Annotated in this window: 111 protein-coding genes and 1 pseudogene (1 of these 112 running past the window's edge); 91 read left to right on the top strand and 21 right to left on the bottom strand. The window is 69.4% G+C overall.

Annotated elements, in window-relative coordinates:
* Positions 1-182 precede the first annotated feature (182 nt).
* Positions 183-1805: an ABC transporter permease subunit gene (locus V6R91_RS11660; protein ID WP_336395533.1), complete on the top strand. Its 1623-nt coding sequence runs from the start codon at positions 183-185 to the stop codon at positions 1803-1805.
* 1 nt (position 1806) lies between these two features.
* Positions 1807-2742 (top strand): sugar ABC transporter permease, encoded by a 936-nt coding sequence (locus V6R91_RS11665; RefSeq protein WP_336395534.1) that lies wholly within the window; start codon positions 1807-1809, stop codon positions 2740-2742.
* 18 nt (positions 2743-2760) lie between these two features.
* Here the strand turns inward: V6R91_RS11665 and V6R91_RS11670 are convergent, their stop codons facing one another.
* From V6R91_RS11670 to V6R91_RS11680, 3 genes are all read right to left on the bottom strand, one after another.
* Complete coding sequence (locus V6R91_RS11670) at positions 2761-4197, bottom strand: acyltransferase family protein (protein WP_336395535.1); 1437 nt, start codon at positions 4195-4197, stop codon at positions 2761-2763.
* Positions 4198-4485: 288 nt separating this feature from the next.
* The gene (locus tag V6R91_RS11675) at positions 4486-5166 is read right to left on the bottom strand and encodes a response regulator transcription factor (RefSeq protein WP_336395536.1); all 681 of its coding nucleotides are present in this window, start codon (positions 5164-5166) and stop codon (positions 4486-4488) included.
* Entirely contained in the window at positions 5163-6605 is a 1443-nt protein-coding gene (locus tag V6R91_RS11680; RefSeq protein ID WP_271063007.1) for a histidine kinase, read from the bottom strand. Before V6R91_RS11680 ends, V6R91_RS11675 begins: the two co-directional genes overlap by 4 nt.
* 303 nt (positions 6606-6908) lie before the next feature.
* Here V6R91_RS11680 and V6R91_RS11685 point away from each other — a divergent pair, with 303 nt between their 5' ends.
* The 4 genes from V6R91_RS11685 (at position 6909) to V6R91_RS11700 (ending at position 9786) form a co-directional block, all read left to right on the top strand.
* Positions 6909-7061, top strand: coding sequence for a hypothetical protein (locus tag V6R91_RS11685; RefSeq protein WP_336395537.1), 153 nt, complete (start codon positions 6909-6911; stop codon positions 7059-7061).
* A 190-nt stretch (positions 7062-7251) separates the two neighbouring features.
* The gene (locus V6R91_RS11690; protein WP_336395538.1) at positions 7252-8568 is read left to right on the top strand and encodes an ABC transporter; all 1317 of its coding nucleotides are present in this window, start codon (positions 7252-7254) and stop codon (positions 8566-8568) included.
* Positions 8569-8671: 103 nt separating this feature from the next.
* Positions 8672-9079, top strand: coding sequence for a hypothetical protein (locus tag V6R91_RS11695; protein WP_271062890.1), 408 nt, complete (start codon positions 8672-8674; stop codon positions 9077-9079).
* A 59-nt stretch (positions 9080-9138) separates the two neighbouring features.
* On the top strand, positions 9139-9786 hold the full coding sequence (locus V6R91_RS11700) for a hypothetical protein (RefSeq protein ID WP_271062891.1): 648 nt from the start codon (positions 9139-9141) through the stop codon (positions 9784-9786).
* A 33-nt stretch (positions 9787-9819) separates the two neighbouring features.
* Here V6R91_RS11700 and V6R91_RS11705 read toward each other — a convergent pair whose 3' ends face one another.
* Positions 9820-10239 (bottom strand): META domain-containing protein, encoded by a 420-nt coding sequence (locus V6R91_RS11705; RefSeq protein ID WP_271062892.1) that lies wholly within the window; start codon positions 10237-10239, stop codon positions 9820-9822.
* A 146-nt stretch (positions 10240-10385) separates the two neighbouring features.
* Here V6R91_RS11705 and V6R91_RS11710 point away from each other — a divergent pair, with 146 nt between their 5' ends.
* The 5 genes from V6R91_RS11710 to tuf all read left to right on the top strand — a co-directional run bounded on the left by V6R91_RS11710 (position 10386) and on the right by tuf (position 17269).
* A complete protein-coding gene (locus V6R91_RS11710; protein ID WP_336395539.1) occupies positions 10386-12452 on the top strand; it encodes a hypothetical protein in 2067 nt (688 codons plus the stop codon).
* A gap of 389 nt (positions 12453-12841) precedes the next feature.
* Positions 12842-13210, top strand: a complete 369-nt coding sequence (gene rpsL / locus V6R91_RS11715; protein WP_013584051.1) for a 30S ribosomal protein S12 — start codon at positions 12842-12844, stop codon at positions 13208-13210.
* 5 nt (positions 13211-13215) lie between these two features.
* Positions 13216-13686: a 30S ribosomal protein S7 gene (rpsG, locus tag V6R91_RS11720; RefSeq protein ID WP_067247205.1), complete on the top strand. Its 471-nt coding sequence runs from the start codon at positions 13216-13218 to the stop codon at positions 13684-13686.
* 124 nt (positions 13687-13810) lie between these two features.
* Complete coding sequence (gene fusA / locus V6R91_RS11725; RefSeq protein WP_336395540.1) at positions 13811-15925, top strand: elongation factor G; 2115 nt, start codon at positions 13811-13813, stop codon at positions 15923-15925.
* 150 nt (positions 15926-16075) lie between these two features.
* Positions 16076-17269, top strand: a complete 1194-nt coding sequence (gene tuf, locus V6R91_RS11730; RefSeq protein WP_067247212.1) for an elongation factor Tu — start codon at positions 16076-16078, stop codon at positions 17267-17269.
* Between the two features lie 79 nt (positions 17270-17348).
* Here tuf and V6R91_RS11735 read toward each other — a convergent pair whose 3' ends face one another.
* Both V6R91_RS11735 and V6R91_RS11740 read right to left on the bottom strand, forming a co-directional pair.
* On the bottom strand, positions 17349-18080 hold the full coding sequence (locus tag V6R91_RS11735; protein ID WP_336395541.1) for an alpha/beta fold hydrolase: 732 nt from the start codon (positions 18078-18080) through the stop codon (positions 17349-17351).
* On the bottom strand, positions 18077-18622 hold the full coding sequence (locus tag V6R91_RS11740; protein WP_336395542.1) for a PadR family transcriptional regulator: 546 nt from the start codon (positions 18620-18622) through the stop codon (positions 18077-18079). The genes V6R91_RS11735 and V6R91_RS11740 overlap by 4 nt, the downstream gene beginning before the upstream one ends.
* 112 nt (positions 18623-18734) lie before the next feature.
* On the opposite strand from V6R91_RS11740, the gene V6R91_RS11745 reads away from it, so the two are divergent.
* Positions 18735-19250 carry a VanZ family protein gene (locus tag V6R91_RS11745; RefSeq protein WP_336395543.1) on the top strand — a complete coding sequence of 172 codons (516 nt, stop codon included), beginning with the start codon at positions 18735-18737 and terminating at the stop codon, positions 19248-19250.
* 37 nt (positions 19251-19287) lie between these two features.
* On the opposite strand, the gene V6R91_RS11750 is transcribed toward V6R91_RS11745, so the two are convergent.
* From V6R91_RS11750 to V6R91_RS11760, 3 genes are all read right to left on the bottom strand, one after another.
* Positions 19288-19815 carry an acyltransferase gene (locus V6R91_RS11750; RefSeq protein ID WP_336395544.1) on the bottom strand — a complete coding sequence of 176 codons (528 nt, stop codon included), beginning with the start codon at positions 19813-19815 and terminating at the stop codon, positions 19288-19290.
* 116 nt (positions 19816-19931) lie between these two features.
* A complete protein-coding gene (locus tag V6R91_RS11755) occupies positions 19932-20723 on the bottom strand; it encodes a hypothetical protein (protein ID WP_271062569.1) in 792 nt (263 codons plus the stop codon).
* Positions 20720-21784, bottom strand: a complete 1065-nt coding sequence (locus V6R91_RS11760) for a GSCFA domain-containing protein (protein WP_336395545.1) — start codon at positions 21782-21784, stop codon at positions 20720-20722. The genes V6R91_RS11755 and V6R91_RS11760 overlap by 4 nt, the downstream gene beginning before the upstream one ends.
* 332 nt (positions 21785-22116) lie before the next feature.
* Between V6R91_RS11760 and galE the strand changes: the two genes are divergently transcribed.
* Complete coding sequence (gene galE / locus V6R91_RS11765) at positions 22117-23160, top strand: UDP-glucose 4-epimerase GalE (RefSeq protein WP_336395546.1); 1044 nt, start codon at positions 22117-22119, stop codon at positions 23158-23160.
* Between the two features lie 88 nt (positions 23161-23248).
* Here galE and V6R91_RS11770 read toward each other — a convergent pair whose 3' ends face one another.
* A complete protein-coding gene (locus V6R91_RS11770) occupies positions 23249-24301 on the bottom strand; it encodes a polysaccharide pyruvyl transferase family protein (RefSeq protein ID WP_336395547.1) in 1053 nt (350 codons plus the stop codon).
* 158 nt (positions 24302-24459) lie between these two features.
* On the opposite strand from V6R91_RS11770, the gene V6R91_RS11775 reads away from it, so the two are divergent.
* The 4 genes from V6R91_RS11775 (at position 24460) to V6R91_RS11790 (ending at position 31678) form a co-directional block, all read left to right on the top strand.
* Positions 24460-25401 carry a hypothetical protein gene (locus tag V6R91_RS11775; protein WP_336395548.1) on the top strand — a complete coding sequence of 314 codons (942 nt, stop codon included), beginning with the start codon at positions 24460-24462 and terminating at the stop codon, positions 25399-25401.
* Positions 25402-25438: 37 nt separating this feature from the next.
* The gene (locus V6R91_RS11780; RefSeq protein WP_336395549.1) at positions 25439-27814 is read left to right on the top strand and encodes a glycosyltransferase; all 2376 of its coding nucleotides are present in this window, start codon (positions 25439-25441) and stop codon (positions 27812-27814) included.
* A 71-nt stretch (positions 27815-27885) separates the two neighbouring features.
* Positions 27886-30282, top strand: a complete 2397-nt coding sequence (locus V6R91_RS11785) for a glycosyltransferase (RefSeq protein ID WP_336395550.1) — start codon at positions 27886-27888, stop codon at positions 30280-30282.
* Positions 30283-30484: 202 nt separating this feature from the next.
* Positions 30485-31678 carry a class I SAM-dependent methyltransferase gene (locus V6R91_RS11790; RefSeq protein WP_336395551.1) on the top strand — a complete coding sequence of 398 codons (1194 nt, stop codon included), beginning with the start codon at positions 30485-30487 and terminating at the stop codon, positions 31676-31678.
* A gap of 59 nt (positions 31679-31737) precedes the next feature.
* Here V6R91_RS11790 and V6R91_RS11795 read toward each other — a convergent pair whose 3' ends face one another.
* Positions 31738-34071 carry a glycosyltransferase gene (locus V6R91_RS11795; protein WP_336395552.1) on the bottom strand — a complete coding sequence of 778 codons (2334 nt, stop codon included), beginning with the start codon at positions 34069-34071 and terminating at the stop codon, positions 31738-31740.
* 39 nt (positions 34072-34110) lie between these two features.
* Between V6R91_RS11795 and V6R91_RS11800 the strand changes: the two genes are divergently transcribed.
* The 5 genes from V6R91_RS11800 (at position 34111) to V6R91_RS11820 (ending at position 40201) form a co-directional block, all read left to right on the top strand.
* Positions 34111-35277, top strand: a complete 1167-nt coding sequence (locus V6R91_RS11800) for a nucleotide sugar dehydrogenase (protein WP_336395553.1) — start codon at positions 34111-34113, stop codon at positions 35275-35277.
* 107 nt (positions 35278-35384) lie between these two features.
* Complete coding sequence (locus V6R91_RS11805; protein WP_271060479.1) at positions 35385-36236, top strand: ABC transporter permease; 852 nt, start codon at positions 35385-35387, stop codon at positions 36234-36236.
* Between the two features lie 172 nt (positions 36237-36408).
* Complete coding sequence (locus tag V6R91_RS11810; protein ID WP_336395554.1) at positions 36409-37911, top strand: ABC transporter ATP-binding protein; 1503 nt, start codon at positions 36409-36411, stop codon at positions 37909-37911.
* A gap of 65 nt (positions 37912-37976) precedes the next feature.
* Positions 37977-39095, top strand: a complete 1119-nt coding sequence (locus tag V6R91_RS11815) for a hypothetical protein (RefSeq protein ID WP_336395555.1) — start codon at positions 37977-37979, stop codon at positions 39093-39095.
* A complete protein-coding gene (locus V6R91_RS11820; protein ID WP_336395556.1) occupies positions 39092-40201 on the top strand; it encodes a glycosyltransferase in 1110 nt (369 codons plus the stop codon). Before V6R91_RS11815 ends, V6R91_RS11820 begins: the two co-directional genes overlap by 4 nt.
* 4 nt (positions 40202-40205) lie before the next feature.
* Here the strand turns inward: V6R91_RS11820 and V6R91_RS11825 are convergent, their stop codons facing one another.
* Both V6R91_RS11825 and V6R91_RS11830 read right to left on the bottom strand, forming a co-directional pair.
* Positions 40206-41171, bottom strand: coding sequence for a glycosyltransferase family 4 protein (locus V6R91_RS11825; protein ID WP_336395557.1), 966 nt, complete (start codon positions 41169-41171; stop codon positions 40206-40208).
* Positions 41171-42298 (bottom strand): glycosyltransferase, encoded by a 1128-nt coding sequence (locus tag V6R91_RS11830; protein WP_336395558.1) that lies wholly within the window; start codon positions 42296-42298, stop codon positions 41171-41173. The genes V6R91_RS11825 and V6R91_RS11830 overlap by 1 nt, the downstream gene beginning before the upstream one ends.
* Before the next feature lie 178 nt (positions 42299-42476).
* Here V6R91_RS11830 and V6R91_RS11835 point away from each other — a divergent pair, with 178 nt between their 5' ends.
* From V6R91_RS11835 to rplQ, 35 genes are all read left to right on the top strand, one after another.
* Positions 42477-44576: a hypothetical protein gene (locus tag V6R91_RS11835; RefSeq protein ID WP_271060484.1), complete on the top strand. Its 2100-nt coding sequence runs from the start codon at positions 42477-42479 to the stop codon at positions 44574-44576.
* 80 nt (positions 44577-44656) lie between these two features.
* Complete coding sequence (locus tag V6R91_RS11840) at positions 44657-46393, top strand: DUF4012 domain-containing protein (RefSeq protein WP_336395559.1); 1737 nt, start codon at positions 44657-44659, stop codon at positions 46391-46393.
* Positions 46394-46545: 152 nt separating this feature from the next.
* Positions 46546-47979: a sugar transferase gene (locus V6R91_RS11845; RefSeq protein WP_336395560.1), complete on the top strand. Its 1434-nt coding sequence runs from the start codon at positions 46546-46548 to the stop codon at positions 47977-47979.
* Between the two features lie 129 nt (positions 47980-48108).
* On the top strand, positions 48109-48333 hold the full coding sequence (locus V6R91_RS11850; protein WP_271060487.1) for a hypothetical protein: 225 nt from the start codon (positions 48109-48111) through the stop codon (positions 48331-48333).
* Positions 48334-48848: 515 nt separating this feature from the next.
* Positions 48849-49157: a 30S ribosomal protein S10 gene (rpsJ, locus tag V6R91_RS11855; RefSeq protein ID WP_017201594.1), complete on the top strand. Its 309-nt coding sequence runs from the start codon at positions 48849-48851 to the stop codon at positions 49155-49157.
* An 8-nt stretch (positions 49158-49165) separates the two neighbouring features.
* On the top strand, positions 49166-49825 hold the full coding sequence (gene rplC / locus V6R91_RS11860) for a 50S ribosomal protein L3 (RefSeq protein ID WP_067242020.1): 660 nt from the start codon (positions 49166-49168) through the stop codon (positions 49823-49825).
* A 5-nt stretch (positions 49826-49830) separates the two neighbouring features.
* A complete protein-coding gene (rplD, locus tag V6R91_RS11865; protein WP_067242023.1) occupies positions 49831-50487 on the top strand; it encodes a 50S ribosomal protein L4 in 657 nt (218 codons plus the stop codon).
* Positions 50484-50801: a 50S ribosomal protein L23 gene (gene rplW / locus V6R91_RS11870; RefSeq protein WP_067242026.1), complete on the top strand. Its 318-nt coding sequence runs from the start codon at positions 50484-50486 to the stop codon at positions 50799-50801. Before rplD ends, rplW begins: the two co-directional genes overlap by 4 nt.
* Positions 50802-50821: 20 nt before the next feature.
* Positions 50822-51661: a 50S ribosomal protein L2 gene (rplB, locus tag V6R91_RS11875; RefSeq protein ID WP_067242029.1), complete on the top strand. Its 840-nt coding sequence runs from the start codon at positions 50822-50824 to the stop codon at positions 51659-51661.
* A 12-nt stretch (positions 51662-51673) separates the two neighbouring features.
* Complete coding sequence (rpsS, locus tag V6R91_RS11880) at positions 51674-51955, top strand: 30S ribosomal protein S19 (protein WP_033106056.1); 282 nt, start codon at positions 51674-51676, stop codon at positions 51953-51955.
* A gap of 25 nt (positions 51956-51980) precedes the next feature.
* Entirely contained in the window at positions 51981-52379 is a 399-nt protein-coding gene (rplV, locus tag V6R91_RS11885; protein WP_336395562.1) for a 50S ribosomal protein L22, read from the top strand.
* Positions 52379-53125: a 30S ribosomal protein S3 gene (gene rpsC, locus V6R91_RS11890; RefSeq protein ID WP_067242036.1), complete on the top strand. Its 747-nt coding sequence runs from the start codon at positions 52379-52381 to the stop codon at positions 53123-53125. Before rplV ends, rpsC begins: the two co-directional genes overlap by 1 nt.
* Complete coding sequence (gene rplP, locus V6R91_RS11895) at positions 53125-53544, top strand: 50S ribosomal protein L16 (RefSeq protein WP_197220281.1); 420 nt, start codon at positions 53125-53127, stop codon at positions 53542-53544. Before rpsC ends, rplP begins: the two co-directional genes overlap by 1 nt.
* Positions 53544-53858: a 50S ribosomal protein L29 gene (gene rpmC, locus V6R91_RS11900; protein WP_067242042.1), complete on the top strand. Its 315-nt coding sequence runs from the start codon at positions 53544-53546 to the stop codon at positions 53856-53858. The genes rplP and rpmC overlap by 1 nt, the downstream gene beginning before the upstream one ends.
* Positions 53858-54166: a 30S ribosomal protein S17 gene (rpsQ, locus tag V6R91_RS11905; protein WP_067242045.1), complete on the top strand. Its 309-nt coding sequence runs from the start codon at positions 53858-53860 to the stop codon at positions 54164-54166. Before rpmC ends, rpsQ begins: the two co-directional genes overlap by 1 nt.
* A complete protein-coding gene (rplN, locus tag V6R91_RS11910) occupies positions 54163-54531 on the top strand; it encodes a 50S ribosomal protein L14 (RefSeq protein ID WP_067242048.1) in 369 nt (122 codons plus the stop codon). Before rpsQ ends, rplN begins: the two co-directional genes overlap by 4 nt.
* A 2-nt stretch (positions 54532-54533) precedes the next feature.
* Complete coding sequence (rplX, locus tag V6R91_RS11915; protein ID WP_336395563.1) at positions 54534-54893, top strand: 50S ribosomal protein L24; 360 nt, start codon at positions 54534-54536, stop codon at positions 54891-54893.
* The gene (gene rplE, locus V6R91_RS11920; RefSeq protein WP_067242055.1) at positions 54893-55486 is read left to right on the top strand and encodes a 50S ribosomal protein L5; all 594 of its coding nucleotides are present in this window, start codon (positions 54893-54895) and stop codon (positions 55484-55486) included. Before rplX ends, rplE begins: the two co-directional genes overlap by 1 nt.
* A 206-nt stretch (positions 55487-55692) precedes the next feature.
* On the top strand, positions 55693-56091 hold the full coding sequence (gene rpsH, locus V6R91_RS11925) for a 30S ribosomal protein S8 (RefSeq protein ID WP_067242059.1): 399 nt from the start codon (positions 55693-55695) through the stop codon (positions 56089-56091).
* 6 nt (positions 56092-56097) lie between these two features.
* Positions 56098-56634 carry a 50S ribosomal protein L6 gene (gene rplF / locus V6R91_RS11930; protein WP_067242063.1) on the top strand — a complete coding sequence of 179 codons (537 nt, stop codon included), beginning with the start codon at positions 56098-56100 and terminating at the stop codon, positions 56632-56634.
* 2 nt (positions 56635-56636) lie between these two features.
* Positions 56637-56996, top strand: a complete 360-nt coding sequence (gene rplR / locus V6R91_RS11935) for a 50S ribosomal protein L18 (protein ID WP_336395564.1) — start codon at positions 56637-56639, stop codon at positions 56994-56996.
* A complete protein-coding gene (rpsE, locus tag V6R91_RS11940) occupies positions 56993-57694 on the top strand; it encodes a 30S ribosomal protein S5 (RefSeq protein ID WP_067242070.1) in 702 nt (233 codons plus the stop codon). The genes rplR and rpsE overlap by 4 nt, the downstream gene beginning before the upstream one ends.
* Entirely contained in the window at positions 57694-57879 is a 186-nt protein-coding gene (gene rpmD, locus V6R91_RS11945; RefSeq protein WP_067242074.1) for a 50S ribosomal protein L30, read from the top strand. The genes rpsE and rpmD overlap by 1 nt, the downstream gene beginning before the upstream one ends.
* Complete coding sequence (gene rplO, locus V6R91_RS11950; RefSeq protein ID WP_084344243.1) at positions 57879-58439, top strand: 50S ribosomal protein L15; 561 nt, start codon at positions 57879-57881, stop codon at positions 58437-58439. Before rpmD ends, rplO begins: the two co-directional genes overlap by 1 nt.
* A gap of 103 nt (positions 58440-58542) precedes the next feature.
* On the top strand, positions 58543-59865 hold the full coding sequence (gene secY, locus V6R91_RS11955) for a preprotein translocase subunit SecY (RefSeq protein ID WP_067242077.1): 1323 nt from the start codon (positions 58543-58545) through the stop codon (positions 59863-59865).
* Complete coding sequence (locus V6R91_RS11960) at positions 59862-60458, top strand: adenylate kinase (RefSeq protein ID WP_271060507.1); 597 nt, start codon at positions 59862-59864, stop codon at positions 60456-60458. The genes secY and V6R91_RS11960 overlap by 4 nt, the downstream gene beginning before the upstream one ends.
* A gap of 1 nt (position 60459) precedes the next feature.
* Complete coding sequence (map, locus tag V6R91_RS11965; RefSeq protein WP_271060508.1) at positions 60460-61320, top strand: type I methionyl aminopeptidase; 861 nt, start codon at positions 60460-60462, stop codon at positions 61318-61320.
* 192 nt (positions 61321-61512) lie between these two features.
* Positions 61513-62187, top strand: a complete 675-nt coding sequence (locus V6R91_RS11970) for a DsbA family protein (protein ID WP_271060509.1) — start codon at positions 61513-61515, stop codon at positions 62185-62187.
* A gap of 216 nt (positions 62188-62403) precedes the next feature.
* On the top strand, positions 62404-64416 hold the full coding sequence (locus V6R91_RS11975; RefSeq protein ID WP_336395565.1) for a choice-of-anchor A family protein: 2013 nt from the start codon (positions 62404-62406) through the stop codon (positions 64414-64416).
* A gap of 240 nt (positions 64417-64656) precedes the next feature.
* Positions 64657-64878: a translation initiation factor IF-1 gene (infA, locus tag V6R91_RS11980; RefSeq protein ID WP_018171468.1), complete on the top strand. Its 222-nt coding sequence runs from the start codon at positions 64657-64659 to the stop codon at positions 64876-64878.
* 65 nt (positions 64879-64943) lie between these two features.
* A complete protein-coding gene (gene rpmJ / locus V6R91_RS11985) occupies positions 64944-65060 on the top strand; it encodes a 50S ribosomal protein L36 (protein ID WP_005050492.1) in 117 nt (38 codons plus the stop codon).
* Between the two features lie 265 nt (positions 65061-65325).
* Positions 65326-65700 (top strand): 30S ribosomal protein S13, encoded by a 375-nt coding sequence (gene rpsM, locus V6R91_RS11990; protein ID WP_067242101.1) that lies wholly within the window; start codon positions 65326-65328, stop codon positions 65698-65700.
* A 27-nt stretch (positions 65701-65727) separates the two neighbouring features.
* On the top strand, positions 65728-66126 hold the full coding sequence (gene rpsK / locus V6R91_RS11995; protein WP_017829189.1) for a 30S ribosomal protein S11: 399 nt from the start codon (positions 65728-65730) through the stop codon (positions 66124-66126).
* 128 nt (positions 66127-66254) lie between these two features.
* Positions 66255-67244, top strand: coding sequence for a DNA-directed RNA polymerase subunit alpha (locus tag V6R91_RS12000; protein WP_336395566.1), 990 nt, complete (start codon positions 66255-66257; stop codon positions 67242-67244).
* 35 nt (positions 67245-67279) lie between these two features.
* Positions 67280-67969 (top strand): 50S ribosomal protein L17, sunset domain variant, encoded by a 690-nt coding sequence (rplQ, locus tag V6R91_RS12005; RefSeq protein WP_336395567.1) that lies wholly within the window; start codon positions 67280-67282, stop codon positions 67967-67969.
* 73 nt (positions 67970-68042) lie between these two features.
* Here rplQ and V6R91_RS12010 read toward each other — a convergent pair whose 3' ends face one another.
* Positions 68043-69614, bottom strand: coding sequence for an AMP-binding protein (locus V6R91_RS12010; RefSeq protein ID WP_271061779.1), 1572 nt, complete (start codon positions 69612-69614; stop codon positions 68043-68045).
* Positions 69615-69799: 185 nt separating this feature from the next.
* Between V6R91_RS12010 and truA the strand changes: the two genes are divergently transcribed.
* The 6 genes from truA (at position 69800) to glmM (ending at position 74976) form a co-directional block, all read left to right on the top strand.
* Positions 69800-70654, top strand: a complete 855-nt coding sequence (gene truA, locus V6R91_RS12015) for a tRNA pseudouridine(38-40) synthase TruA (protein ID WP_336395568.1) — start codon at positions 69800-69802, stop codon at positions 70652-70654.
* Positions 70655-70842: 188 nt separating this feature from the next.
* Positions 70843-71727, top strand: coding sequence for a hypothetical protein (locus V6R91_RS12020; RefSeq protein ID WP_336395569.1), 885 nt, complete (start codon positions 70843-70845; stop codon positions 71725-71727).
* A 40-nt stretch (positions 71728-71767) separates the two neighbouring features.
* Positions 71768-72436: an endonuclease/exonuclease/phosphatase family protein gene (locus V6R91_RS12025; protein WP_336395570.1), complete on the top strand. Its 669-nt coding sequence runs from the start codon at positions 71768-71770 to the stop codon at positions 72434-72436.
* Between the two features lie 209 nt (positions 72437-72645).
* Positions 72646-73092: a 50S ribosomal protein L13 gene (gene rplM, locus V6R91_RS12030; protein WP_067242136.1), complete on the top strand. Its 447-nt coding sequence runs from the start codon at positions 72646-72648 to the stop codon at positions 73090-73092.
* A gap of 25 nt (positions 73093-73117) precedes the next feature.
* Complete coding sequence (gene rpsI, locus V6R91_RS12035; RefSeq protein WP_067242140.1) at positions 73118-73603, top strand: 30S ribosomal protein S9; 486 nt, start codon at positions 73118-73120, stop codon at positions 73601-73603.
* 17 nt (positions 73604-73620) lie between these two features.
* A complete protein-coding gene (gene glmM / locus V6R91_RS12040) occupies positions 73621-74976 on the top strand; it encodes a phosphoglucosamine mutase (protein WP_271061774.1) in 1356 nt (451 codons plus the stop codon).
* Positions 74977-75104: 128 nt separating this feature from the next.
* On the opposite strand, the gene V6R91_RS12045 is transcribed toward glmM, so the two are convergent.
* Positions 75105-76067, bottom strand: coding sequence for a Ppx/GppA phosphatase family protein (locus V6R91_RS12045; protein WP_336395571.1), 963 nt, complete (start codon positions 76065-76067; stop codon positions 75105-75107).
* Between the two features lie 24 nt (positions 76068-76091).
* A complete protein-coding gene (locus V6R91_RS12050; RefSeq protein WP_336395572.1) occupies positions 76092-77432 on the bottom strand; it encodes an aminotransferase class I/II-fold pyridoxal phosphate-dependent enzyme in 1341 nt (446 codons plus the stop codon).
* 136 nt (positions 77433-77568) lie between these two features.
* Between V6R91_RS12050 and V6R91_RS12055 the strand changes: the two genes are divergently transcribed.
* The 16 genes and pseudogenes from V6R91_RS12055 to V6R91_RS12130 all read left to right on the top strand — a co-directional run bounded on the left by V6R91_RS12055 (position 77569) and on the right by V6R91_RS12130 (position 95440).
* Entirely contained in the window at positions 77569-79290 is a 1722-nt protein-coding gene (locus V6R91_RS12055) for an ABC transporter family substrate-binding protein (RefSeq protein WP_336395573.1), read from the top strand.
* A gap of 99 nt (positions 79291-79389) precedes the next feature.
* Positions 79390-80901: an ABC transporter substrate-binding protein gene (locus V6R91_RS12060; RefSeq protein WP_336395574.1), complete on the top strand. Its 1512-nt coding sequence runs from the start codon at positions 79390-79392 to the stop codon at positions 80899-80901.
* Positions 80902-80914: 13 nt separating this feature from the next.
* Positions 80915-81892: an ABC transporter permease gene (locus V6R91_RS12065; RefSeq protein WP_336395575.1), complete on the top strand. Its 978-nt coding sequence runs from the start codon at positions 80915-80917 to the stop codon at positions 81890-81892.
* A complete protein-coding gene (locus V6R91_RS12070; RefSeq protein WP_336395576.1) occupies positions 81879-83672 on the top strand; it encodes a dipeptide/oligopeptide/nickel ABC transporter permease/ATP-binding protein in 1794 nt (597 codons plus the stop codon). Before V6R91_RS12065 ends, V6R91_RS12070 begins: the two co-directional genes overlap by 14 nt.
* Before the next feature lies 1 nt (position 83673).
* On the top strand, positions 83674-84570 hold the full coding sequence (locus V6R91_RS12075; RefSeq protein WP_336395577.1) for an ATP-binding cassette domain-containing protein: 897 nt from the start codon (positions 83674-83676) through the stop codon (positions 84568-84570).
* Positions 84571-84613: 43 nt separating this feature from the next.
* Positions 84614-86095 carry an ABC transporter substrate-binding protein gene (locus tag V6R91_RS12080; RefSeq protein WP_336395578.1) on the top strand — a complete coding sequence of 494 codons (1482 nt, stop codon included), beginning with the start codon at positions 84614-84616 and terminating at the stop codon, positions 86093-86095.
* A gap of 80 nt (positions 86096-86175) precedes the next feature.
* Entirely contained in the window at positions 86176-87126 is a 951-nt protein-coding gene (gene coaA, locus V6R91_RS12085) for a type I pantothenate kinase (RefSeq protein WP_067242233.1), read from the top strand.
* 226 nt (positions 87127-87352) lie between these two features.
* Positions 87353-89200 carry a glutamine--fructose-6-phosphate transaminase (isomerizing) gene (gene glmS, locus V6R91_RS12090; protein WP_336395579.1) on the top strand — a complete coding sequence of 616 codons (1848 nt, stop codon included), beginning with the start codon at positions 87353-87355 and terminating at the stop codon, positions 89198-89200.
* 177 nt (positions 89201-89377) lie between these two features.
* Positions 89378-89725 (top strand): annotated as a pseudogene (locus V6R91_RS12095) (holo-ACP synthase); the annotation flags it as partial.
* A gap of 119 nt (positions 89726-89844) precedes the next feature.
* Complete coding sequence (alr, locus tag V6R91_RS12100; RefSeq protein WP_336395580.1) at positions 89845-90951, top strand: alanine racemase; 1107 nt, start codon at positions 89845-89847, stop codon at positions 90949-90951.
* Positions 90952-91001: 50 nt separating this feature from the next.
* Entirely contained in the window at positions 91002-91442 is a 441-nt protein-coding gene (tsaE, locus tag V6R91_RS12105; protein ID WP_271061728.1) for a tRNA (adenosine(37)-N6)-threonylcarbamoyltransferase complex ATPase subunit type 1 TsaE, read from the top strand.
* 83 nt (positions 91443-91525) lie between these two features.
* Complete coding sequence (tsaB, locus tag V6R91_RS12110) at positions 91526-92161, top strand: tRNA (adenosine(37)-N6)-threonylcarbamoyltransferase complex dimerization subunit type 1 TsaB (RefSeq protein WP_271061718.1); 636 nt, start codon at positions 91526-91528, stop codon at positions 92159-92161.
* Positions 92158-92670 (top strand): ribosomal protein S18-alanine N-acetyltransferase, encoded by a 513-nt coding sequence (gene rimI, locus V6R91_RS12115; RefSeq protein ID WP_271061717.1) that lies wholly within the window; start codon positions 92158-92160, stop codon positions 92668-92670. Before tsaB ends, rimI begins: the two co-directional genes overlap by 4 nt.
* Positions 92667-93803, top strand: coding sequence for a tRNA (adenosine(37)-N6)-threonylcarbamoyltransferase complex transferase subunit TsaD (gene tsaD, locus V6R91_RS12120; RefSeq protein WP_271061716.1), 1137 nt, complete (start codon positions 92667-92669; stop codon positions 93801-93803). Before rimI ends, tsaD begins: the two co-directional genes overlap by 4 nt.
* Positions 93800-94204, top strand: a complete 405-nt coding sequence (locus tag V6R91_RS12125) for a hypothetical protein (protein ID WP_271061715.1) — start codon at positions 93800-93802, stop codon at positions 94202-94204. The genes tsaD and V6R91_RS12125 overlap by 4 nt, the downstream gene beginning before the upstream one ends.
* 12 nt (positions 94205-94216) lie before the next feature.
* Complete coding sequence (locus V6R91_RS12130; protein WP_336395582.1) at positions 94217-95440, top strand: hypothetical protein; 1224 nt, start codon at positions 94217-94219, stop codon at positions 95438-95440.
* A 114-nt stretch (positions 95441-95554) separates the two neighbouring features.
* Here V6R91_RS12130 and V6R91_RS12135 read toward each other — a convergent pair whose 3' ends face one another.
* Positions 95555-96748: a class I SAM-dependent methyltransferase gene (locus tag V6R91_RS12135; RefSeq protein ID WP_336395584.1), complete on the bottom strand. Its 1194-nt coding sequence runs from the start codon at positions 96746-96748 to the stop codon at positions 95555-95557.
* A gap of 140 nt (positions 96749-96888) precedes the next feature.
* Here V6R91_RS12135 and groES point away from each other — a divergent pair, with 140 nt between their 5' ends.
* From groES to V6R91_RS12150, 3 genes are all read left to right on the top strand, one after another.
* Positions 96889-97185, top strand: coding sequence for a co-chaperone GroES (gene groES / locus V6R91_RS12140; RefSeq protein ID WP_067242196.1), 297 nt, complete (start codon positions 96889-96891; stop codon positions 97183-97185).
* A gap of 191 nt (positions 97186-97376) precedes the next feature.
* Positions 97377-98303 (top strand): EamA family transporter RarD, encoded by a 927-nt coding sequence (gene rarD / locus V6R91_RS12145; RefSeq protein ID WP_271060908.1) that lies wholly within the window; start codon positions 97377-97379, stop codon positions 98301-98303.
* A 139-nt stretch (positions 98304-98442) separates the two neighbouring features.
* On the top strand, positions 98443-99729 hold the full coding sequence (locus tag V6R91_RS12150; RefSeq protein ID WP_067242202.1) for an ABC transporter substrate-binding protein: 1287 nt from the start codon (positions 98443-98445) through the stop codon (positions 99727-99729).
* 61 nt (positions 99730-99790) lie between these two features.
* Here the strand turns inward: V6R91_RS12150 and V6R91_RS12155 are convergent, their stop codons facing one another.
* Genes V6R91_RS12155 through V6R91_RS12170 form a run of 4 tightly spaced genes read right to left on the bottom strand, consistent with a single transcriptional unit; the run spans position 99791 to position 103910 of the window.
* On the bottom strand, positions 99791-100525 hold the full coding sequence (locus V6R91_RS12155; protein ID WP_067242205.1) for an ABC transporter ATP-binding protein: 735 nt from the start codon (positions 100523-100525) through the stop codon (positions 99791-99793).
* Positions 100522-101565, bottom strand: coding sequence for an ABC transporter ATP-binding protein (locus tag V6R91_RS12160; protein ID WP_378821047.1), 1044 nt, complete (start codon positions 101563-101565; stop codon positions 100522-100524). Before V6R91_RS12160 ends, V6R91_RS12155 begins: the two co-directional genes overlap by 4 nt.
* Positions 101566-101587: 22 nt before the next feature.
* A complete protein-coding gene (locus V6R91_RS12165; RefSeq protein ID WP_067242212.1) occupies positions 101588-102565 on the bottom strand; it encodes a branched-chain amino acid ABC transporter permease in 978 nt (325 codons plus the stop codon).
* A 1-nt stretch (position 102566) separates the two neighbouring features.
* Entirely contained in the window at positions 102567-103910 is a 1344-nt protein-coding gene (locus tag V6R91_RS12170; protein ID WP_336395585.1) for a branched-chain amino acid ABC transporter permease, read from the bottom strand.
* Positions 103911-104116: 206 nt separating this feature from the next.
* On the opposite strand from V6R91_RS12170, the gene guaB reads away from it, so the two are divergent.
* The 9 genes from guaB to V6R91_RS12215 form a co-directional block, all read left to right on the top strand.
* The gene (gene guaB, locus V6R91_RS12175; RefSeq protein WP_336395586.1) at positions 104117-105619 is read left to right on the top strand and encodes an IMP dehydrogenase; all 1503 of its coding nucleotides are present in this window, start codon (positions 104117-104119) and stop codon (positions 105617-105619) included.
* A gap of 100 nt (positions 105620-105719) precedes the next feature.
* Positions 105720-105998 (top strand): DUF2277 domain-containing protein, encoded by a 279-nt coding sequence (locus V6R91_RS12180; RefSeq protein WP_067242223.1) that lies wholly within the window; start codon positions 105720-105722, stop codon positions 105996-105998.
* Between the two features lie 61 nt (positions 105999-106059).
* Positions 106060-107436, top strand: a complete 1377-nt coding sequence (locus V6R91_RS12185) for an MFS transporter (protein ID WP_336395587.1) — start codon at positions 106060-106062, stop codon at positions 107434-107436.
* The gene (locus V6R91_RS12190; protein WP_336395588.1) at positions 107433-108929 is read left to right on the top strand and encodes a pyridoxal phosphate-dependent decarboxylase family protein; all 1497 of its coding nucleotides are present in this window, start codon (positions 107433-107435) and stop codon (positions 108927-108929) included. The genes V6R91_RS12185 and V6R91_RS12190 overlap by 4 nt, the downstream gene beginning before the upstream one ends.
* A 292-nt stretch (positions 108930-109221) precedes the next feature.
* Entirely contained in the window at positions 109222-110910 is a 1689-nt protein-coding gene (locus tag V6R91_RS12195) for an ABC-F family ATP-binding cassette domain-containing protein (RefSeq protein WP_336395589.1), read from the top strand.
* A 232-nt stretch (positions 110911-111142) separates the two neighbouring features.
* On the top strand, positions 111143-111694 hold the full coding sequence (locus V6R91_RS12200) for an OsmC family protein (RefSeq protein WP_336395590.1): 552 nt from the start codon (positions 111143-111145) through the stop codon (positions 111692-111694).
* Positions 111695-111806: 112 nt separating this feature from the next.
* Positions 111807-112925 (top strand): GuaB3 family IMP dehydrogenase-related protein, encoded by a 1119-nt coding sequence (locus V6R91_RS12205; RefSeq protein ID WP_067242253.1) that lies wholly within the window; start codon positions 111807-111809, stop codon positions 112923-112925.
* Between the two features lie 70 nt (positions 112926-112995).
* Positions 112996-113751 (top strand): SURF1 family protein, encoded by a 756-nt coding sequence (locus tag V6R91_RS12210; RefSeq protein WP_336395930.1) that lies wholly within the window; start codon positions 112996-112998, stop codon positions 113749-113751.
* Positions 113752-113982: 231 nt separating this feature from the next.
* On the top strand, positions 113983-115343 hold the 5' portion of the coding sequence (locus V6R91_RS12215) for a bifunctional metallophosphatase/5'-nucleotidase (RefSeq protein WP_336395591.1). It continues 739 nt past the right edge of the window; the window shows 1361 of its 2100 coding nt (coding positions 1-1361); its start codon is at positions 113983-113985; its stop codon lies off the right edge, out of view.

A 115343-nucleotide genomic window follows, 5' to 3' on the forward strand; every position in this document is an offset into this window, starting at 1 on the left:
CGGGGGCGCCCCCCGCGCCGCCGTGGCCCCCGAGGCCCCCCGCCCCCCGGGGCACGCCGGGGTCCCGGCGCCGGTCGGCCGGGCGGGGCCCCGGGCCCGGCCGCACGCCCCGGATCCGCATCGCCGCCAGCGGACGCCCCGCCGCGACACGACACCGACCGCACACGAACGCAGGAGAACGGATGACCGCGCCCGTCATCGAGGAGCCGAGAGCCGGGGAGGACCCCGGCACCGCACGCCGGCGCCGCCGCGCCGAACGGTACGCCGAGGCCGCCGCCGCGGGATGGAAGGTGTGGCTGGTCAAGATCGCCGCGCTGGCGATCATCGACGCGGCCGCCGTCTACGCCGCCATGGTCCTCCTCGCGGCAGGATCCTGGATCGTGGCCGCGGTCGTGGTGCTCCTGGCCGTCGCCGTGACGGTCGTGTATCTCACCCCCGGACTGCTACCGGCGAAGTACCTGACGCCGGGCCTGATCTTCCTGCTGATCTTCCAGGTGTTCGTCGTCGGCTACACCGTCTACATCGCCTTCACCAACTACGGCACAGGGCACAACTCGACGAAGGAGGACGCCGTCGCGGCGCTCCTCGTCCAGTCGGAGAGCCCGGTCGAGGGCGGCCCCGTGTACGACGCGACCGTGCTGGAGCGCGACGGCGCGTACTTCCTCCTCGTCACCGATCCCGAGACCGGCGAGGCCGAGATCGGCACCACCGGCGAGGCGCTCGCCCCGGTCGACGCCGAGTTCGACGGCGACAAGGCCGTCGCCGTGGACGGCTACACGACGCTCGACTTCGGCACGGTCGTGAAGAACCAGACCCTCGTGTCGGCCGTCGCCGTCCCCGTCTCGGACGACCCGGCGGACGGCTACCTGCGGATGAAGGACGTCTCCAGCGCGCAGACCTACCTGTCCGACCTCGCCTGGGACGCGTCCGCGGACACCATGACGGACGTGAGGACCGGGACGGTCTACCGTGACATCGGTACCGGGGCCTTCACCTCCGCCGACGGCGAGGAGCTGCTGCCCGGCTGGTCGGCCAACGTCGGCTTCGCGAACTTCACGCGGGCGTTCACGGAGCCGAGCATCCGGGAGCCGTTCCTCGCGGTGGCCGCCTGGACCCTCGTGTTCGCCGTGCTCTCGGTGGCGACGACGTTCGCCCTCGGGCTGTTCCTCGCGATCGTGTTCAACGACCCGAGGATGCGCAGCCGCAAGTACTACCGGGTGATCATGATCCTGCCCTACGCCTTCCCGGCGTTCCTGTCGGCGCTGGTCTGGGCGGGCATGTTCAACCAGGACTTCGGCTTCGTGAACCAGGTCCTCCTCGGCGGCGCGGAGGTGCCCTGGCTGCAGAACGAGTGGCTCGCGAAGGCGGCGATCCTGATCGTGAACCTCTGGCTGGGCTTCCCGTACATGTTCCTCGTCTGCACGGGAGCGATCCAGTCCATCCCCGAGGACATCACCGAGGCGGCGCGGATGGACGGCGCGAACGTGTGGCAGATCTTCCGGCGGATCAAGTTCCCGCTGCTGCTCGTGTCCGTCGCGCCGCTGCTCATCTCGTCGTTCGCGTTCAACTTCAACAACTTCAACCTGATCTACATGCTGACGCGCGGCGGGCCCCGCTTCGCCGACGCGAGCATCAACGTCGGGGCGACCGACATCCTCATCTCGATGGTCTACAAGGTGGCGTTCGTCGGACAGCTGCGCGACTACGGGCTGGCGAGCGCGTTCTCGATCATCATCTTCCTCATCGTGGGCGTGATCTCGTACCTCGGGTTCCGCCAGACCAAGGTGCTCGAGGAGCTGAACTGAGATGACCACCGCGACCACCCCGATCAGCTCGTCCGCCGCGACCGGCGCCGCCCCGGCCGTGGCGCCGCACCGCGCGCCGCGCCGCCCGTTCGGCACCTGGTTCCGGCAGACCGGATGGCGGCACCTCGTCGGCATCGTGATGCTCGTGTTCTCGGCGTTCCCGCTGCTGTACGTCCTGTCCGCGTCGCTCAACCCCGGCGGGACGCTGCTGACCGCGAACGGCCTCTTCACCAGCTTCGACCCGGGCGCGTACGTGCGGCTCTTCCAGGATCCGCAGCGTCCCTACGGCGCCTGGTTCCTGAACTCGATGGTGATCGGGCTGACGACGGCCATCGGCACGGTGATCCTGGGAGCCCTGGCGGCGTACTCGTTCTCCCGCATGCGCTTCCGCGGGCGCCGGGCGGGGCTGCTCACTCTGCTGCTCGTGCAGATGTTCCCGCAGCTGCTGGCCTTCGTGGCCATCTTCCTTCTGATGTCGACGATCTCGGACATCTTCCCGGCGATCGGTCTGAACACGCAGATCGGTCTGATCATGGTCTACCTCGGCGGCGCGCTGGGGGTGAACACGTACCTGATGTACGGGTTCTTCAACACGGTGCCCGCGGAGATCGACGAGGCGGCGAAGATCGACGGCGCCGGCCACGCACGGATCTTCTTCACGATCATCCTGCGGCTGGTGGCGCCGATCCTCGCGGTCGTGGGCCTGCTGGCGTTCATCGGGACCATGAACGACTTCGTCCTGGCCTCGGTCATCCTCGTCGACCCGGACAAGCAGACCCTCGCGGTCGGCCTGTACCACTTCGTGTCCGAGGAGACCTCGAAGAACTGGAGCGTCTTCTCCGCCGGCGCCGTCCTCGCCTCGATCCTGCCGATGGTCCTGTTCCTCGCGCTGCAGCGGTACATCGTCGGCGGGCTCACCGCCGGCAGCGTCAAGTAGCCGCTCGCGGCGTGGGGCTCAGAGCCGCGCCGCGAGCCGGAAGCGCAGGCCCGTCGCCATCCCGGCGAGCGCGGCGCTCGGACGCGCGCTCCGGCGCGGCGCCGGGTCCCTCCGCGGGGCGGGAGGGGACAGGCGGTAGCCGGCGCCGGCCAGCGCGGCCGTGCCGAGGGCCAGCGCCAGCAGCGGGGCCCAGACGGGAGCGAAACCGAGCTGCAGGATCACGACGACGGCACCGACGCCGAGGACCACCGCGAGGGCGATCCGGGCGGCGGGGACGGTCCAGCGCTCGAGGCGGATTCGCCGCTCCGCCGCGCGGGCGAGGACGACGAACGGCACCAGGACCAGGGCGATCACGGCCAGGACGACCGGGCGCGTCACCCACCAGGCGGGGGAGAAGGTCGTCGGCAGCGGCACGGCGAACACGATCATCACCGCCACCACGACTGCCAGCGCCGTCATGTGCCAGAGGTAGATCGCCGTGCTGCAGGCGTTCAGCCGCGCCACGACCGCGGCGACGCGCGGACGCTCGGCGACCCGCACGAGCCGGCCGTAGACGAGGCGGAGGACGGCGACCTGCCCGACGCCGAGCACGACGAGGGCCACGGTGGCCGGGTTGTTCCCGGCGAGCAGGAGATCGGGGGCGTACCCGAGGAACCCGGTGAGCGCGATCAGCGTCGCCGCCGCGCCGACGAGGGCGACGACCGCCGTGCGGGGGCGGATCCGGTGGACGGTGCCGTCGGCGAGGAAGAACCCGAACTGCTGCAGCGTCAGCCACACGAACACGTAGTTCCACAGGGTCACGCCGTCGCCGAGCGGGCCGCGGGCGAGGTCCACGGCGATGACGGTCAGGACGAGGATCCCCAGGGTGAGCCGGGGCGAGCGCCGGTGCGCCGCCGCCATGAGGGGAACGAGCGCGCTGACGACGAGGTAGACCCCGAGGAACCACAGCGGGCGCCCGATCCAGTACGACCCGTCCGCGACGAGCTGCGCGGGCGTGCCGGCGAGCGCGGCGGCGCCGAGGAAGACCCCGACGCCGGCGAACATCAGCAGTCCGGGCACGAGCAGGCGGCCGATCCGCTCGCCGGCGAAGTCGGCGGCGGTGGCGCCGCGGGCCTGCATCCGCTGCCAGAGCCGCATCGAGGCGAAGCCGCCGACGACGAAGAACAGCGGCATCACCTGGATGACCCAGGTGAGCGGTCCGAACCACGCCTCGTCCTGGATGGGCGTGCCGATGACGACTCCGCCCGTCGGCGAGGACTCGATGCTCGCCACGAGGAGGTGCAGCGCCACCACGACGCAGACGCACACGACGCGGACGAGGTCGATCACCGGATCGCGTCCGCTCAGCGCCGTCCGCGGGACGGCGGGCCGGGGGGAGCGCTCGTGACGGGGGACGCGGCGCGCGGCGCCCTGCGCGTCGCGGGGTGCGGCCGAGGCGGGGAGCAGAGCGGACACCGGGTCCTCCGTTCGGTACGGCCCTCCGGTCGGCGGGCACTGGTCAGACCGTACGGATCAGGTGCCCGTCCTCTCGTCCCTCTGAGGTATCCGCGACCCCCTACCGCGGTACTGTTCCTGCGCTGCGTCTCGTCTGCGTGCTGCGTTTCGTCTCGTCGCTGCGCTCCTCGCTCAACGACCGGTGGGTTGCCGTCTCGTTGCGCGAGCGCAGCGAGACGAAGCGCGCGCGTCCTCTTCCGGTCGTTGAGCGAGCGCAGCGAGACGAAACGCGCCCGCCTGCGCTCTGCACTACCCGCGCTCGCCGGGCGTGATCAGGCCGGTCTCGTACGCCAGCACGACGGCGTGCACGCGGTCGCGGAGGCCGAGCTTGCCGAGGACGCGGCTGACGTGCGTCTTCGCGGTCTGCTCGGCGATGAACAGGCGTCCGGCGATCTCGGTGTTGGACAGTCCCTCGGCGATCAGGAGGAACACCTCGCGCTCCCGGTCGGTGAGCTCCGCGAAGACGGCCCCCTGCGGGCGCGGGCGGGCCGCCGTGCGGGTCAGCTCCTGCACGAGCATGGTCGTCACCCGCGGCGCGAGGAGGGCCTCGCCGCCGTGCACGGTGCGGACGGCCTCGACGAGCTGCGCCGGGGTCGCGTCCTTGAGCAGGAATCCGCTCGCCCCGGCGCGCAGCGCGTCGAAGACGTAGTCGTCGATGTCGAACGTGGTCAGCATGACGATCCGCGGATACGGAACGATCGCCGGATCCGAGAGGATCTCGCGGGTGGCGTCGATCCCGTTGAGGACGGGCATCCGCACGTCCATGAGCACGACGTCCGGCTGCAGGCTCCGCACCCGCTGGCGCGCTTCGGCGCCGTCCGCGGCCTGTCCGGCGACGGTGATGTCCGGCTGGGCGTCGAGGATCGCGGCGAGCCCGACGCGGAACATCTCCTGGTCGTCGACGACCAGCACGCGGATCGGGTGCGTCATGCGCTCTCCTCGGTCGGATCGTCGGATCCGGGGACGGCAGCGGGATCCGTGGCGCGGGGCGGGTGCGGCTCCGCGGGGGCGGCGGGCTGATCCTCCAGCGGCACCTGCACGACCACGGCCCACCCGCGGCCGCGCGGCCCCGCCACGACGCTACCGCCCACGAGGCCGACGCGCTCGTTCATCCCGGCGATCCCGAATCCGGGACGCGACCGCTCCGCCGGCCGTGCGCCGCTGCCGTCGTCGATCACCTCGAGCAGGAGGGTCCGTCGGCCACCCGGGGCGCGGTCCTCCTCCAGGATCACGCGCACGTGGGACCCGGGAGCATGCCGGACGGCGTTGCTCAGTCCCTCCTGCGCAGCGCGGAAGACCGCGAGCTGGACGGCGGCGTCGGGAAGCGGCACCGGGAGCGTGATCTGCGGCGTCACGCGGACCCCGGCGGCGCGGGTCCGCTCGACGAGCTCGTCGAGGTCGCCCAGCGTCGGCTGCGGCGCCGTGAGCTGCTCGCCCTCGTCGCGGAGGACCCCGAGGAGCTGGCGCATCTCGGTGAGGGCGGTACGCGCCCCGGTGGCGATGGCATCGAACTCGGCGGCGACGGGAACGGGCAGATCCGGATGCCGGTACACGGCGGACGACGCCTGCATGTGGACGATGGACATCGAGTGCGCGACGACGTCGTGCATCTCCCGGGCGATCCGGCGCCGCTCGGTCGCCCACCGCACCCGGCCGGACTCGACCTCGGCCTCCTCCCGGGCCCGGACGAGATCGCCGCGGACCATCCGCCACTGGGCGATGCCGATCGCGAGCACCATCACCACCAGCGCTTCGGCACTGATCGCGATGTTCACGGCCCAGTTCGCCTCGGCGCCCAGCCGCAGGGCGATGCCGACGAGCAGCGCGGCGAAGCCGAGCAGGAACGCCGTCACCGGCACGATCCAGGCCTCGCGCAGGCCGAGGACGAGCAGCAGCGCCGAGAAGGTGATCATGCCCGGGACAGGGAGCGGCCATGGGGCCCCCGTCGCCACATCGGCGGTCAGGGCGATCACGAGCATGCCGAGGGCGTGGGCCGCGATCCCGAGCCGAGGGAGGGCGACGGCCAGGGCGAGCCCTCCGCACTGCAGCAGTGTTCCGACCATCGCGGCGACCACGGGCACACCCGAGACCGCGGCGTTCACCGGCGTGCCGACGGCGAAGAGGATCACCGCGGCGGCCAGGGTGATCCATCCCAGGCCGGGGGTCGCGGGCGGGCGGCGGGTCGCCGACGCGCGGATCGTGCGCCACTCGGCGCGGAGACGATCCTCCGCGTAGACCGGTGCGGCCTGCGGCGACGGTCCCGTGCCCGTGGGCGACCCGCTGCCGTGCGCGGTACGGGCGGGGCGCTCGGCAGGGGCGGAACGGTCGGGGCGCTGCGGGTCGGCGGGCGCGGGGCGTGACTCGGGCATGCTCCGACGCTATTGCCCGCCGCGGCTTCGTGCGTCCCTCCGGCGTCGCATCCCGCCGATACGGGCGTAGCATTCCCGCTCTCCCGTCCCTCGCTCCCGCCCGCCCGTCGCTCGCTCCCCGTCGTCCCTCGCCCTCTTCCAGCCGTGCGGCGATCGAGTGGTCAGTTTCTGTGGGTTGGCGCCCGCTCAACCCACAGAAACTGACCACTCGACCGAGGCGTAGGGGGAGACGAGCGCGGCGGGTCGGGCACCAGCGCGGCGGGGCGGACGAGCGCTCGCCGCGGGCGGACGTATGCTCGCGGCATGGCTCGCATCGGGGGACGCAGCACCGTCGCGGCGTGGACGTTCGGCGTCCTCTGCGTCGGTGTGGTGGCGGGGCTGGTCGTGCTCGCCGCTCCGCTGATGCCGGTGATCGGCGCCTACGTCACGGACACCGTCCGCGCCCTGTTCGGCTGATCCGTTCGCCGGCGTGCTGCTCGGCTGACGCGCGGCTCGCCGGGGCGCCCGCATCCCAGAAGGGCCTCGCACCCAGACGCCCGGATCGGACACGCCCGGGCATCCGCCGACACGTCGGTCCGCCTCCTGCCTGGCCGCGGAACGCGGCGATACCCTCGGAACGCAGGCCATCCGACGCGAGGAGCTCCCCATGAGTGACCACGAGGTTTCGAAGCCGGAGCCGACCCCCGACGTCGACGACGTCGTGGGCAGCGCCAACGCCGGACTCGCGGACGCCGAGGCGGCGCGCACCGGGACGGACGAGACGAACGCCGCTGCGGGATCCGGATCGAGCGACTCCGCGGAGCCGACTCGGGACGACGCATCCCCGGCACCGGAGGCGCCGACGGCCGCCGGGAACTCCGTCCCGGATCACGCGTCGCCGGAGCACGCGGATCACGACGCGGTCACGGACGGCGCCGGCGCGACGGACCCCGTCACGCCCGCGACCGACAAAGCCGACGCAGGCACGGCCGACGCCGACGCCGGCGTGCCCGCACCCGCGACGGACAAGGCCGACGCCGACAAGGCGGCGGCTGACACGGCGGGCGACGCGGGCGACGCCTCCACCGGCGTCGTGGCCCCGGAGCGGGCCCGGCCGGAGCGCACGGAGGATCCGGACCTCGCGGCCTTCGCCGAGGCCGAGGCCGCCTACCCGGGGACCTTCGGTGGCACGTTCACGCCCCCGCCCCCGCGCCACGAGCCGGCCACCGAGCCGACCGCGGCCACCACGGCGCTGTCCGCCGATGACGCCCACGACACGGAGACCACGGCGCTCGCGGCCACCGCCGCCTATGCCAGCACCGAAGCGTCGGGAGCCGGCGGCGCCGGGATCGTCGCCTCCGAGCCGACCGCGGCGACGACGGTCGCGCCGACCGAGCTCGCCCCGCCCGCGCAGGGCCCTCTGCCGATCTTCGTCCAGGCCCCGGAGCCGCCGAGGGACCGCGGCAACCGCGCCGCGGCGGGCGGCATCGGCCTCATCGCGGCGATCTGCTTCGCGATCCTCTACCTGGGCGCGGCGCTCGGGATGGGACTGCTGACCGGAGACGTGCGCGGCGAGAACATCGTCGACGTGCTGCTGGAGAACCTGCGCTCCTTCGAGCTGTGGATCCCCGTGGCCGTCTTCTTCCTCGGCTTCTGGCTGCTCGGCGCCGTGATCAACCGCGGGCGCTGGGGGTACTGGGTCGTCTTCGGCATCCTGGTGGGCGCCGCGGCGTACGGCGGCCACATCCTCGGGCAGCTCTTCGCCGCGCCGTTCTGGACGCTCACCGCCGCCGAGAACGCCGAGCTGGCGAACAGTCAGCTGCTCGCGCCGCTGGCGATCGCCGCCTTCGTGTTCGGACGTGAGCTCACCATCTGGTTCGGCGCCTGGGTCGCCCGCAGCGGAGCCCGCAAGACCGAGCTCAACGCCGAGGCGCAGCGCGAGTACGAGCGGATCCTCGAAGCCGGGCCGCAACTCCCGGACTGAGCCGGAGGACGCCACGGACACCCACCCGGAAGACCCCCGCCACGACGGCCCCGACACGCCGTCCGCGGGGGTCTCGGCCGTCCTGGCGTGGGCGCTGGCGGTCGTGTCGTTCTTCGCCCTGGCCATCGCCGGCCTCGGGTTCCTGAGCCTGTTCACCGAGACCGACCTCATCGTCGTGGCCGGCCTCGGTCAGCTGCCGGGCGTCGTCGGCATGGTGCTCGCCGTCACGGTGTTCGCGGTCGTCCTGCGCATCGTGCTCCGACCACCGCGGCCCTCGTTCGTCCCCAGCGTGTTCCTCGCCCTCGGGACGACGCTCGCGCACCTCGCGGGCGTCTGGATCGCCGCACTGCTCGAGGGCGCCGGGATCGCACCGGCGACCGCCGCCGTCGGCCAGCTCGTGCTCGGAGGGGCGAGCGCGGTGATCGCGGTCGCGGCCCTCGTCGCCGCGTGGGGCGGGATCGCGCTGAGACGCACCCGTTCGGGGCGCCCTCGCTGGCCCTGGGAGGAATGACCCGCCGCGTCGGGGCCGGGATCCGGGACGGACACGCCCGGGCGACGTACGCTGGAATCGTGGAGCGCTCGCTGGAGACGCAGGTGGACCAGGCCGTCGAGGCCTGGCTGCGCTGGGTGCCGCGCTGGGAGCCCTCCACGCACCGCGGGCGGGTCGCTCCGTGCCGTCGGTGCCTGGGATCGCCGGTGCTCTCCGCGGCAGGAATCGGCGCGAACGTGCCGCACGGCGTCCAGCACGGGCTCTCCACCCGGATCAAGACGATCGTGGACCACGCGGTCGCGGAGTACACCGCGCGGAATCTGCCCATGCTGCAGGCCGAGCTCGATCAGCAGGCGGCACGCAACCGGGCCCGCAGCTACCGGCCCGCCGAGGACCTGGATCCGGAGTACGAGGGGATGCCGCTCGACCCGGATCCCGTGCCGGGTGCGCCGTTCCTGTTCACCCTGGCGGGGCTCGCGGATCAGGAGGCCGCCGTTCTGCCCCCTCTGCCGCCGCTGAGCGAGGAGGCGAAGGCGGCGCTGCGCCGCGAGGTGGGGCTCGCCGACGAGTACGCCAACGTCGTCGGCCGGGAGATCTGCGGGATGCTGCTCCGGCACCGCCTGCGGGTCCAGGAGGCGATCACCGAGTATGTCGAGCCGCAGATCGAGGCGATGCTCGCCGAGCTCACGCAGGCGCTGGACTCGCCGTTCGACCCGGACACCCTCTGAGCGGTCTCGGGCGCCGGCGCAGCTCCGGGGAGGTCAGGACGCGTCGACGGTGAGCGCGCCGATCTCGGCGCCGTTCTTGTCGAAGACGACGACCTGAGGATCGGCCACCTTGACCGTGTGCACCCCGTGCAGCCAGGTGTCCACTCCGGGGCAGCCCTTGAGCGTCGTGAGGCCGAGATCGAGCGTCAGCACGTCCGCGTCGCGGGTGTAGGTGCCGGCGAGGTCGTTGCATCCGTCGCTGCCGTTGAAGGTCCCGTCGTCCTTGAAGGTGAGGAACGGATCGGGCGTCGCCGCGGTGCCCGCCGATGCGCTGAAGACGGGCTGCGCCTCCGGCGTCGAGCTCGGCTCGGGCACCTCTGTGGGGGTGTCGGAACCGGGCGTGGCCGAGCATCCGGCCAGGGCGATCGCACCTGCCGCGGCGAGGACGATGGTGGCGAGCGTGGTCGCGCGCATGGGAACCCCTTTGGTCGGTAGGTGTTTCCCTTCACTATCCTCATGGGTTACTGTGAAGACGCTGTGTCTTACCTGCGGGTGACCAGTGACTGGGGGGGACTACCCTGCCTCGCTCTGAAAGTGTCCGACAACCACTGAGGATCAATGTGAAGAATTCATTCCGAAAGGCAGGCACGCTCGCTGCCGTCGGCGCAGCGGCCGCGCTCGCGGGCGGTGGCCTGCTCGTCGCGCCGGCAGCGGCGTCCGACGACGTCGCGGTCAAGTCGGCGCCCGTCGAGGGTGCTGCGTACGACGAGTTTGCGCTCAACCTGCTGAAGACCGACTCCGCGGTCGTGTCCGTCGGCAAGAACGGCGAGGGCAACATCGTCGTCACCCAGGACAAGGACAAGGAGCTCTCCGCCGAGACCAAGGCGACCGTGGCCGAGTACGCCGCGAACGTCTCCGTCACCGCGGGCGACCCGCTCATCGCCATGGCCCAGAACGAGATCGTGGGCGGCGCGGGCTACATCAACGAGGACGAGAGCGCCGTCTGCTCCGTCGGCTTCTCCGCGTGGAACCAGTCCGGTGCGCCGGCTCTGCTCTCCGCCGGTCACTGCGGCACCCCGGGTCAGACGGTCTCCCGCTCGACCCCTGCGGATGACGACGCCCCGAGCAAGCCCACCACGCCGGACCAGCCCGCCTACACGCCGTCGTTCCTCGACGACGCGCCGGTCGGCACGTTCGACTTCTCCATCTACGGCGGACCGAACAACTCGCCCGAGGCGACCGACATCTCCGGCATCTCGATCACCAACGACCAGCTCAAGGCCATCCCGGCCGTGACCGACTGGACGAGCTACGCCAGCGGCGACCTCGCCGCGTCGAGCACCCCCGTCACCGCGGTGGGCACTCCGGCCGTCGGCCAGGAGATCCAGAAGAGCGGCCGCACCACCGGTGTGACCACCAGCACGGTTGAGGCGGTTGGTGTCTGGGCCAGCGTCTCGGGCCAGTACGTCTACGGCTTCCTGAGCAACGGCGCCAACGGCACCGTCTTCGGCGGCGACTCGGGTGGCTCCGTCTACTCGGGCACCACCGCCCTCGGCGTCGTCTCCGGTGGTAACGAGGCGGGCAGCGTCCTCTTCTCGACCGACCTGGTGAACGCGCTCGCGCAGTCCCCGGGCTACTCGGTCATGCTCGACCTGGCCGAGCCGGTCGTCACCTCCCCGGAGAACAACGGCCACGTCCAGCCGGGTACCGCCATCACCGGCACCGGCCCCGCAGGACTGACGCTGCTCGTCTCGCGCGACGGTGGCTCCTGGACCGAGGTCGGGATCGACGACGCCGGAAACTGGTCGTTCGCCGCTCCCAATGACCCCGCCACGTACGAGTACAAGCTGCGGGTCAAGGACGGGGGTTACAACCGCTCGGAGATCGTGACCCACACCGTGGTCGTCGACGAGAAGGCCGTCGCCCCGGTGCAGATCACCGCTCCGGCCAACGGCTCGACCGTCGAGGGCCCGAACGTGGCCGTCCAGGGCACCGGTGAGCCGGGCGCGAAGATCGCGCTCGAGACCGCCACGGGCGACGGCGGCGGCCTTGCCGGCGAGACCACCGTCGACGAGGCGGGCAACTGGTCGATCGCGATCAGCGCTCCGTTCGGCGAGATCACGGCGACCGCGAACCAGACCGCCGGTGACAAGACCTCGAAGGCCACGTCGACGTTCACCGTCGCGGTTCCGGCCCCGGCGATCACCAGCCCGGCCAACGGCTCCACGCTGACGGCTCAGCCGACCGCCATCACCGGCACCGGCGTCGCCGGCGCCACGGTCAACGTCAAGCTCGACGGCGTCGAGCTGGGCGAGGCCGCCGCGGGTGCGACCGTGACCGCTGACGGCATCGCCGCGCTCTCCGCCACGGTGGGCGAGGACGGCTCGTGGGCGATCGCGATCGACAGCTCGCTGGCGCTCGGTGCTCACGAGATCAACGCGACCCAGACGATCGACGGCGTCACCAGCGGCGCGAACGTGTCGACCTTCACGCTGGTCGAGCCCTCGGTCCCGACGCCGCAGCCCACCGACCCGGGCAACGGCAACGGCAACAACCCCGGCGGCCTGCCCGCCACGGGTGCTGACGGCGGCGCGCTGCTCGGCACGGGCATCTTCGGTGGGGCGCTCGTGCTCCTCGCCGGTGCGGTCCTGCTGATCGCGCGTATGCGCCGGAGCGCCGCGGAGTAATCTCCGGCAATCCACGCGGAAGGCGCGTCCCCGAATCGGGGGCGCGCCTTCCCGCATTTCTCGGCCGCCCCGTTTCCTCTCGCTGCGCTGGCTCAACGACCGGTGGGCGCGTTTCGTCTCGCTGCGCTCGCTCAACGACCGTGGGGCGTCGCCCGACTCGCTCAACGATCCCGGTGTGTCGCTCCCGCCCGCATTTGACCGGTACCGTTACGCGGCATTACCATTGATCGGGAATGTGCGCGTCTTGACGTGTGCGTTCAGGGCGCCGGCACTCGCCGGTTCCGCCCCCACGGCATACCCACCACGAACGCGCGTCGGTTCCGGCGTGCCGGTGGGTCATGATGTGAAACCCATCGCGCTGTCACCGTGCAGCACAACAAGGAGAGAACGTGCCAACCATTCAGCAGTTGGTTCGCAAGGGCCGTTCGCCGAAGGTCTCCAAGACCAAGGCGCCCGCTCTGAAGTCGAACCCGCAGCAGGCCGGCGTGTGCACCCGTGTGTACACCACCACCCCGAAGAAGCCGAACTCGGCGATGCGCAAGGTCGCCCGTGTGAAGCTCCGCAACGGCACCGAGGTCACCGCCTACATCCCGGGCGAGGGCCACAACCTGCAGGAGCACTCGCTCGTGCTCGTCCGCGGCGGTCGTGTGAAGGACCTCCCCGGTGTCCGCTACAAGATCGTCCGCGGTGCGCTCGACACCCAGGCCGTCAAGAACCGTAAGCAGGCTCGTTCCCGCTACGGCGCGAAGAAGGGTTGAGTTAGATGCCTCGTAAGGGTCCCGCCCCCAAGCGCCCCGTCGTCAACGACCCGGTCTACGGCGCTCCGATCGTCACCTCGCTCGTGAACAAGATCCTCGTCGACGGCAAGAAGTCGCTCGCCGAGTCGATCGTCTACGGTGCCCTCGCCGGCGTCGAGGCCAAGAGCGGTCAGGACGCGGTCGCCACGCTCAAGAAGGCGCTCGACAACGTGCGCCCCACCCTGGAGGTCCGCAGCCGCCGCGTCGGTGGTTCGACCTACCAGGTCCCCGTCGAGGTGAAGCCGCACCGTGCGAACACCCTGGCCCTGCGCTGGCTCGTGAGCTACGCGAAGAGCCGTCGTGAGAAGACGATGACCGAGCGTCTCCAGAACGAGATCCTGGACGCCTCGAACGGCCTCGGTGCCGCGGTGAAGCGCCGCGAGGACACCCACAAGATGGCCGAGTCGAACCGCGCCTTCGCGCACTACCGCTGGTAAGACGGCGAATCACGTTTCGTCTCGCTGCTTCGCTGCTCGCTCAACGACCGACAGGTTCCGGTCGTTGAGCGAGCGCAGCGAGACGAAACGTCACTGAACGAATCCTCGAGATAAGGACACTCCTGTGGCACAAGACGTGCTCACCGACCTGAGCAAGGTCCGCAACATCGGCATCATGGCTCACATCGACGCCGGTAAGACCACCACCACCGAGCGCATCCTGTTCTACACGGGTGTGAACCACAAGCTCGGCGAGACGCACGACGGTGCGTCGACCACCGACTGGATGGAGCAGGAGAAGGAGCGCGGCATCACCATCACCTCCGCCGCGGTGACCTGCTTCTGGAACAAGAACCAGATCAACATCATCGACACCCCCGGACACGTGGACTTCACGGTCGAGGTGGAGCGTTCGCTCCGCGTGCTCGACGGTGCCGTCGCCGTGTTCGACGGCAAGGAGGGCGTCGAGCCCCAGTCCGAGACGGTGTGGCGTCAGGCCGACAAGTACGGCGTGCCGCGCATCTGCTTCGTGAACAAGATGGACAAGCTCGGGGCCGACTTCTACTACACGGTCGACACGATCATCAGCCGCCTCGGCGCCAAGCCGCTCGTGCTGCAGCTGCCGATCGGCGCCGAGAACGACTTCGTCGGCGTCGTCGACCTCATCGAGATGCGCGCGCTGGTCTGGCCGGGCGACGCCAAGGGTGACGTGACCATGGGCGCCTCGTACGAGGTCCAGGAGATCCCCGCGGACCTCAAGGACAAGGCCGAGGAGTACCGCCAGCAGCTGCTGGAGACGGTCGCCGAGACCGACGAGGAGCTTCTGGAGAAGTTCTTCGGCGGCGAGGAGCTGACCGTGGCCGAGATCAAGGGCGCCATCCGCAAGCTGGTCGTGGCCGACGAGATCTACCCGGTGCTCTGCGGCTCGGCGTTCAAGAACCGCGGCGTGCAGCCGATGCTGGACGCGGTCGTCGACTTCCTCCCGTCCCCGCTGGACGTGCCCGCCATCGAGGCGCACGACCCGAAGGACGAGGAGAAGGTCATCGAGCGTCACCCCGACGCGAAGGACCCCTTCGCGGCGCTGGCGTTCAAGGTCGCCGTGCACCCGTTCTTCGGTCGTCTGACCTACGTGCGCGTCTACTCGGGCGAGCTCGAGTCGGGCGCCCAGGTCATCAACTCGACCAAGGGCAAGAAGGAGCGCATCGGGAAGATCTTCCAGATGCACGCCAACAAGGAGAACCCGGTCGACAAGCTCACCGCGGGCAACATCTACGCCGTGATCGGTCTGAAGGACACCACCACCGGTGACACCCTGGCCGACATCAGCGCTCCGGTCGTCCTCGAGTCGATGACCTTCCCGGAGCCGGTGATCGAGGTCGCGATCGAGCCGAAGACCAAGGCCGACCAGGAGAAGCTGGGCACCGCGATCCAGAAGCTCGCCGAAGAGGACCCGACGTTCCGCACGGAGCTCAACCCCGAGACCGGTCAGACGACCATCAAGGGCATGGGCGAGCTCCACCTGGACATCCTCGTGGACCGCATGAAGCGTGAGTTCAAGGTCGAGGCGAACGTCGGCAAGCCCCAGGTGGCGTACCGCGAGACGATCAAGAAGGCCGTCGAGAAGCACGATTACACGCACAAGAAGCAGACCGGTGGTTCGGGTCAGTTCGCGAAGATCCAGTTCACGATCGAGCCCCTCGAGGTCACGGCCGACAAGTCGTACGAGTTCGAGAACCAGGTCACCGGTGGCCGCATCCCGCGCGAGTACATCGAGCCGACCAACCAGGGCTTCCAGGACGCCATGGCGACCGGCGCGCTGGCGGGCTACCCGATGGTGGGCGTCAAGGCGATCCTGCTCGACGGTGCCTCGCACGACGTCGACTCCTCGGAGATGGCGTTCAAGATCGCGGGATCGATGGGCTTCAAGGAGGCCGTCCGTCGCGCCAACCCGGTGCTCCTCGAGCCGCTCATGGCGGTCGAGGTGCGTACGCCGGAGGAGTACATGGGCGACGTCATCGGCGACCTGAACTCGCGTCGTGGCCAGATCCAGTCGATGGAGGACGCCCAGGGCGTCAAGGTCGTGCGCGCGTCGGTGCCGCTGTCGGAGATGTTCGGCTACATCGGTGACCTGCGCTCGAAGACCTCGGGCCGCGCGGTCTACTCGATGGAGTTCGACAGCTACGCGGAGGTCCCCAAGGCGGTCGCCGAGGAGATCATCCAGAAGACCAAGGGCGAGTAACGCCCTGCGTCCGGGAGCCGCGCATCGTGCGGCTCCCGGACACCCCACAACTTCATACCGACTCTCCACTAAACTGAGAAACCAATCCGTAGGGAACCGGTCGCAATCCAGCGCCCGGCAGCTCTACACGAACGTCCTGAGGAGGACCCAGTGGCTAAGGCCAAGTTCGAGCGGACCAAGCCGCACGTCAACATCGGAACGATCGGTCACGTTGACCACGGCAAGACCACGCTCACCGCGGCGATCTCCAAGGTGCTCGCCGACAAGTACCCGTCCGACGTCAACGTCGTCCGTGACTTCTCGTCGATCGACTCCGCTCCGGAGGAGCGTCAGCGCGGCATCACGATCAACATCTCGCACGTCGAGTACGAGACCCCGAAGCGTCACTACGCTCACGTGGACGCCCCGGGTCACGCCGACTACATCAAGAACATGATCACCGGTGCTGCTCAGATGGACGGCGCGATCCTCGTCGTCGCCGCCACCGACGGCATGATGGCGCAGACCAAGGAGCACATCCTCCTCGCCAAGCAGGTCGGCGTTCCCTACCTGCTCGTCGCGCTGAACAAGTCGGACATGGTCGACGACGAGGAGATCCTCGAGCTCGTCGAGATGGAGGTCCGCGAGCAGCTGTCGAAGAACGACTTCGACGGCGACAACGTGCCGGTCGTGCGCGTCTCGGGCCTCAAGGCTCTCGAGGGCGACGAGAAGTGGGTCAACTCCATCGTCGAGCTCATGGACGCCGTGGACGAGAACATCCCGGACCCGGTGCGTGACCGTGACAAGCCGTTCCTGATGCCGATCGAGGACGTCTTCACGATCACCGGCCGTGGCACCGTCGTCACCGGCCGCGCCGAGCGTGGCACCCTGGCCATCAACTCCGAGGTCGAGATCGTGGGTCTGCGCCCGACGCAGAAGACGACCGTCACCGGTATCGAGATGTTCCACAAGCAGCTCGACGAGGCCTGGGCCGGCGAGAACTGCGGTCTTCTCCTCCGCGGCACCAAGCGTGAGGACGTGGAGCGCGGCCAGGTCGTCGTGAAGCCGGGTTCGATCACCCCGCACACGGAGTTCGAGGGCACCGCCTACATCCTGAACAAGGACGAGGGCGGCCGCCACAACCCCTTCTACACGAACTACCGCCCGCAGTTCTACTTCCGCACCACGGACGTCACCGGCGTCATCTCGCTGCCCGAGGGCACCGAGATGGTCATGCCCGGCGACACCACGGACATGTCGGTCGAGCTCATCCAGCCGATCGCCATGGAGGAGGGCCTCGGCTTCGCGATCCGTGAGGGTGGCCGCACCGTCGGCGCCGGCACGGTGACCAAGGTCATCAAGTAAGTCCTCTGACTTACCGCCCGAAGGGGCCGGATCCTCGGATCCGGCCCCTTCGTCGTGTCTGCGGTCGGCCGGACGGCGCTCAGGGAAGCGGCAGCAGATCCGGATGCGAAGCGCGATCGTCGAGCCACGTTCGGAGGATCCTGTTGAACAACGCCGGGTCCTCGCCGTTCCACGCGTGGTGCATTCCGGGGGCGAGTCCGACCTGTGCGTCAGGGCGGGCGGCGCGGACCGCGCGCACGCTGTCGTGGAAGTAGCGGGACTCGCGTTCGCCCGCGACCGCCATGAGCGGAGCCGCGATCCGGCCGATGTCGGTGGGATGGCCCGGGGAGACCTCGCGCAGCTGTTCCCGGACCTTGTCTCGGGTGATCGGCGGGCTGGCGTCGAGGATCCGCGCGGCGTCCTCGTCCGGAAGACCGAACGCGCGGATCATGCCCGCCCAGAGGAATCGGCTGTTCCACAGCGCGAGCGGCAACGCGTTCGCCGCCCGCATGCTCCACGGGTAGGGGAGCACCGATGCGCCGGTCACGAAGACGCCGGCGACCCGGTTCGGGTGCCGGGCGGCGAGGTGCAGTGCGACGACGCCGCCCAGGGAGAGACCGACCACGTCCACCGGTCCCTGGCCTCGCCGCGTGAGGTCCTCCGCGAGGCGATCCGACACGTCGTCCAGACTGCCCCAGGGCTCGTCACGCCGCGACAGGTAGCCCGGCAGGTCCGGCGCGATCGGATCGCGGTCTGAGAAGGCCTGGAGCTGGTCCGCCCAGCTCCAGCCGCCGACGGTGCCGCCGTGCAGGAAGAGTACGGAGTGGCTCATGCGGATTCCGCTCCTTCGATTCCGTTTCGCAGGCGCTCGAGCCAGGCGAGATGCTCCTGGTGTTCTCGGATGCCCTGATCCAGCGTCATCGCCCGCAGCCAGGCGGCGCGGTCCGTGGCGGGATCGGCAGCGGGCGTCTGTGCGCGGATCCGTTCGAGCGCGTCCCGGGCCGCCGTCGTCTCCGCGACTCTTGCGGCGATGAGGCTCTGCAGTTCGGCGTCCCCGAGCTCCCCGGCGAAGAAGATCCGGGCGACGAAGGCGTCGCGCGTGGACTGCGGAGTGCCTGGCTGGGCGAGCCAGTCCCGGAGGCGGAGCCTGCCCTCATCGGTGAGGTGGTGCAGCACGCGGTCCGGCGCGTGTGTGCCCGCGATCACCTCCGTACGCGCGAGGCCGTCGTCCACGAGCCGGGCCAGCGTCCGATAGATCTGTGCCTTGTCCGCGTGCCAGAAGTACGCGGCGGAGGTCGCGAAGGCGCGCATGAGGTCGTATCCGGACATCGGCTGGATCGACAGGAACCCGAGGATGATGCGCGACAGCGTCATGGGGCCAGTGAACAGGTTGCTAGTCGATAAGTCAACTAGAACGATCGGGCGCAGGTTCCTCACGGGCAGGCCTCGATAGCATCGAGGCGATGTGCGGGGCGAGGGGGAGATCATGACTGGGGCGTATGTCGGTCCGCCGCCGCCGCGGAGCTTCGCGCGGCTGTGGGTGTCGAGCGTGCTGCTCGCCGTGTACACGGCGTTCGTGCTCGTCGTGACGATGTGGCCCGCCCCGGAGCAACTGGAGTTCGACGGGATCGCCACGCGCGTGCTGCGGATGCTGCACAACGTCGGTGTGCCGGAGTGGTTCGGCTACGACAAGCTCGAGTTCACCGCGAACGTCGGGATGTTCGTCCCGTTGGGCTTCCTCCTCGGGCTGGCGCTGCCACGGAAGGGGTGGTGGCTCGCCGTCTTCTTGCTTCCGGCGTTCTCCGCCGGAATCGAGGCGACTCAGGGGCTGGCGCTGGAGAATCGCGTCTCCACGATCCTCGACGTCCTCGCGAACACGACGGGCGGGTACATCGGGCTCCTGGTCGCCATGATCCTCCGCGCCATGATCCATGCGCGTGATCGGACGATGATCGAGCGTGAGCTGTGGGAGCGCCGCGTGGCGACCGCGGAGCCACGGTAGTAGGCGCGCAATGGTGGCCTGCCGGGTAATCGAGAGTTCAGAGCGAGCGCCCGAGGAACCGGGAAAGTAGGCGCCTCGTGGGTTGCTGATGAGAGGGTTCCTCGGCGATCGGGTGATGATCCAGTGACCGGATGACACGGGCGGGCACGCCGCCCACCATGGTGTTCGGAGGAACGTCGGCGGTGACGACGGCGCCGGCCGCCACGATAGCGCCCGCGCCGATCGTGACGCCGCCGAGAACCGTCACGGCGGCCCCGATCCAGACGCCATCTCCGATCGTGATCGAGTCGAATCGTCCTGGGCCCGCCCTGCGTGAGGACGAACCAATCTCATGAGTATCCGTGATGAGACGCACGAATGGACCGATGTTGACGCGGTCGCCGATCGTCGTGTTGGGGCGAATATAGGCATCACGGTTGATGTAAACGCCGACGCCGATTTCGATCGGGCCGAGCAATTCGCCGCCGCGCAGGATCTTTGTTCGCGCACCTATGCGGACAGGGGCCGCCTCCGAGATCCGCACGGACGAAGCGATGGCACAATCGCTGGCGATCTCGGCAGGCACAAAACCACTATACCGGTAGTCCAGTGGTTTCCGTGGCGGGCCCGGCGATGGGAGCGGATGGGAATGCAGCGACCACCACGTCCAACCAGTCAGCATCGACCAAGGGGAGAACTCGATCAGAGAGAGAAGGTGGTGGCCGCCCGCGACATCTCTTCGAGAATCGGTGGCAAATAGCTCATGGCCCACTCGGGATTGGCGTGATGCTTGTCTGGCACTCCGGATGCCGTCACATCGAGGCTACGCAATTCCGGAGCGAGGAAGCCGTCTGTACCAACAGTCTCTTCCGGTACGTGGACGACGGGAATCGACAGCGATTCCAGGTACGTGTTCCACTCCGCCCGATTAAGGTCGTCGATCCATCGAGCCACTCGGCGATCGTCCTCATGGCGCAGGACAGTGGCATCGCCGCGCAAACGAGGCACCTCGGCGGCGACGATTGGCACGCCGGCTGCAGCGAGACGGGCGTAAAACGCGCGTATCGGACCCTGATCAGCCAGGATCGTCTTGCGGAGTGCGGCCTCGGTGAGCGGAGTGCGTTCTCCTATGCGTCCAAGGGCAGAAGGCGCATATGTGCGCCACATCGGGTTCTGGAACAGCCGATGAGTGTTCACGATGTTGACGAACGCCCAGACGACCGACGGGTCGAAGCGATCTGTCCCGATCGCGCGGCGCATCGCACGCGCCGGATCACCGGTGAGGTGGACGTGTCCCTTGGAGACCGTGCTGAAGTCCGAGAGCTCGAACCTTGCAGAGCGAAGAGTGAAGACGCGCACGTGATCGTCGCCAACGATCCAAGTGTCCGTCTCCGACGAGGTTTGGTAACGCGTGGGATCCTTGCGCGCAAGTCGTTCCATCCCGGCGCGCAACGCGAGGGCGTGCGACGTGCTCACGACCATCAGCTTCGTCATCGTCCGAACTTCTCCAGAACCAACTCATCGCAGACGGTGTCATCATCGGGCGGGGCGATGTCCGAGACCGCCTCAGGCGCCTCGAGCGCTGCGAGCGGTGCGGCGCCCTCATCGCCATGCGCGCGAAAGAACGTGTCCATGACCTGCGCAACTCCGGCGCCGGAAACGGTCCGCAAGTTCGGTTCGAAAGCCAACGCCCTCATCGGATGGGATGACACGAGCTCGTATGACGGGAAATAGTCGACGAAGTCGTACTTCTCGTAGAGCTCGCCGCAGACCGCCCGAAGGATCGACTTCGACTCGTAGGTGGCCGGGAGCACGTGGTTTCCCGATGCAGTCGCCACCAGCGGCACCGGTGAGACCGTGAGGAGGAAGCGCATCTCCGGATTGATAGACCGCGCAAGGGAGATGAACTCCTCGAAGTCCGAGAGCACATCCGAGAACCGGAAGTTCACGAACCGGTGGGACTCGGGGTCGAATGTTCCGTGATGGGTGCCGGGGCAGGTCGGATAGATCGCACCATCATGCAAGTTCTCCCAAGCTTCCGTGAGGCCGAACGTAAACACAAACAGATCGGCCCTCCGAAGAAGGCTGTTCACAGCATCGAAGTGTGCGGCCTGATGCAGGCGCATCTCGCTAAGGTCGGCATATCCATCTGGCTCGATTGTGGGGCGAAACGGGTCGTAGATGCGGCCGTTCTCGCTCCAGACCGAGTCCAACGGGGAGAAATCCCCCTGCGCTCGCGCGAAGGTCTGCACCAGCTGTCGCGCCGAATAGATGTTCCCATATCGGGCGGAGTAGATGTCATACCCGAACTTCTGCCGTTCTGTTTCCGGTAGCAGCGGGGGCGCGGGCTCCGCATCGAGATAGTTGTACCCGCGGACCTTGAACTGCTTACCGATGTGTTGAGCGAAGCAGCTACCCGCCGCAGCGATGACGTCGTCTTTGGAGATCGGGAATCGCGGAAGGTAGACCTCCTCGAGTTCCATCGCGTTTCGCTCCGAGACGGCCTGCTTCCAGAACGCACGAGAGGGAAGGCCGACATAGGGGTGCTGGCTCACGCGGGTAGCATACTGGACTACTGGTACTCCGGCGGCATAGATGCCTGCCAGGCGCGGGGCGTCGGGTTGGTCATGGGCCGACTCGCGCAGCATCCGCGGATACGCCGAGCTGAAAGAGCCGCAAAATCAGGGAAGGCTACGGCTTTGCCGGTCGCATCCATCTCGATGCGGACATGCACGGCATCCTTAAGGGTCGCGGCGTCGACGATGGCTCCGAGCTCTCCGCTGGTCGTTGACTTCCTCGGGGCTTCACGGCTTGCGTGGCTCGGTCGAGGCGGATCGTCCCACTGGCCTTCCGACGACGAAGAGCGTGCGGCTGTTACCATCGTGGAGTGAGAGTACTTCTGGTGGGCGGGGCCGGCTACATTGGCATTCACACGGCTATTGCGCTTTCCGAGGCGGGGCATGAGGCGTTGATTTTCGATAATCTCGCGAATTCAAGCCTTGAGGCGGTCGCAAGACTTCGGCAGATCGTCGGAAAAGAGATTCCCACCCGTATCGGCGACGCATGTCACGCAGAGAGTCTTAAGTCATTTGTCCGCGAGAATTCGCCGATTGATGCCGTGATTCACTTTGCGGGGCTCAAGTCGGTGGCTGAGTCGGTCATTGATCCGTTGGAATACTATAGAGTCAATATCGGTTCGGCTTTGGCCGTCCTCGAGACGATGGAGAGCGAAGGCATCGCGACCATAGTGTTTTCAAGCTCAGCCACCGTCTACGGGTATTCGGAAGCACTGCCGTTGCGGGAGACGACCCCTACCGGCCTCGATCTCGCCAATCCGTATGGCAAGACGAAGCGAATGATCGAGGAGATCATCACGGACGCAGCTGCCGCGGATCCTCGGCTTCGGGCGGTGAACCTTCGATACTTCAATCCCGTCGGAGCACATTCATCAGGGCTCGTTGGGGAAGATCCTGCAGGGACGCCCAACAACCTCATGCCATACATTGCGCGCGTCGCGGTGGGAGCGCTAGACCGCGTCGGGATCTTCGGGAATGACTATGACACACCCGACGGGACGGGCCTGCGTGATTACATCCATGTGATGGATCTGGCGGAGGGGCACGTAGCTGCGCTCGTGCACGCAGCGCCGGGTTGCGATACATACAATCTTGGAACGGGGCGGCCGGTGAGTGTTCTCGAGCTCATCGATGCATTCGGGCGAGCTTGCGGGAGGCGGATCCGGACCGAGATCATGCCGAGGCGTGCAGGAGATGTCGCAGTCAGCTATTGCGACCCGGCGAAGGCCAACAAAGAACTCGACTGGCGCGCGACTCGAACAATTGACGAAGCATGCCGAGACTCGTGGCGTTGGCAGTCACGGAATCCGAACGGCTACTCGGCTGTCGACGCGTTGTCCGGAAGCCCGTCCTGAACTCGGATCCCTCTGCTCGGATATGACAGGATCGCTCTCACGCGGCGCTGGTCGGAGATCCGGGCTTGCAACGACCCTATAGATCCCGTCAGGCGACCGCGTCCATTGCCGTGCGGATCTCGGCTGTGAGGCGGGCTACATCTGCTCGCGCGCCGTCGATCGCAGGAGCGAGTCCGGCCACATGCGACTCGAACCTCGCCGCGAACTCGGGGAGCTCGTCGTATCGGCCCACGAGTGCGCCAAGACCCACTGCGACGAGCAACCTGGCGATTTTCTCGGGATTGCTGCCGGACCCCACTGGATACGCCCCCTCGGTAGCGGCGATGATCAACCCGTGGGCGCGATCGCTGATCACGGCCAGCGCGCGCTGATAGACAGCACGCGCATGCGCATCGAGATCGTCGTGACGCATGCTAGGCGGCATCAAGTACTCGCCACCGAGCTCTTCCGCTAGGCGTACGGCACGAGGGGCGTCTCGAGCCACTTGCGCCAACGTGACGATTCGCGTCGCCGTTGACGCTGCGAACGCGCGTACCGCGGCTAGCCACGCTTCGCCCGGCCAGGGGCGGTCGAACCGCAGAGTGATCGCGAGAAGTGTCCGTTCCGTTGCGGGTGCCCATCCATCGACTGGGGTGCCCAGCGCATAGGCCCAATCGGGAGCAAACTCGCCGAATCCTGCTGCGTCTCGCGAACCTTGGTCCCGCCAGGAGAACACTGATGCGTTATGGAACGAGGAATCGAAGGTCACCCTCGCGGCATTATCCACGCTCTTCACGCCGATCCCCGCGACGACGAGAGCGCCGCCTGAAGCCAGTATTCGTCGACATTCTGCTGCGCGACGCGGATTGGGAAAGACGTCGCCTGGGCGAGGGTTGAATTCGCCTGCGTTAAACGCGTGCACGGGCCTGGTCGCGGCCCGCTCTGCACGCATCCACTGCGCGCGATTCTCGTAGAATGTGACGTCGGACGAAAGCGTAAACGCCGACCTATAGTCGGTTGAAGCCGGCCCGAGAAAGACATGAACGTGTCGACCGAGGCCTCGGAGAGCCTCCAGATACGCGACGCGCAACACGGAGTCGCCGAGGTTGTCGTCTTGTCCGCTCAGTTGAGCGAACACGTGCTGTACGGAGTTCTTGGCCACCACACCTAGTATAATATGGGTACGTGATGCTCAAGTTCGTTGCCGTGCGCCCGCGCCGACACAGTCGACCCCGGGCCGCGGGCGCTACGACGACGAGGGGCGAGGCCGCGGTCCGAGTGCAGGTGTCGTCTCGAGCTCCATCTCATCGCTCACAGTTCGTGGACCAGCTTCAAGGTGATGATTCTGGCGGCCGTGCGCCCCGCGACATCGACTTCACGTTCAGTGAGAACCTCGCGGACTTGCATGACACCGACGTCGTCCTTCTCACCGCCGTGACCCCAGTCATCGGTGATCGGCGCGACCCGGAACAGCTCCAGGTCCGAAACGCGAGTCGGTTCGTGAGATCGCTGCGGCGGCACAACGTCGCCCTCGTCCGGGCGTTATACGCGGAACCGGCGCATAGCGTGCAGAACCCGACTCGGGCGGAAGAGATCCTGAACAGAGCCACGACGTCGTTCATCGCAATGGATCCGTTCATGGCGGTACCCGATCCACGGGCTGTGACCGTGATTGAGCACAGCCATTTCCGTGAGAGGTTCCTGGGTCATCCGCTGGCACAGGTAGTGCCGGGGCGGCTTGTCTTCCTGTCGATGGGGGGCGTCGATCCCTCGTATGAAGCGCCGCTGAAAGTATTCGGCATTGCCGACCTCCCTGGTTGTACGCTTCATGTCGTCGGCAAGGTTCCACGTGCGCTCACCGCGTCATTCGAACGAACTCTGACGCGGCACTCGACCAGGGTCTCGTTGATCGATGGCGACCTCTCCGACAGCGCCCGCCTGATGGAGCTGACTCAGGCCGAGATCGTGGTCGTGGCCGCACCGGACACCTACGAGTCGATGAGGGTCATCCTTCTTGCTCTTTCGCTCGATCGACCCGTGCTTGTGGAGGAGACGCCCTTGACAAGGGCCATCGCCGACGAAGTGGGTGGCGGCTGGGTGCGCCTTCATGACGGTCGTCTCACCGCGGAAGGACTCGAACTCGCCCTTCAGCAAATCCGGTCGGCCCCTCCAGTGGGCCGTCCCAAACTCGATGCACGGAATCCGAACACCATCGCGGCCCAGTACGTATCAGTTCTGAAGGCCGCCGCGGCATCGCGCTGAGCCGGTCTCGACCACGACCACTACTTTCGGAAGCTCAATGACCACGACGCCGCTCGTATCCATCGTCGTTCCTATCGTTCACGACACCGGGGAGATCAACGCCACGCTGCGCTCCTGCACCTCCCAATCGCTCGCTGACATCGAGGTCATCTGCGTGACGGTCGCACACCGATCAACGGCCGACCTCGAAGCGTTCGCAGCGTCGGATCCTCGGGTGCGAGTCGTCCACGTCGCTGACGAGACGGCCGAGCCGGAGGCTCAGCGCCGCGGAATCACCGAGGCGCAGGCGGCTTACAGCCTCATCGTGGCGCCCGGTGACGAACTGGACAAGAACGCCTCTGCGACATGTTTGCAACATGCGCAGGAAGTGAACGCCGACATCGTAGAGTTCGGCACAGTGGAGATACGGGCGATAGGGGGTAGCCAGAGCGCAGGACGTCCACTGAGCCCTCGAAAGAGGGTAATGCGGTCCGAAGACATCGTGCGGACGTTGTTTCCCGAAGACGTTTCGGTCGACAAGCACATGTGGCGGTTTATGTTCCGCACCGATTTCCTCCGCGCGCTGTATTCCGGCATCGGAGCGAGCATCGTCCCGAATCTAAGGGACGATGCTCCGGTCGTCTTCTTGGCCTGTGCGACCGCTGAAGTGTACACTGCGGTAAAGGGCGTCGCCTATCGCCGTATCCTTAATCAGGACAAGACTCGGGATTCCGTCGACCCTATCGAGAAGTTCCGTCACGCACTTCAGACGATCGACTCACTTAATCGCATCGCCCCCGCCGTCAAGATGCAGGCGCGGACAAGTGCAAATCCGGAACCGATCACTGACGGGTTCGAGTTCATCTCGTACGCAGCGATCGGCAACGCCCTGGAGATCCTTCAAAGGGTGCCGGACGAGGCTCACGCTGAGTTGGAAGCGGAGCTGCGGCTGTTCGCGACCGAGCTCGACATCGTCGTATCCGCCGCGACGGTCGCGCCTGAAGTGCTTGAGCGTATGGCCCAGCGCGCGGAACGCATCGAGCTGGGGCACAAGCCAGTACGGAATGTCCTCCTCACGACGAACATATTGACGACAGGGGGTGTGTCCGGCGTCCTTCGTTCGCAAGCAAGGATGTTGCTGGACGCCGGTTACAACGTAACGATCGTCACGCACCGGGATGGGACCGACCCGGCGCTCGTGCCCGCGGGGGCCACTTTGATCCAGCTCCGGGGCTCGTCCGTGAGCGCGCGGTTGCTACAGTGGGCGGAGATCTGCCGGCGGGCTGAGATCGACGTCGTTGTCGATCACAGGACGTTGTATTCGAGAGATTGGCCGGGCTTCGCTCTCGCCGCGCACGCATGCCAAGTCCCGACCATCGGGTGGATCCATAGTTTCGCGCTTCGACCGACATACAACTCTAATGAGTTGCATACCCTGCTCCAGAAGAATCTGAGCGCGCTTGCGCAGCTGGTAGTACTGTCCCCGCTGGACGTGGCATTTTGGAAGCTGCGCGGGATCAAACACACGGTGTACCTGCCGAATCCGCCTTCGCCTCTTCTGTTGGGGTCGCGGGGCGCCGTCGAACCGAAGCTCGCGCCGCGAGACCGCCCGATGCGAATCATCTGGTGGGGGCGGCTGGAGGAGCGGACGAAGAGGGTCACTCAACTCCTGGACATCGCGGTGGCGCTCAAGCGACTCGGTGCGAACTTCCAGATGCAAGTCATCGGGCCGGACGGTGATGTCAAGGCGGCCCGTCTGGCTCAACTCGTTGCGAACCGCGGGCTGGAGGGGCTAGTCGACATCGCTGGACCGAAGCACGGGAAAGACCTGCTCGATGCGATTGATGCCTCGGACATCTTCGTCAACACGAGCATGATCGAGGGCTATCCGCTCGCGCTAGCGGAGGCGCAGTCACGAGGTCTACCGATTGTGATGTACGACCTGCCGTGGTTGGCCCTCGTGCAGGACAATCCGGCAGTGATTGCGGTCCCGCAGGGCGACGCGCACGGCCTTGCTAACGCGGTGCTGGATCTTGCGGCTGCGCCCGACCGGTATGAAGATCTGTCGCGTGCTTCGATCGAGGCGTCGAGGCGCGCGGCGTCCTATGACTTCACGCATTTGTACAGTGAGCTCCTCACTGGATCTCTTCCTCCGGAATTCTCTCCCGATCCCGACCTCAAGGATGGTCAAGAGCTGCTTAATCTCTTGATCTTCTACGCGGAGAACAGTGCGGGTTCGAAGGACGCGGGGCCGGCACCGAAGCCCCGCGGTCGAAAGAGCCCGCAAGCAAGCGCTCGAGCGCTGGCGCAGGCTCCGTCATGGGGCACGCGAGTTGAACGGAAGCTGGAGCCGGCGGGACGTTACGTGATCGATCGAGTTCCTTGGCTGCGCCCGCTCGCTCGTCGCGTGAAGAAAAATCTCCTGTTGCATTAGACCGTTCAGCATATTCAAGTCAGATCGTATTCATGAAAACACAGCCGCAGAGGACCGAGAGCAGAGATTCAATGGAAACAGCGCCGCTCGTGTCGATCGTGGTGCCGGCGTTCAATGATGCAGATTTGATCGCGAGCGCCCTAGACAGCTGCTTACGGCAGACGCTGTCCGAGATCGAGATCATCGTGGTCGACGATGCGTCGGAGGACGACACCGCCGAGGTCGCGGAAAGGTACGCTCAGAGCGACTCTCGGATCGTCGTGATTCGTCAGGAGGAGAATCGGTCAGCGTTCCAAGCGCGGCGTGCGGGCATCCTCGCGGCCCGTGCGGAGTACATCCTGTTCCTTGACGGGGACGATGAGCTTGCCGACGATGCCGCCGAACGAGCACTGGCGAAGGCCACGGCGACTGGCGTCGACCTTGTCCAGTTCGGTGTCGACGTCGTGGGTCGTGACGGCCGAACGGGCGGGAAGTTCGAAGCGGGCCTGCAACCCCGAAACGGTCCGCTGTCGGGATCGGACGTGCTTCGTCAGCTTTTCCCGGTGGGGAAACCCGCGCAGGGCACACTGTGGCGGTACCTTTTCCGCACGAAGCTTCTCGTTGAGGCTTACGAACTCGTTCCAGAAGGTCTCGTACTTCCGCGAGCTAACGACCTGCCGATTGCCTTCCTTGCGGCAGCAATCGCTACCAGTTATGACTCGATTCCGGATCGTCTCTATCGATACAATTTTGGTCTCGGACGTAGCGGACAGAAAGTTCGTGATCTCGAATGGGTCAAGTTTTACTCTAGCGCAATTCAATCCATCGACAGTATCGAGCCTGCCGTTCGTGAGCTGTCGAGCAAGGGCGACGATTCCGACCTCATTCTGTCGGCTTATGCGTCTGCTCGAATGTCGATCATCGGCTACACGACGTATTATCTCGCGGAGCACACTGGCGAAGATCTCAAGAGGGCGGCGTTCGAGCATCTCTACACCTGCGCTTCGCCGTATGAGATCGTTCAAGCAACCGCTTCTTTCCGGCCCGAGGCCGTCCTCACACTCGCCAGGTACGCCGACCTGATAGCCCTGGACAGGCGGCCCGTGACGCGGATCCTCCTGACAACGAACATCGTCGATGGCGGTCACGCCTCGAGTGCGTTGCTGTCGCAAGCTCGATGGCTTTTGAGCGCGGGGTTTCAAGTGACGATTGCTGCTCGGCGACGAGTGGTTGATAAATGGATCGTCCCCGGGGGCGCCGACTTCGCGGAAATCACCGGGCGTTCGCTGGCAGATCAGCTCGCGGAACGCGTTCTTCTATGTCGAACGCAGGGGGTGGATCTTGTCATCGATCGCCAATGGTCGCAATCCAAGCATGCTCCGGCGTTCGCCCTGGCAGCGCGCGTCGCCGGGGTTCCCTCGATCGGATGGACGGACGGTTTCGCGCTACGGTCCCTTCTCCTCGGGCGCAACGACCTCGAGCATCAGAGAGAGTACGTTCACGCTCTGGAGCATCTCATCGTCCCCTCTCGCTTGGATGTCGCCTACTGGAAACTGCGGGGCATGCCTCGCGTGTCCTACCTGCCCGTGCCGCCGTCTCCTCTTTTGCGGGAGCTCGAAGCGACGGGTCGGGCGAAAACGCCTCCTACGGGGCGAGCGCTTGAGCTGATGTGGTGCGGTCGTCTCGAGCGGCCGAAGAATCGAGTGCCCGGCGTGCTTGCGATCGCATCAGAGCTGGAACGACGCGGCGTGGATTTCCGAATCCGCGTCTTGGATCCGGATGGCGGAGCCGTGAGCGCCGAGAAGCTGAAGGTGTTCACGCGAGGGTCCGCGGTCGGCGCACGAATTGGTGTGACCGGATCGGTCGCCGGCGAGAGCCTGATAGCGGCGATTGATTCGTGTGACGTGTTCTTGTGCACCGACATCGCCGATGGGTATCCGGGCCCGATGATCGCAGCACAAGCGCGAGGCCTGCCCGTTGTGATGTACCGGAGTCCGTGGCTGGCGCTTGCAGAGGGGAACGGAGGAGTCGTTTCCGCAGCCCACGACGATGTCACTGGCATCGCGGCGCGTATCGCGGAGGTTGCCGCTGACCCGGTCCTCTATGCAACGCTGTCCTCGGGATCGCGCGAGATTGCGAAGAGGGAGCTGTCATATGACTTCACTGTTCTATACCGGCAGATGGCGACAAGTTCGCTCCCGGGCGAGTTCTCTCCGGCGCCCACGGTCGATGACGCACGAGAACTCATTGATCTGTCGATCCTGTTCACCGAGCACCTGTCCGCATCGCGGCGCCGGACCGCACAGAAGGGCGGCACCGTACGGAAGGCACACGGTCCGGGGTCTGCCGTCGGCGCGAAGAACCAGGGACCTCCTCCTGCCGCGAGGTTCGTCACAGGAGTGACGCCTGCGGCGCGCGCAGTCCTTCGTGTGGCACCGTGGCTTCGTGGCCCTGCACGCCGTGTGAAGCATTTTCTCCTTCGGAGATAGCACGCCGGACAAGATCTGTGCGGCGGCGGGTGATTTCACGCGATGACTGGTTTCGGGTGCACGCGGGATGCCTCGTGAGGTGGTGGCCAGAGAACCGCCGTCCGTGGTTTGCGCTATGCTCCGATGGACACAGATACGCGCGTTCCCTTGCTGGGCTGTCGATGTTTATGGTCGAACGTACGTATGTGACGGAAGGAACAGGATGTCCTCCCTGACGTTTCGCGATTTCGCGGTGATGGCGATTCTGATGCTCGGAGCGGCCGCCACTGTCACGCTGGCGCTTCTTGGGAAGCCGGACTGGGGCATCGCGGTCGTCGGCGTTCTGGTCGTGATCGTTGGAGTGATCCTCCGAGTTCAATTCGCGAGCCGGCGAGCGACGGCTCAGGGTGCGGCGAGATTGCTTCTCGAGGTCGAGCAAGTTCGCGAAGGCTTGACCAGCCTGAAGTCCGCTTCTGTGGGGACGGAGCGAATGGTCGCTCGCCTTGGTCTTCGCATGGAGGATGTGCAAAAGCAGTTGGCGGACACGCAGTCGGTAGTCGCCAGGGGAGAAGCGGAGCTCGCCGCGATCCGCCAGGACGTCGCCAACATCGACGCCGGTGTGCTGGAGCTGGGCGTGGCGGGTTCTGAATCGAGATCGGAGTCGAAGCAGTCAGCGGCAACGACGCGACGCCTCTTGCTGCGTGAGCTCGAGCCTGTGAACCAGACGCTGGAGCGGATCCATGTCGGCGTGGCTGGAGTCGCCCGAAACGAACGTCAGCTCGTGCCAGAACTGATGACGGATATGCAAGCGTTGATGCAGCTGATGTCGCGCTACAACCCCACAGCGCCACTGCCGCTGGTCGCTGGGTGGGCTCTGAGTCCCGCCGGACTGTTGTGGCTCGTCGATGCGATAGAACGACGTGATGCGGAGCTGGTGGTCGAGTGCGGGAGCGGGACATCGACTCTCTGGATGGCACACGCCATGCGGAGCAAGGGCGCCGGAAGAGTCATCGCGTTTGAGCACTTGGCTGAGTATGCGGAGAAGACTCGCGCCATGTTGGACGATCATGGTTTGTCGGCATGGGCTGAGGTTCGAGTGAGTCCGCTCGTGGATGTCGAGACACCGCGGGGCGTCTTTCGCTGGTACGACATTGATACGAGTTCGATCGGTGGTCCTATCGACGTACTGTTCGTGGACGGCCCTCCTGGTGTCATCGGCAAGTATGCGCGTTACCCTGCGTTGTCGCGGTTCGCGACCGTCCTCACCGACGACACCGTCATCGTCGTCGATGACGCCGATCGACCGGACGAACGCGAAGTACTCCGTTTCTGGGCCGAAGAGTCGCCTGATCTCGTCGAGATCGCGTCTCCTGCGCGAGGAGTTCGGGTACTCGCAAACCGCGCAAACGGGTCGTGAACGAGGCGTCTCACAATATGTTCTTCCCTCGCTGACATGTGCTCAGAGGACGCCGCGGCTCAGCGCAGACCGAACCAGCGCTTTGCCCGGATTGCGAAAGGGCGCAGACGCGGAAAGCGCCGAAGGGCCGAGCGAACGAGTGGTGCGCCCCATCGCACTAATCCCCTCAGGAACAGCGGGCCGTCGGCCGTCGTTCGGATGCGCTCATCGGCGCGCTCTGCGAAGAAGACCATCAAACCGAGCAATTGCCGGGCGTCGTCGAGCGTGGGCTGCGGTGAGAACTCCGACGGGAGCGCGCCGGTGACGACGTCACGGTACAGCTGGGGGAAGTCGTGGGCGCGCGCCCGCGCCGCGGCCTCCAGCGACGCCCGTGACAGAGCGGCGTAGCGCTCGGGATCCGCGAGGGTGTCGGCGAGTCGGCTCGCGAGCCCGCGCGCATCCCCCTGCGGCACCGCGACGACGCCGTCGTTTCCCTGCACGAGGGTGAGCCAGGGTAGCTCGTACATGAACACGGGCAGCCCGCGTGACTGCGCCTCGGCGATCGTGAGCTGATATCCCTCGATGACGCTCGTCGAGACGAAGGCGTCCGCCCTGTCGATCGCGGCGATCAGTGCCTCTCCCCGCAGTGGTCCGACCGCGCGGACGGCGTCACCGATGCCCCGGCGACGGGCGAGCGCGTTGAGTTTCTTGGCCGTGACGTCGTCCCAGTCGGGGCCGATGATCCTCATTCGGAACGGTACCCCGAGGGCGCGCAACTGCGCGCCGACAGCGACGAGCTCGCGCACCTGCTTCGTTCGCTGCTCCAACCGGCCCCACCAGACCAGCTCGAGTCGTTCGGTCGGGGCGGACCTCTCGCGGGCGTCCGTCGCCGATTCGAGCAGCAAGGGCGATGGGGGATTGGGGAGGTACGCGACGTGCTCGATTCCGCGAAGTCGGAAGTAGGCCACGTCGAGCGGAGAGAGTGTGATGAGTTGCGCAAGCGTCGGGCTGCACCGCTCGATGAGCGTCAGCCGCTCGTTGCCGTCGTACACCGGCCGTGCGACGAAGTTGTGCAGCCAGCCGATCGTGGCCGCGCCCTCCGCCCGTGCCATGAGCGCGAACTCCGGCCAGGCATCGGAGTACAGCACCTGATGGTCGATGACGAGATCGATCTCGTGCGTCCGGCAGATCTCCGCCCACTGCGTCAGCTGTGCGGGGAGCTGACGCGAGGCCAGCTCGATGAACGGGACGCCTGCGGGCAGCACGCTCGTATCGTTCCCGCCGTTTCGTGCGACGACGGTGACGCGGTAGCCCGCTTCGCGCAGGTAGCGCGCCTGCGAGGCGAGCACCGCGGAGACACCGCCGGTGCGCAGCGTCGAGGTGACGAGCAGGATGCTGCGTACCCCGCTTTCCGGCAGGCCCTGCCACGTCGCGTGATATTTGAGAGCCCTGAGCGTCGCCGGGTAGAAGTGTGCCGCCGCATGCACGATGTCATGGTCGGTCGCGACCGTGTGCAGGTGCGTGAGCGCGCTGTCGAGCATGGCCTCGTCGCTGTGCTCGACGAGCTGGTAGCAGACGTAGCCGATGATCGACAGGCGCACTGATGTGTACGTCGCGCGCAGGAGATCCGGGTCGTGATGGTTCTCCGCGAGCGCCTCGACGGCCGGACCGATCGCGTCGACCGAGGTGATCGCCCCCGTGTAGAACCGTGCCCGCTCGACGCTGTCGACGCGATGCCCGCTGCCACCCCGGCCGAAGTGATACCGATACAGCTTGTCCGGCACCGCCGTGTAGCTCGTCGCTTGCGATGCGGCGAGGAAGAGCAGCGGGAGATCGTTGATGCGCGCCAGCACGAGGTCGTCCGGCAGCAGGGCGTAAGCCTCACGCAGCACGCTCGTGCGGAAGAGGAACCGCCACAGTTGGCCCTGCGCGGGCCTGCCGACCGGGAAGAGCGCGCGCAGTACGTCGTCGCCGGCGAGGGCGAGCTGCGGCGGCTGCAGCCGGGCTTCGTAGGGGCTCCCGGTACGGCCGTCGCGCTCGACCACGGTCACGCCGAACCCGACGATGTCGACGCCCGTTTCCCGAGCCCGGGCGATCGCGGTGGCTGCGGCATTCGACTCCAGCTCGTCGTCGCCGTCGAGGAAGAGAACGTGATCAGCGCGCGCGGCCAGGATGCCGGTGCGCCTCGCCTGGAACGCGGAGAGGTTGCGGTCATGGTGCAGGACGCGAACCCGCGGATCACGTTGCCGGAACCGTTCGAGAATCGTCGTCGTGCCGTCCGTCGACGCATCGTCGACGCAGACGATCTCGATGTCGGGGACCGTCTGGGAGAGAGCACTGTCGATGGCTGTCGCCACGGTCGCCTCGTCGTTCGAGACGGGGATGACGATGGTGAGCAGAGGGCGCGGGGTCATCGGAGCCGAGTCTATCCGCGGGCTGGATAACCTAAGGGAATGAAGATCGCCATCGCGGGGACCGGATACGTCGGTCTGTCCAACGCCGTCATCCTCGCTCAGCACCATCAGGTGGTCGCCTTCGACATCGATCCCGCCAAGGTGGAGATGCTCGGCCGGCGGGTCTCGCCGATCGCCGACCCCGAGCTCGAGGACTATCTCGCCACCCGGGAGCTCGATCTCACCGCGACGACCGATGCGGACGAGGCCTACCGTGCCGCCGAGTTCGTCGTCGTCGCGACCCCGACGAACTACGACGAGGTGACCAACTACTTCGACACGTCCTCGGTCGAGGGCGTCATCGCCGCTGTCCTCGACATCAATCCGGATGCCGCGATCGTGATCAAGTCCACGGTGCCCGTGGGCTTCACCGCCCGGATGAACGCCGAGTACCCGCACGCGACGATCGTGTTCTCGCCGGAGTTCCTGCGTGAGGGGCGTGCGCTGCACGACAACCTCCACCCGTCGCGCATCGTCGTGGGCGACCGCGGCCCCGTCGGGCAGCGCTTCGCCGACCTGCTTCTGGAGGGGGCCATCGCCACAGAGGTGCCGGTACTGCTCACCGATCCCACGGAGGCCGAGGCGATCAAGCTGTTCGCCAACACGTACCTGGCCCTCCGCGTCGCCTACTTCAACGAGCTCGACACCTACGCCGCCGTGCACGGCCTCGACACTCGGCAGATCATCGAGGGGGTCGGCCTCGACCCCCGCATCGGCTCGCACTACAACAACCCGTCGTTCGGCTATGGCGGCTACTGCCTGCCGAAGGACACCAAACAGCTGCTCGCGAACTACTCCGAGGTGCCGCAGAACCTGATCGCGGCGATCGTCGACGCCAACCGCACCCGCAAGGACTTCGTCGCCGCCGACATCCTGGCGCGAGGCCCACGGACGGTCGGCGTCTACCGTCTCGTGATGAAGTCGGGTTCCGACAACTTCCGTGCGTCGTCGATCCAGGGCATCATGAAGCGGATCAAGGCGAAGGGGATCGAGGTCGTCGTGTACGAGCCGACCCTCGAGGACGACGAGTTCTTCCACTCCGAGGTGGTGCGCGATCTGGACGAGTTCAAGGGCCGGGCCGACGTGATCATCGCCAACCGCGCCACCGACGCCCTCGCCGACGTCGCTCACAAGATCTACACTCGCGACATCTACGGCCGCGACTGACCCGCGGGCTGCCGAAGAGGCTTCGCAACTGGGTGGGGTAGCATGATCCGTTGTGCCCGCCCAGGACCGGGGGATCGTGCGTCGGGGCAGAGAGTCGAGGAATCCGCATGGTAGCGAGCGCTGCGCCCACCGCTGCCGGCCTGCCGGAGCTGGGGAAACGTCCTCCGTTGGGCGAGTATCTTGCGGAAACCTGGCGGATGCGAGCTTTCGCACTTCGGCTGGCGGGCAGTCGACTCATCGGAGGGCTGCTGCCGAACCGCCTCGGCGTGCTCTGGATCGTCCTCAAGCCGCTGTCGCTGGCGATCGTCTACGGCACGATCTTCCATTTCCTCCTCTCCGGGTCGGCACGGCCCGAGTACTTCGTGCAGTATCTGATCGTCGGCGTCTTCGTCTTCGAGTTCTTCACCGGGTGTTTCGGAAGTGGCTCGCGAGCGATCACCGGCAACTCCAAGCTTGTCCAGAGTTTCGGTTTCCCGCGAATTCTGCTCCCGATATCCGTCGTCGCGGAACAAGCTTTGCGAATCGTCCCGGTGATGGTGCTGCTTGGGATCTTGCTGCTGGTCTTCGGCGAGCCGATCACCTGGTCCTGGTTGCTCATGATTCCGCTCCTCGCGGTCATGGGGGTGTTCAACCTAGGGCTCTCCCTCGTAGTGTCCAGGATCGCGGTGCGAACGCGGGACATCCAGCAACTGGTGCCGATCATCAACCGTGTGCTGTTCTACGCGACCGGAATCTTTTTCGACATCGATGGTGCGCTCGCCGACTACCCGATTCTGCTGGGGATCGCGCACCTTATCCCCACGTACGACTTCGTCTCCATCGCGCGTGACGTGTTGCTGAGCGGGTACTCCGCTCCGTCGATCGTGTGGGTCGTCGCCCCGATCTGGGCACTCGTGACGATCGTGGTCGGCGTGATCTATTTCTGGCGGGGCGAGCCGAGGTACGGTATCAGTGACTGATCTGCTGCTTCCGGAGCCGTTTGCCGGTTCGCTCGATGTCGCGCCGCGCCCGATGATGATCGCGGACAACCTGCATGTCAACTATCGGGTGTATGCGTCCGGGAAGCGGCTGACGACCCGAGAAACGCTGACGAGTCTCCGCTCTTTCCGAGGGGGACGGGATCTTCAGACCGTGCCGGCACTCCGAGGCGTGAGCTTCACGGCGTCCGAGGGGGAGTCCATCGGTGTCGTCGGGCACAACGGCTCCGGCAAGTCGACGCTCTTCCGAGCGATGAGCGGCCTCATCCCTCCGTCCGAGGGAGCGATCTACGCGCGTGATCGTCCGGTGCTGCTCGGCGTGAACGCGGCCCTGGTGCCCGAGCTCTCGGGAGAGAACAACATCCGTCTCGGGCTGCTGGCGATGGGCTTCAGCCCTGAAGAGGCGGCGGGACGAGTCGACGAGATCGCCGACTTCGCGGAACTCAACGACTTCATCTACCACCCGATGCGGACTTATTCCTCAGGGATGGCCGCGCGGCTGAAGTTCGCCATCGCCTCTGCGAAGGCACACTCGATCCTCCTCATCGACGAGGCGCTGGCGGTGGGGGACCGGCGCTTCCGGGCGAAGAGCGAGAAGCGCATCAACGAGCTGCGCGACAGTGCCGGTCTGGTGATGATCGTCAGCCATTCCGTCGGGTCTCTCAAGGAAACCTGCGAGCGGGTCCTCTGGGTGCACAAGGGCGAGCTGATCGCCGACGGCCCCACGAACGACGTCATTAGCGAGTACGTTGCCTGGACGCGAAATCCTGGTGCCAGCGCGGTCGGAGCGGCCTCCGTGGCGAAGCCCCGAACGAAGAACGCGCCGATCGCCGTGGGGTTCGAGCCGCGTCCCGGAGCCGACGGAACCGCGCAGAGCGGACGCGCACCGGCGGTCGAGGGCGTCGCGTCGTCGACCGAGCTCGGCGCCCGCACCGTCGCGCGTCGCGAACGCCATCGTCGCGCCGCGCAGCGCACGCAGAAGCGCAGCGTCCTGCTCATGGTGCTCACCGGCGTCGCCGTGCTGCTCGCGGTGGCGGCCGGCGCGATCATCGGCGCGCTCGCCAGCGTCGCGGCGCCGGCCGGCCCCGAACCGTCCGCTCCGCCCCGAGCCGACAACGCTGCCGACGAACGACCGGTGATCCGCAGCTTCACCGCGAACGCCGTGACAATCGATTGCCCCGCAGAGGACGCCAAGGCGCAGGTGCTGCTGAGCTGGCAGATCGACAACGCGGAGAACGTCGCCCTCGGCGCGGGCCCCGCGCAGGTCGACGCGCTCGACTTCCCGATCGCCGCTGCCCTGCCCGCCCGGATCACGGATCGCGTCGTCCCGTTCTCGTGTGCGACGGGATCCACCGTCTACACGGTGACCGCCGAGAACGCGGACGGAACCCGCACCAGCGCCCCTCTCACGGTCACCCGCGTGCTTCCCACTCCCACCCCGGTCCCCGAGGTGCCGGCGGACGAGTTCTTCGAACCGGACCCCGAGCCGGAGGAGCCCGCGCCGGCGCCGACGACTCCACAGGAGCCGAGCAGCCCGCCCGTCGAGCCCTCGGAACCGCCGGTCGATCCCACGGATCCGCCGGTCGATCCCACGGATCCGCCCGTGGATCCGACACCGACCATCGAGCCGACGCCTCTTCCGACCCTCGATCCCTGAGCGGTCGTCGCGGCACGAACCCCTCCGTGTACGACTCCATCCTGAGAAACCGTCGAGGCCTGCCCATGCGACCGTCAGAACCGCGATCATCTCGCCGTTCGCGCGGGACCGCGACTCGCCGAACGAGGACCTTCGTCTCCCTCACCGGCCCGGCGGGCAACATCGGCGACGCCCTCATCCGGCGCGAGACGCTGCGGTGGGCGGAGGGCACGAGCGACGAGCTGGTCGCGTACACCGGCGAGGGGCCCGACGTGTGGCTCCGACAGCTGGGGATGCCTGCGCACGCCGTGGTGCTGCGGTCCAAGAAGTCTGTTCCGCGCTGGCTCTGGCTGCTCCTCACGGCGCCGCGTCGTCCCGTCCTGGTGTTCGAGGCGGGTGAGATCCCGCTGGATCGGGGCAACGGGCTCCGGGAGCTCGTGTTCCTCGCGGAGACCCTCATCGTCCGGCTCAAAGGGGGAGTGGTCGTCCGCCCGCCGCGGGGCATCCGAGCGCCGTCCCGGCCGGCGCTCGCCATCCACCGCCTCGCGGCCCGCCTGTCCCAGGTGGCCCTGTGGCGCGACGCCCGCACGATGCGGATCGCGCGCGCGGGGAGGCTCGCGCCCGACATCGGCTTCTCCGCCGGATCCCGCCCCGGCCGCGACTGGGATGAGCGCACCGACCTCGTCGTGAGCCTGCGCGGTGCCCGACCGCTGCCGGACGCGGCCTGGCTCGACGCGGTGCGCCGAGCGGCGGACGACGCCGGACTCACCATTCGCACGGTCGTCCAGGTGCGCGAGGACGAGGAGCGCGCACGAGAGCTGGCCCGCCTTCTCGGGGGCGAGGTCGAACCGTGGGGCGACGTCGACCCCCGGGACCAGGAGGAGCGCCTCCGGGAGCGCTACGACGGCGCGCAGCTGGTCGTGAGCGACCGGATGCACGTCCTCGTGCTGGCCGCGCTGAGCGGGGCGATCCCGGTCGAGCTGGTCCCGCACCCGACGGCCAAGATCACGGATGCGTTCGCGGCCATCGGCCTGGACGGCGTGTCGCACGATGCATCCGCCCGGGAGCCCGAGCAGCTGCGAGTGATCCTGCACCCGAGTCCCGAGCGTGCGGCCGAGGTCGCGGACCGCGTGCGCCGCGCGGAGGCGGATCTCGCCCGGATCCACCGGGAGATCCGCGCGCGCATCGAGCGAGCCCGGACATGACGGGCGGCCCCCCGCGGCAGCCCACGGCGGGACGCGCACGCTATCTCTTCCTCTCCCACAGCCACCCGTTCGGCCCCTTCCGCGTGGGAAGCCACCACTACGCACGTGTGCTCTCCGAGCGCGGTGCGGACGTCGTGCACGTGAGCACCCCGATCTCGACCCTCCACCGGCTGACCGGACGCGTCCGCGCGAGCGAGCTGGTCGCGGTGCCGCGTCGTCCCCGCCGGGACGCGCACGGCGTGCTGCACGTCGTTCCGCGGACCACCGTGCCGGTGCCGCTCGGCAGGTTCCGCGTGGCGAGGATGCTGGAGCGTGAGGGGATCGACGGCCTCTTCGACGCCGTGCTCATCGATCAGCCGCTGCTCTGGGACGAATCGGTGCGTTCCCTGTCCCGGACGCTCGTCTATCGCCCGACGGACCTGTATCCCGGCGGTCTCAAACACGACGTGCAGCGCCGGATCCTGGAGGCGGCCGACGCGGTCGTCGCCACATCCGACGAGGTGCTGCGGAGTCTGGGAGCCCCCCGCGTGCCCGCGCTCGTCCTGGAGAACGGAGTGGAGCTCGGGCGCTTCGCCTCGCCGGCCGGAGAACAGCGCCCCCGCCCCGCCCGCTGCGTCTACGTCGGAGCGCTCGACGATCGCTTCGACTGGGATCAGGTCGCCGCCTGGGCCCGCCAGCATCCCGACGTCCCCTTCCTCATCGCCGGTCCGAACCCACGGCCGCCATCAGCGCTGCCGGCGAACGTGGAAGCCCTCGGGGCCGTCACGTACACGGACGTGCCCGCGCTGCTGCACTCGGCGCGGGTCGGGCTGCTCCCGCTGTCGGACGACCCGCTCAACGCCGGGCGCAGCCCGATGAAGCTCTACGAGTACCTGGCGGCGGGGCTGAGCGTCGTGGCCAGGGAGACGCCCGGCATCCGTGGCCGATCCGACCTCGGCATCGAGACCTACCGCGACGGCGCTGACGCGGCGGCGGCCCTGGAGCGCGCGCTCGCGCACCCGTCGCCGAACCGATTCGGCGAGGAAGGGGCACGCGACCAGTCCTGGGAGCGGAAGACGGACGCGCTGACGCTCTTCCTCGAGACGGTGCGGGAAAGCACGGCCTAGGCCGTCAGGCGGTCAGTCGCGAGATCGTGTCCGAGACGATCGTCGCCGTCCGCCCCCAGTCGTACCCGGTGGGCGGATCGACCCGCCGGCCGGAGGCCAGGGCGCGGGTCAGCGCGTCCGACCACGCCCCCCGGTCGTCCGAGGACGGCACGGCCCAGCCGCGGTCCCCGACGATCTCCGCGACGGCCTCGCAGCCCTCCCAGAAGACGACGGGCACGCCGCACCGGATCGATTCCAGCGCGGGAAGGCCGAACCCCTCGAGGGTGGACGGCATGACGGTCGCCGCCGCGCCGCGGTAGAGGTCGGCGAGCTCCTCGTCGTCGACCCCGCTCACCCATCGCACCCGGGGGGATATCCCGCGGGTCTCGGTCCTCGCGCTCAGCTCGGGGATCTCGTGCTCGGGGACGACCGCCACCAGTCGCGCGTCCCGTGCCGACGTGAGCGCGTCCAGGACGACGTCCAGGTTCTTGTGTGCCCGACCGTTCCCGACGAACAGCAGATAGGGATCGGACGCGGACACGACGCCCGCGCGGGGGCGGAAGGCCGCGGAGCAGCCGTTGCCGGCGTTGACGATCTCCACGGCGTCGTCGTCGATCCAGTCCCGGATCGCCCGAGCCGACGTGTCCGAGACCGTGAGGACCACGCCGGCCCTGCGCACGACCGTTCGGACCGGGCCCGAGTAATACGCCGCGAAGGTCCAGCGCCGGATCCCCGGGGCTCTCAGCTGGATGAGGTCGTGGAGCGTGAGCAGCTGGCGGCCGGCGCGCAGGAGCGCCCCGTAGCCCGGGGAGTAGACGAGCGCGTCCGCGGCGGACGCGCTGCCCACCGGACGGAAGGCGTCCACGGCGGTGAACGGGGATCCGCCGAGCGCCAGGTCCTCCCACGGCGGCGTCAGGCGGGGGAGGACCTCGGCGGCGTACCGTCCGATGCCGTGGGCGCCGCGGTAGCGGTCGTCGACGAAGACCCGCATCAGACGGCCCTCGCCGGCGTCGCGTCGCCCGAGGCGAGGGACTCGGCGACCCACACGCGGATGCGGTCGGCGAAGACCTCCTCGGAGAACCGCTCGCTCTGAGCCCGGCACGCCTCCGGGGACACCCGGGTCACCGTGTTGACGGCGCGCCGCATCTCCTCCGGAGACCAGTCCTCGACGAGCACTCCCGTGCTCCCGTCCACGATCGTCTCGGCCGTTCCGCCCAGCGCGTTCGCGATGACGGGGCGCCCGGCCGCCATCGCCTCCACGGGGACAATGCCGAAGTCCTCCACCGCGGGAAAGACCAGGGCGAGGCAGCGGTGCAGCAGCGCGCGGTAGAGGTCCGGGCCGGGCGAGCGGACGAAAGTCACCGCGCCGGGAGCGTGCTCTGCGGCGAACGCGCGCAGCCGTTCCTCATCGGGGCCCGCGCCGGCCAGCACCACCGGCACACCGGCCGCGGCCCCCGCCTGGACGGCCAGGTCCAGCCTCTTGTACGGGATGAACCGGGAGAAGCCGAGGAGGAACGTGTCCGGCAGGCGGTCGAGCACGTCCTGGTCGTGCGCGCTCGGTTCCGGCGTGACGAGGAACGAGGCGACATCCACGGGCGGGTGGATCACGGTGCTCTCGCGGTGCCACGCCCGGGCGATACGGGTCTGGACGAACGCGCTGTTCGCGGCGATCGCGACGGCTTCCTGAGCGCGTCGTCGATCCAGGTCCTTCATCGTGCCGGCGGCTGCCTTCACGGGGAGGGAACCGCCGCGCGCATCGAGCTCGGGGTTCCAGATGTACCGAGCGGGCGTATGGGCGTACACGAGCTTGGGGGCGCTGCGGGCGGGGCCCGCGAACCGTGCGTGGTGCGCGAAGAGGTGCGAGCTCGCGAGCACCCACTCGGCGTCGACGGAGGGAAGGGAGCGCCAGGCCAGGGGCATCAGGGGAAGCGCCGCCGCTTTGCGGCCTCGCAGGGGCGTGCGAGCCAGCCAGGTCTCTCCGTCGACGGCGAACCGGCCGTCGCTGTCGTTCCACAGGCAATAGCGGGCGGCATCCGGGAAGATCCGCGTCAGGGACTCGAAGACGTTCTCGGATCCGCCGCGGGGGGCGAGCCACTCGTGCACCAGGGCGCCGCTCACAGGACGGGTGCCGTTTCGGAGCGAGGGCGGGCGCGGAAACGTGCCCGCGGGCTCGGGCGGACCGCGGAGAGCATGTGTCGAGTCTAGAGAGCTTGACCGGGCCCCGCACTCGAGGCTGTCAGCTTCGTCCCGGCTCGCACCGGATAGGTTGGTGCGGACGCACGGGGGAAAGGATGCCATGGCACTGCGCGTGACGAAGAAGACGGTCATCATCGCCAGCACGGTGGCCGTGCTCCTGGTGGCCGGGAGCGCGGCGGTGGCCGTGGTCGGTATTCCCGCCCTGCGGTCGGATGCCCAGACGAAGGGCGAGACCCCGACGCCGAAGCCCACCGCGTCGCCGACGCCGACCCCGACGCCCGACCCTCCCGCGGAGGTGCCGGTCACGAACACCGCGCGGGCGTCCATCGACGGGTGGACGCTGGCCGATCGGACCGTCGTCGGCGCGGTGCTGCCCGAGGTCGGCGCTGCAGCGACCGGCGCCGTGTCCTTGCGGGTGGACGCCCCGGCGAACGATCCGGACGTCATCGCGGCCTCCTCCGCCGTGGCCTTGGCGCCCGGCGGGCAGTACACCCTCCGCCTCGCTGCGCGCGTGCTGGCGGAGCGGAAGACCGACCCCGCCGCCCGTCTGACCGTCGCCGGGCAGACCTTCGTGCTTCCGCCTCTGGATGCGGACTGGGAGACCCTCGAGTTCCCGTTCACGGCTCCGGCCGACCAGTCGCCCGAATCCTCGCTCGACCTCGTGCTCGGCGGCACCGTCCGGGGCCTCGGCATCGACGACGTGTCGATCACGGGCAGCGGCGGGGAGGAGCTCGTGGCCAACGGCTCGTTCGAGGCCGTGCAGACCCCTTCCGGCATCGTCAACGATTCGCTCATCATGACCGACGAATCCGCCGTGCTCGCCGTGTCGCTGGCCGAGGGCGCCGTGCAGTGGAGCGCGACCTCCAGCGCCGGAGGGGATCCGATCTCCGGTCAGGCCGAGGTCCGCGGACCGCTCGCGGCACTGCCGCTGACCGGCGTCGGACAGGGCCACTACACGGTCACGGTGGACGACGCCGCCGGACAGCACATCGAGACGGCCGTCGCCGTGATCGACGCCGAGGGGTTCGCGGTCGCCCAGGACAGCCGCTTCGGCGTCGCGTCCCACGTCGAGAAGGAGCCCTTCGCGGGCACCGGGACCCTGGCTTCGGCCCTCGGCTTCGCGGAGGTCCGCAACGACATCTCCTGGGAGCGCAACGAGAAGGTCGCCGGGGAGTACGCGTGGGACGAGAACTACGTGCGCGAGTTCTCCCGCATGCACGCGAACGGCGTGAAGCTCCTGGGGATCGTGGCGTACGGCAACCGGGTCTACGGGACCCGGCGCGCCCCGTCCGGCGACGAGTCGATCCAGGCCTACGCCCGGTACGCGAAGGCTGTCGCGGACCGGTTCGACATGGTCGGCCTCGAAGTGCTCAACGAGTTCAACCACCGCGACACCGACACGGCGTGCGGCAAGGCCCCGTCCTGCTACGTGCCCATCGCGCAGGCGGTCCGCGATCAGGTGAGCCCTGCGCACCCGGACCTTCCGATCGTCACGGGATCGACGGCGTTGTACGACCGGGACTGGTTCGTCGGGTTCTGGCAGGCGGGCGGTCTCGCAGCGACCGATGCGATCAGCTACCACCCCTACGAGTCCTGGATCGATCGCAATCCCGACCTGATCGCCGGCACCGTGCAGCAGTCCTACGCCGACATGCAGGAGTTCGCCGGCGAGACCCGCCCCGTCTGGGTGACGGAGATGGGGTTCCCGACACACCATGACGGTGTCTCCGAGCTCGATCAGGGCCGGATGCTGGTGCGGAACGAGACGCTGGCCTTCGCCAACGGGGTCGAGAAGTACATCTGGTACGACCTCGTCAACGACCAGAACGACCCGGTCGCCGGCGAGGCGAACTTCGGGCTCTACGAGAACAGCCCTCGGGAGAACGTCGTCGCACTCGCACCGAAGCCCGGAGCCTTCGCGCAGGCGCTGATGATCGCCCGGCTCGGCGGCAAGGCCTTCACGACCACCGAGTCCGATGAGACGAGCACGGTCGAGGTGTTCGGCCAGGGCGCCGATGCGACCCGCGTCGCCTGGGCCGACCAGGAGCTGCAGCGGACGTTCGACTCGAAGGTCCCGCTGGTGGTCACCGACCTCTCCGGGCGCAGCCAGATCGTCGAACCCGTGAAGGGCGAGGTCACCCTGACGCTCGGCGCGTCGCCGGTGTTCATCTCCGCTGCCGCCCCGGCGGCGTCGGACTGACTCCCGCCCGGCCGAGGCTCGTCGCCAAGGCTCGGTTGTTATGATTCATCGCTTGATCCCGAAGGAAAGGTACGTCGTCGATGAGCAGTGAGGGCCTGCGAAGGCGGAACATCGACGAACGGCTGAGCCTTCGCAAGACCCGGCGGCGCCGGGTCTGGGTGATCCTCGCCCTTGTCGTCATCGCGCTGCTTCTCGCCGTCTGCTGGGTGGGCCTGCGCGCGATCACGGTGAAGGACGGCCTGACCAAGAGTCAGGAGCTGATCAAGGAGGTCGAGGCCGGCCGCGACGTGAAGGACGTGCTCGGCGAGCTGTCCGAGACCGCGGCCAGCGCCGGCGGCGCCGCATCGGACCCGGTGTGGTGGCTGGCGGAGTGGGTTCCGGTCGTCGGGGACAACCTCCGCGGCGTGCGCTATGCCGCGCAGTCCTTCGACGCCCTCGTGAACGGCGTGGCCGTGCCCGTGATGGGGTCCGGAGAGGGCTCGGGCTCGGTGACGCAGCGGCTCCTCGCGGCCGCCGAGGAGCAGGGGGAGCGCATCACCGGTCTCGCCGAGGGGCTGGACGGCGTCGCGCACTCGCCCTTCCTGATCGGACCGGTGCGGGAGGGCGTCGACCAGGTCAACAGCGTGATGTCCACGGCGGGACCCGCGATCGGGATCTTGCCGGAACTGCTCGGTGCGGACGGCGCGCGCAACTATCTCCTCGTGTTCCAGAACAACGCCGAGACCCTCGCCCTCGGAGGCAGTGCGGCGGCCCAGGCGCTCGTGCACGTCGACGGCGGTTCCTTCTCGATGGGCGCGCAGGGCAACAGCGGCAGCTATCAGAACGGCGTCGCCGTGGATGTGGACGTTCCGCAGAGCGCCATCGACCTGTACACGAGCTATCTCGTGGATCACCTCAACACGAGCATGAGCCGGCCGGACTTCCCCACGGCGGCGCAGATCATGCGCGCCTGGTGGCAGCGCGACATCGCCCCGGATGACATCGCCGGAGTGATCTCGATCGATCCGCTCGCGCTGTCGCGGATCCTCGTCGCGACCGGCCCCATCGAGCTGCCCACCGGCGACGTGCTGTCCTCCGACAACGCCGTCTCGCTCCTTCTGAGCACGGTCTACGGACGATGGGACTCGTACAAGGAGCCGGAGCTGGTCGACGGCTTCTTCGCCGCGGCGGCGGCCGCGGTGTTCGACAAGATCGCCACGGGCGAGTTCGATCCGAAGGACATGCTGTGGGCGATCACGGAGAGCGCTTCGAAGGGCAGCGTGATGGTGTGGAGCGACGACCCGAAGATCGCCGACGCGATCGAGGGCTCGCGGATCAGCGGCGTCCTGCCCACGGACAACGACGAGAACACGACCATCGGGGTCTACTTCAACAACAGCAACGGCTCGAAGATCGACTACTTCACCGAGACCGCGACCTCCGCGTCGGCCGTGTGCGAGGCGGGCAAGACGACCTACACGGCGTCGGCCTCGCTCAGCCTGCCTCTGTCCCAGCAGCAGGCGGAGGCGCTGCCCCGGTACGTGCAGAGCATGACGTTCGGCGCGCGCTTCCGCGACTGGATCTACATCTACGGCCCTCCCGGCACGACCCTTGCGACCGCGGACTTCTACGGCGACGAGATCTCGGTGATGCACAAGGACATCGACGATCTCGGTCGTCCGGTGGTCGCCTTCGAGGCGTGGTTTGATCCCGGGGACACCGTCGAGGTGGCTGCCTCGTTCGTCGGCCCCGAGGGCGAGCGCGGCCCGCTCCAGGTGCAGACGAACCCGATGGTGAACGGGGCGAAGCCCGCCGTCACCGACAGCTGCGGAAAGTGACGCCGAAGCGCGCATCTTCAGGAGATTCCAAGACGGTTTAGACTGACTCGCGTCCTGGTGTCCATCGCAGGGAGGTGAGGGACGTCGTCGTCCAGCTCGAGCGCGACAGCTCCGGCGCCTCAGGGGAACCGAGGAAGACCCCGCGGGTTCCCGTGCAGAAAGCGCGCCGGCCGGCGTGGCCGCGACGGTACGCGAGCCGCCTGTTCTACAGCGACCTCGTCGTCATCCTGTTGGTGCTCGCGGTCTCGTCCTTCGTCGTCCTCCCCGGGCCGTTCACCCACGTCTCCTGGCCCGACGGCCCGCGCATCCCCTATCTGGTCGCGCTCGGCGTGACGGGTTTCGTGTGGGTGATCGCGCTCGACGCGACCGACTCCCGCGATCGCCACATCGTCGGCCAGGGCGCGGACGAGTACCGGCGCATCGTCAACGCAACGCTCGCCGTGTTCGCCGTGACGGTCGCCACCGCCTTCTTCCTGGGGATGGACCTCTCCCGGTTGTTCGTCGCCGTCGTCTTCCCGTTCGGGCTGCTGCTCCTGCTGCTGTCGAGGTGGCTGTGGCGCCAGTGGCTGCGCGGAAGGCAGAAGGCCGGGCAGTACCTGCATCGGGCCGTGGTGATCGGCGAGCCGTCCAAGGTCTCCGTCGTCGCGCGCGAGATCCGACGGGCCAAGAGCAGCGGGTACGAGATCGTCGGCGTCATCACCGATCGTGCGCGCGCCGGCGGCGTCTCCGGTTTCGACGTGCTCGGCGACATCGCGAACGTCGAGTCCGTCCTGGACGAGGTGCGCTTCGACGCGCTGATCATCGTCGGCTCCGACGATCTCGACCCGATGACGATGCGCCGTCTCGGGCACGCCCTCTCGGACCGGGACATCCAGCTCATCATGGCGCCGGTGCTCACCGATGTCGCCGGTCCTCGCCTGCACACGACACCCGTCGCCGGTCTTCCTCTGGTCCACGTCGACTTCCCGCGGCTGGAAGGCGCGCAGCGATTCCTCAAGCGGACCTTCGACCTCATCGGGTCCGCGATCCTCCTGGTGGTGCTCTCGCCCGTCTTCCTCGCCACCGCGATCGCGATCCGAGTGGACGGCCCCGGCGGGATCATCTACTCCCAGGAGCGCATCGGCCGTGGGGGACGGACGTTCGGCATGCGGAAGTTCCGATCGATGGTCGCCGATGCGGACGACCAGCTCGCGTCGCTGCTCGATCTGCAGGGCGACGGCGGGACACCGCTCTTCAAGATCAACGACGACCCGCGGATCACCCGTGTCGGCCGCTTCCTCCGGCGCCACTCCATCGACGAGCTGCCGCAGCTCGTGAACGTGCTCCGCGGCGACATGAGCCTGGTCGGTCCTCGCCCGCAGCGTGCCACGGAGGTCGCCCTCTACGACGACGTCGCGTATCGCCGCCTGCTGGTGAAGCCCGGGATGAGCGGCCTGTGGCAGGTCAGCGGACGGTCGAGCCTGTCCTGGGAGGAGACCATCCGCCTGGACCTCTACTACGTGGAGAACTGGTCGCTGACCCAGGACATCGTGATCCTCTTCCGCACCGTCCGCGCGGTCATCCGGCCACAGGGGACGGCACGCTGAGGACCCGTTCTCACTCCCGCGGCGCCGTGTTACGGGGCACCCCGTACGGGCCTACCGCTCGACGCCGCCACGTTGCACAATGAGAAGCGTCGGCCGCTCGGCCGGCGAATGCTGACCGGGAGGAACCCGATGGGTATCGAAGAGTCGTTCAACGACGTCGTCAACAAGGGCAAGGACTTCGTCGAGCAGAACAAGGACAAGATCGACGAGGCCATCCACAGCGAGCAGGCCGAGGGGATCAGCGACAAGATCCTCGACGGCGTCGCCGGCTTCGCGAAGAAGGTCGCCCCGGGCGCCTCCGAGCAGATCGACGGCGTGCGCGACAACATCGACAAGTCGATCGGCACCGAGTGACCTGATCTCTCCGAAGGCCCCTCACCACGGCGGTGCGGGGCCTTCGTCGTGTCCGTGCCCCTCCCGCTCGATGGCCCGGGGTGCGGGGATCCGGGGCTGATCCGAGGCTTCTCCGAGGCGCGACACGCCCGGGTTTGCAGGACGCGAATCGGGCATGGCAGAATAGACAGGTTCCACATTCCGGCGGTGCGTTCGCGTGCCCCCGGATCACTGCCAGGCAGTGCATAGACGGCGCAGGCTCCCGAAGCCCGGCGCAGGGTTCTAGGCCGCGGGCAGGAGAACGCACAACCGACACCTCCTCACCGAGGCCTCGCCATGCGCGGGGGTCGGCATCCGGGCGCCGCGAGGCCTCGGGCTGACAGCAGAACAGTGGTGCGCCTTCGACGGCCCACGAGCCGCGAGGTCTCGTGAGTCCCGGAGGAGCGCAAGGCGTGAAGAGCGCCGACGTGCGTCCAATGCCCCCGAGCCCACCTGGCGCGGGACGGTACGACGCTTTGAAGAGAGTGAGCAGACAAATGGCGGGACAGAAGATCCGCATTCGCCTGAAGTCGTATGACCACGAGGTCATCGACACGTCGGCGCGCAAGATCGTCGACACCGTGACCCGTGCGGGCGCGACCGTCGTCGGCCCCGTGCCGCTTCCGACCGAGAAGAACGTCGTGTGCGTCATCCGGTCGCCCCACAAGTACAAGGACAGCCGCGAGCACTTCGAGATGCGCACCCACAAGCGCCTCATCGACATCGTGGACCCGACGCCGAAGGCCGTCGACTCGCTCATGCGTCTCGACCTCCCGGCGGACGTCAACATCGAGATCAAGCTCTGAGGATCGACATGGCTGACATCAACGCAAAGATTTCCAAGGGCATGCTCGGCACCAAGCTGGGCATGACCCAGGTCTGGAACGAGAACGGCAAGCTCGTTCCCGTCACCGTCATCGAGCTCGCGCCGAACGTGGTCACCCAGATCCGCACCCCCGAGAAGGACGGCTACAACGCCGTGCAGATCGCGGCCGGTCAGATCGACCCGCGCAAGGTCACCAAGCCCCTGACGGCCCACTTCGAGGCCGCCGGCGTCACGCCGCGTCGCCACGTCACCGAGGTCCGCACCGCGGACGCTGCTGACTACTCACTCGGTCAGGAGCTGACGGTGGAGGGCGTGTTCGAGGCCGGCCAGCTGGTCGACGTCGTCGGCACCAGCAAGGGCAAGGGCACCGCCGGTGTCATGAAGCGTCACAACTTCAAGGGCGTCTCCGCTTCGCACGGTGCGCACCGCAACCACCGCAAGCCCGGTTCGATCGGCGCCTCGGCGACCCCGAGCCGCGTCTTCAAGGGCATGCGCATGGCCGGCCGTATGGGCGGCGAGCGTGTGACCGTCCTCAACCTCACGGTGCACGCCATCGACGCTGAGAAGGGACTCATGCTCGTCAAGGGCGCCGTCCCCGGCGCGCGCGGCCGCATCGTCTACGTCCGCAACGCAGTGAAGGGTGCCTAAGTCTCATGGCTGACACGACTCTCACTCTCGACGTCCTGTCGGGCGGCAAGAAGACCGGTACGGTCGACGCGCCCGCCGCGATCTTCGATGTCAAGACCAACGTCCCGCTGATCCACCAGGTCGTCGTCGCGCAGCGCGCGGCGGCTCGCCAGGGCACGCACTCGACCAAGCGTCGCGGCGAGGTGTCCGGCGCCGGCCGCAAGCCCTTCAAGCAGAAGGGCACGGGTAACGCCCGCCAGGGCTCGATCCGCGCGCCGCACATGACCGGTGGTGGCATCGTCCACGGCCCGAAGCCGCGCGACTACTCGCAGCGCACCCCCAAGAAGATGATCGCCGCCGCCCTCGCGGGCGCGCTGAGCGACCGCTACCGCGGAGAGCGCCTGCACGTCGTCGAGTCCTTCGGCATCGAGGGCAAGCCCTCGACCAAGACGGCCGCCGCGTTCCTGAAGGCGCTGCCGGGCAAGACGGTCCTCGTCGTGCTCGACCGCACCGACGACACGAACGCCCTGAGCGTCCGCAACCTGGCCGGCGTGCACGTGCTGTACGCGGACCAGCTCAACGCCTACGACGTGGTCGTCTCCGACGACATCGTCTTCACCAAGGCCGCCTTCGACGCGTTCGTCGCTGCGAAGACCGGCTCGATCGAGGAGGTCTCGGCATGAGCGACAACGTCCTCGCCACCGCGGGCAACAAGGACCCGCGCGACATCATCCTGAAGCCGGTCGTCTCCGAGAAGAGCTACGGGCTCATCGACGAGGGCAAGTACACCTTCCTCGTGGACCCGCGCGCCTCGAAGACGGAGATCAAGCTCGCCATCGAGAAGATCTTCGACGTCAAGGTCGCTTCGGTGAACACGATCAACCGCGTCGGCAAGGCCCGCCGCACCCGCTTCGGCACGGGCAAGCGCAAGGACACCAAGCGCGCCATCGTGTCCCTGAAGTCGGGCACCATCGACATCTTCACGGCAGTGAACTGACCGGGGGATAAGGACAGATAATGGCTATTCGCAAGTACAAGCCCACGACCCCGGGTCGCCGTGGTTCGTCGGTGGCCGACTTCGCCGAGATCACCCGATCCACGCCGGAGAAGTCGCTGCTTCGTCCGCTCGCCAAGACCGGTGGGCGCAACAACCAGGGCCGCATCACCACCCGCCACATCGGTGGTGGGCACAAGCGCCAGTACCGCGTGATCGACTTCCGTCGCAACGACAAGGACGGGATCAACGCGAAGGTCGCCCACATCGAGTACGACCCCAACCGCACGGCTCGCATCGCGCTGCTGCACTACTTCGACGGCGAGAAGCGCTACATTCTCGCGCCGAACAAGCTGAAGCAGGGCGACGTCGTCGAGTCCGGCGCCGGGGCGGACATCAAGCCGGGCAACAACCTGCCGCTGAAGAACATCCCGACCGGTACCGTGATCCACGCGATCGAGCTGCGTCCCGGCGGCGGTGCGAAGATGGCCCGTTCGGCCGGCGCCTCGGTGCGTCTGGTCGCGAAGGACGGCCCCTACGCCCAGCTGCGTCTGCCCTCGGGCGAGATCCGCAACGTCGACGCGCGCTGCCGCGCGACGATCGGCGAGGTCGGCAACGCCGAGCAGTCGAACATCAACTGGGGTAAGGCCGGCCGCAAGCGCTGGAAGGGCGTGCGCCCGACCGTCCGCGGTGTCGCGATGAACCCGGTCGACCACCCGCACGGTGGTGGTGAGGGCAAGACGTCCGGTGGTCGTCACCCCGTCACCCCGTGGGGTCAGGCGGAGGGTCGTACCCGTCACGCCAACAAGGAAAGCGACAAGTACATCGTGCGTCGCCGTAACGCCGGCAAGAAGCGCAAGTAGGAGTAAGAGAAGATGCCTCGCAGTCTTAAGAAGGGCCCCTTCGTCGACGAGCACCTGCTTCGCAAGGTCGTCGTTCAGAACGAAGCCGGATCCAAGAACGTCATCAAGACCTGGTCGCGCCGGTCGATGATCATCCCCGCCATGCTGGGACACACCATCGCCGTGCACGACGGTCGCAAGCACATCCCCGTGTTCGTGACCGAGACCATGGTCGGTCACAAGCTGGGCGAGTTCGCGCCCACCCGCACCTTCCGCGGCCACGAGAAGGACGACAAGAAGGGCCGTCGCCGCTGACGCGGGGACGCAAGAGGAGAGAGAAATGGTGGAGTCCATCGCACGCGTGCGACACATCCGCGTGACCCCTCAGAAGGCTCGTCGTGTCGTGGCGCTCATCAAGGGCAAGCAGGCCGAAGAGGCCCTCGCCATCCTGAAGTTCGCGCAGCAGAGCGCGTCCGAGCCGATCTACAAGCTCGTCGCGTCGGCCATGGCCAACGCGCAGGTGAAGGCGGACCGCGACGGCGAGTTCCTCGACGGGCAGGACCTGTACGTCAAGAACGCCTACGTGGACGAGGGGACGACGCTCAAGCGTTTCCAGCCCCGCGCCCAGGGCCGCGCGTTCCAGATCAAGAAGCGCACGAGCCACATCACGGTCGTGCTGGCCACCCCTGAGGCCGCCGAGGCGGCCCCGGTGGCAGAGACGAAGAAGGCGAGCAAGTAATGGGACAGAAGGTAAACCCGTACGGCTTCCGCCTCGGCATCACGACGGACCACGTGTCGCGTTGGTTCTCGGACTCGACGAAGCCGGGCCAGCGTTACGCCGACTACGTCGCCGAGGACATCAAGATCCGCAAGCTCCTGCAGACGCAGCTCGACCGCGCCGGCGTCTCGAACATCGAGATCGAGCGCACTCGTGACCGCGTGCGGGTGGACATCCACACCGCGCGTCCGGGCATCGTGATCGGTCGTCGTGGGGCCGAGGCCGAGCGCATCCGCGGCGACCTCGAGAAGCTCACGGGCAAGCAGATCCAGCTGAACATCCTCGAGGTCAAGAACCCCGAGGCCGACGCTCAGCTCGTGGCGCAGGGCATCGCGGAGCAGCTCTCTGCGCGCGTCGCCTTCCGCCGTGCCATGCGCAAGGGCCTCCAGGGCGCCCAGCGCGCCGGCGCCAAGGGCGTCCGGATCCAGGTCTCGGGCCGCCTCGGCGGCGCGGAGATGAGCCGGTCGGAGTTCTACCGCGAGGGTCGTGTGCCGCTGCACACGCTGCGCGCGAACATCGACTACGGGTTCTACGAGGCCAAGACCACCTTCGGCCGCATCGGCGTGAAGGTCTGGATCTACAAGGGCGACCTCACCAACAAGGAGCTCGCACGCGAGCAGGCCAACCAGAAGCCGTCGCGCGACCGTGGCGACCGCCGTCGCGGCCCGCGCAACGAGGCTCCCGTCGCAGAAGGAGCGTCTGCCTGATGCTTATCCCTCGTAAGGTCAAGTACCGCAAGCAGCACCACCCCAAGCGGGACGGCCAGGCCACCGGCGGCACGAAGGTCTCCTTCGGCGAGTTCGGCATCCAGGCCCTCACGCCTGCGTACGTGACGAACCGTCAGATCGAGGCTGCTCGTATCGCGATGACCCGTCACATCAAGCGTGGCGGAAAGGTGTGGATCAACATCTACCCCGACCGTCCGCTCACCAAGAAGCCGGCCGAGACCCGCATGGGTTCCGGTAAGGGCTCGCCGGAGTGGTGGGTCGCCAACGTCAAGCCGGGTCGCGTCCTCTTCGAGGTCGCGGGCGTCAACGAGCAGCTCGCTCGCGAGGCCCTGACCCGTGCCATTCACAAGCTGCCGCTCAAGGCACGCATCATCAAGCGCGAGGAGGGCGACGCGTAATGGCGATCGGCACCAAGGAGCTCGCTGTCGCCGAGCTCGACACGTTCGAAGACCAGCGCCTCGTCGAGGAGCTGCGCAAGGCCAAGGAGGAGCTGTTCAACCTCCGTTTCCAGTCGGCCACCGGCCAGCTGGAGAGCCACGGCCGCATTCGCGCCGTCAAGCGCGACATCGCGCGCCTCTACACCGTGATCCGTGAGCGCGAGCTCGGCATCCGTGCGACGCCGGCTCCGGTCGAGGCTCCGGCCAAGAAGGCGTCCAAGGCGAAGGCGAAGAAGGCCGATGAGGCCGACGCGCCGAAGGAGGAGGCCGAGTAATGGCTGAGAAGAAGACCGCTGAGGTCGTGGAGTCGCACGATGTCCGCGACGCCGGCGCCCGTGGCTACCGCAAGGCGCGCCGCGGCTACGTCGTCAGCGACAAGATGGACAAGACCATCGTCGTCGAGGTCGAGGACCGCGTGAAGCACCCGCTGTACGGCAAGGTCATCCGCCGCACGGAGAAGGTCAAGGCGCACGACGAGAACAACACCGCCGGCATCGGCGACCTCGTCCTCATCAACGAGACCCGGCCGCTGAGCGCGACCAAGCGCTGGCGTCTGGTGGAGATTCTGGAGAAGGCCAAGTGATCCAGCAGGAGTCCCGCCTCAAGGTCGCCGACAACACCGGCGCGAAGGAGCTGCTCACCATCCGTGTGCTCGGCGGCTCGCGTCGCCGGTACGCCGGTCTCGGTGACACCATCGTCGCGACCGTCAAGGACGCGATCCCGGGCGGCAACGTCAAGAAGGGCGATGTCGTCAAGGCCGTCATCGTCCGTACCAAGAAGCAGACGCGCCGTGCAGACGGCTCGTACATCAAGTTCGACGAGAACGCCGCCGTGATCCTGAAGAACGACGGGGAGCCCCGCGGCACCCGCATCTTCGGCCCGGTCGGTCGTGAGCTTCGTGACAAGAAGTTCATGAAGATCGTCTCGCTCGCCCCGGAGGTCATCTGATCATGGCGAACATCAAGAAGGGCGACCTCGTCCAGGTCATCAGCGGCCGCAAGCAGGACAAGGGCGGCGACCGCGGCAAGCAGGGCAAGGTCCTCGAGGTCCTCGCCGAGCAGAACCGCGTGATCGTGGAGGGCGTCAACTACGCCACCAAGCACACGCGTGTCGGCCAGACGCAGCGCGGCACCAAGACGGGCGGCATCGAGACCATCGAGGCCCCCATCCACATCTCGAACGTCGCCCTGGTCGACCCGGAGACGAAGAAGCCGACCCGCGTCGGTCACCGCGTCGAGGAGCAGACCAAGGACGGCGTGAAGCGCACGGTCCGCGTGCGCTACGCGAAGAAGAGCGGTAAGGACCTCTGATGAGCGACACCACCACTGCCGCGCCGGCTGGCAAGATCCAGCCGCGCCTGAAGCAGAAGTACAAGAACGAGATCCAGCAGAAGCTGCAGGACGAGTTCGGGTACAAGAACGTCATGCAGATCCCCGGCCTGGTCAAGGTCGTCGTCAACACCGGTGTCGGTGAGGCGGCTCGCGACAGCAAGGTGATCGACGGCGCGATCGACGATCTCACCAAGATCACCGGTCAGAAGCCGGTCGTGACGAAGGCCCGCAAGTCCATCGCGCAGTTCAAGCTGCGCGAGGGCCAGGCCATCGGCGCGCACGTCACCCTCCGCGGCGACCGTGCGTGGGAGTTCCTCGACCGCCTGGTCAACCTCGCCCTGCCCCGCATCCGCGACTTCCGCGGTCTGTCCGGCAAGCAGTTCGACGGCCACGGCAACTACACCTTCGGTCTCACCGAGCAGAGCGTGTTCCACGAGATCGATCAGGACAAGATCGACCGCGTGCGCGGTTTCGACATCACCGTCGTGACCACGGCCGAGACGGACGACGAGGGTCGTGCGCTGCTGCGCCACCTCGGCTTCCCGTTCCGCGCCGACGACGCCCAGGCGTGATGACCGCCGGTCGTTGAGCGAGGAGCGAAGCATCGAGACGAAACGCGGTTCCCGTGGGATCACCGCGTTTCGTCTCGCTTCGCTCGCTCAACGACCGGATGGTTTTTCGGCGTGTCCCGCTTGACGTACAATTGAAAATTGTGTGTTCACGAAGGTCGGCGTCCGTGTAACGGGCGTCGAAACCTCATGATCGAAAGAAGAAGACAATGACAATGACAGACCCGGTCGCAGACATGCTGACCCGTCTGCGCAACGCGAACTCGGCGCACCACGACTCCGTGACCCTGCCGTCGAGCAAGCTCAAGACGCACATCGCCGAGATCCTCCAGCAGGAGGGCTACATCGCAGGGTGGGAGGTCACCGACGCCCGTGTCGGCAAGAACCTCACGCTGACCCTGAAGTACGGCGCCAACCGCGAGCGTTCGATCGCCGGCATCAAGCGCGTGTCGAAGCCCGGTCTCCGCGTGTACGCGAAGTCCACGGAGCTCCCCAAGGTGCTCGGCGGCCTCGGCGTCGCGATCCTGTCCACCTCCTCCGGTCTTCTCACCGACCGCCAGGCTGAGCAGAAGGGCGTGGGCGGAGAAGTTCTCGCCTACGTGTGGTGATCTGACATGTCGCGTATTGGACGACTTCCCATCGAGATCCCTGCGGGCGTGACCGTCACGGTCGACGGCCGCGAGGTCTCGGTGAAGGGCCCCAAGGGAGAGCTCTCCCTGACGGTGGCCTCTCCCATCGAGGTCGAGGTGCAGGAGGGCCAGGTCCTGGTCACCCGCCCCGACGACGAGCGCGAGTCGCGGTCGCTGCACGGCCTGACCCGCACCCTCATCAACAACGACATCATCGGCGTGACCCAGGGCTACACCAAGGGCCTTGAGGTCGTCGGCACCGGTTACCGCGTCCAGCAGAAGGGCAGCTCGGTCGAGTTCGCCCTCGGCTTCTCGCACCCGGTCCTGGTCGACCCGCCCGCCGGCATCACCCTGACGGTGGAGGGCACGAACAAGCTCACCGTCAGCGGGATCAGCAAGCAGGCCGTCGGCGAGGCGGCTGCGAACATCCGCAAGATCCGCAAGCCCGAGCCGTACAAGGGCAAGGGTGTGCGCTACGCCGGCGAGGTCGTGCGTCGCAAGGCCGGAAAGGCTGGTAAGTAACCATGGCTGTGAAGTCGAAGTCCGACGCCCGCGCGCGTCGTCACGCCCGCCTTCGCAAGAAGATCGTCGGCACCGAGGCGCGTCCGCGCCTGGTCGTCAACCGTTCGGCCCGCCACGTCTTCGTGCAGCTGGTCGACGACAGCAAGGGCCGCACCGTGGCCTCCGCTTCCACGCTCGAGACCGACCTGCGCACCTTCGAGGGCGACAAGACGGCCAAGGCCCGCAAGGTCGGCGAGCTCGTCGCCGAGCGCGCGAAGGCCGCCGGGATTTCCGAGGCTGTGTTCGACCGCGGCGGCAACCGCTACGCCGGTCGTGTCTCCGCCATCGCCGATGGCGCCCGTGAAGGGGGGCTGGCACTGTGAGTGACAACAAGGAGAACGAAGTGACCGAGACGGCTACGGCTCCCGCCGAGACGGCGGCCGGAACCGAGGCTCCCCAGCGCGACGAGCGCCAGGGTCGCCGCGGAGGCCGTGACCGCGGTCAGGGCGGTCGTGACCGCAACTCGCGCGACCGCGGGGACAACCAGTTCCTCGAGCGCGTGGTGACCATCAACCGTGTCTCGAAGGTCGTCAAGGGCGGCCGTCGCTTCAGCTTCACCGCGCTCGTCGTGGTGGGTGACGGCAACGGTCTCGTGGGCGTCGGCTACGGCAAGGCCCGCGAGGTGCCCCTCGCGATCTCGAAGGGCGTCGAGGAGGCGAAGCGGAACTTCTTCCGCGTGCCGCGCGTCGGCACCACCGTCCCGCACCCGGTGCAGGGCGAGGCCGCGGCCGGCGTCGTGCTGCTGCGTCCGGCTGCCGCCGGTACCGGTGTTATCGCCGGTGGTCCGGTCCGCGCCGTGCTCGAGTGCGCCGGCATCCACGACGTGCTCTCGAAGTCCCTCGGGTCCTCGAACACGATCAACATCGTCCACGCCACCGTCGAGGCGCTGAAGTCCCTCGAGGAGCCGCGCGCCGTCGCCGCTCGTCGTGGACTCGCCTACGACGCCGTCGTTCCGGAGATCATCATCCGCAACGAGGAGAAGGCCGCTGCGGCTGCCGCCGCGCAGAAGGTAGGTGCCTGATGGCCGCACGGCTCAAGGTCACGCAGGTCAAGTCCAAGGTGAGCGAGAAGCAGAACCAGCGCGACACGCTGCGCAGCCTCGGTCTCAAGCGGATCGGCGACTCCGTCGTCCGTCCGGACGACGCGCAGACGCGCGGCTACGTCAAGACCGTCGCTCACCTCGTGAAGATTGAGGAGATCGACTGATGGCTGAGAAGAACGAAGCCGTCGAGGCCGAGAAGGCCCCGAAGAAGGCCGCCGCTCCGAAGGCCGCGGCCAAGAAGGCGCCTGCCAAGGCGGCCCCGAAGAAGGACGCCCCGGTCTCGCGCCCGGGCGTGCTGAAGGTGCACCACCTGCGTCCGGTCCCCGGCGCCAACACCGCCAAGACCCGTGTCGGTCGTGGTGAGGGCTCCAAGGGCAAGACCGCCGGTCGTGGCACGAAGGGCACCAAGGCCCGCAACACCGTCCGCGTCGGATTCGAGGGTGGGCAGATGCCGCTGCACATGCGCACCCCGAAGCTGCGTGGCTTCAAGAACCCGTTCCGCGTCGAGTACCAGGTCGTGAACCTGGACAAGCTCGCGGAGCTGTACCCGGCCGGTGGCGAGGTCACCGTGAGCGACCTGGTCGCCAAGGGCGCGGTTCGCAAGAACGAGAAGGTCAAGGTTCTGGGCAACGGCGAGATCGCCGTGAAGCTCACCGTGTCGGTCGACAAGGTCTCGGGTTCCGCCGAGCAGAAGATCGTCGCGGCGGGCGGCTCCGTCAAGTAGCCGACGACAAGAGGGGCCGGAGAAACCTCCGGCCCCTCTTGCGTTACCCTGGTTTCTTGGCCGCCCCTTGTCGGATCGGCATCCCTTTTCAGGAGGCACACCTTTGTTCAGCGCCATCGCGCGGATCTTCCGCACACCGGACCTGCGCCGGAAGATCGGCTTCACCCTGGCGATCATCGCGATCTACCGACTCGGCTCCACGGTGCCGGCTCCGTTCGTCAACTTCCCGAACGTGACGCAGTGCATCGCGGACAACTCGGGTACCGAAGGCCTCCTGGGACTCGTCAACCTCTTCTCCGGCGGCGCTCTGCTGAAGCTGTCGATCTTCGCCCTCGGCGTGATGCCGTACATCACCGCGACGATCATCACCCAGCTCCTGCGCGTCGTCATCCCGCACTTCGAGACGCTGCACAAGGAGGGCCAGGCCGGCCAGGCCAAGCTCACCCAGTACACGCGCTACCTGACGATCGCGCTCGCGCTCCTGCAGTCGACGACGCTGGTGACGGTGGCCCGCAGCGGCCAGCTCTTCGGCCAGAACTCCGGCGGCGCCTGCGCCCAGCTCCTGACCAATGACGTGTGGTGGGCGCAGCTGCTGATGATCATCACGCTGACGGCCGGAACGGGTCTCATCATGTGGTTCGCCGAGCTCGTCACCGAGCGCGGCATCGGCAACGGCATGTCGCTGCTCATCTTCACCTCGATCGCCGCGACCTTCCCCGGCGCCATGTGGGCGATCTGGGAGACCCGCGGTTTCGAGGTCTTCCTCCTCGTCCTGGCGATCGGCATCGTCGTGATGACGGCCGTCGTGTTCATCGAGCAGTCGCAGCGACGCATCCCGGTGCAGTACGCCAAGCGCATGGTCGGCCGCCGCACGTACGGGGGTACGAACACGTACATCCCGATCAAGGTCAACATGGCGGGCGTGATCCCGGTGATCTTCGCCTCCTCGCTGCTGTACATCCCGATGCTGGTCGCGCAGTTCAACATCCCGCAGGACGGCTCGACCCCGCCGGAGTGGGCGACCTGGATCATGCAGTACTTCGTGACCGGCGACCACCCGCTCTACATGGCGGTGTACTTCCTGCTCATCATCGGCTTCACCTACTTCTACGTCGCGATCACCTTCAACCCGGTCGAGGTCGCCGACAACATGAAGAAGTACGGCGGCTTCATCCCCGGCATCCGCGCCGGACGCCCGACGGCGGAGTACCTTGAGTACGTCCTGACGCGGATCACCCTTCCGGGCTCGCTGTACCTCGGCGTGATCGCGCTCATCCCGCTCATCGCGCTGGCCACGGTCGGTGCGAACCAGAACTTCCCGTTCGGCGGCGCGTCGATCCTCATCATCGTCGGCGTGGGGCTCGAGACCGTGAAGCAGATCGACGCGCAGCTCCAGCAGCGCCACTACGAAGGGCTCCTCCGATGACCGCTCGTCTCCTGATCGTCGGACCGCAGGGATCGGGCAAGGGCACGCAGGGTGTGCGCGTGGCGGAGGCCTTCGGGGTCCCGGTCGTCTCGACCGGAGACATCTTCCGCGCGAACATCAAGAACGGCACCGAGCTCGGCAAGCAGGTCACCTCGATCCTCGACGCGGGCGACCTCGTCCCGGACGAGCTGACCGGCGAGATCGTGCGCGACCGGCTGTCCCAGCCCGATGCGGCGGACGGCTTCCTGCTGGACGGGTATCCCCGCAACGCCGCCCAGGTGGCGCACCTCGACGCGTTCCTCGCGGAGTCCGGCGCCGCGCTCGACGCGGTCATCCTGTTGGACGTCCCGCGCGAGGAGAGCATCGAGCGCCTGCGGCTGCGCGCCGAGGAGCAGGGGCGCACGGACGACACCCCCGAGGCCATCGCGCACCGGCTCGACATCTACGAGCAGGAGACGGCTCCGATCCTGGAGGCGTACGGGGAGCGCGGTATCGTCGACCGGATCGACGGCGTGGGCGGGCTCGACGAGGTCACCGAGCGGATCTTCGCCGCGCTCCAGGCCCGTGGCCTCGAGCGCGCGGTCGCGGTCTGACGTGGTGTTCCGCCGGTCGATCTACAAGAGCCCGGCCCAGCTCCGCGCCATGGTGGAGCCGGGCCTCATCACCGCCGCAGCGCTGGACGCCGCACGCGCGCTGATCCGGCCGGGCGTCACCACGGCGGAGCTGGACGCCGCCGCCGACGCCCTGATCGTCTCCCGGGGCGCGGAGTCGAACTTCAAGCTGGTCCGCGGCTATCGCCACGCGACGTGCATCTCCGTGAACGATCAGGTCGTGCACGGGATCCCCGGCGATCGGGTGCTGGAGGCCGGGGACATCGTGTCCATCGACTGCGGGGCGCAGTACGAGGGATGGAACGGCGACAGCGCGATCACCGTCGTGGTGCCCGACCCGTCGCGGCCCGACCTCGTCGCGCGACGCGAAGGGCTCTCCCGCGTGACCGAGGCCTCGATGTGGGCGGGGATCGCCGCGATGGCGACGGCGCGGAGCCTCGGCGACGTCAGCGCGGCGATCGAGGACCGGATCCTCGGTGCGGGTGTCCCGCCCGAGGCCGCCGACGGCATCGATCACTACGGCATCCTCCGTGAGTACGTGGGTCACGGCATCGGGCGCAAGATGCACGAGGCGCCGAGCCTGTTCAACTACCGCACCTCCGACCAGGGGCCCGAGGTGCGGCCGGGACTCGTCCTCGCGATCGAGCCGATGGTCACCGCCGGCGGCGAGGAGACGTTCGTCGAGGACGACGACTGGACCGTGACCACGGCGGACGGATCCGACGGATCCCACTGGGAGCACAGCGTCGCGGTCCACGAGAACGGGATCTGGGTGCTCACCGCGCCGGACGGCGGTGCGGCGGGCCTGGCGCCGTACGGCGTCGTCCCCACGCCGCTCGGCTGACCACGGGGCACCGGACGCGGATTGCGTCCCAGACGCACGGCGGGCGCCGGCATGGCAGCACCGTGAAGCCGGGGTTCCCATGGAGCCCATAGGCGCGAGCGTGCAAAATGGCATACGGAGCGGGGCGTCGTCCTGCCCGAGACATCGGTCGCGCGCAGGCCTTGCGACGCGCCAGGACAGGAACGGAAGACAATGGCCGCTGCGAAGAGCTCGACCAATTGGTTCGCCATCGGCATCTCCATCGCCGTCGTCGTCGTGCTCGTGGCACTCGGCGGCGTCGTGGTGTGGCTGAACAACCAGGCCACGGACGCCGGGCCGGCTCCGAAGAGCAGCGACACGTTCAACGCCGAGACGGGCGCCGTCAGTTTCGGCGACGGCAAGGACACCGTCGCGGTGTACCTGGACTTCCAGTGCCCGATCTGCAACTCCTTCGAGCAGCAGTACGGCGAGCAGCTCGAGAAGGCCGTCGACGACGGCAAGATCACGCTCGAGTACCACCCGATCGCGATCCTCGACCGCGTGTCGGAGCAGACGTCCGCGCCGATGTATGCCTCCCGCTCGGCCTCTGCCGCTCTCTGCGTTGTCGACACGAACCCGGACAAGTACCTCGATTACGCGAAGGTCCTGTTCGAGAACCAGCCGCAGGAGGGCGTGGAGAGTCTCACGAGCGAGCAGCTTGCGGAGTTCGCCGCGCAGGTTGGCGCGGACGACGCCGCGTCCTGCATCACTGACGACACCTACCTGAAGTACCCCGCTGCGCAGGCCAAGAAGCACCAGATCCAGGGAACGCCGACCGTGGAGATCAACGGCGAACGCCTCGACCTGCAGGCGGGCGAGCTCTCCCAGCTCGAGAAGCTCATCGGCTGAGCCCGTTTTCACGACGGCGCCGGGGATCAGTCCCCGGCGCCGTCGTCGTGTCCGTGGGACGGTTTTGTTTGCCCTGTGAACAAAATGCTAGTATGACGGCGGGGCCGCACGACGTGCGGTCGTGCGCGGCGGTGGATGTCGTGCACGTGGGTGTGCAGGTTATGCACAGGGTGGTTCGCCAGACTTGAGGCGACCACGTGGACAGGGGAGAGAAACATGGGGATGTTCGGCGTGCGCGCGAAGCGCACCGCGGGAGTCGCGGGAGCGGCCGCGCTCGCAGCGACGGGGATCATGACGTTCGGGGCCTTCGGGTCGCTGACGCCGGCTCAGGCGGCGGCGGCCAGCTGCCCGACAGGGGAGATCGGGAGCCCCGGGGCCGGCAACGAGATCTTCACGGACAACAACGTCGCGGTCTACGCGGGCGGAGACCTCGTCACCGGCTCGGGCGCGGCGGAGATCGAGGGGGTCGTCGTCGTCCACGGCGACGCGACCTTCCAGCGCCAGCCCGCGGGAGCGTTCAACGTCGGCACCGTCGGCGTGGGATCCGGGGTCGTCCCGGGCGCCGGGGAGACGATGCTGGCCGTCGGCGGCGACCTCCGCGTCGAGTCGGGGATCACCACGTTCTTCGTCGGTGCCCCGGTGCCCGGTTTCCCCGACGGCGGCGGCGACGTGCGCGTGGGCGGTGCGGCGGCCCCGGCCCATCCTGACGGTCGCTACGACCTGAACGGCGGAGAGTTCCGCAGTGGCCTCGGAGCCGCGGCGCTGGACGGCTATGCGCACTTCGGCGACGCGATCTCGACCGCCTCCGCCGTGTACGCCGCCGAGGCGACGACCGGATCCGCGCGATCCGAGTGGGGGACGGCGACGTTCGTCGGCACCGGCGCCGCGCGCGAGGTCTTCACCATCTCCGCGGCCGACCTCGGCGCGGCCGGCGCCGTCGCCTTCGAGAAGATCGCCGACGACGCCACCGTGATCGTCAACGTGACCGGGGACGCGGCGGTCTGGTCGCCGAACTACTTCTCCGACGACGGCGTGCGCGTCGACGGCGTGGGCGGCGCGGTGAACGGCTTCGGCCGCGTTGCCACCCGCACGATGTGGAACTTCGCGGATGCGACCCGTGTGGAGATCGGCGGCAGCTCGCAGGTGCTCGGTTCGATCATGGTTCCGCACGCCCACGCGGACGCCGCGACGCCGACCATCTCCACGACCGCGCACCTGAACGGGCGCGTCTACACCAACGGCACGATCCGGATGGAGGGGTCCGGCACGGAGATCCACAACTACCCGTTCCGAGATGGCGCTTTCGTGTGCGAGGTCGAGCCGGAGACGCCGGTGGACCCGGGCGCGGACGCAGATGCTGACGCCGACGGCGTGGGGGCGGACGCGGATGCGGCCGGAACCGACGCGGATGCGGGCGCCGCCGGAACCGACGCGGACGCGGGCGCGGCCGGAACCGACGCGGACGCGGGCGCGGGCGCCGAGGTGCATGCCGACGCCGGCGCGACGGCGGACGCGAGCGGGTCCGACGCGGACGCAGGGGCTGAGGTCCGTGCCGACGCCGGTGCGACGGCGGACGCGGACGCGAGCGGGTCCGACGCGGACGCGGGGGCCGAGGTCCATGCCGACGCCGGTGCGACGGCCGACGCCGGTGCGACGGCGGACGCGGACGCGCGAGGCGCCGGCGCGAACGCTGACGCGGCGACCTCGATTCGCGCCGGTTCCGACGGCGGTGCCGACGGCGCCGGGATCGACGGTACCGTCTCGGCGAGCGGGTCGGTCGACGCCGACGCAGCAGTGGAGGGAGCAGCCGTGTCTGCCGATGCCGCTGCGACGGCGGACGCCGCCGCCGGCGGTTCCGCAACGGCCTCCGGCGCCTCCGTGTCTGCGGATGCCGCTGCGACGTCGGACGCGTCCTCGTCGGCGGGCTCCTCTGCCGCCGCGGACGCGGCAGCCGCCGCGACGGCCTCGGCCTCTGCGTCCGCGACGGACGTCGCGAGCACGTCGTCGACGGCCTCGACGTCCGGCGCCACGTCGGCATCCTCGGCCGCGGGGTCCTCCGCGGGTGGCACGGCCGCGAGCGGCGGCCAGGGCGCCGACCTGGCGGTCACGGGCGGGGTCGTCTCCGGCTGGCCGCTCCTCCTCGGCGGGGCCGCGGTCCTCGGCGGGATCGTGCTGGTGCTGCGTGCCGTCGTGCGGCGTCACGAGGCCGGTGCGGTCGACGCGGACTGATCCTCCTCGCCGTGCGCGACGGCGCTGTCGGGATGGCCCGGCGGCGCCGTCGTCGTGGCCCCGGTCGTCGACCCGGGGCGGGAGCGGTCGCGCATTTGCCCGTAGCGGGAAACGCGTCTACCATAGATCTTTGGTGCTTTGCGCCTCGGTCCGGCGTGTCCATGGACGTGTCCGGCGGGCCCTGCGCCATCCCATCCATCCACCGCAGATCGACCGGTCTGCAGAAGCGTCAGCGAGGCTATGGCTAAGAAAGACGGTGTCATCGAGATCGAGGGCGTCGTGTCCGAGGCTCTGCCCAACGCGATGTTCCGCGTTGAGCTCAGCAACGGCCACAAGGTTCTGGCAACGATCTCCGGAAAGATGCGGCAGAACTACATCCGCATCATCCCCGAGGACCGCGTGGTCGTGGAGCTCAGCCCCTACGACCTGACCCGCGGGCGCATCGTCTACCGCTACCGCTGACCGGTCGAGAAGTAACACCCCAGGCATTCGCGCCTGCCCGGTGAAGACAGCGAACAGGAAACATCATGAAGGTCAACCCCAGCGTCAAGCCCATCTGCGATCACTGCAAGGTGATCCGCCGTCACGGGCGCGTCATGGTGATCTGCAAGAGCAACCCGCGCCACAAGCAGCGCCAGGGTTGACGTGAGTCGTGTCAATGCGGCGAAGCCGCGTTGACACGCGAACGTCAAGGTTGAGCGAGCACGCGCGCAGCGCGAGCGAGTCGAAACCTCTCACGCAAGAAACTGACAACTCAACATCCGGTCCGCGGCGGGCGTTTCGTCTCGCTTCGCTCGCTCAACGACCGGGACCACACGGCAGGATCAGAACCCGCAAGGGGGACACCTCGGGGCGGAGGCCCGGGCACCGATCCTGCTCCACACCTCCACAACATCCAGGAGATTCCGCATGGCACGTCTTGCCGGCGTCGACATCCCGCGCGACAAGCGCGTGGTGATCGCCCTCACGTACATCTACGGCATCGGCCGTACCCGCTCGGTCGAGATCCTCAAGGCCACCGAGATCGACGAGTCGATCCGCGTCAAGGACCTCACCGACGACCAGCTCGTCGCCCTCCGCGACCACATCGAAGGCACCTACAAGGTGGAGGGTGACCTGCGCCGCGAGGTCGCCGCCGACATCCGCCGCAAGGTCGAGATCGGCTCCTACGAGGGACTCCGTCACCGCCGTGGCCTGCCGGTCCGCGGTCAGCGCACCAAGACCAACGCGCGCACCCGCAAGGGCCCGAAGCGCACCGTCGCCGGCAAGAAGAAGGCCCGCTAAGCGGCCAGGGAATAGGAGAACACTTTCATGGCTGCACCCAAGGCCGCCGCGCGCAAGCCGCGCCGCAAGGAGAAGAAGAACATCGCGCTGGGCCAGGCCCACATCAAGTCGACGTTCAACAACACGATCGTCTCGATCACCGACCCGTCCGGCGCCGTCATCGCCTGGGCCTCGTCGGGCGGCGTGGGCTTCAAGGGCTCGCGCAAGTCCACCCCGTACGCCGCAGGCATGGCTGCCGAGTCGGCCGCCCGTCAGGCCGCTGAGCACGGTGTGAAGAAGGTCGACGTCCTCGTCAAGGGCCCGGGCTCGGGCCGCGAGACCGCGATCCGCTCGCTGCAGGCCGCCGGCCTCGAGGTGGGTTCGATCCAGGACGTCACGCCGCAGGCGCACAACGGCTGCCGCCCGCCGAAGCGCCGCCGCGTCTGATCGCCCTGTGCGCCTCCGATCCGTCCGCGGACCGGAGGCGCACCGGGGTGTCAGCACCGTCTTCACACAACTCAACACCTCACCCAACACGTGTCATATAGCGGGCACGTGATCGAAAGGAACACACAGTGCTCATCGCACAGCGTCCCACTCTCACCGAGGAAAAGATCTCCGAGAACCGCAGCCGGTTCATCATCGAGCCGCTCGAGCCCGGCTTCGGCTACACGATCGGAAACGCGCTGCGTCGCAGCCTTCTCTCCTCGATCCCCGGCGCCGCGGTCACCAGCATCCGCATCGACGGCGTCCTCCACGAGTTCAGCACCATCCCCGGGGTGAAGGAGGATGTCACCGAGATCATCCTCAACATCAAGCAGCTCGTCGTCTCCTCGGAGCGCGACGAGCCCATCACCGCCTACCTGCGCAAGACCGGCGCGGGCGAGGTCACCGCGGCGGACATCTCCGCTCCGGCGGGCGTCGAGGTGCACAACCCCGAGCTCGTCATCGCGACCCTCAACGAGACCGCGCGCTTCGAGCTGGAGCTCACGATCGAGCGCGGCCGCGGCTACGTGTCGGCGGCGCAGAACCGGAGCGAGTACGCCGAGGCCGGCCAGGTGCCGATCGACTCGATCTACTCGCCGGTGCTCAAGGTCAGCTACCGCGTCGACGCCACCCGTGCCGGGGAGCGCACCGACTTCGACAAGCTCGTGCTGGACGTCGAGACGAAGAACTCGATCGCCCCGCGCGACGCCGTCGCGTCGGCCGGCCGCACCCTGACCGAGCTGTTCGGCCTCGCCCGCGAGCTGAACATCGAGGCCGAGGGCATCGAGATCGGCCCGGCGCCGGTCGAGGCCGTCCTCTCGAACGAGCTGTCGATGCCGATCGAAGACCTCGATCTGTCGGTCCGCTCGTACAACTGCCTCAAGCGCGAAGGCATCAACACGGTGTCCGAGCTCGTCGCTCTCTCGGAGACGCAGCTCATGAACATCCGCAATTTCGGACAGAAGTCGGTGGACGAGGTGCGCGACAAGCTCGTCTCGCTCGGCCTGTCGCTGAAGGACTCGGTGCCCGGTTTCGACGGCGCCCACTTCTACGGCGGCTCCGAAGACGAGTCCTTCTGATACCCGACCCTTTCCGATCCAGGAGATAGACGACAATGCCCAAGCCCACCAAGGGTCCCCGCCTCGGAGGAGGCCCCGCCCACGAGCGTCTGCTGCTTGCGAACCTCGCCGCGGCGCTGTTCACGCACAAGTCGATCAAGACGACCGAGACCAAGGCCAAGCGCCTGCGTCCGCTCGCCGAGCGTCTGGTCACCTTCGCCAAGCGCGGTGACCTGCACGCCCGTCGCCGCGTGCTCTCGATCCTGCGCGACAAGGACGCCACGCACGTCCTGTTCGCCGAGATCGCGCCGCTCGTCGCCGAGCGCGAGGGCGGCTACACCCGCATCACGAAGGTCGGCAACCGCAAGGGCGACAACGCCCCGATGGCCGTGATCGAGCTCGTCCTCGAGCCGGTCGCGCCGAAGAAGAAGGCTGCCGCCAAGCCCGCGGCCAAGGCGGACAAGCCCGCCAAGGCCGAGGAGGCCCCCGCCGAGGTCGTCGAGGAGGCGACCGAGGTCGAGGAGACCGCCGCTCCCGCCGCGCTCGTCGACGGCGGCTTCGGCGAGGACTCCGCCGCTCCGCTCGAGGACGGCTCGGCTCCCGAGGGCTTCGACATCAAGGGCAACAAGGACTCGATGAAGTTCCACCGCCCGGACGGCCAGTGGTACGACGCGACCGTCGCCGAGGTGTGGTTCCGCACCGCGGAGGCCGCCGAGGCCGCCGGCTTCACCGAGGCCGGCAAGTAAGCCGCTCCCTCCGACACGAAGGGCCCCGCCGTACGGCGGGGCCCTTCTGCGTCTTCTGCTCGTCCGGGCGGGATCAGCGCACGCGGAGGTCCTTGCGCAGGATCTTGCCCGAGCTCGACTTCGGGATCTGCTCGATGAACTCCACGACGCGCACCTTCTCATGCGGGGCGACGTGCGCGGCGACGTGGGCCATGACGCCGTCCGCGTCGAGCTGCGCCCCCTGCTGGAGGACGACGAACGCCTTCGGCACCTCCTGGCCGTCCTCGTCGAGAGTCCCCACGACCGCGGCGTCGGCGATGGCGGCGTGCTCGAGCAGCACTGCCTCCAGCACCGCCGGGGCGACCTGGTAGCCCTTGTACTTGATGAGCTCCTTCAGACGGTCGACGATGCGGAACACGCCGTCCGCGGTCACCGTAGCCACATCGCCCGTGTGCAGCCAGCCGTCCTCGTCCAGCATCTCGGCGGTGGCCTCGGGGCGGTTCAGATAGCCGACCATGATCTGCGGCCCGCGGAGGAGGAGCTCGCCGGGCTCGCTCGTCCCGGAGGAGGGGACCACGACGTCGCCCCCGTCCTCCGCGACGATGCGCGCCTCGGTGTTCGCCAGCAGGACGCCGATGCTGGAGCGGTCGATGTCGGGCCGGTCGACGGGGATCGCGTGGACGACGGGACTCGTCTCCGTCATCCCGTATCCCTGGCAGACGGTGCAGTCCAGCCGCTCCGCGACGGCGCGGGCGAGGGCGCCGTCGAGCGGCGCCGCACCGGAGAACACGACCTTCACCGCCGAGAGATCGAACTGGTCGACGAGCGGGTGCTTCGCGAGCGCGACCGCGATCGGCGGGGCGATGAACACCCACGACGTGCGGTGCTCGGAGGCGACGCGGAGGAACTCGGCGAGGTCGAACTTCGGCATCGTCACGAGCGTGGCGCGCTGGCGAAGCGCGAAGTTCAGCAGCACGGTCATCCCGTAGATGTGGAAGAACGGCAGCACGGCGAGGACCCGATCGTCCTCGCCGAGGCTGATCGTGGTGCTGCTCTGGGCGACGTTGGCGACGAGGTTCCGATGGGTGAGCATCACGCCCTTGGGGCGGCCGGTGGTGCCGGAGGAGTAGGGCAGGACGGCCAGGTGCGTCGCCGGGTCGAACGAGACGTCCGGCGCGGTGTGCCCCTCGCCGAGCAGCGCGGGAAGGGACGGATGGCCCTCGGCGCCGTCGAGCACGATGACATGGTCGTCGGCGATGCCGAGCTTCTCGGCGGCGGCCTTCGCGCCCGGCAGCAGCGGGCTCACGGTGACGATCCATTCGGCGCCGGCGTCCGTGAGCTGCGCGGCGATCTCCTCGGCCGTGTAGAGGGAGTTGATGGTGGTCGCGGTGGCGCCGGCGCGAAGAAGACCGTGGAAGACGGTCCCGAACGCCGGGATGTTCGGGCAGAGCACGCCGACGACGGTTCCGACGCCGACCCCGCGGGCGGCGAGGGCCCCGGCGAAGAGGTCGATCTGCGCGAGGAGCTGGCGATAGGTGGTCTCGGCGCCGGAGGTGCCGTCGACGATCGCCGTCGTGTCGAGGCGCGCGTCGTCGAGGGTTCCGAAGAGGAACTCGTGGATCGAGACGTTCGGGATCTCGATGTCGGGGTGGGGACTGCGGATCATGGGATCTCCTTCGGATCGCAACACTGCGTTCGGAATTCGCGCGGTCGCCCGAGACCGGCTTCGTGCGATTCAGTCTCGCACAACCTGACACGCAGTCCCAGGGTGAACTTTGCGGCGGGGATCCGGGGGAGCACGGCCGAACGGCGCGGAGATGCCGTCGTCCCGCCGCTCGATACCCTGGACTCGTGCGCATCCGCCTCGACATCTCCTACGACGGCACCCACTTCCGCGGGTGGGCGCGGCAGCCGGGACTCCGCACCGTGCAGGGCACGATCGAGCAGGCCCTCGCGCGGGTCGTCGGATCGGAGGCGCAGCTCGTGGTCGCGGGGCGCACGGACGCCGGGGTGCACGCGAGCGGCCAGGTCGCCCACGTGGATCTCGACGAGACGCAGTGGGCCCGCGTCGGTGCGCGTCGGGGGCCCGACGCGCAGGATCCCGCGGGATCGCTCGCCCGCCGGCTGCGCGGGGTGCTCGGGGCGTACGCCGATGCCACCGTGACGCGGACCTCGATCGCCCCGGAGGGCTTCGACGCCCGGTTCTCCGCGGTCTGGCGTCGATACCGCTACCGGCTCGCGGACGACGTGAGCGGGTACGACCCGCTGGCCCGGCACGACACGACCTCGATCCGCGGAGAGCTCGACGTCGCTGCCATGGACGAGGCCGCCCGGGGGCTGATCGGCCTGCACGACTTCGCGGCGTACTGCAAGGCGCGCGAGGAGGCCACGACGATCCGCACGCTCCTGGACTACCGGTGGCGGCGCGACGACGCCGGGGTCCTCGTCGCGGAGGTCAAGGCGGACGCGTTCTGTCACAGCATGGTGCGCGCGCTGGTCGGAGCCTGCGCCGCGGTGGGGGAGGGGCGTCTGGACCCGGGCGACCTCGTGCGGCTGCGCGACGAGCTCACCAGGACGAGCGCGTTCAAGGTGCTCGCGGCGCGCGGGCTCACCCTCGCGGAGGTCGGGTACCCTGCCGACGAGCTGCTCGCGGCGCGTGCCGAGCAGACCAGGAACCGTCGAGATCGGGACGACCCGATCGGCTGACCCCCGGCATCCGGCTCGGAACGGCGGTCCCCGGTGGCCGGTCCCCCGACCGGCCACCGGGGCGGGGGAGGTGCCCCGGCGACGGCCCCAGTGCTCGCGTCACCGGAAACGACCTGCCCGTCCCCGGCGGGCGGTGGCCGTAGGGTGAAGCTACTCGAAGCCTCTTCACACGACGCCGGGGGACTGTGATGGACGAACGCGACGACGCCGACACGGGCTTCGCCGGCGCGCTCAGCCGGGCGATCGCCGCCAGCGGGCTGTCCCTGAGCAGCCTCCACGCCCGTCTCCGGGACAACGGCAACCCGGTGTCGGTCACGACGCTCAGCTACTGGCGCTCCGGGGCCCGTCACCCCGAGAGCGCGACGTCGCTGAGCGCGATCGAGGACCTCGAGCGCATCCTCGGGCTGGATCCGGGGTCGCTCTCGCGTCTGGTGTCTCCGTTCGCCCGGCTGGGGGCGGTCCCCGCGCCGCGGGTGCCCTTCGACGCCGAGCGGGAGCGGCGCGAGACCGAGGAGACGTTCGCCGCGCTGGGAGCGGCGCCCCAGGCCGCCATCCGGGACCTGTCGACGCACATGACGGTGCACGTCGGTGCGGACGGCGCGGTCGAGCGGACGACGACGCGTGCCCTGATCCAGGTGACCCGCGGCGTCGTCGAGGAGCTGCCGCTGATCGACGTCGCCCCCGAGGAGACCGAGGTCACCCCGGTGATCGAGGACGTCCGCGGCGGGAGGATGGCGCGCGAGTGGCGGCACCCCGGCGGCCTGCTGTCGGGCATCGTGATCGCCTTCGACGAGCCGGTCGTCGCCGGCGAGACCGCCCTCATCGAGTTCACCGAACGCCTCCCGCCGGGGTATCCGCCTCGACGAAGCGCCTGGCACGGCACCGCGCGTCCCTCCCGGGAGGCGCTGATCTGGGTGATCTTCCCCGAGGGTGCCGAACCCGACTGGTGCGAGGAGTACGTCGAGCGTGACGGAACGCCGGAGACCTCCTCGCCGGCGCTCGTGCTGGGTCGGACCGCGCACGCCTTCCGGCACGGCTTCGGGCCCGGCGTCCTCGGCCTCCGGTGGGGCTGACCCACCGGACGTCCGGGAGTCCGGAGTAGCGTGGGTGCCGATGAGGGTGATCTCGTACAACCTGCGCAAGCACCGCGCCGCCGGCGAGCTGCACGACCTGGCCGACGTCCACGCGGCGGATCTCCTCTGCCTGCAGGAGGCCGACACCCAGGCGCTCCCGGAGCGGCTGGGCGGGCTCGTCCTCGCCCGCGCCACCCAGGGGAATCGCCTCGGGCTCGCCGTCTACCACCGGGAGAACACTTTCCGCGTCGGGGAGGTGCGCGCGTTCGAACTGAAGAAGTCCCTGCACGACCGCGTCCTGCGCCCCGCGCACGAACGGGTGCTCGGCGTGCGGCTGCGCGACATCGACAGCGGCGGCGACTTCGTGATCGCGTCCTTCCACGCGGCGCCCCTCACGGCGTTGAACTCGCTGCGCCGCCATCAGATCCGGGCGGCGCTGGACGCCCTCACGGAGCTCGGCGACGGCCTTCCCATCCTGATGGTGGGGGACTACAACTACCCGGTGTTCAAGGAGAACCTCGGCCAGGCCGTCCGCGACCACGGCTACACCCTGACCCTGAGCGACGAGCGCACGTACACGCGGTACCGGGTGTTCCGCGGGCACTACGACTTCGCGACGTCCATCGGCTTCGACATCCGGGAGATCCGGACCCTCGCGCAGGGGTCCAGCGACCACCGTCCGATCCTCGTCGCCGCCGAGCCGGGCTGAACCGGCGCATTTGGGGAAGACGGTCGGATGCCGTAAGCTATTCCTTTGGTGCCCCATGCCTCGGCGTGTCCGAGGGGCGGGGCGCACGAACGTGAGCCCTCCACTGGCGCCCTTCGACAGGCGCAGGACCGGAAACGGTCCGCGCGGTCGAAGCGCCCCGGAGCGGGATTCACGAACCTCTCCGTTCGAATCAAGAAAGCAGCACTATCGTGACGCGCACTTACACCCCGAAGGCCGGGCAGGTCCAGCGTGACTGGGTCGTCATCGACGCCACCGACGTCGTCCTCGGCCGTCTGGCTTCGCACGCCGCAGCGCTCCTGCGCGGCAAGCACAAGCCGACCTTCGCCAACCACATCGACTCCGGCGACTTCGTCATCATCGTGAACGCGGACAAGGTCGCGCTCACGGGCCAGAAGCTCCAGAAGAAGATCGCCTACCGCCACTCGGGCCACCCGGGCGGGCTCAAGGCCGTCGCCTACTCCGAGCTGCTCGAGAAGAACCCGGTCCGCGCCGTGGAGAAGGCCGTCCGCGGCATGCTCCCGAAGAACAGCCTCGGCCGCCAGCAGCTGGCGAAGCTGAAGGTGTACACGGGTGCCGAGCACCCGCACGCCGCGCAGCAGCCGAAGACGTACACCCTCGACCAGGTCGCCCAGTAAGCGCCGCCCAGATAAGGACATACTCGTGGCTGACATCCAGGACACCACCGAATTCCCGCAGAACTTCACCACCTCGACCCCTGAGGCCGAGGCCGTCGAGAGCGCGCCCCGCCCCGTGCTGAGCGTCCCCGGCGCCGCCGTGGGTCGCCGCAAGCAGGCCATCGCCCGCGTGCGCCTCGTCCCCGGCTCGGGCACCATCACGGTCAACGGCCGCACGCTCGAGGACTACTTCCCGAACAAGCTGCACCAGCAGCTGATCAACGACCCGTTCACGGTGCTGAACCTGCAGGGTGCGTACGACGTCATCGCGCGCATCTCGGGTGGCGGCGACTCGGGCCAGGCCGGCGCTCTGCGTCTCGGCATCGCCCGTGCGCTCAACAACATCGACGCCGAGAACAACCGTCCGGTTCTGAAGAAGGCCGGCTTCCTCTCGCGCGACGCCCGCGTCATCGAGCGCAAGAAGGCCGGTCTCAAGAAGGCCCGCAAGGCTCCTCAGTACTCGAAGCGCTGATCCTCTCAGTCCCTTCTATGGCACTGTTCGGTACGGACGGCGTGCGTGGGCTGGCCAACGGCCCCCTCACTGCCGATCTCGCGCTCACCCTGGCCCAGGCGACCGCCGTCGTCCTGGGCCAGGGCCGTATCGCCGAGGCCCGCAGGGCCGCCGGCAAGCGGCTCACCGCCGTCGTCGCCCGCGACCCGCGGATCTCGGGACACTTCCTCAGCGCCGCCGTGGAGGCGGGGCTCGCCTCCTCGGGCGTGGACGTGCTGGACGCCGGCACCCTGCCCACGCCGGCGGCGGCGTTCCTCATCGCGGACGTGGACGCGGACTTCGGGGTCATGATCTCGGCGTCGCACAACCCGGCGCCCGACAACGGCATCAAGATCTTCGCCCGCGGAGGGGTCAAGCTCCCCGACCTCGTCGAGCAGCGGATCGAGGCCGCGATGGCGGGCCCGAAGCTCCAGCCGACGGGCGCGGACGTGGGGCGCATCCAGCGCTTCTCGGACGCGGAGGACCGGTACGTCATGCACCTGCTGGCGTCGCTGCCGCACCGCCTCGACGGCATCCACGTCGTGCTGGACTGCGCGCACGGCGCCGCCTCCGGCGCCTCGCCCGAGGCGTTCCGCAACGCCGGGGCCAAGGTGACCGTGATCGGCGCGGACCCGGATGGCATCAACATCAACGACGGCGTCGGCTCCACGCATCTGGACAAGCTGGCGGCCGAGGTCGTGCGCGTCGGGGCGGACGTCGGGATCGCGCACGACGGCGACGCCGACCGCTGCCTCGCCGTGGACTCCGAGGGCAACGTCGTCGACGGCGACCGGATCATGGCGATCCTGGCCGTCGCGATGAAGCAGCGGGGAAAGCTCGCCCAGGACACGCTCGTCGCGACCGTGATGAGCAACCTCGGTCTGCACGTCGCGATGCGCGAGCACGGTATCACCCTGCGTACGACGGGCGTGGGCGACCGCTACGTCCTGGAGGACATGAACGCCGGCGGGTACTCGCTCGGCGGCGAGCAGTCCGGGCACGTGATCCTCAGCGACTTCGCCACCACGGGCGACGGGCTCCTCACGGGCCTGCATCTCGTGGCCGAGATGGCTCGTCAGCGCAAGACGCTGGCGGAGCTCGCGTCCGTCATGACCGTCTACCCGCAGGTGCTCGTCAACGTCAAGGACGTGGATCGCACCCGCACGGATGACGAGGTCGTGAACGCGGCGGTCCGCGAGGTCGAGGCCGAGCTCGGCGAGTCCGGCCGCGTGCTCCTTCGGGCCTCCGGCACGGAGCAGCTCGTGCGCGTGATGGTGGAGGCCGCGGATGCGGAGTCCGCCCACGCCTTCGCCGAGCGTCTCGCGGACGTCGTCCGCGCGCGCCTGGCCCTGTAGCGCGAGCCTCGCCCGGAGCAACCGGGTAGCGCCGAATCAGGCAGACGCGCGGGATCAGGCAGATGGCAGCAGATGTCGCCTGACCTCGCGCGTCTGCCTGATCTCGCGCGCTCGTGCGGGGCGCCGGATCAGGCGCGCGCGGCGTGCGGGGCCGGAGCGGGGCTCCAGGCGAGCTGCTCGATGTAGCGCAGCAGCACGCCCTCGCGCAGCGCCCAGGGCGACACCTCCAGCTCGTCCACGTCGAGGGCGGTCATCGCGGTGTGCAGCACGACGGCGGCGGCGACGATCTGGAAGGTCCGGTCCGGCGTGATCCCGGGAAGCTCCTGCCGTGCGGAGGCGGGAAGGCGCGCGAGTCGCGGGATCCAGGATCCCAGGGCGGTGCGCGGCAGCAGCAGCCGCTCCGACCCGGACCACCCGACCGCCTGGTAGCCGACGAGCCGGGCCAGGGAGCGGATCGCCTTCGACGAGCCCACGGCGTGGTCCGGCGAGGGGAGGGGCGCGAAGCGCTCCGCGATCGGGGCGATCACCTCGGACGCATGCGCGCGCAGATGCTCGACCGCGTCCTCACCCGGCGGGTCGTCGGGGAGGAAGCCGATCGTCATCCGTCCGGCGCCGAGAGGCGCCGAGACGGCGAGGTCGGGCAGCTCCTCGGATCCGGCGGCCAGCTCCAGCGAGCCGCCGCCGATGTCGAAGAGCAGGATGTTCCCCGCCGACCACCCGAACCAGCGCCGGACGGCGAGGTAGGTCAGCTCCGCCTCGGTCTCGCCGGCGAGGACCTGCAGCGGCTGCCCCAACGCCGCCTCGATCCGGGCGATCACCTCCGGTCCGTTGGACGCCGATCGCACGGCGCTCGTCGCCGTCGCCAGCAGCGCATCGACCCGTTCCGCCTCGGCGGCACGCCGGGCCTGCGTGACGGCGGTCTCCAGCGCGACGACGCCCTCCTCGCTGATCGCGCCGGACGGCGTCAGGAACCTCATGAGGCGGAGGATCGACCGATCGCTCGTGGTCGCGAGCGGGCGGCCACCGGGGTGGACGTCCGCCGCGAGCAGGTGCACGGTGTTGGATCCGATGTCGAGCACTCCCAGTCGCACGTGACGAGACTACTCGCCGCGCGCTCACCCGATGGGGAACGGCCGGCACGCCGCCGCGATGAGCTCCGCCACCTCCTCGTGGTCCCCGTCCACGGCGGCGCTGTTCACGTGCACGCGCTCCTCGGGGAACGGTGCGGCCTGGAAGAAGCGGCCCGGGTGCACGGCGATCCCCTGCTGACTGAGCCGGGTGCAGACCGAGTGGTCGTCCGGGACCGGCAGCCAGATGCACGGGCCCGCGGAGGGCTCGACCTCGAATCCGCGCGCCCGCAGGGCATCGGCGAGGAGGCGGAACCGGTCGCGCACGCCGTCGCACAGGGCGTCGAGCTCTCGCCGCGACGCGTCGTCGGTGAGCAGGAAGGCGAGCGCGCCCTGCACGAGGCGGCTGACGAAGCGCGTGGAGTACGTCAGCCGCATCCACATCGCGTCGATGAGCTCCGAGGTCCCACCGACGACCGAGACGCGCATGTCGGCGCCGAAGAAGAGGTTGTAGGAGCGGATCTGCGTAACCTGTCGCGGCCGGAACCTCCCCAGTGACACGTGGTCCGGATGCAGCAGCGACAACTGCGAGAGCTCGAGGATCGGGAGGGTGTCGGGCAGGAACTCGGCGGCGGCCTCCGCCCACCCCGCCGTGACGGAGCGACCGGAGGGCATATGGCCGGTCGGCTGATACACGAAGGCCACGGGCTTGCTGACGAGGGCGCGGCGCAGCGCGACGAGGTCCGGCCCCTCGACGCCGTACTCCACGGCGACGGCCCGCGCGCCCAGCGCCTCGAGGACGTCGAGGATCCGTCCGTGCGTGGGGGACTCGACGATCACCGCGTCCCCGGGCTTGACGAGCAGGGAGAGCGCGAGCTCGACGCCGTCCATGAGCCCGTGCATGGTCACGAAGCGCTCCGGCTCGAACGGCCAGGTCCGGCGCACCGCGTCCTCCAGCTCGGCGGTGATCGGCTCCGCGAACGGCTCGTGGAGCCGCGGCTGGGTCACGGACCACGCCATGGCGCGGGAGAGGTCGGGGTACGTCAGGCCGTCGGTGCGGATGTTCGCGAGGTCGCGCACTCCGCTGACGGTGCTCCGGATCATGCTCTCGTACCGCAGCGCTCGTGGCGTCGGCGGCTTGCCCAGGACCACGGTCCCCCCGCGGCGGCGGGTCTCGATGAGGCCCCTCGCGCCGAGCTCGCGCCATGCCTCGCCCACCGCGGACCTGCTCATCCCGCAGTCCTCGGCGACCTCGCGCACGGTCGGCAGCCGGTCGCCCGGCACCAGGAGGCCCGCGGTGATCATGTCCGCGACCGTCTGCGTGAGCGCCGCCGTGGTCCGCAGCGTCATGCGGCTGCGCAGGAGATCCAGGGGTGTCGGATCCTCCATCGTCCTCCTTTATGTCCGGGGACATATTGGTCTTGTAGTTCCTCTTTGGCCGATCATAGGATCCGACCAAGTGATCTGCCAAGGGCCGACCCGACGTGTCCCTCCCGATCGCGACCCGAATCCAAAGGAGGATGTCATGCCCAGGTCCCGGAGCTCCTTCCCCTCCCGGCGCCGCCGTGCCGCACTGACCGTCGCCGCCTCGATCGCCGGCCTGTCGCTGGCGTTCACCGGATGCGCACCGCTTCCCTCGACGTCCGGCGACACGGGCACGGCGACCGACGCCCCGGTCGAGACGGTCGCCGACGGAGGCTCCCTCACCTTCGCCGCGACGTCGCCGATGGAGGACTGGAACCCGCTGTCCGCCGCGGGGGACACCACGGGCCAGCGTCAGCAGCAGTGGCCGATGTACCCGCATCCCTTCCTCAGCCAGCCGGACACCTCCGTCGTCCTCAACGAGGCGCTGCTGGAGTCCGCCGAGGTCACCGAGACGGACCCGATGACCGTCGTGTACCGGATCCAGGACGACGCGGTCTGGTCCGACGGCGTTCCGATCACGGCCGACGACTTCGCGTACACCCAGGCGGTCCAGGACCCGGAGAGCTGCCCGGACTGCCTCGCGGCCTTCACCGACGGCTACGACTCGATCGAGAGCGTCACCGGCAGCGAGGACGGGAAGACCGTCACCATGGTCTACTCCGAGCCGTTCTCGCAGTGGCGCGCGCTGTTCAACTACCTTCTCCCCGCCCACATCGCCGAGGGGTACGGAGACCTCGCGACCTCCTTCAACCAGGGCTTCAGCCAGAACGTCCCCGCGTTCTCCGGCGGCCCCTACATCGTGAAGGAGTACACCGAGGGGATCTCCCTCACCCTGGCCAAGAACCCGGAGTGGTACGGCGAGCCCGCGCACCTGGACGAGGTCATCATCCGCTACATCAAGGGCCAGGGCGAGCAGGTCACGGCCCTGCAGAGCGGCGAGGTGCAGATGGTCTACATGAACCCGACCGTCGACACGGTCGAGCAGGTCAAGACGATGCCGAGCACCACGTACAGCATCGGTGCGACGCTGACCTATGCCCACCTCGGCATGAAGACCACGGGCGACGTGATGAGCGACCCCGCGCTTCGCAAGGCGATCTACACGGCGATGAACTTCTCCGACATGTACGCCCGCACCGCGGGGCAGGCGGCGCCCGACGTCCCGCTCATGCAGAGCGCCGTCTACGTCCCCGGGCAGCGGATCGGCGGGATCGAGGCCTACCGTCCCAACACGGAGAAGGTCGGCATGGGGATCGGGGACGTCGAGAAGGCCACGAAGATCCTCGAGGACGCCGGCTACTCGATCGAGGGGGGAAAGCTCCTGCTTCCCGACGGCTCGCCGCTGCGCGATCTCACCTTCCTGACCTACGCCGCCGACCAGACCCGCATGGACATCGCCGTGATCGCGCAGCAGCAGCTCAAGGAGATCGGGATCACGATCGTCATCGACCCCGCCGACGGCGCCCGCTACTCGCCCGCGCTGCGGGAGGGCTCGTTCGACATCATGGCCACCGGGACCGCGCTCGATCTCGGACCGCTCTCGATCCAGCAGTGGTACGGCACCGGTGCGCCCCGCTCCTTCGGGTACAGCAACCCCGAGGTGGACGACCTGCTCGCCCGGGCCTCGGCGGAGCTGGACGAGGAGAAGCAGGTGGAGCTGATGAACGAGCTCGACCTCCTCCTCCTCGAGGACGGCGTCGTGATGCCGCTCTTCGCCTACAGCAACATGGCCGCCTACGCGGACAAGTACCGCAACATCCACGTGGACCCGAGCAAGTACGGCGTGACGATGAACATCGAGCAGTGGGGCATCGCCGAGTGACGCACTCCGCGCGGGCCGGCCGACGCAGCCCGGCCCGCGCGGTCCTCCCGATGCACGACATCGGACGCTGCGTGCTCGACCCCTACGAAAGGTGACCCCTTGACCACCGACTTCATCGTCGTGACCCCGGACGACGCCGTCGAATTCAACGACGTGTACCGCAACGTGACCGGAAGCGCCGGATACATCGCGTGCAACAACCTGTACAGCCGGCTGGTGCTCAACGAGTGGAGCGACATCCACCCGTACCCCGACCTCGCGACGCACTGGGAGTGCCTGGACGGCGCCCGTCGCTGGCGCTTCCACCTGAACCAGGCCGCGCGCTGGCACGACGGGACCCCGCTCACGGCGCACGACGTCCACTACACCCACACCCACGCCATCGCGAACGGCTACACCGGCGGGCGGATGCTCAAGGACGTCGCAGCGATCGAGATCGTGAACGACCACACCCTGGACTACCACCTGAAGGGCCCGAACTCGGGCTTCCTCGTGATGCTCGGGAACTTCGTCTGGACCCACATCCTCCCCGCGCACCTGTACGAGGGGACCGACTGGGCGACGAACCCGCACAACCTCGACCCGGTCGGATCCGGACCCTTCCGCTTCGCCGAGTGGATCCCCGGCGACCGGATCGTCATGGAGGCGGTGAAGGACCACTGGGGCCCGCGCCCGGAGATCGACCGGCTGATTCTCAAGATCGTCCCCGATCGCGACGAGTGCGTGCGGATGCTCGCCCGCGGCGAGGCGCACTACTTCCCGCAGGACACGCTCACGAAGGACCGGCTGCCGCTGCTGGAGGGCGCCACCGCCGGCATCGAGCTCATGCTGGACCGCGGGCCGGGACAGGCTCTCCTCGACTTCAACCAGGCGCAGGACCGGTGGAAGGACGTCCGCGCCCGCCGGGCGATCGCCCAGGCGATCGACCGCTCGGAGATCGACGCGCTCGGCGATCCCGGCATCTCGCAGGCCTGGGACCACTACCTGCTCGCCAGCACGGACTGGGCGTTCAACGCGGAGGCCAAGGCGCCCGCGCACGATCTGGCCGGCGCCGAGGAACTGCTGGACGAGGTCGGGATGACGCGGGGCGCGGACGGACGCCGCGGTCACCTGCGCCTGTACTACATGGACACGTTCGACGGGCACCGTCCGCTCGCGCGGATCGTGGCGGACCAGCTCGACCGGGTCGGCTTCGACGTGACATGGTCGGGGCTGAGCTCCGTCGACTGGGCGAACACGATCACGCGCGACCGCGACTTCGACCTCATCATCATCGGCGGATCCATGACCCCGGACCCGGAGATCATGTCGACGAAGTACTCGACCGGCGGCGACAACAACGTCGGCGGGCACGCCAACCCGGAGGTCGACGCGGCGTTCCAGCGGGCCAGGGAGGCGCTGACGATCCCCGAGCGCGGGGAGCACTACCGGGAGCTCCAGACCGTCCTCGCCCGGGACGTGGAGTACGTCCCGCTGTTCTGGTACGGCACCTACTTCGCCCGCAGCACGGACTTCTTCGGGTGGTCGGACCAGGTGGCGTACACGGTCCCGTGGTGGCACTGGGGCCGGATCCGGCCCGTCGCGACCGCGGACCGCGTGGCGGCGGGCTGACGCGATGGTCGGGATGATCCTACGCCGATTCGGCAGCGCGCTCATGGTGCTGCTGCTGTCGACGGTGCTCATCTTCGTGATCGTCGGCGTCTCCGGCGACCCGCTGGCGGAGCTGCGCGATCGCCAGCCGCCCGTGTCGGAGAGCGTGATCTCCGCGGAGGAGCATCGTCTCGGCCTGGATCTCCCGATCGCCCAGCGCTACGTCCTGTGGCTCGGCGGACTGCTCCGGGGGGACTTCGGCCCCTCGGTGCAGCCCGCCAGGGACATCGGCGCGGAACTGGGCAGCCGGATCGGCGTGAGCCTTCAGCTCGTCGGCGTCGCCGTCGTCATCGCCCTCGTCCTGGCGGTGCTCGCCGGCACGGTCTCGGCGCTGCGGCAGCGGCGCTGGCCCGACGTCGTGCTCACCCCGACGGCGTTCGTCCTGCTGGCGCTGCCCTCGTTCTGGCTGGCCGTCCTGCTCAAGCAGTGGGGGATCGGGTTCAACGAGCTGACGGGATACCAGGTCTTCGCGACGGTCGGGGCGACGTCCATCCCCGCGCCCACCGACCCGCTGGCCGCGTTCCTGGACAGCGCCGCCCACCTCGTCCTGCCCACGATCGTCCTCACCCTCGTGCACTACGCGGTGTGGAGCCGCTATCAGCGCACGGCCGTGGCGGAGAGCCTCGGCAGCGACCACGTCCGCTTCGCCGTGCTCAAGGGCCTGCCCCGGCGGACCGTGGTCTGGTCGTACGTCGTGCGGCCCGCGCTGGTGCCCATCGTCACCATCGTCGCGCTGGATCTTCCCGCCCTGTTCTCCGGCGCCGTGATCACCGAGACCGTGTTCCAGTGGCGCGGGATGGGCGTCTTCCTGCTGGAGTCGATCACGCTGCGGGACACGAACGCGGTGATGGCCTGGCTGCTCATCGCCGCGGCCGCCGTCGTGCTGTTCAACCTGATCGCCGACCTGCTCTACCTCGTCCTCGACCCCCGGGTGCGCTATGTCTCTCACTGAGCCGTCGAACCTCTCGCCCAAGACCGAGCTCGTCGCGACGGCCGCGGCGGACGGCAGCGGTCAGTTCCGCGTCGTGCTGCGCCGGTTCCTGCGCCACCGGACCGGGATCGTCGCCCTCGGTGTGCTCGTGCTGCTCGTCGTCGTCGCGATCGTCGTGCCGCCGCTGTGGCCGTACGCGGCGGGCCAGATCACCCCCGACCTGTCGGCGAGCCCCAGCCTGCAGCACCCGATGGGCACCGATCAGCTCGGCCGCGACCAGTTCGCCCAGGTGCTCCGCGGGCTGCAGCAGTCGCTGCTCATCGCCTTCAGCGTGACCGTGGTGGCCACCGTCATCGGCACCGTCCTCGGCGTCGTGGCGGGCTACCTCGGCGCGGCCGTCGACGCCGCGATCATGCGGCTGGTCGATCTCACCCTGACCCTGCCGACCCTCGCGATCGCGGCCTTCCTCGGATCCGTGGTGCCGGCCGGCGGCGTGTCCTGGTTCGCCCTGTCGCTCGTGCTCGGCGTCCTGATGTGGACGTCGATGGCGCGCCTGGTCCGGGGAGTCGTCCTCGGGCTCCGGGCGCTGCCGTACGTGGACGCCGCGCGCACCATGGGAGCGGGCTCCCTCCGCGTCATGTTCCGCCACCTCATCCCGAACGTCGCGGACCACATCATCGTCGCGGCGACCCTGCTGTTCGGCGCGTCGATCCTCGCCGAGACCGGGCTGTCCTTCCTCGGCTTCGGGGTCCAGCCTCCGGACACCTCGCTCGGCCGCCTCGTGGCGGACGCGCAGTCGGCGGTGCTGACGCGGCCGTGGCTGTTCTACTTCCCGGGGCTGCTCATCATCCTGCTCGTGCTGTCGGTCAACTACATCGGCGAGGGGCTGCGGGACGCCGTGAACCCGAAGTCCGCCCCCGTGAACCCCCTCGACGCACGACCGATGGGGGGCGCCCGTCGCCGGACCCGCCGCGGCGCGACCCCACGGGCGTCCGCCCCGCCGGAGCCGGGCCGGCTCGTCGAGATCCGCGACTTCTCGGTCGAGTTCTCCGGACGCGCCGTCGTCGACCGGATCAGCCTGGATCTGGCGCCGGGCAGCGTGACGGCGCTCGTCGGGGAGTCGGGCTCGGGGAAGACCCTCACCGCGCTGTCGCTCGTCGGACTCCTCCCGCCGACGGCGGTCGCGAGCGGGGAGCTGCGGTTCGACGGCATCGACCTCATGGAACTGCGTTTCGAGCAGTGGCGTCGCCTGCGGGGCAGACGGATCGCCATGGTGCTGCAGGATCCCTCCACCTCGCTGAACCCGGTCCTCACGATCGGGCGGCAGTTCGCCGACCAGCTCCGGATGTCCGGGATCACCGGGGCGGCGCTCGACGAGCGGGCGACGGCGCTGCTGACCGGCGTCTCCATCAAGGACCCGGCACGAGTGCTGGCCTCTTACCCGCACCAGCTCTCGGGCGGCATGCGTCAGCGCGTGGTCATCGCGATGGCGATGGCGATGGATCCCGACCTCATCATCGCCGACGAGCCCACGACCGCGCTGGACGTGACAGTGCAGGCACAGGTGATGAAGACCCTCGCCGCGGCGCGCGAGCGCACCGGCGCCTCGATGCTGTTCATCACGCACGACCTCGCCCTGGTCGCGGGCATCGCCGATCGCGTCGTCGTGATGCAGGCGGGACGGATCGTCGAGAGCGGCGACGTGCAGGACATCTTCACGGCGCCGGCCCACGAGTACACGCGCAAGCTCCTCTCGCTCGCGCCCGATCTCAGCCGGCACGGCGCGATCGAGGAGGCCTGACATGGATCGTCCCACTCCCGTTCCCGCCGCCGACGCCGCGTCGGCGGCCGAGCCCCTGCTGCAGGTGCGCGAGCTCGTCACGCACTTCCGGCCGCGGCGCCGGGGCGCGGTCGTCCATGCGCTCTGCGGGGTGTCTCTGGATCTGCGTCCCGGAGAGACCTTCGCGGTCGTGGGGGAGTCCGGATCCGGGAAGACCACGTTGCTGCGCACCATCCTCGGCCTCGAGCGCGCGACGGCCGGGAGCGTCCGCTTCCGCGGGGACGATGTCACCGGCGTGCGCGGCGCCGCCGGGCGGCGGTTCCGCGCGGCGGTGTCGGTCGTGTTCCAGGACCCGTACACGTCGCTGGACCCGCGGATGACGGTCGCCGACATCCTGCGCGAGCCGCGCCGGATCCAGCGGCTCGCGCACCGGCCGGGCCAGATCGCCGAGCTCCTCGCCCAGGTGCGCCTGCCCGCCGACGCCGTCGACCGGTTCCCGCACGAGTTCTCCGGGGGCCAGCGGCAGCGCATCGCGATCGCCCGGGCGCTCGCCGTGGACCCGGACCTCATCATCCTGGACGAGCCGGTGTCGGCCCTGGACGTGTCGGTGCAGGCGGAGATCCTGGATCTGCTCCGGGACCTCCAGCGCCAGCGCGGCGTCTCGTACCTCTTCGTGTCGCATGACATGGCCGTGGTCGCCGAGCTCGCCCACCGGATCGGCGTCATGCACGGCGGTCAGATGGTCGAGGCGGGGCCTGCCGCGCAGGTCATCGGGGCTCCCGCACACCCGTACACCCGCGCCCTGCTGGCCGCGGTCCCCGTCCCGGACCCGGCTCTCCAGCGGGCACGCATGCGCGCGCCGCTGCCGGTCTGGCCGACCCCGGACAGCCCCGCGGCCCCGTGCCCGGCCGAGGCATGAACCTCCCGTCGCAGCCGCGGCGGGTTCCCCGAGAAGGAGGATGATGAGCGTCGACTTCATCGTGGCCACACCCCACGACGCCCTCGAGTTCAACGACGTCTACCGCAACACCACCGGCAGCGCCGGATACCTGGCGTGCAACAACATCTACAACCGCGTCGTGCTCAACGAGTGGTACGAGATCAACCCGTTCCCGGACCTCGCGACGCACTGGGAGTGCCTCGACGGCGCGCGGCGCTGGCGGTTCCACCTGAACAAGGCGGCGCGGTGGCAGGACGGGACGCCCCTGACGGCCCACGACGTGGCCTACACCCACAGCCATGCGAAGGAGATGGGCTACACCGGCGCGATGTTCCTGCAGGACGTCGATCACATCGAGGAGGTCGACCGGCACACCGTCGACTACCACCTGTCCCGGCCGAACTCGGGGTTCCTGGTGCTGCTGGGGAACTTCATCTTCGCCCACATCCTGCCCGCGCACCTCTACGAGGGCACCGACTGGTCGACCAACCCGCACAACCTGAAGCCGGTCGGATCCGGGCCGTTCCGGCTCGTCGACTGGACGCCCGGGGAGCACGTGATCATGGAGGCGGTCCCCGACCACTGGGGTCCGCAGCCGGCGATCGACCGGCTGATCCTGAAGATCGTGCCGGACCGGGACGAGTGCGTGCGCATGGTCGCGCGCGGCGAGGCGCACATCGTGCCGCAGGACACGCTCACCCGCGACCGCCTGCACCTGGTCCCGGAGGATTCCGAGGCGGAGATCATGACCCGCCAAGGGCCGGGCATGGCCCTGCTGGACTTCAACCACCGCCAGGAGCGGTGGAAGGACGAGCGCGCACGTCGCGCGATCGCGCACGCGGTCGACCGCAGCGAGATCGATCGGCTCGGCGACCCCGGCGTCTCGCAGGCGTGGGACCACTACCTCCTCGGCAGCAGCGAGTGGGCGTTCAACCCCGAGGCCAAGGCGCCGGCGCACGACATCGAGGCTGCCGAGCGCCTCCTCGACGAGGCCGGGCTGACGAAGGACGCGAACGGCAGCCGTGGCGACATCCGGCTGTACTACATGGACATGTTCTTCGGGCACAAGCCGCTCGCCGAGATCGTCGCGCGACAGCTCGAGGCGGTCGGGTTCGCGGTGACGTACGACGGCCTGTCCTCCCCGGACTGGGCCTCGATCGTCCGGCGGGGCGGGGAGTTCGACCTCATCATCGTCGGCGGCTCGATGGCTCCGGATCCGGAGATCACGGCGACGAAGTACTCCAGCGCGGGGCGCAACAACATGGCCGGCCACGCCAACGCCGATGTCGATGCGGCCTACGAGGCCGCGCGCGAGGCCACGACGCTCGCGGAGCGCGGCGCGCACTACCGCCGGCTCCAGGAGGTCTGGGCCCGCGACACGGAGTGGGTGCCCCTGTTCTGGTACGGCATGTACTACCCGCGCAGCAAGCACTTCTTCGGCTGGGCGGACCAGATCGGCTTCTCCATCCCCTGGTGGCACTGGGGCCGGATGCGCCGGATCTGATCGAGACGGGCGGGCGGGGACGAATGGTGCCGTCCCCGTCCGCCGACCACCGGACGGGAGCGGCGGCGCGCGTGGCTACGATGGGGGACGTGAGTCCCGAGACCCTCGCGCCGCTGTCGCCGTACCGCCGGATCGACCGAGCCGACTGGGCGCGCCTGGCGGCCGACCTGGACCAGCCCCTGTCCGAGACCGAGGTCGTGGAGATCCGGGGCATCGGCGATCGGCTGGATCTCACCGAGGTCCGCGAGGTGTACCTGCCGCTGAGCCGGCTCCTCAGCCTCTACGCGACCTCCACCAAGAAGCTCGGCGCGGCGACCAGCACCTTCCTCCAGGAGGAGGACGACACCACGCCCTTCGTCGTCGGCGTGGCCGGATCCGTCGCGGTCGGGAAGTCCACCATCGCCCGTCTGCTCCGGGAGCTCATGAGCCGCTGGCCCGGCACGCCGCGGGTGGAGCTCGTCACGACGGACGGCTTCCTCTACCCGAACGCCGAGCTCGAGCGGCGCGGGCTCATGGACCGCAAGGGCTTCCCGGAGTCGTACGATCGCCGGGCGCTGGTCGAGTTCCTCACGAAGGTGAAGAGCGGCGCCGAGGAGGCCCGCGCGCCCTTCTACTCGCACATCCGCTACGACATCGTGCCCGACGCGCACGTGGTGGTCCGCCGCCCCGACGTCGTGATCGTCGAGGGGCTCAACGTCCTGCAGCCGCCGCCCGCGCCCAACGACGTGGCCGTCAGCGACCTGTTCGACTTCTCCGTCTACGTCGACGCGGATCCGGATCACATCGCCCAGTGGTACGTCGAGCGCTTCCTCGCCCTGCGCAAGGGCGCCTTCGCGAACCCGAGCTCGTTCTTCAACGTCTTCGCGCACCTCACGGACGACGAGGCGGTGACCACCGCCATGGGCTACTGGAACGAGATCAACCTGCCGAACCTCGTCGAGAACGTCCAGCCCACCCGCCATCGCGCCTCGCTCGTGCTGAACAAGGGCGCTGACCACTCCGTCGAGAGCGTCCTGCTCCGCAAGCTCTGACCCCGGGCCGATCCGGTGCCCGTCCGGCTCCTGCCTCCGTCCGTCCCCTGTCTCCGCCCGGTCCCCGATCTGCACACCCGGTCCCGATCTGCACACGTCTTGTGCGATTCGGTGTGCGGATCGGGGTGAAATGTGCAGATCGGGTGAACGCCCCGGCGCGTGGCTCCGATCCGCACGTCGCATTCGTTCAGAACCTGCGCAAAATGCGCCGCTTACTCTGGACCGCATGTGTGGAATCGTCGGTTACGTCGGCTCGCGTCCGAGCCAGGACATCCTCCTCGCGGGGCTCGCTCGCCTGGAGTACCGCGGCTACGACTCGGCCGGGATCGCCGTGATCACGGAGGACGGGACGCTCTCCAGCGCGAAGAAGGCCGGGAAGCTCGGTGTGCTGCGCGACGAGCTCGGCGCGCATCCGCTCCCCTCCGGGACCACCGGGATCGGGCACACCCGGTGGGCGACGCACGGCGGCCCGACGGACGTCAACGCGCATCCGCACCTGGCCGACGAGGGGCGCCTCGCGCTCATCCACAACGGCATCATCGAGAACTTCGCGGCGCTGCGCGCCGAGCTCGCCGCGGAGGGCGTGACCTTCCGCAGCGAGACCGACACCGAGGTCGCCGCGGCCCTTCTCGGACGCGAGCACGCCCGCACGGGCGATCTCCAGGAGGCGTTCCGCGCCGTCGTCGGACGCCTCGAGGGGGCCTTCACCCTGCTGGCCGTGCATCAGGACGAGCCGGACCTCGTCGTCGGCGCCCGCCGCAACTCGCCGCTCGTGATCGGCCTGGGCGAGGGGGAGAACTTCCTCGGCTCCGACGTGGCCGCGTTCGTGGAGCACACCCGTCGCGCCCTCGCGATCGGGCAGGACCAGATCGTCGCGATCACGCCCGACCAGGTGACCGTCACCGACTTCGACGGCACGGTCGTCGAGGCCGAGCCGTTCGAGGTGTCGTGGGACGCGGCCGCCGCGGAGAAGGGCGGATGGCCCAGCTTCATGGCCAAGGAGGTCTCGGAGGAGCCGGAGGCGGTCGCGAACACGATCCGCGGGCGCGTCCGCGACGGAGAGGTCGTGATCCCGGAGCTCGAGGGCATGGACGACCTGCTGCGCGACGTCGACCGGGTCATCGTCACCGCGTGCGGCACGGCGTCGTACGCCGGGATGGTCGGCAAGTACGCGATCGAGCAGTGGGCGCGCGTGCCCGTGGACGTCGAGCTCGCGCACGAGTTCCGGTACCGGGACCCGGTGATCGGGGACCGCACGCTCGTGGTCTCGATCAGCCAGTCCGGCGAGACCATGGACACCCTGATGGCGGTCAAGTACGCGCGGGAGCGCGGCGCGCGGACCCTGTCGATCTGCAACACCCAGGGGGCGACGATCCCTCGGGAGTCCGACGCCGTCGTCTACACGCACGCGGGGCCCGAGGTCGCGGTGGCGTCGACCAAGGCCTTCGTCGCCCAGATCACGGCCCTGGAGCTGCTGGGCCTGCACATGGGGCGCGTCCGCGGGACGGTGTCGTCGGACGCCGCGCGCGACGTCGCCGAGCTGGAGGCGCTCCCGGGCAAGCTCGCCCGCGTCCTGGAGTCGGAGCAGGCGCACGTGGCACAGCTCGCGGGATGGATGGCCGACACCCGTTCGGTGCTGTTCCTCGGTCGTCACGTCGGCTATCCGATCGCGTTGGAGGGCGCGCTCAAGCTCAAGGAGATCTCCTACATCCACGCGGAGGGCTTCGCCGCGGGCGAGCTCAAGCACGGCCCGATCGCTCTCATCGAGCCGGGGCAGCCGGTGTTCGTGATCGTCCCCTCGCCGCGTCACTCGTCGCTCGTGCATGCGAAGGTGATCTCCAACATCCAGGAGATCCGCGCGCGCGGCGCCCGGGTGATCGTCGTCGCGGAGGAGGGGGACGCGGCGGTCCTGCCCTTCGCGGACGAGGTGATCCGGATCCCGCTGGCCGAGCCGCTGTTCGAGCCGATCCTCGCCGTCGTGCCGCTGCAGATCTTCGCGATGGCGCTCGCCACGGCGAAGGGGCTGGACGTGGATCAGCCGCGCAACCTCGCCAAGTCCGTCACGGTCGAGTGACCCCGGCCCGTCGAGCGCCGCACCGGCGCGCGGTGCCGCCGCACCGGCGCGCGGTGCCGAGTGGTCAGAAACTGTGGGTTCACGGCGCGCGAGCCCACACTTTCTGACCACTCGGCCGGGGCGGCGGCGCGACGGGAGCCCGCGGGAGCGCAGGGCGGGCGCGAGTAGGCTGAACCGGTGATCATCGGCACCGGCATCGACATCGTGGACATCGCGCGGTTCGAGCAGACGATGACGCGGACCCCCCGGTTGTCCGAGCGGCTCTTCGCTCCGGCCGAGCGGTCCCTGCGGCTGGCGTCGCTCGCCGCGCGCTACGCCGCGAAGGAAGCGCTGATCAAGGCCCTGGGCGGATCGGACGGGGTGCACTGGACGGAGATCGAGATCGCCTCGGAGGAGTCCGGCCGCCCCTACTTCGTGCTCACCGGCACCACCGCCGAGGTCGTCCGGGAACGGGGCATCTCCACGGTGCACCTCACGCTCAGCCACGACGCGGGCCTGGCCGCCGCGTTCGTCGTCGCGGAGGGGACCGACACCCCCTCCGGCCGCCCGCACCCCCCGGGAGGAGCGCTTGCAGGAGGGGGTCCCGGCGGGCAGAGGGGGTCTCGCGCCGATACCCTGGACGATCCGCCGACGGAGGGCACAGCATGACCCTGTTCCGCGAAGCCGTGATCGACCTGGACGCGATCAGCGACAACACCCGTCAGCTGCGCCGGATGACCGGCACCGACGTGATCGGCGTGATCAAGGCGAACGCCTACGGGCACGGAGCCGCCGCCGCTGCGGTCGCGGCGCTCGCCGGCGGCGCGACCCGGCTGGGCGTGGCCACGGTCGACGAGGCGCTGGCGTTGCGCCGAGAGGGCGTCAACGCGCCCGTGCTCGCCTGGTTGCACGCTCCGCAGCGCCGTTTCGACGACGCCGCCGAGGCAGGGATCGAGATCGGCATCTCCTCCTTCGACCAGCTCGAGGCCGCCGCGGCCGCCGCCTCGGCGCGGACCCCGGTCGGAGTCCACCTGAAGCTCGAGACCGGCCTGTCCCGCAATGGCGTCGCGCCCGCCGCCTGGGAGCGAGTGCTCGCGGAGGCCGCACGGCTGGAGCGGATCGGTCGGATCCGGATCGTGGGCCTGTTCAGCCACGTCTCCAACACGTCGCCCGCGGACGACCTGGCCGCGCTCGCCGCCTTCGAGCGCGGCTGCGCGCAGGCCGAGGCCGCGGGCGTACGACCGGAGATCCGCCACCTCGCGGCCACCGCGGCGGCGATCGACCTGCCCGAGACCCGCCTCGACGCCGTGCGCATCGGCATCGGACTGTACGGGCTGTCGCCCTTCGACGACCGCTCGTCCGCGGACCTGGGCCTGCGCCCCGCGATGACGCTTCGGGCCGCCGTCGCGGCCGTGCGCCGCGTCCCCGCCGGGCAGGGCGTCTCCTACGGGTACGACCACCGCACCGCCCGGGAGACCACCCTCGCCCTGATCCCGCTGGGCTACGCCGACGGGATCCCGCGGCAGGCGTCGGGACGCGGGCCGGTCCTCATCGGCGGGCGGCGCTTCCCTGTGGCCGGACGGATTGCGATGGACCAGTTCGTCGTGGACGTCGGCGACCACGCCGTCGCCGTCGGAGACGAGGCGATCCTGTTCGGGGATCCCACCCTCGGTCATCCGTCCGCCACGACCTGGGCGGACGCGGCGGGCACCATCAACTACGAGATCGTCACCCGGATCGGCCCCCGGGTGCCGCGGCGGACCGTCTCGTGAGCGTCGCGGACACCCTGCTCGGACGCCATGAGATCGCGACGGCCGAGGACATGGAGGCGCTCGGGAGGGGGATCGGCGGCGGTCTGGAAGCCGGGGACGTGCTGATCCTCACCGGTCCGCTCGGCGCGGGGAAGACGACCTTCACGCGGGGCCTCGCCGAGGGGCTGGGAGTGCGGGGTCCCGTGCAGAGCCCGACATTCGTGCTGGCTCGGACGCACCCCTCCCTGGTCGGGCGCGCCCCGCTCGTGCACATGGACGCGTACCGTCTGGGGTCCGCGGCGGAGCTCGACGATCTCGACGTCGACGCCGCCGGTTCGGTGGTCGTCGTGGAGTGGGGGCGCGGGATCGCCGAGGACCTGGCCGACTCCTGGTGGGACATCGAGCTGGAACGGCCGGTCGGGGCCGGAGCCGGGGCCCGGGACGACGTCGCGGACGAGGACCTGGACGCGGACGCCCCGAGGGTCGTGACGATTCGCCGCGGCGGCCGCTGAGCCCGCCGACCCGGGCGCGCGGATCCGGCCGGCACCGGGTCGTCCCGGCGTCGGCGGGCGGCGGTGGAGACTACCCTGGAGGGGTGATCCTCGCCGTCGACACGTCCCTGGGCTCGGCCGTCGCCCTCCTCGGCCGTGACGGATCGACCCTGGCCGACCTCGGGGAACGAAACGCCCTCGGGCATGCCGAGGTCATCGGAACGATGCTGCAGGACGCGCTCGCCGCCGCCCAGGCGGAGGCTCCCGACGACCCGCTCACGCACGTGGTCGCGGGCATGGGACCGGGGCCGTTCACGGGGCTTCGGATCGGGATCGCCGCGGCCCGCGCGTTCGCCCTCGGCCGAGGCGTCCCCGTGGTCCCCGTGCCCAGCCATCTCGCCGCCGCCCTCTCCGTCATCCGCGAAGAGAAGCCGAGCGAGCCGTTCGCGATCCTCACCGACGCGCGCCGTCGTGAGTCCGCCGTGACGGTCTTCGAAGGGCTCGACGTCGACGGGATCCCGCACGTCGTGGTGGAGACCGTGCTCGTCCCCCGCGAGGAGGTCGACGCGCGTCTGGGGGCGCTCCGCCAGATCACCGCGACCGAGTTGTCCGCGGCCTCCCTCGCCCGTGTCGGCGCCCGGGCCGTCGCCGCCGGACGCACCCTCGCGGGCGCCGAGCCGCTGTACCTGCGGGCGCCGGACGCCCGCATTCCGAGCGCGCCGAAACGGGTCGGATCATGATCCGGCCGGCCTCCCCGGACGACCTCGACGCGATCATGGCGATCGAGCGGGCCTCGTTCCCCCGCGACGCCTGGAGTGCGGAGGCGATGGCCGACGAGCTGGCCTCCCCGCACGGCAGCTACCTCGTCGTCGTCGAGCCGGATGCGGCGGGCGAGCGGATCGTCGGCTACGGGGGAGTGCGGGCGCTGCGCGGCTCCCGGGACGCCGACATCCAGACGATCGCCCTGGATGCACGGCATCGGGGCGCGGGGCGGGGCCGTGCGCTGCTGCGTGCGCTCCTGGCGCAGGCCGAGGAGCGCGGGGCGAGCGAGGTCTTCCTCGAGGTCCGCGCCGACAACCCCGTGGCCGCCGCGCTCTACGCCTCGGAGGGCTTCGACGAGATCGGTCGCCGCGCGCACTACTACCAGCCCGACGACGTGGACGCCGTGGTGATGCGCCTGGACCTCCGGGCCCGCGCCGCTCAGACGACCGCGGACGCCGCACCGAGCGACCGGAAGGAGTCGGCATGAGCGAGCCCCTCGTCCTCGGCATCGAGACGAGCTGCGACGAGACCGGGATCGGCATCGTCCGCGGACGCACCCTGCTGTCGAACACGATCGCCTCCAGCATGGACGAGCACGCCCGCTACGGCGGCGTGGTGCCGGAGGTGGCGGCGCGCGCGCACCTGGAGGCGTTGCAGCCGTCGATCGAACGCGCCCTCGACGAGGCCGGGGTCCGATTGACGGACCTGGACGCGGTGGCCGTCACGAGCGGCCCGGGGCTGGCGGGCGCGCTCATGGTCGGGATCGGTGCCGCCAAGGGGCTGGCGGTCTCGCTCGGCACGCCGCTCTACGCCGTGAACCACCTCGTCGGGCACATCGCCGCGGACATCCTCGACGCCGATGCGCCGCCGCTGGAGTACCCCACGATCGCCCTGCTCGTGAGCGGCGGCCACACGTCGCTCCTGCACGTGCGCGACCTCACCACCGACGTCGAGCTGCTCGGCGAGACGGTGGACGACGCCGCCGGCGAGGCTTTCGACAAGGTCGCGCGCCTGCTCGGACTGCCGTATCCCGGCGGCCCCGAGATCGACCGCGCGGCCGTGGGCGGGGATCCGCGGGCCATCGCTTTCCCCCGCGGCCTGTCCCGGGCGTCGGACCTGGAGCGGCACCGCTACGACTTCTCGTTCTCGGGCCTGAAGACGGCGGTGGCCCGCTGGATCGAGCGCGCGAGCGCTGACGGCGTGGAGGTCCCGGTCGCGGATGTGGCGGCGAGCTTCCGTGAAGCGGTCGTCGACGTGCTCGTGACGAAGGCGCTCGCCGCCTGCGCGGACCGCGGCGTGCCCCGCCTGCTCCTCGGCGGCGGCGTGATCGCGAACCGGCGACTGCGCGAGCAGACGATCGAGCGCGCCGAGGCGGCGGGCGTGACCGTGCGGATCCCTCCGCTGAGCCTGTGCACCGACAACGGAGCCATGATCGCGGCGCTGGCCGCCGAGCTCATCGCGTCCGGGCGTGCGCCGTCCACGCTCGCCTTCGGCGCCGACTCCACCCTGCCCGTGACGGAGATCCAGGTCGCGTCCTCCGTGCCGGGCGACGTGCTCGCGGCTGACAACCGGGCGGGCATCGGGGCGGGCATCGGGGCCGACACCGGGGCGGGCGGATGACGACGCCGGGCGACGGAGCCCCGGAACGGTTCTCCAAGCTGCCGACGGCGCCGTCGCCGGTGACGGTGGAGAGCGGCCCGGATCTGCACGACGAGGGGGCCGTCCCGACCGGTGCCGTCTGGGAGCCCTCGACCGCGACCGGCGCGGTGCGCCGGGGCGACGACGCCCGCCTGGCGCCCTGGGCCCTGCTCGCGGCGATCGTCGCGCTCGCCGCGTCCCTGTTCGTGGGGTGGGGCATCCCGGTCGCGATCATCGCGGTGGTCTCGGCGATCATGTGCCTGCGCCGTCCGGTGGAGAGCCGGTCGATGTCGGTCTGGGCGCTCGTGCTGGGTTCTGTCGCCACCGTTTACAGCGCCGGCTGGCTCCTCTGGGCCGCCTTCGCGGCGGGGTTGCTCGGGTAGCGGAGCGATCCGATGGGCGACGGGCTCGACGAGGAGCGCGAACGGCGGGCGCTGCAGGAGCGCGCCTACGGCCGGGGGCCGACGCCGTTGAGCCCCGCGGAGGCGGACCGGCTTCGGGACCTGCAGCGGCGTCGCGTGGTCCCGGCAGGGCCGGAGGTCAGCGCGGTTGTGGACACCGCGGCGCCGGGCGAGGGACCCGCACCGGGACCGGAGGCATGGTTCGCGTCCGTGGTGGCGGAGGACGCCGCGACGACGCCGCCGCCGCACGTCCTCGCGGTGCCGAAGGAACCCGGGAGCGATCCGGTGACGGTGGCGGCGGATCCGGGATCCTCCTCGATCGGTCCGTCCCACGTCCTCGGCGAGACGGCTCCGCCCTCCCGCTGGCGGGCGCTGCTCGCGGACCGCGCGATTGCCGGCTGGTGGCGGCGTCCTCGCGTGCTCGTCACCGCCGCCGCGGCACTCGTGGCGGCGGGCCTCGCGATCGGCTGGTCCGTGCCCCGCGCGCCCGATGTGGCGCTGCCGATGACCGCGGCGCACGAGGAGCGGCGGGAGGTGCTCACTGCGGACGTCGACGACATCGATCCGGGCTCGCTCCTGCTGCTGGCAGAGGAAGGCGACTCGCGCCTCTGGTGGGGGACGCGCGGCGACGGCCGGGTCCACTGCGGGATCCTCGACATCGACGACGAACAGCCGGAGGTCACGTGCCTGCGGAGCACGCAGTGGGAGGTTCAGGACGTGCTCTCCGTGCATCGCACCGTCACCCTCGAGGACGAGCGCGGCGTCTCGTACAGCGGGGGGATCACGCTCGCCCAGGACAGATACCCGTTGGGGTTCCTGCAGCGATGGGAGTACGACAGCAGTGTGTGGGACAACGCCGACTACAGCCCTGCGCAGAAGGAGACAGCGCGTCGACTGGTCCGCGAGGAGGATCTGCAGGGCCTGCCGTTGGTCGTCGGCTACCTCGACGACGACCCGGTGTGGTTCGTGACATCACAGGGTGGAGAGTCGTGCCTGATCACCGAGTTCGGCGGCCCGCGCGTCCGCGCGTGCGGCGACGCAGACCCGCGCACGGGGGTATCGCAGGTGGCCGGCGATCGATCGTTGGTCGTGCTCGAGGTCCCGGCGGGGGCGGCTGGATCCGCCGTCCTGGATCTGCGCACCGCGAACATGCACGGCCAATACCTCGTGATCACCCGGCAGTCCGATCCCTCGACCGCCTGGGGCCCCCGCCTCTGACCCCTCCCCGCCCGCCCCTTCTGTCGAGTGGTCAGTTTCTGTGGGTTGAGGCGCGCGGAACCCACAGAAACTGACCACTCGACGACGGAGCGAGGGGAGCGGAACGAGGGAGGATCAGACGCGGTCGGCGAGGACGGCGTGGCGCCGGTCGCCGATGCGGACGAGGATGAGCGTCGCCGAGCCCTTCCCGCGCAGCGTCAGTTTCCGGCGGAACGCTGCGGGATCGATGTCGACGCCGCGCTTCTTGATCTCCAGGGTTCCGACGCCGGCCGCCTTGAGCGCCGCCGAGATCGTCTTCGCGTGCAGCGGCAGCACCTCGCGCACCCGGAAGCTCGCCGCGAAGGGGGAGGACAGGGGCTCGTCGGACGTGAGGTACGCGATGTGCTCGTCCAGCATCCCGGCTCCGGTGCGTCGCGCCAGATCCCCGATGAGGCGGGCGCGGATCACAGCGCCGTCCGGCTCGTGGAGGTAGGCGCCGAGCGGGCGCACCTCCGCGTCCGCGGAGTCGGCGGGAGCGGTCAGCTCGTGCGTGCTCTCCCCCCGGATGACCATCGCCGCACGGCGCACCCCGTCGCGTTCCAGGCCGCCGGCCCACAGCACGAGCTCCACGACGCTGCCGTCCACGCTCACCCACTGCGCCTCGGCCTCGGGCGGCAGGGCGTCGCGGTCGTGGCCGGGGCCGAGCTTGATCCCGGTCGGCATCCTCTCCGCGAGAGCGAACACCCAGTCCAGGGGAGGGGAGTAGTCGGCGGCCGACACGCGCCGGGTCTCGGTGTGCCCGGCCGTGCGCCGGGCGGGGTCGAGCCACGCCGCCTCGCCCGGATCGCCGCTCAGCGAGATCTCCTCGGCGCGGGCGTGCCGCACCTCGGCGTCCGAGCCGAAGGGCGCCAGGTTGAAGGCGGCCAGTGCCGCCGTGATCTCGTCGGCATCGACCGCGGTCACGCGCAGGCCCGCGGCGGCGAAGGCCAGCGCGTCTCCGCCGATGCCGCAGCCGAGGTCGGTGACGTGGGCGATCCCTGCGGTTCGCAGGCGTCCGGCGTGCCGTGCCGCCACGGACAGCCGGGTGGCCTGTTCGAGACCGGCGCGGGTGAACAGCATCCGGTCCGCGAACGGCCCGAACTTCGACCGGGCCTTGGCGCGGAGATGCGCCTGGCCGACGACGGCGGCCACGATGTCCGGACCGTGCCCGGCTCCGCGGAGCCGCGACACCGCGGCGGCGGCCTCGCCCGTCGTCTCCACCGGGCCGAGCTCGTCCAGCAGGCGCAGCCCCTCGGAGGTGAGCAGGGCGGTCAGCTCGGGCATCTCCACCTGCCCAGCCTAGGGGTCTGCCGCATCCGCCAAGGCTGGCACTCGCATTGCGCGAGTGCCAGCCTTGCGCCTACACTGTGATTAGCACTCTCGGGTTGAGGGTGCTAACGAGTCTTGAACCGTCGAGAAAGAGGTAGACCGTGTCGGTTTCCATCAAGCCGCTCGAGGACCGCATCGTCATCCAGCAGGTCGAGGCCGAGCAGACCACCGCGAGTGGCCTGGTCATCCCCGACACCGCCAAGGAGAAGCCCCAGGAGGGCGAGGTCGTGGCCGTGGGCCCCGGCCGCATCGACGACAACGGCAACCGTGTTCCGCTCGACGTCGCCGTCGGCGACCGCGTGCTCTACAGCAAGTACGGCGGGACCGAGGTCAAGTTCGGCGCCGACGAGTACCTGGTGCTCTCGGCCCGCGACGTCCTCGCGGTCGTCGTCCGCTGACGCGCTGACGTTCACGAAGGGCCCGGATGCCTCGGCATCCGGGCCCTTCGCCGTGTCCGGGCGGTCCGCCGCGTCTTGGGGCGCGTTCCGGGCAGAGATTGGCGCGAATCACGCCCCGAATGGCCGAATTCCGCCCCGAACCGGACCCGGACAGGCGCCGCCGACCCGTGAGCGCGCCATAGGGTTGACCGGTGAGCCCATCCCCGCGCAGCCCGCAGACGGCCGGAGCGGTGTACGCCGGCGGCGCCTACCTGATCTGGGGCGTGCTGCCGCTGTACTTCCTGCTGCTGGTCCCCACCGGTCCGTGGGAGCTGGTCGCGTGGCGGGTGCTGTTGTCGTTCGTGTTCTGCCTGGTCCTGCTCACGGTGATGCGCGGCTGGAGCGCGCTCGGCGCCATCGTGCGGCAGCCGCGCCTGCTCGGCTGGACCGCGCTGGCCGGCGTGCTCATCTACATCAACTGGCAGGTCTTCGTCATCGCGACCCTGTCCGATCACATCGTCGAGACGAGCCTCGGCTACTTCATCAACCCGATCACGACCGTGCTGCTGGGCGTCTTCGTCCTGCGGGAGCGGATCCGACCGCTGCAATGGACCGCGATCGGGATCGCCTCGCTCGCCGTGCTGGTGATCGTGTTCGCCTACGGATCGTTCCCCTGGATCGCGCTCTCGCTCACCGCCTCGTTCGGCGTGTACGGCCTGGTCAAGAAGCGGATCGGCGCGGCGGTCGATGCCGTCAGCGGGCTCACCCTGGAGTCGTTCTGGCTGATCCCGGTCGCGCTCGTGCAGCTCATCGTGGTCGCGCAGACCACCGGCGTGACCCTCGGGGCGGCGGGCCCGACGCACGCGGCGCTGCTGGCGTTCGCCGGCGTCGCCACGGCTGTGCCGCTGCTGCTGTTCGCGGCCGGGGCGCGACGGATCGGCCTCACCGTGATCGGCATGCTGCAGTTCATCACGCCGGTGATGCAGTTCATCGTGGGCGCCGTCTTCCGCGGGGAGCCCATGCCGCTGGAGCGGTGGATCGGCTTCACGATCGTGTGGATCGCGATCGCGGTGTTCCTCGTGGACCTGCTGCGGGAAGGACGCCGGGGCCCGCGGCCGGCGGCTCCCGAGCTGGTGTGACACCCGGTCCCGCGCGACGCGGGATCCGATCGTTAACGCACTGATACGCGGATGCGCCGCGGCCGGATCTAGGGTGGTTACACCCGACGGGCGGGCACCGACGATGGTGTCGCCACGTTCAGTCACGCAAAGGAGCATCATGAACGCACTGAAGGGTTCGAGGGTGGCGAAGACCCTGACCGGGATCGCCCTGGTCGGTGTATCGGCCCTCGTGATCGCCGGCTGCAGCGGCTCACCCGCCGGCACGCCGTCCGGCGACACCGGCGGCGGCGGTGGCGAGAAGCCCGCCGGCGACATCACACTGAAGCTGGGGTCGCTGCTGCCGCAGACGGGCTCGCTGTCGTTCCTCGGCCCGCCGATGGAGTCCGGCGTGGGGCTGGCGGTGCAGGAGATCAACGACGCCAAGGCCGGGATCACGGTCGACATGACCAGCGAGGACGAGGGCGACACCGACACCAAGGCCTACGAGACCTCGATCAGCAAGCTGCAGAGCGCGGGCGTCGCGGGCATCGTCGGCGCGGCCGCGTCCGGCGTGTCCAAGCTCATCCTGGACGGCAACGTCGCGAAGGGCATCATCACGATCTCGCCCTCCAACACCTCGCCGGACTTCACGACGTTCGAGGACGACGGCCTCTACTTCCGCACGGCGCCGAGCGATCTGCTCCAGGGCGAGGTCCTCGGGAACCTGATCGCCGAGGACGGGCGCAAGACACTCGGCATCATCTATCAGAACGACGCGTACGGCACGGGTCTGGACGCGGCGATCAAGGAGACGTTCGAGAGCGCGGGCGGCCAGGTGGTCGCCGAGGCGTCCTTCAACGTCGGCGACGCGCAGTTCGACGCCCAGGTGGCGACGATCAAGGCGGCGAACCCGGACGCGGTCGCGGTCGTCTCGTTCGACCAGTTCCGCACCATCGCCCCGCTCCTGGTGAACGCCGGCATCACCGCGGACAAGTTCTACATGGTCGACGGCAACACCTCGAACTACGGTGCCGAGGCGTCCACGAACCTCCCCGTGTCGCTGGAGGGCGCTCAGGGCACGCGTCCGGGCCCGGCCCTGTCCGACGACTTCACGGAGCGGCTGCAGACGTACTGGACGGGTGAGGGCAACTCCACCATCCAGGACTTCACCTACGCCGCCGAGGCGTATGACGCCGTCGTGCTGATGGCTCTGGCGTCGCTCGCCTCCGGGTCGACGAAGGGCGCGGACATCGCCGCCAAGATGCAGGAGGTCTCCGGCGGGTCCGGCGACGGCAAGGCCTGCACGAGCTTCGCCGACTGCGCGAAGATCATCAACGACGGCGGCGTGGCCGACTACAACGGCTACTCCGGCGACGTCACGTTCGACGAGAACGGCGACCCGACGGGCGCCGCGATCGGCATCTTCAAGTACGGTGCCGACAACCTCTACGAGCGCACCAACTGACACCGGTCACAGAACGGCCCCGGATCCTCGGATCCGGGGCCGTTCGGCGTCTCTCGTGTCGTCAGGCCGCGTCGGTGCCCAGCGTTCCCAGATAGAGCCCGATGACCTTCGGGTCGTTCAGCAGGTCGCGCCCCGCCCCTTCGTACGCGTCCCGGCCCTGGTCGAGGACGTACCCGCGGTCGCAGATCTGCAGGCAGCGCCGGGCGTTCTGCTCGACCATGATCGTGGTGACCCCCGCCTTGTTGATGTCGGAGACGCGGATGAAGGCGTCGTCCTGGCGGACGGGGGACAGGCCCGCGGACGGCTCGTCCAGCAGCAGCACGGACGGGTCCATCATGAGCGCCCGCGACATGGCCACCATCTGGCGCTCGCCGCCCGACAGCGACCCGGCGCGCTGGTTCAACCGTTTGCCGAGCTCCGCGAAGATGCCGGTGACGAACTCGAGCCGCTCGGCGTAGATCCGCGGGTTCTGGTACAGGCCCATCTGCAGGTTCTCGGCGATCGTGAGGGACGGGAAGACGTTGTTCGTCTGCGGCACGAAGGCGACGCCGCGGCGCACCAGCTTGTCCGCTTTCAGCCCGACGATGCTCTCGCCGTTGACGGTGATGTCGCCGGAGCGCACGTTCACGAGCCCGAAGATCGACTTCAGCAGCGTCGACTTCCCGGCGCCGTTCGGGCCGATGATCCCGATCAGCTCGCCGCGGCGGGCGACGAGGTTGGCTCCGTTGAGGATGTTCACGCCCGGGAGGTACCCGGCGTGCACGTCGGTCAGCTCGACGACGACGTCCTCGCTCATGCGTTCTCTCCGTCCTTCTCGCCGCCGACCGGTCCCGACCCGCCGGCCGGTCCCGAGCCGGGCTCCGTCCCCTCGCGCTGCGCCTCCACGGCGTCCAGCTCCTCGACCGCCTCCGCCTCGATCTCCGCGCGCAGGGCCTGCGCCCGGGCGACGTCGCCCACGGAGATGCGGCCGGTGACGGTGCCGAGGTCCACGTCCTGGTGGGCGCCGAGGTACGCGTCGACGACCGCCGGGTCCTCCATCACCGTCTCCGGCGGGCCCTCGGCGACCACCCGGCCCTCGGCCATGACGACGACCCAGTCCGCGATGTGACGGACCATGTGCATGTCGTGCTCGACGAACAGCACCGTCATCCCGAGGTCCTTCAGATCCAGGATGTGGTCGAGCAGCGACTGGGTCAGAGCCGGGTTCACGCCCGCCATCGGCTCGTCGAGCATGACGAGGTTCGGGTCGGTCATCAGGGCTCTCGCCATCTCCAGGAGCTTGCGCTGTCCTCCGGAGAGGGACGCGGCGAAATCCTTCTCCTTGGCGTCGAGCTTGAACCGGGCCAGCAGCTCACGGGCCTTGTCCTCGATCTGCCGGTCCTGAGCGCGCCACAGGAAGGGGAACAGGCTCGGCCAGAAGCGCTCGCCGCGCTGACCGGTCGCCCCGAGCTTCATGTTCTCCAGCACGGTCAGCAGGGACAGGGACTTGGTGAGCTGGAACGTGCGGACCTGGCCCATCCGCGCCACCTTGAAGGACGGGATCCCGGCGAGGTTCGTGCCGTCGTAGACCCACGAGCCGGAGTTCGGGCGGTCGAACCCGCACAGCAGGTTGAACAGCGTCGTCTTGCCGGCGCCGTTCGGGCCGATGAGCGCCGTGATCGCGCCCCGGGGGATCTCCAGATGGTCGACGTCCACCGCCGTCAGCCCGCCGAAGCGGCGCTGGACGGCGTCGACAACGAGGATGGGGTCCTTCTTGGCGACCCCGGGCGCGGCAGGACCCGCGGCCAGGTCCGTGGTCTTGGCCCGCGGGACGCTCCCGGTGGTCGTCGAGGGCACGGGAACGCCGGGGGCGGGGGTTTCACTTGACAAAGGTCATCTCCCTCTTGTCTCCGAGGATGCCCTGCGGGCGGAAGATCACGAGGAGCATGAGCGCCACGCCGACCAGGACGAACCGCAGGGTCCCGGCCTGGGTGTCGGACATCGGCAGGAAGCCGGCCTTCGCGAGGTCGGGGAGGAGGTTGCCGAGGAAGGCGAACACCAGCCAGAAGATCACCGCGCCGAGCGTGGGGCCGAAGACGGTCGCGGCCCCGCCGAGGAGCAGGATCGTCCAGAGGAAGAACGTCAGCGACGTGGAGTAGCTGCCCGGCACCACTGCGGACGGCAGGACGAAGACGATGCCGCCCATCGCGCCGATCATGCCGCCGATGACGAGCGACTGCATCTTGTAGGCGAACACGTTCTTCCCCAGGGACCGCACGGCGTCCTCGTCCTCGCGGATGCCCTTGAGCACGCGCCCCCAGGGACTGCGCATCAGCGCCCACACGAGCAGGATCGCCAGCGCAAGCATCAGGACGCCGAACACGCGGTTCCACAGGTCCGTCTCGTTGTAGGTCCACGGCCCGAAACCGTAGGTCCCCGGCGGGATCGGGTTGGCGCCGCGGAAACCGCCGTGGTAGCCGGCGAGGCCGTCGGCCGAGTTGGTCCACTGATCGAACAGCTGCGTGGTGAACAGCAGGCGCACGATCTCGCCGGCCGCGATCGTCGCGATCGCGAGGTAGTCGGCGCGCAGCCGCAGGGTCGGGATGCCGAGGATGAGCGCGAACACCGCGCCGCCGAGAAGGCCGATGAGCATGCCGAGCCACCACGGGAGGCCGAACGAGAGCACCGAGATCGCGTAGCCGTAGCCGCCGACCGCCATGAAGGCGGCCATGCCGAAGTTCAGCAGACCGGCGTAGCCGAAGTGCACGGCCAGGCCGGTCGCCGCCAGCGCGTACGCGATCGTGACCGGGCTGAACAGATAGCTGGCGGTGTTGCCGAAGATGCTTCCGAAGTCCATGTCAGCCCAACCTCTCCTTGCGACCGAGCAGGCCCTGCGGACGCACCAGCAGGATCACGATCAGGGCGATCAGCGCGCTCGCGTACTTCAGGTCCGAGGGGATCCACAGCGTCGAGACCTCCACGGCGAGTCCGACGATGATCGAGCCGACGAGGGCGCCGATCGCCGACCCCAGCCCGCCGAGCGTGATCGCGCAGAACATCAGCAGCAGCATCTGCATGCCCATGTCCCACTTCACGCCCGGGCGGAAGTAGGCCCAGAGGATGCCGGAGATCGCGGCCAGCACGCCCGCGAGGATCCAGACGATCCGGATCACCCGGTCCACGTCGATGCCGGAGGCGGCGGCGAGCTGGGGGTTGTCGGAGATCGCCCGCGTCGCCTTGCCGATCCGGGTCCGCGTCAGGAAGAACGCCACCGCCAGGATCACCACGAGGCTCACCGCCATGCTGACCATGTCGATGTAGGACAGGGAGATCGGGCCGAGCTGGATCGGAGTGGGGCTGGCGCCGGGGAGCTGATACGTGCCGCCGCCGATGACGTACTGCAGCGCGTAGCGGAGGGCGAGCGACAGGCCGATGCTGACGATCATGAGCTGCACGATCCCGAGGCCCCGTCGGCGCAGCGGCCGCCACAGGCCCGCGTCCATCGCCCATCCGAGGAGCGCGCCGCCCGCGACGGCGCCGATGATCCCCAGCCACAGCGGCAGGTGCCAGAACGAGGTGAACAGGAGGGCGACGACGCCGCCCCAGGTCACCATCTCGCCGTGCGCGAAGTTCGACAGCCGGGTCGTGCCGTAGATGAGCGCGGCCCCCATGGAGGCGAGCCCGAGGAGGAGCCCGAAGTTGAGACCGCCGACCATGCGCGACAGGAGCTGGTCGAGGACCGACTCCGTCACGCGCTCGCCCTCGCCGAGGAAGAGGTTGACGATCTTCGTCCCGGTCAGGCCGAACTCGGCCGTGAAGGATCCCGAGGTCCCCGAGACCGGCTCGACGCCCTCGGGGAGCTTCGAGGCGTCCACGATCACGCCCTCGGGGAGGGTGTCCTCGTCCACCGCGAGGGTGTACTCCTCCTTCTCCGGAACGTACAGCCGCCACTTGCCCTCGGCGTCCGTCTCGGTCTCGGCGTCGAAGCCGCCGCCCTCGACGGAGATCGTGACGCCCTCGATCGGTTGGTCGTCGAACGTGATCGTCCCGGCGAAGTAGAAGTCCGTCTTCTCCTGGTCGTCGGTGGCCGCCGCGGCGCCGATCGGCGGCTGCAGCACCAGCACGACCGCCGCTGCGAGTGCGCACAGCAGCGCGACGAGCCATCGTCGGGTTCGGTCGATGGCCGTTGTCCCTTGTCTCACGCAACCTCCACGGTGAGTGCGTCCGCGGCGCCGCCTCGTTGCGCCGCCGGTCTGACGAACAGAGCGTAACCCGACAGCGCGGGATCGCCTATGCGCCGACGCCGAATGCGCCCGAGCCGTGACCCTGGCCGGCATCGGGCCGGCGGGAATTTCCACAGGCCGCGGCGACTTAGAATTGTCAGACGGCGCGAGAGGAGCACACCCCCATGGAGCAGCACGACCCGTTCGGTTTCGTCGGACTCACCTACGATGACGTGCTGCTGCTGCCCGGGCATACCGACGTGATCCCCAGCGAGGCGGACACGTCCTCGCGCGTGACCCGCCGCATCTCGGTGGCCACCCCGCTGCTCTCCAGCGCGATGGACACCGTGACCGAGGCCCGGATGGCGATCGCCATGGCGCGCGAAGGCGGCCTCGGCATCCTGCACCGGAACCTCTCGATCGCGGATCAGGCCGCGCAGGTCGACCGCGTCAAGCGCAGCGAATCCGGCATGATCACGGATCCGATCACCACGACGCCCGAGGCGACGATCGAGGAGGTCGACGCGCTCTGCGCCAAGTACCGCATCTCGGGTCTGCCCGTCGTCGACCCGGACGGCCGCCTCGTGGGCATCGTCACCAACCGCGACATGCGCTTCGTCTCCGGCTTCGAGCGGCAGACCACCCTCGTCAAGGACGTGATGACCCGCGAGGACCTCGTCACCGCGAAGGTCGGCGTGGCCGCGGGCGAGGTCATCGCGCTGTTCGCGAAGCACCGCGTGGAGAAGCTCCCGCTCATCGATGAGGACGGCCGGCTCGCCGGGCTCATCACGATCAAGGACTTCGACAAGAGCGAGAAGTACCCGCTCGCGACCAAGGACGAGCAGGGACGCCTCCGCGTCGGCGCGGCCATCGGCTTCTTCGGCGACGCCTGGGAGCGCGCCGAGGCGCTGCGCGACGCGGGCGTGGACGTCCTGGTCGTGGACACCGCGAACGGGCAGTCCCAGGGCGTGATCGACCTCGTCAGGCGCCTGAAGGCCGACGAGTCGTTCGCCCACATCGACGTCATCGGCGGCAACGTCGCCACCCGCGAGGGCGCGCAGGCGCTCGTGGACGCGGGCGTGGACGCGGTCAAGGTGGGCGTCGGCCCCGGCTCGATCTGCACCACCCGCGTCGTCGCCGGCGTGGGCGTGCCGCAGGTGACCGCGGTGTACGAGGCCTCCCTCGCCGCGCGGCCCGCCGGGATCCCGGTCATCGCCGACGGCGGCCTGCAGTACTCCGGCGACATCGCCAAGGCGCTCGTCGCGGGTGCCGACGCCGTGATGCTCGGGTCGCTCCTCGCCGGCACGGACGAGTCGCCGGGCGAGATCGTCTTCCAGGGCGGCAAGCAGTTCAAGCAGTACCGCGGCATGGGCTCACTCGGGGCGATGCAGACCCGCGGCAAGCAGACCTCGTACTCCAAGGACCGCTACTTCCAGGCCGACGTGCCCAGCGACGACAAGCTCATCCCCGAGGGGATCGAGGGCCAGGTGCCGTATCGCGGGCCGGTCTCGGCGGTCGCCTATCAGCTCGTCGGCGGGCTCCGGCAGTCGATGTTCTACGTCGGTGCCCGGACGATCGGCGAGCTCAAGGAGCGCGGCCGTTTCGTGCGGATCACCGCGGCGGGGCTCAAGGAGTCCCACCCGCACGACGTGCAGATCGTGGTCGAGGCGCCGAACTACAAGAAGTGACACGGCTCCGGGTCCGGGCCTGGCCGTCGTCCCTGTCGTCGTGCACGTGTGCGGCGCCCGGGCCTGGTCCGTGCCCATGACCCGGCGTAGCGTGTCGGGCATGTGCCGAAGCATCCACACCCTCCACAACTTCGAGCCGGCCGCGACGTCGGAGGAGGTGCACGCCGCCGCCCTCCAGTACGTGCGCAAGATCGCCGGGACCACGAAGCCGTCCAAGGCCAATCAGGAGGCCTTCGACCGGGCCGTCGCCGAGATCGCGCACGCGACGCAGCATCTGCTGAACGACCTCGTCGCCACCCGGCCGCCGAAGAACCGCGAGGAGGAGGCCGAGAAGGCCCGCGCCCGTGCGATCGCGTCCGGTCGCTACGCGGCGGCCTGACGCCGTCGTCGCCCTCTCCGCCGCGGACGGCACGCGGGGCTCCGGTCGCTAGAGTGACCGCATGGGTTCGACGACGAATTCCGCGGCCGTGCGCCTCACCCGCGGGCAGGTGTCGCGCTATGCCATCGGCTCCCTGGGGACCGGTGGATTCGCGACGCTCCCGGGTCTCGTCCTCGTCTACTACCTGACCGACTCGCTGGGCGTGACCGCGCTCGCCGCCGGCGCGATCGTGACCGCCGCCAAGGTGTGGGACGTCCTGATCGATCCGGTCATCGGCGGCCTGAGCGATCGATCGTTCGCCCACGCGGGGACCCGTCGCGCGTTCATGGTGCTCGGCGGGATCGCTCTTCCCGTCGCCTTCGTGCTGACCTTCGCGGTGCCCGAGGGACTCGCCCCGCCGCTCGCCGGGGCGTGGGTGCTCGTGGCGTTCCTCGCCGCGGCGACCTGCTTCAGCCTCTTCCAGGTGCCCTACATCGCCCTGCCCGCCGAGCTCACCGACGACTACCGCGAACGCACGCGCCTGCTGAGCTGGCGGGTCGTCGTCCTGACGCTCGCGATCCTGCTGTTCGGGGCCGGCGGTCCGGAGCTGCGCGGGATGTTCCCCGAGGATCCGCTGCTCGGCTACCTCGTCATGGCGGCCGTCGCCGGGGTGGTGCTCGGCATCGGGATGCTCGTGGCCTCGACCGTGGCACCCCGTCGCGCGCCCTCCGCGGCCCCGCCCCGAGTGGCGCTCGGCGGGCACTACCGGGCGGGGATCGCGGTGCTCCGGGAGAGTGCGCCCTTCCGCGCGCTGCTCGTCACCTTCATGCTGCAGGGGCTCGCCACCGGCCTCATGCTGGCCGCCGCCCAGTTCGTGGCGCGCTGGCTGCTGCACGACGAAGGGGCCGTGACGCCGTTGTTCGCGGCTCTGATCGCCCCCGCACTGCTCATGGCGCCGGTGTGGAAGCTGATCGCCGACCGGGTGGGGAAGGAGCGCGCCTTCCGCCTCGCCAGCGTGGTCTTCCTGGGCGCGACGCTGGTCCTGTCCGTGTCCGCCTGGGCGCCGGGCTGGTGGATCCTCGGGCCCGTGGCCTTGGCCGGCGCCGCCTACGCGGGGATGCAGACGCTGCCCATGGCGATGCTCCCCGACGTCATCGCGCACGACCGCCGGACCGGGGGCGAGAACCGGTCGGGGGTCTTCAGCGGCGTCTGGACCGCCGGCGAGACCACCGGCATGGCGCTCGGGGCGACGGTGCTGTCGATCGTGCTCGCGGTCACCGGCTACGTCGAGTCGACGGCCGCCGTGTCGTCCGCGGGCGGGGTGCAGCAGCCCGCGGCCGCCCTCGTCGGCATCGCGGTCTCGTTCAGCCTGCTCCCGGCGGCGCTCATGGCGGTGAGCCTCGTGACGGTGTCCCGCTACCGGCTGCGCGAACGCGACATCCTCGGGACCTCCGCATGAGCGAGGAGATCCTCGACCGGCTGCGCCGGCTGCGCGCCGGGGACGCGCCCACGCACGGCGGCCGCGTCCTGGCCTATGTGTACGACGCGGGCCTCCCGGAGCTCGACGAGCTCGCCGACGAGGCCGCGCGGCTGTCGCGGCCGGTGAACGGGCTCGATCCCACCGTCTTCCCGTCCGTCGCCGTGATGGAACGGGAGCTGTTGGGCTTCGTGCGCCATGCGCTGCACGGCGGCTCCCGGACGGGGAGGGGGATCGGCGGGGCCGTGGGGACGGTCACGAGCGGCGGCACCGAGAGCTGTCTGCTGGCGGTGAAGACCGCACGGGACCGGTGGCGGTCGGAGCGCTCGACGGCGGTCCCGACGGCGCGGCCCCGGCTCGTCGCCCCCGCCACGGCGCACGCCGCGTTCCAGAAGGCGGCGCGCCTGTTCGACCTGGAGTGGGATCCGGTGCCGTGCGCGGCGGACGGCAGCGTCCGGGCGGCGGACCTCGTGGCGCGGCTCGACGCCGACGTGGCTCTGGTCGTGGTGTCCGCCCCGGCGTACCCGAGCGGAGCACTGGATCCGGTCCGCGACGTTGCCGAGGCCGCGCGCGCCCGCGGGATCCGCTGTCACGTCGACGCCTGCTTCGGCGGTCTGGTCCTGCCGTGGTGGCGGGACGGCGGCGGGAACCGCCGGCTGCCGCCGTGGGATTTCCGGGTGGACGGTGTCACGAGCATCTCCGCCGACCTCCACAAGTTCGGATATGCGCCGAAGGGCGTCTCCGTGCTCCTGCACCGGGATCGCCGCGATCACCGCGCGCAGTTCTTCGCGACGACGCGGTGGCCGGGCTACCCCGTGGTGAACCCGACGCTGCTCGGCTCCCGGTCGGCGTCGTCGCTGGCGGCGGCGTGGGCGATCGTCCACCGTCTGGGCGACGCGGGGTTCGCGGAGCTCGCCCGGTCGATCGCCCGCGTCGCGGAAGGCGTCCGCGCGGAGGTCGAGTCGATCGCGGGGCTGCAGGTGTGGGGGGATCCCGTCGGCCCCGCGGTCACGCTGGTGGCCGATCCCGACGCCCCCGCGACGGTGCGGGTGGATCCGCATCATCTCGCCGACGCGCTTGCACGGCGCGGGTGGCGGATCCAGCACCAGCCCGGGTTCGTGCAGGCGGACGGCTCGCGGCTCCCGCGCAGCGCGCACCTCACCCTCACGCCCGTCCTGGAGCGGCGGATCGGCGAGTTCCGGTCCGCGCTCACCGCGGCGGCCGACGACGTCCGGGGCCGCCCGCCCGCGGACGCCCGGGGACTGGCGCGTGCGATGCGGGCGCTCGGATACGGTCCCGGCGGGCGCGTGCCCGGTCCCCGAGCCGCCTCGACGCTGCTGACGCTCGCCGGCGCGGGGACGGTGCGTCCGGAGCAGCCGATGGCGACGCTGATGGCGCTGATCGAGGAGCTCCCCGCCCCGGTCGCCGAGGCACTGCTCACCGAGCTGATCGCCCGTCTCTCCGCCCCCGCCTGACCCCCGCCCCGGCCCCCTGCGGTTTCGGGGCGCACTACGGGGATTCGGGTCCCCGAATGAGCCCCTTCGCCCCTGAACCCAGCCCCAAACACGGGTGAACGGGGAGGGAGCAGGGGCTGGGAGTGTGGGGCGCGGGGCGGCGGAGTGGGGCGCGGGGTGGGGGACTGGGGCACCGGGACGCGCCCCGAAACGGCGGGCGCCCCGAAACGGGACGCGCCCCGAAACGGCGGGCGGCGCTGATATTCTGGAAGGCTCGCCTTCCGACCGGACGCGGGCGGAAGGAAAGACCCCCGTGGGACACATCGACGTCGCCGGCATCTCGCTCGCCCTGCCGGACGGACGCCCCCTGCTGGACGAGGCCGGATTCCGTGTCGGCGCCGGATCGACGAGCGCGCTGATCGGGCCCAACGGCGCGGGCAAGACGACGCTGCTGCGCGTGATCCGCGGCGAGCAGGCCCCGGACTCCGGCGTGGTCACCATCGACGGATCGCTGGGCGTCATGGACCAGTTCATCGGACACGGCCGGGAGGGCGAGACCGTGCACGACCTGCTCGTGCGCGTTGCGCCGGAGCGGATCCGGGCGGCTGCGGAGGCGCTGGACGCGGCCGAGAACGCGCTCATCGAGGACGACACGCACGACACGCAGATGCGTTACGCCTCTGCGATCGCCGACTACGCCGACGCCGGCGGATACGAGCACGAGACCGTCTGGGACCAGTGCACGATGGCCGCGCTCGGGATCCCGTTCGAGCGCGCCCGCTTCCGCGACCTCGCCACGCTGTCGGGCGGCGAGCAGAAGCGGCTGGCGCTGGAAGCGCTCCTTCGCGGTCCGGACGACGTGCTGCTCCTGGACGAGCCGGACAACTACCTGGACGTCCCGGGCAAGCGCTGGCTCGAGGAGCAGCTGCGACAGACGCCGAAGACCGTGCTCCTGGTCTCGCACGACCGCGAGCTGCTCGCCCGGGCCGCGGATCGGATCGTGACGCTGGAGCCCGGGGGAGCGGGGGCGACCGCCTGGGTGCACGGCGGCGGCTTCGCCACCTACCACCAGGCTCGCGCGGACCGGATGGACCGGCTCGACGAGCTGCGTCGGCGCTGGGACGAGCAGCACGAGAAGCTGCGGACCCTCGTCGCGACGCTGAAGGTGAAGGCGTCGGCGAACGACGGCTTCGCATCGCGGTATCAGGCCGCCCAGACGCGCCTGCGCAAGTTCGAGGAGGCGGGCCCGCCCGAGGAGCGCCCGCCCGCGCAGGAGTTCGACATGCGGCTGCGCGGCGCCCGCACCGGAAAGCGGGCGATCGTCTGCACGGCGCTGGAGCTCACCGGGCTGATGCGGCCGTTCGACGCCGAGATCTGGTTCGGCGACCGGATCGCCGTCCTGGGGTCGAACGGATCCGGCAAGTCGCACTTCCTCCGGCTCCTCGCGCGCGGCGGGAGCGATCCGGATCCGACGCTCGGACACCTGACCTCGACGGCGGAGCGGCTCGACCCGGTCGCCCGCACCGGGACCGCGACGCTCGGAGCCCGCGTGGTGCCCGGCCTCTTCGCCCAGACGCACGCGCACCCCGAGTTCGCGGGGCGGACGCTGCTGGAGATCCTGCATCGCGGCGACGAACGCCGCACCGGCCTGCCCCGGGACGCCGCCAGCTCGGCGCTGGACCGCTACGGCCTGGTGCGTCAGGCGCAGCAGGAGTTCGACCAGCTCTCCGGCGGGCAGCAGGCGCGCTTCCAGGTGCTGCTGCTCGAGCTGTCGGGGGCGACGCTGCTGCTCCTGGACGAGCCGACCGACAACCTGGATCTGGAGTCCGCCGAGGCACTGGAAGCCGCGATCGCGCGGTTCGAGGGCACCGTCGTCGCCGTGACGCACGACCGGTGGTTCGCCCGCTCGTTCGACCGGTTCCTCGTGTTCGGGGAGGACGGCACGGTGTTCGAGGCCGATGAGCCGGTCTGGGACGAGCGGCGGGTCGCCCGCGCCCGCTGACGCCCGCCCGCGCCCTCCCGCCGCGCCCCTCCCGTCGACCACGAGGAGGGGCGAGTCGACGGGAATCGTCCAGATCCGCTGACCGAAGACTCCGCGGCGGCGCGACGGCCGGGGCGGCGCAGCGAAGGGGGCGCCCGCGATCCGAGGGTCGCGCATGACGCCGCATGACGCGGTGTTGCGCACGGTGACGCCGTCGTCACGTCCGGCCGGGCGGCGCGGCTAGCGTCGGGCCATGACGATCACCCAGGACCCCACCACGCTCATCCCCGAGGTCTCGCCCGAGGAGCGCGCGCAGCGCCTCGGCACCGCGGGCGCCGCCTGGAACGAGAGGATCGCCGCCGACCCGCGCAGCGCGGCGCTGACCTACCGCGTCGTGGGACGCGGCGTGGGATCGGTGGGCACCGAGATCCGCGCGGGCAAGCACCGCTTCCTCGTGGACGAGCCAGCGGCCCTCGCCGGCGACGACGCTGCCGCGAGCCCGGTCGAGTACGCGCTCGGCGCCCTCGTCTCGTGTCAGGTCGTGGTCTTCCGCCTCTACGCGCAGGCGCTGGGGCTGACGATCGACGACATCGAGATCACCGCGGAGGGCGATCTCGACGTGCGCAAGCTCTTCGGGATCGACGAATCCGGCCGTGCCGGCTTCCACGACGTCCGCGTCCGTGTCGACATCACCGGTCCCGACGCCGCCGAGGACTACGAGCGCCTCCGTGCCGTGGTCGAGGAGCACTGCCCCGTGCTCGACCTGTTCGCGAACCCCGTGCCGACCTCGGGCGCCCTGGCCTGATCCGCCCGGATCCGGTCGCGGCCCGTCCCGGACCCCGTCTCTCGCGTCCCTGTCCGCCCTGCCGCGCGGACACGGCGGCGTCGGGCATCGCGGGTAGGGTGGGAGGGTGACCATGGACATCGAGATCGGCCGAGGCAAGCGCGCGCGCCGTGCCTACACGTTCGACGACATCGCGGTGGTTCCGTCCCGCCGGACCCGCAACCCGGAGGATGTGTCGACGGCGTGGACCATCGACGCGTTCCCGTTCGAGATCCCGGTCCTCGGGGCGCCCATGGACTCCGTCATCAGCCCGCAGACGGCGATCGCGCTGGGGCGCCTGGGCGGGCTCGGCGTGCTCGACCTCGAGGGACTGTGGACCCGGTACGAGGACCCCGAGCCGCTGTTCCAGGAGATCGCAGGGCTCGACGAGGCGCACGCCACCGTCCGCATGCAGGAGCTGTACGACGAGCCCATCAAGCCCGAGCTCATCACGCAGCGTCTGGCGGAGATCCGCGCCGGCGGCGTGACCGTGGCCGGTTCGCTCACCCCGCAGCGCATCCAGGAGCACTACGAGACGGTCGTCGCCGCCGGGGTCGACCTCTTCGTGATCCGCGGCACGACCGTGTCCGCCGAGCACGTCTCCAGCGTCGCCGCACCCCTGAACCTCAAGAAGTTCATCTACGACCTCGACGTTCCGGTGATCGTCGGCGGCGCCGCGACCTACACCGCCGCGCTGCACCTCATGCGCACGGGGGCGGCGGGCGTGCTCGTCGGCTTCGGGGGAGGCGCGGCGTCGACGACGCGGGCCACGCTCGGCATCCACGCGCCGATGGCGACCGCCGTCTCCGACGTCGCCGCCGCTCGTCGCGACTACCTCGACGAGTCGGGCGGCCGCTACGTGCACGTGATCGCGGACGGCGGGGTCGGCACGTCCGGCGACATCGTCAAGGCGCTCGCGATGGGCGCCGACGCCGTCATGCTCGGCGTCGCGCTGGCCCGCGCCACCGACGCCCCCGGTCTCGGCTACCACTGGGGCCCCGAGGCGCACCACCCCAAGCTGCCGCGCGGCCGTCGCGTCGCCGTGGACGGCGTCGCCCCGCTCGAGGAGATCCTGTACGGTCCGGCCCCCGTGGCCGACGGCACGGCGAACCTCATCGGGGCGCTGCGCAAGTCCATGGCGACGACCGGGTACTCGGACCTCAAGGAGTTCCAGCGCGTCGAGGTCGTCCTGGCCCCGTACGAGCGGGTCTGATCCCGTCGTGACGAGTTCCCCGATCCCGGAGGCGCCCGCGGAGGAGTTCCCGCCCACGCTGCGCGAGGTCATGCTCCGCGGACGGTGGATCGGGATGCTCGTGCTGTGCCTCGTCGTCGCGGGTGTGTTCGCCTGGCTCGGGCAGTGGCAGCTCGGGCGCGCGATCGACACGGATCCGACCCCTCCCGGCGCGACCGAGGAGGTCCTGCCGCTGGGCGACGTGGTCGAGCCCGGCGCGTACCTGCCCGGGCCCTCGATCGGCCAGCGCGTGGAGACCCGCGGGAGCTGGGTCCCCGGCGACTTCCTCCTCGTGACCGACCGGATCAACGACGGCGTCGAGGGGTACTGGGTCACGGGGCAGCTGCGGATCGCCGACGCCGAGGAGAAGACCTCGCTGGCGGTCGCGATCGGGTGGGCTCCCGATGAGGCGAGCGCGCGGAAGGCCGTGGAGCGGCTGGAGGCCGAGGCCGACGGCTCGGTCGTCGAGCTCACCGGGCGCATCATCACGGACGAGGGCGCGGTGCCTCCGCCGCGGACCGATCCGCACCGCATGACGCGGATGTCGCCGGCGATGCTCCTCGGGCAGTGGCACGACGTGGAGGACCTGTCCGTCTACCGGGTGTTCCTCGCCGCCACCGAGGCGCGCGGCGGCCTCGCGGACATCGACTCCCCGGCGCCGATCGAGCAGTCCCCGGTCAACTGGCTCAACGTCTTCTACGCCGCCGAGTGGGCGGTGTTCGCGGGGTTCGCGTTCTACCTCTGGTATCGGCTGGCCAAGGACGCCTGGGAGCGCGAGGTCGAGGAGTTCGAGGAGCGCACGGCCTGACCGCGGCACGCCGTCCCGGACCCGTCGTCACCCGGCTCCGTGCCGGACACCATGACCGGGCGGAGGATGGCGGGACCGTGAACGAACCTGGGAGACCGTTGTGAACCGTCCGGGCTCTCCGTAAGCTCACACTCGGATGCCGCTCGCACCCTGGCGGGCGGCCCGCGCCACCGGCTCCGACCCGGGTGCCGGTGCACGATCCGTACCGTGCGACCTGGAGGAGCCATGCCGATGCCGTTCCCGTCCGAAGCCGCGACCGCGGCGTCCCCGCGCCGGCGTCGAGCCGCGCGACTGGCTGCGGCGGGCATCGCCGTCGCCGGTGTCCTGGCCTTCGGAGGGGGCGCCGCCCCGGCGCTCGCCGCGGGGGAGCCCGTCAGCATCGATGTGGTGACGGTGAATGATTTCCATGGTCGGATCGAGGCGGATGGTGCGTCGGCGGGGGCTGCGGTGTTGGCGGGGGCTGTGCAGCAGTTCCGGTCGGAGAATCCGAATACGATCTTCGCTGCGGCGGGGGATCTGATCGGGGCGTCGACGTTCACGTCGTTCATTCAGGATGACAATCCGACGATCGATGCGTTGAATGCGGCGGGTCTGGATGTGAGTGCGGCGGGTAATCACGAGTTCGATCAGGGGTGGGCTGATCTGCGTGATCGGGTGCAGGATCGTGCGGAGTGGGAGTATCTGAGCGCGAACGTGTTCCTGACGGAGACGGGTGAGCCCGCTCTGGCACCCAGCTGGGTCAAGGAGCTCGACGGCGTCAAGGTCGGGTTCGTCGGCGCCGTCACCGAGGACCTCCCGACCCTCGTGTCCCCGGACGGCATCGCCGAGCTGGAGGTCCGGAGCATCCCCGAGGCGGTGAACGACGCGGCCGCCGCGCTGAAGGACGGCGACGCGGCCAACGGCGAGGCGGATGTCATCATCCTCCTCGTGCACGAGGGGGCGACCACGGTCGAAGCCTCGAGCATCACGCCGGACTCCCGCCTCGGGGAGATCGTGTACGGGGTCGGCCCGGACGTGAACGCGATCGTCTCGGCGCACACGCACCTCGCGTACAATCACGTGATCGACGGGCGTCCCGTCGTGTCCGCCGGCCAGTACGGCGAGAACGTCGGACGGATGAACCTGCAGGTGGACCCGGAGACGAAAGAGCTCCTGTCGATCACGAACGAGGTCCTCCCGCTCGTCGTCGACGACGTGCCCCAGTACCCGGCGGTCCCCGAGGTCCAGGCCATCGTCGACAAGGCCACAGAGGAGGCCGACGTGCTCGGCGCCGAGAAGGTGGGTGAGGTGACCGCCGACCTCAACCGGGCCCGGCAGTCCGACGGCTCGGAGAACCGGGGTGGGGAGTCGACGATCGGCAACTTCATCGCCGATGCCCAGAAGCAGGCGACCGGCGCCGACATCGCCCTGATGAACCCGGGCGGGATCCGGGCCGACATCGCGTTCGCCGGATCCGGCGAGGGGGACGCCGATGGCGACGTCACCTTCCGCGAGGCCGCGACCGTGCAGCCGTTCGCGAACTCGATGGTCACGGTGCAGCTCACCGGCGCGCAGATCGTCCGGATCCTCGAGGAGCAGTGGCAGCCCGCCGA

It is taken from the genome of Microbacterium sp. CCNWLW41 (assembly GCF_037083505.1).

What these genes read in the sequence shown, in the direction of transcription:
- V6R91_RS11705 (WP_271062892.1), bottom strand. Translation starts at nt 10,239, where the DNA reads ATGCGCGCGACCACGCTCGCCACCATCGTCCTCGCCGCGGCAGGTGCG.
- V6R91_RS12165 (WP_067242212.1), bottom strand. Translation starts at nt 102,565, where the DNA reads ATGGACTTCGGAAGCATCTTCGGCAACACCGCCAGCTATCTGTTCAGC.
- V6R91_RS11805 (WP_271060479.1), top strand. Translation starts at nt 35,385, where the DNA reads ATGGTAGCGAGCGCTGCGCCCACCGCTGCCGGCCTGCCGGAGCTGGGG.
- V6R91_RS11835 (WP_271060484.1), top strand. Translation starts at nt 42,477, where the DNA reads ATGGCACTGCGCGTGACGAAGAAGACGGTCATCATCGCCAGCACGGTG.
- rplB (WP_067242029.1), top strand. Translation starts at nt 50,822, where the DNA reads ATGGCTATTCGCAAGTACAAGCCCACGACCCCGGGTCGCCGTGGTTCG.
- V6R91_RS11675 (WP_336395536.1), bottom strand. Translation starts at nt 5,166, where the DNA reads ATGACGCACCCGATCCGCGTGCTGGTCGTCGACGACCAGGAGATGTTC.
- rplP (WP_197220281.1), top strand. Translation starts at nt 53,125, where the DNA reads ATGCTTATCCCTCGTAAGGTCAAGTACCGCAAGCAGCACCACCCCAAG.
- V6R91_RS12190 (WP_336395588.1), top strand. Translation starts at nt 107,433, where the DNA reads ATGAGCGAGGAGATCCTCGACCGGCTGCGCCGGCTGCGCGCCGGGGAC.
- V6R91_RS11685 (WP_336395537.1), top strand. Translation starts at nt 6,909, where the DNA reads ATGGCTCGCATCGGGGGACGCAGCACCGTCGCGGCGTGGACGTTCGGC.
- V6R91_RS11735 (WP_336395541.1), bottom strand. Translation starts at nt 18,080, where the DNA reads ATGAGCCACTCCGTACTCTTCCTGCACGGCGGCACCGTCGGCGGCTGG.
- rplO (WP_084344243.1), top strand. Translation starts at nt 57,879, where the DNA reads ATGGCTGAGAAGAACGAAGCCGTCGAGGCCGAGAAGGCCCCGAAGAAG.
- rplX (WP_336395563.1), top strand. Translation starts at nt 54,534, where the DNA reads ATGGCGAACATCAAGAAGGGCGACCTCGTCCAGGTCATCAGCGGCCGC.
- rpsG (WP_067247205.1), top strand. Translation starts at nt 13,216, where the DNA reads ATGCCTCGTAAGGGTCCCGCCCCCAAGCGCCCCGTCGTCAACGACCCG.
- rpmD (WP_067242074.1), top strand. Translation starts at nt 57,694, where the DNA reads ATGGCCGCACGGCTCAAGGTCACGCAGGTCAAGTCCAAGGTGAGCGAG.
- glmS (WP_336395579.1), top strand. Translation starts at nt 87,353, where the DNA reads ATGTGTGGAATCGTCGGTTACGTCGGCTCGCGTCCGAGCCAGGACATC.
- glmM (WP_271061774.1), top strand. Translation starts at nt 73,621, where the DNA reads ATGGCACTGTTCGGTACGGACGGCGTGCGTGGGCTGGCCAACGGCCCC.
- V6R91_RS11785 (WP_336395550.1), top strand. Translation starts at nt 27,886, where the DNA reads ATGGAAACAGCGCCGCTCGTGTCGATCGTGGTGCCGGCGTTCAATGAT.
- V6R91_RS12180 (WP_067242223.1), top strand. Translation starts at nt 105,720, where the DNA reads ATGTGCCGAAGCATCCACACCCTCCACAACTTCGAGCCGGCCGCGACG.
- rplQ (WP_336395567.1), top strand. Translation starts at nt 67,280, where the DNA reads ATGCCCAAGCCCACCAAGGGTCCCCGCCTCGGAGGAGGCCCCGCCCAC.
- V6R91_RS11660 (WP_336395533.1), top strand. Translation starts at nt 183, where the DNA reads ATGACCGCGCCCGTCATCGAGGAGCCGAGAGCCGGGGAGGACCCCGGC.
- V6R91_RS12020 (WP_336395569.1), top strand. Translation starts at nt 70,843, where the DNA reads ATGGACGAACGCGACGACGCCGACACGGGCTTCGCCGGCGCGCTCAGC.
- rpsK (WP_017829189.1), top strand. Translation starts at nt 65,728, where the DNA reads ATGGCTGCACCCAAGGCCGCCGCGCGCAAGCCGCGCCGCAAGGAGAAG.
- rpmC (WP_067242042.1), top strand. Translation starts at nt 53,544, where the DNA reads ATGGCGATCGGCACCAAGGAGCTCGCTGTCGCCGAGCTCGACACGTTC.
- V6R91_RS12205 (WP_067242253.1), top strand. Translation starts at nt 111,807, where the DNA reads ATGGACATCGAGATCGGCCGAGGCAAGCGCGCGCGCCGTGCCTACACG.
- rpsS (WP_033106056.1), top strand. Translation starts at nt 51,674, where the DNA reads ATGCCTCGCAGTCTTAAGAAGGGCCCCTTCGTCGACGAGCACCTGCTT.
- V6R91_RS11795 (WP_336395552.1), bottom strand. Translation starts at nt 34,071, where the DNA reads ATGACCCCGCGCCCTCTGCTCACCATCGTCATCCCCGTCTCGAACGAC.
- guaB (WP_336395586.1), top strand. Translation starts at nt 104,117, where the DNA reads ATGGAGCAGCACGACCCGTTCGGTTTCGTCGGACTCACCTACGATGAC.
- rpsC (WP_067242036.1), top strand. Translation starts at nt 52,379, where the DNA reads ATGGGACAGAAGGTAAACCCGTACGGCTTCCGCCTCGGCATCACGACG.
- rplC (WP_067242020.1), top strand. Translation starts at nt 49,166, where the DNA reads ATGGCTGACATCAACGCAAAGATTTCCAAGGGCATGCTCGGCACCAAG.
- V6R91_RS11960 (WP_271060507.1), top strand. Translation starts at nt 59,862, where the DNA reads ATGACCGCTCGTCTCCTGATCGTCGGACCGCAGGGATCGGGCAAGGGC.
- V6R91_RS12210 (WP_336395930.1), top strand. Translation starts at nt 112,996, where the DNA reads ATGCTCCGCGGACGGTGGATCGGGATGCTCGTGCTGTGCCTCGTCGTC.
- rpsH (WP_067242059.1), top strand. Translation starts at nt 55,693, where the DNA reads ATGACAATGACAGACCCGGTCGCAGACATGCTGACCCGTCTGCGCAAC.
- rplR (WP_336395564.1), top strand. Translation starts at nt 56,637, where the DNA reads ATGGCTGTGAAGTCGAAGTCCGACGCCCGCGCGCGTCGTCACGCCCGC.
- V6R91_RS12080 (WP_336395578.1), top strand. Translation starts at nt 84,614, where the DNA reads ATGAGCGTCGACTTCATCGTGGCCACACCCCACGACGCCCTCGAGTTC.
- V6R91_RS12150 (WP_067242202.1), top strand. Translation starts at nt 98,443, where the DNA reads ATGAACGCACTGAAGGGTTCGAGGGTGGCGAAGACCCTGACCGGGATC.
- V6R91_RS12075 (WP_336395577.1), top strand. Translation starts at nt 83,674, where the DNA reads ATGGATCGTCCCACTCCCGTTCCCGCCGCCGACGCCGCGTCGGCGGCC.
- rplF (WP_067242063.1), top strand. Translation starts at nt 56,098, where the DNA reads ATGTCGCGTATTGGACGACTTCCCATCGAGATCCCTGCGGGCGTGACC.
- V6R91_RS11665 (WP_336395534.1), top strand. Translation starts at nt 1,807, where the DNA reads ATGACCACCGCGACCACCCCGATCAGCTCGTCCGCCGCGACCGGCGCC.
- tsaD (WP_271061716.1), top strand. Translation starts at nt 92,667, where the DNA reads ATGAGCGAGCCCCTCGTCCTCGGCATCGAGACGAGCTGCGACGAGACC.
- V6R91_RS11690 (WP_336395538.1), top strand. Translation starts at nt 7,252, where the DNA reads ATGAGTGACCACGAGGTTTCGAAGCCGGAGCCGACCCCCGACGTCGAC.
- tsaE (WP_271061728.1), top strand. Translation starts at nt 91,002, where the DNA reads ATGGAGGCGCTCGGGAGGGGGATCGGCGGCGGTCTGGAAGCCGGGGAC.
- V6R91_RS12130 (WP_336395582.1), top strand. Translation starts at nt 94,217, where the DNA reads ATGGGCGACGGGCTCGACGAGGAGCGCGAACGGCGGGCGCTGCAGGAG.
- V6R91_RS11850 (WP_271060487.1), top strand. Translation starts at nt 48,109, where the DNA reads ATGGGTATCGAAGAGTCGTTCAACGACGTCGTCAACAAGGGCAAGGAC.
- V6R91_RS11680 (WP_271063007.1), bottom strand. Translation starts at nt 6,605, where the DNA reads ATGCCCGAGTCACGCCCCGCGCCCGCCGACCCGCAGCGCCCCGACCGT.
- V6R91_RS12200 (WP_336395590.1), top strand. Translation starts at nt 111,143, where the DNA reads ATGACGATCACCCAGGACCCCACCACGCTCATCCCCGAGGTCTCGCCC.
- rplE (WP_067242055.1), top strand. Translation starts at nt 54,893, where the DNA reads ATGAGCGACACCACCACTGCCGCGCCGGCTGGCAAGATCCAGCCGCGC.
- rplV (WP_336395562.1), top strand. Translation starts at nt 51,981, where the DNA reads ATGGTGGAGTCCATCGCACGCGTGCGACACATCCGCGTGACCCCTCAG.
- alr (WP_336395580.1), top strand. Translation starts at nt 89,845, where the DNA reads ATGACCCTGTTCCGCGAAGCCGTGATCGACCTGGACGCGATCAGCGAC.
- V6R91_RS11780 (WP_336395549.1), top strand. Translation starts at nt 25,439, where the DNA reads ATGACCACGACGCCGCTCGTATCCATCGTCGTTCCTATCGTTCACGAC.
- coaA (WP_067242233.1), top strand. Translation starts at nt 86,176, where the DNA reads ATGGGGGACGTGAGTCCCGAGACCCTCGCGCCGCTGTCGCCGTACCGC.
- V6R91_RS12185 (WP_336395587.1), top strand. Translation starts at nt 106,060, where the DNA reads ATGGGTTCGACGACGAATTCCGCGGCCGTGCGCCTCACCCGCGGGCAG.
- rpsJ (WP_017201594.1), top strand. Translation starts at nt 48,849, where the DNA reads ATGGCGGGACAGAAGATCCGCATTCGCCTGAAGTCGTATGACCACGAG.
- rplW (WP_067242026.1), top strand. Translation starts at nt 50,484, where the DNA reads ATGAGCGACAACGTCCTCGCCACCGCGGGCAACAAGGACCCGCGCGAC.
- V6R91_RS12050 (WP_336395572.1), bottom strand. Translation starts at nt 77,432, where the DNA reads ATGGAGGATCCGACACCCCTGGATCTCCTGCGCAGCCGCATGACGCTG.
- V6R91_RS11840 (WP_336395559.1), top strand. Translation starts at nt 44,657, where the DNA reads ATGAGCAGTGAGGGCCTGCGAAGGCGGAACATCGACGAACGGCTGAGC.
- V6R91_RS11970 (WP_271060509.1), top strand. Translation starts at nt 61,513, where the DNA reads ATGGCCGCTGCGAAGAGCTCGACCAATTGGTTCGCCATCGGCATCTCC.
- V6R91_RS11975 (WP_336395565.1), top strand. Translation starts at nt 62,404, where the DNA reads ATGGGGATGTTCGGCGTGCGCGCGAAGCGCACCGCGGGAGTCGCGGGA.
- V6R91_RS11790 (WP_336395551.1), top strand. Translation starts at nt 30,485, where the DNA reads ATGTCCTCCCTGACGTTTCGCGATTTCGCGGTGATGGCGATTCTGATG.
- V6R91_RS12055 (WP_336395573.1), top strand. Translation starts at nt 77,569, where the DNA reads ATGCCCAGGTCCCGGAGCTCCTTCCCCTCCCGGCGCCGCCGTGCCGCA.
- V6R91_RS12155 (WP_067242205.1), bottom strand. Translation starts at nt 100,525, where the DNA reads ATGAGCGAGGACGTCGTCGTCGAGCTGACCGACGTGCACGCCGGGTAC.
- V6R91_RS11740 (WP_336395542.1), bottom strand. Translation starts at nt 18,622, where the DNA reads ATGACGCTGTCGCGCATCATCCTCGGGTTCCTGTCGATCCAGCCGATG.
- rpsM (WP_067242101.1), top strand. Translation starts at nt 65,326, where the DNA reads ATGGCACGTCTTGCCGGCGTCGACATCCCGCGCGACAAGCGCGTGGTG.
- rpmJ (WP_005050492.1), top strand. Translation starts at nt 64,944, where the DNA reads ATGAAGGTCAACCCCAGCGTCAAGCCCATCTGCGATCACTGCAAGGTG.
- V6R91_RS11755 (WP_271062569.1), bottom strand. Translation starts at nt 20,723, where the DNA reads ATGACGAAGCTGATGGTCGTGAGCACGTCGCACGCCCTCGCGTTGCGC.
- V6R91_RS11825 (WP_336395557.1), bottom strand. Translation starts at nt 41,171, where the DNA reads ATGCGGGTCTTCGTCGACGACCGCTACCGCGGCGCCCACGGCATCGGA.
- rpsQ (WP_067242045.1), top strand. Translation starts at nt 53,858, where the DNA reads ATGGCTGAGAAGAAGACCGCTGAGGTCGTGGAGTCGCACGATGTCCGC.
- V6R91_RS12065 (WP_336395575.1), top strand. Translation starts at nt 80,915, where the DNA reads ATGATCCTACGCCGATTCGGCAGCGCGCTCATGGTGCTGCTGCTGTCG.
- V6R91_RS12010 (WP_271061779.1), bottom strand. Translation starts at nt 69,614, where the DNA reads ATGATCCGCAGTCCCCACCCCGACATCGAGATCCCGAACGTCTCGATC.
- V6R91_RS11820 (WP_336395556.1), top strand. Translation starts at nt 39,092, where the DNA reads ATGACGGGCGGCCCCCCGCGGCAGCCCACGGCGGGACGCGCACGCTAT.
- V6R91_RS11815 (WP_336395555.1), top strand. Translation starts at nt 37,977, where the DNA reads ATGCGACCGTCAGAACCGCGATCATCTCGCCGTTCGCGCGGGACCGCG.
- rplD (WP_067242023.1), top strand. Translation starts at nt 49,831, where the DNA reads ATGGCTGACACGACTCTCACTCTCGACGTCCTGTCGGGCGGCAAGAAG.
- V6R91_RS11745 (WP_336395543.1), top strand. Translation starts at nt 18,735, where the DNA reads ATGACTGGGGCGTATGTCGGTCCGCCGCCGCCGCGGAGCTTCGCGCGG.
- rimI (WP_271061717.1), top strand. Translation starts at nt 92,158, where the DNA reads ATGATCCGGCCGGCCTCCCCGGACGACCTCGACGCGATCATGGCGATC.
- infA (WP_018171468.1), top strand. Translation starts at nt 64,657, where the DNA reads ATGGCTAAGAAAGACGGTGTCATCGAGATCGAGGGCGTCGTGTCCGAG.
- V6R91_RS11800 (WP_336395553.1), top strand. Translation starts at nt 34,111, where the DNA reads ATGAAGATCGCCATCGCGGGGACCGGATACGTCGGTCTGTCCAACGCC.
- V6R91_RS12070 (WP_336395576.1), top strand. Translation starts at nt 81,879, where the DNA reads ATGTCTCTCACTGAGCCGTCGAACCTCTCGCCCAAGACCGAGCTCGTC.
- V6R91_RS12025 (WP_336395570.1), top strand. Translation starts at nt 71,768, where the DNA reads ATGAGGGTGATCTCGTACAACCTGCGCAAGCACCGCGCCGCCGGCGAG.
- V6R91_RS12125 (WP_271061715.1), top strand. Translation starts at nt 93,800, where the DNA reads ATGACGACGCCGGGCGACGGAGCCCCGGAACGGTTCTCCAAGCTGCCG.